Annotated in this window: 95 protein-coding genes and 2 pseudogenes (2 of these 97 cut by a window edge); 46 read left to right on the plus strand and 51 right to left on the minus strand. The window is 72.4% G+C overall.

Features of this window, described 5'->3' with window-relative positions:
* The 3 genes in view from ACIQU4_RS31245 to ACIQU4_RS31255 are tightly spaced (at most 31 nt apart) and all read left to right on the plus strand, a layout consistent with a single transcriptional unit that may run on beyond the window.
* Positions 1 to 1,214 carry the 3' end of an amino acid adenylation domain-containing protein gene (locus tag ACIQU4_RS31245; RefSeq protein ID WP_403737773.1) on the plus strand. It extends 6,112 nt beyond the left edge of the window, so the window shows 1,214 of its 7,326 coding nt (coding positions 6,113-7,326); its start codon lies beyond the left edge, outside the window; its stop codon occupies positions 1,212 to 1,214.
* Positions 1,211 to 2,602 carry a cytochrome P450 gene (locus ACIQU4_RS31250; protein WP_403737776.1) on the plus strand — a complete coding sequence of 464 codons (1,392 nt, stop codon included), beginning with the start codon at positions 1,211 to 1,213 and terminating at the stop codon, positions 2,600 to 2,602. Before ACIQU4_RS31245 ends, ACIQU4_RS31250 begins: the two co-directional genes overlap by 4 nt.
* A 31-nt stretch (positions 2,603 to 2,633) precedes the next feature.
* Positions 2,634 to 3,914: an MFS transporter gene (locus tag ACIQU4_RS31255; RefSeq protein ID WP_403737779.1), complete on the plus strand. Its 1,281-nt coding sequence runs from the start codon at positions 2,634 to 2,636 to the stop codon at positions 3,912 to 3,914.
* An 11-nt stretch (positions 3,915 to 3,925) separates the two neighbouring features.
* On the opposite strand, the gene ACIQU4_RS31260 is transcribed toward ACIQU4_RS31255, so the two are convergent.
* The 3 genes from ACIQU4_RS31260 to ACIQU4_RS31270 all read right to left on the minus strand — a co-directional run bounded on the left by ACIQU4_RS31260 (position 3,926) and on the right by ACIQU4_RS31270 (position 10,548).
* Entirely contained in the window at positions 3,926 to 6,844 is a 2,919-nt protein-coding gene (locus ACIQU4_RS31260; protein ID WP_403737782.1) for a helix-turn-helix transcriptional regulator, read from the minus strand.
* 109 nt (positions 6,845 to 6,953) lie between these two features.
* Entirely contained in the window at positions 6,954 to 7,181 is a 228-nt protein-coding gene (locus tag ACIQU4_RS31265) for a hypothetical protein (RefSeq protein WP_030154593.1), read from the minus strand.
* Between the two features lie 88 nt (positions 7,182 to 7,269).
* Entirely contained in the window at positions 7,270 to 10,548 is a 3,279-nt protein-coding gene (locus tag ACIQU4_RS31270; protein ID WP_403737786.1) for a type 2 lanthipeptide synthetase LanM family protein, read from the minus strand.
* Positions 10,549 to 10,868: 320 nt separating this feature from the next.
* Here ACIQU4_RS31270 and ACIQU4_RS31275 point away from each other — a divergent pair, with 320 nt between their 5' ends.
* The 4 genes from ACIQU4_RS31275 to ACIQU4_RS31290 all read left to right on the plus strand — a co-directional run bounded on the left by ACIQU4_RS31275 (position 10,869) and on the right by ACIQU4_RS31290 (position 14,146).
* Complete coding sequence (locus ACIQU4_RS31275; protein WP_403737789.1) at positions 10,869 to 11,504, plus strand: LuxR C-terminal-related transcriptional regulator; 636 nt, start codon at positions 10,869 to 10,871, stop codon at positions 11,502 to 11,504.
* On the plus strand, positions 11,501 to 11,965 hold the full coding sequence (locus tag ACIQU4_RS31280) for a response regulator transcription factor (RefSeq protein WP_403737792.1): 465 nt from the start codon (positions 11,501 to 11,503) through the stop codon (positions 11,963 to 11,965). The genes ACIQU4_RS31275 and ACIQU4_RS31280 overlap by 4 nt, the downstream gene beginning before the upstream one ends.
* A 139-nt stretch (positions 11,966 to 12,104) precedes the next feature.
* Positions 12,105 to 13,298, plus strand: a complete 1,194-nt coding sequence (locus ACIQU4_RS31285) for an AAA family ATPase (protein WP_403737794.1) — start codon at positions 12,105 to 12,107, stop codon at positions 13,296 to 13,298.
* The gene (locus tag ACIQU4_RS31290; protein ID WP_403737797.1) at positions 13,295 to 14,146 is read left to right on the plus strand and encodes a hypothetical protein; all 852 of its coding nucleotides are present in this window, start codon (positions 13,295 to 13,297) and stop codon (positions 14,144 to 14,146) included. The genes ACIQU4_RS31285 and ACIQU4_RS31290 overlap by 4 nt, the downstream gene beginning before the upstream one ends.
* A 70-nt stretch (positions 14,147 to 14,216) precedes the next feature.
* On the opposite strand, the gene msrB is transcribed toward ACIQU4_RS31290, so the two are convergent.
* From msrB to ACIQU4_RS31310, 4 genes are all read right to left on the minus strand, one after another.
* Positions 14,217 to 14,624 carry a peptide-methionine (R)-S-oxide reductase MsrB gene (gene msrB / locus ACIQU4_RS31295; RefSeq protein ID WP_403737800.1) on the minus strand — a complete coding sequence of 136 codons (408 nt, stop codon included), beginning with the start codon at positions 14,622 to 14,624 and terminating at the stop codon, positions 14,217 to 14,219.
* A 21-nt stretch (positions 14,625 to 14,645) separates the two neighbouring features.
* On the minus strand, positions 14,646 to 16,043 hold the full coding sequence (gene murC, locus ACIQU4_RS31300; RefSeq protein WP_403737803.1) for a UDP-N-acetylmuramate--L-alanine ligase: 1,398 nt from the start codon (positions 16,041 to 16,043) through the stop codon (positions 14,646 to 14,648).
* 116 nt (positions 16,044 to 16,159) lie between these two features.
* Positions 16,160 to 16,627, minus strand: a complete 468-nt coding sequence (locus tag ACIQU4_RS31305) for an indole-3-glycerol phosphate synthase (protein ID WP_403737805.1) — start codon at positions 16,625 to 16,627, stop codon at positions 16,160 to 16,162.
* 148 nt (positions 16,628 to 16,775) lie between these two features.
* The gene (locus ACIQU4_RS31310) at positions 16,776 to 17,570 is read right to left on the minus strand and encodes a pyrimidine reductase family protein (RefSeq protein WP_403737807.1); all 795 of its coding nucleotides are present in this window, start codon (positions 17,568 to 17,570) and stop codon (positions 16,776 to 16,778) included.
* Between the two features lie 84 nt (positions 17,571 to 17,654).
* On the opposite strand from ACIQU4_RS31310, the gene zapE reads away from it, so the two are divergent.
* From zapE to ACIQU4_RS31335, 5 genes are all read left to right on the plus strand, one after another.
* Positions 17,655 to 18,719 carry a cell division protein ZapE gene (gene zapE / locus ACIQU4_RS31315; protein WP_403738098.1) on the plus strand — a complete coding sequence of 355 codons (1,065 nt, stop codon included), beginning with the start codon at positions 17,655 to 17,657 and terminating at the stop codon, positions 18,717 to 18,719.
* A 72-nt stretch (positions 18,720 to 18,791) separates the two neighbouring features.
* Entirely contained in the window at positions 18,792 to 19,217 is a 426-nt protein-coding gene (locus tag ACIQU4_RS31320) for an OsmC family protein (protein ID WP_266997606.1), read from the plus strand.
* Between the two features lie 88 nt (positions 19,218 to 19,305).
* The gene (locus ACIQU4_RS31325) at positions 19,306 to 20,682 is read left to right on the plus strand and encodes an alkaline phosphatase PhoX (protein WP_403737810.1); all 1,377 of its coding nucleotides are present in this window, start codon (positions 19,306 to 19,308) and stop codon (positions 20,680 to 20,682) included.
* Between the two features lie 185 nt (positions 20,683 to 20,867).
* Positions 20,868 to 21,698 (plus strand): PPK2 family polyphosphate kinase, encoded by an 831-nt coding sequence (locus tag ACIQU4_RS31330; RefSeq protein ID WP_403738101.1) that lies wholly within the window; start codon positions 20,868 to 20,870, stop codon positions 21,696 to 21,698.
* 84 nt (positions 21,699 to 21,782) lie between these two features.
* Positions 21,783 to 22,730, plus strand: a complete 948-nt coding sequence (locus tag ACIQU4_RS31335; RefSeq protein ID WP_403737812.1) for a polysaccharide deacetylase family protein — start codon at positions 21,783 to 21,785, stop codon at positions 22,728 to 22,730.
* Positions 22,731 to 22,752: 22 nt separating this feature from the next.
* Here ACIQU4_RS31335 and ACIQU4_RS31340 read toward each other — a convergent pair whose 3' ends face one another.
* Genes ACIQU4_RS31340 through ACIQU4_RS31355 form a run of 4 tightly spaced genes read right to left on the minus strand, consistent with a single transcriptional unit; the run spans position 22,753 to position 25,110 of the window.
* A complete protein-coding gene (locus ACIQU4_RS31340; RefSeq protein ID WP_403737815.1) occupies positions 22,753 to 22,953 on the minus strand; it encodes a hypothetical protein in 201 nt (66 codons plus the stop codon).
* Positions 22,954 to 22,967: 14 nt separating this feature from the next.
* On the minus strand, positions 22,968 to 23,627 hold the full coding sequence (locus tag ACIQU4_RS31345) for an ABC transporter (RefSeq protein ID WP_403737817.1): 660 nt from the start codon (positions 23,625 to 23,627) through the stop codon (positions 22,968 to 22,970).
* A complete protein-coding gene (locus tag ACIQU4_RS31350) occupies positions 23,624 to 24,439 on the minus strand; it encodes an ATP-binding cassette domain-containing protein (protein ID WP_403738102.1) in 816 nt (271 codons plus the stop codon). Before ACIQU4_RS31350 ends, ACIQU4_RS31345 begins: the two co-directional genes overlap by 4 nt.
* Positions 24,436 to 25,110 (minus strand): AIM24 family protein, encoded by a 675-nt coding sequence (locus ACIQU4_RS31355; RefSeq protein WP_403737820.1) that lies wholly within the window; start codon positions 25,108 to 25,110, stop codon positions 24,436 to 24,438. The genes ACIQU4_RS31350 and ACIQU4_RS31355 overlap by 4 nt, the downstream gene beginning before the upstream one ends.
* 71 nt (positions 25,111 to 25,181) lie before the next feature.
* Between ACIQU4_RS31355 and ACIQU4_RS31360 the strand changes: the two genes are divergently transcribed.
* From ACIQU4_RS31360 to ACIQU4_RS31370, 3 genes and pseudogenes are all read left to right on the plus strand, one after another.
* Positions 25,182 to 25,961 carry an aminoacyl-tRNA hydrolase gene (locus ACIQU4_RS31360; protein ID WP_403737823.1) on the plus strand — a complete coding sequence of 260 codons (780 nt, stop codon included), beginning with the start codon at positions 25,182 to 25,184 and terminating at the stop codon, positions 25,959 to 25,961.
* A gap of 112 nt (positions 25,962 to 26,073) precedes the next feature.
* Positions 26,074 to 27,375, plus strand: a complete 1,302-nt coding sequence (locus tag ACIQU4_RS31365) for a DUF692 domain-containing protein (protein WP_403737826.1) — start codon at positions 26,074 to 26,076, stop codon at positions 27,373 to 27,375.
* Positions 27,372 to 28,010: pseudogene (locus tag ACIQU4_RS31370) on the plus strand (TIGR04222 domain-containing membrane protein); the annotation flags it as partial. The gene ACIQU4_RS31365 and the pseudogene ACIQU4_RS31370, both read left to right, overlap by 4 nt.
* A 196-nt stretch (positions 28,011 to 28,206) precedes the next feature.
* Here the strand turns inward: ACIQU4_RS31370 and ACIQU4_RS31375 are convergent.
* On the minus strand, positions 28,207 to 28,500 hold the full coding sequence (locus tag ACIQU4_RS31375; protein ID WP_403738124.1) for a hypothetical protein: 294 nt from the start codon (positions 28,498 to 28,500) through the stop codon (positions 28,207 to 28,209).
* Positions 28,501 to 28,524: 24 nt separating this feature from the next.
* Between ACIQU4_RS31375 and ACIQU4_RS31380 the strand changes: the two genes are divergently transcribed.
* On the plus strand, positions 28,525 to 29,286 hold the full coding sequence (locus ACIQU4_RS31380) for a TIGR04222 domain-containing membrane protein (protein ID WP_403737829.1): 762 nt from the start codon (positions 28,525 to 28,527) through the stop codon (positions 29,284 to 29,286).
* A gap of 100 nt (positions 29,287 to 29,386) precedes the next feature.
* Complete coding sequence (locus tag ACIQU4_RS31385) at positions 29,387 to 31,102, plus strand: alpha/beta hydrolase (protein ID WP_403738104.1); 1,716 nt, start codon at positions 29,387 to 29,389, stop codon at positions 31,100 to 31,102.
* A 131-nt stretch (positions 31,103 to 31,233) separates the two neighbouring features.
* Here the strand turns inward: ACIQU4_RS31385 and hemQ are convergent, their stop codons facing one another.
* Together hemQ and hemG are read right to left on the minus strand one after the other, a co-directional pair.
* Positions 31,234 to 31,947, minus strand: a complete 714-nt coding sequence (gene hemQ / locus ACIQU4_RS31390) for a hydrogen peroxide-dependent heme synthase (RefSeq protein WP_403737832.1) — start codon at positions 31,945 to 31,947, stop codon at positions 31,234 to 31,236.
* A gap of 97 nt (positions 31,948 to 32,044) precedes the next feature.
* Positions 32,045 to 33,490 (minus strand): protoporphyrinogen oxidase, encoded by a 1,446-nt coding sequence (hemG, locus tag ACIQU4_RS31395; RefSeq protein WP_403738107.1) that lies wholly within the window; start codon positions 33,488 to 33,490, stop codon positions 32,045 to 32,047.
* Between the two features lie 179 nt (positions 33,491 to 33,669).
* Here hemG and ACIQU4_RS31400 point away from each other — a divergent pair, with 179 nt between their 5' ends.
* Both ACIQU4_RS31400 and ACIQU4_RS31405 read left to right on the plus strand, forming a co-directional pair.
* Positions 33,670 to 34,662 (plus strand): DUF4349 domain-containing protein, encoded by a 993-nt coding sequence (locus ACIQU4_RS31400; RefSeq protein ID WP_403737835.1) that lies wholly within the window; start codon positions 33,670 to 33,672, stop codon positions 34,660 to 34,662.
* 72 nt (positions 34,663 to 34,734) lie between these two features.
* Positions 34,735 to 36,141, plus strand: coding sequence for an FAD-dependent oxidoreductase (locus tag ACIQU4_RS31405; RefSeq protein ID WP_403737838.1), 1,407 nt, complete (start codon positions 34,735 to 34,737; stop codon positions 36,139 to 36,141).
* Between the two features lie 3 nt (positions 36,142 to 36,144).
* Here the strand turns inward: ACIQU4_RS31405 and hemE are convergent, their stop codons facing one another.
* Positions 36,145 to 37,248 (minus strand): uroporphyrinogen decarboxylase, encoded by a 1,104-nt coding sequence (gene hemE, locus ACIQU4_RS31410; protein ID WP_403737841.1) that lies wholly within the window; start codon positions 37,246 to 37,248, stop codon positions 36,145 to 36,147.
* A gap of 91 nt (positions 37,249 to 37,339) precedes the next feature.
* On the opposite strand from hemE, the gene ACIQU4_RS31415 reads away from it, so the two are divergent.
* The 3 genes from ACIQU4_RS31415 to ACIQU4_RS31425 all read left to right on the plus strand — a co-directional run bounded on the left by ACIQU4_RS31415 (position 37,340) and on the right by ACIQU4_RS31425 (position 40,369).
* Positions 37,340 to 37,996 carry a DUF3000 domain-containing protein gene (locus ACIQU4_RS31415; RefSeq protein WP_403737844.1) on the plus strand — a complete coding sequence of 219 codons (657 nt, stop codon included), beginning with the start codon at positions 37,340 to 37,342 and terminating at the stop codon, positions 37,994 to 37,996.
* A gap of 313 nt (positions 37,997 to 38,309) precedes the next feature.
* A complete protein-coding gene (locus tag ACIQU4_RS31420; protein WP_007267191.1) occupies positions 38,310 to 38,972 on the plus strand; it encodes a response regulator transcription factor in 663 nt (220 codons plus the stop codon).
* A gap of 125 nt (positions 38,973 to 39,097) precedes the next feature.
* Positions 39,098 to 40,369 carry an HRDC domain-containing protein gene (locus ACIQU4_RS31425; RefSeq protein ID WP_403737847.1) on the plus strand — a complete coding sequence of 424 codons (1,272 nt, stop codon included), beginning with the start codon at positions 39,098 to 39,100 and terminating at the stop codon, positions 40,367 to 40,369.
* Between the two features lie 33 nt (positions 40,370 to 40,402).
* Here the strand turns inward: ACIQU4_RS31425 and ACIQU4_RS31430 are convergent, their stop codons facing one another.
* Positions 40,403 to 41,548, minus strand: a complete 1,146-nt coding sequence (locus ACIQU4_RS31430) for an alpha/beta fold hydrolase (protein WP_403737850.1) — start codon at positions 41,546 to 41,548, stop codon at positions 40,403 to 40,405.
* Positions 41,549 to 41,909: 361 nt separating this feature from the next.
* Here ACIQU4_RS31430 and ACIQU4_RS31435 point away from each other — a divergent pair, with 361 nt between their 5' ends.
* The 8 genes from ACIQU4_RS31435 (at position 41,910) to ACIQU4_RS31470 (ending at position 53,422) form a co-directional block, all read left to right on the plus strand.
* A complete protein-coding gene (locus tag ACIQU4_RS31435; protein WP_030154540.1) occupies positions 41,910 to 43,136 on the plus strand; it encodes an acetyl-CoA C-acyltransferase in 1,227 nt (408 codons plus the stop codon).
* On the plus strand, positions 43,133 to 45,262 hold the full coding sequence (locus tag ACIQU4_RS31440) for a 3-hydroxyacyl-CoA dehydrogenase NAD-binding domain-containing protein (protein ID WP_403737853.1): 2,130 nt from the start codon (positions 43,133 to 43,135) through the stop codon (positions 45,260 to 45,262). Before ACIQU4_RS31435 ends, ACIQU4_RS31440 begins: the two co-directional genes overlap by 4 nt.
* 124 nt (positions 45,263 to 45,386) lie before the next feature.
* Complete coding sequence (locus ACIQU4_RS31445) at positions 45,387 to 46,442, plus strand: signaling protein (protein ID WP_403737855.1); 1,056 nt, start codon at positions 45,387 to 45,389, stop codon at positions 46,440 to 46,442.
* A gap of 109 nt (positions 46,443 to 46,551) precedes the next feature.
* Positions 46,552 to 48,546 (plus strand): hypothetical protein, encoded by a 1,995-nt coding sequence (locus tag ACIQU4_RS31450; RefSeq protein WP_403737858.1) that lies wholly within the window; start codon positions 46,552 to 46,554, stop codon positions 48,544 to 48,546.
* Positions 48,547 to 48,668: 122 nt separating this feature from the next.
* The gene (locus tag ACIQU4_RS31455; RefSeq protein ID WP_403737860.1) at positions 48,669 to 50,174 is read left to right on the plus strand and encodes an SDR family NAD(P)-dependent oxidoreductase; all 1,506 of its coding nucleotides are present in this window, start codon (positions 48,669 to 48,671) and stop codon (positions 50,172 to 50,174) included.
* 2 nt (positions 50,175 to 50,176) lie between these two features.
* Positions 50,177 to 51,001 (plus strand): rhamnogalacturonan acetylesterase, encoded by an 825-nt coding sequence (locus ACIQU4_RS31460; RefSeq protein WP_403737862.1) that lies wholly within the window; start codon positions 50,177 to 50,179, stop codon positions 50,999 to 51,001.
* A complete protein-coding gene (locus ACIQU4_RS31465; RefSeq protein ID WP_403737865.1) occupies positions 50,998 to 51,798 on the plus strand; it encodes an Ig-like domain-containing protein in 801 nt (266 codons plus the stop codon). The genes ACIQU4_RS31460 and ACIQU4_RS31465 overlap by 4 nt, the downstream gene beginning before the upstream one ends.
* A gap of 16 nt (positions 51,799 to 51,814) precedes the next feature.
* Complete coding sequence (locus ACIQU4_RS31470; protein WP_403737867.1) at positions 51,815 to 53,422, plus strand: glycosyltransferase family 2 protein; 1,608 nt, start codon at positions 51,815 to 51,817, stop codon at positions 53,420 to 53,422.
* 30 nt (positions 53,423 to 53,452) lie between these two features.
* On the opposite strand, the gene ACIQU4_RS31475 is transcribed toward ACIQU4_RS31470, so the two are convergent.
* A complete protein-coding gene (locus ACIQU4_RS31475) occupies positions 53,453 to 54,430 on the minus strand; it encodes a hypothetical protein (RefSeq protein WP_403737869.1) in 978 nt (325 codons plus the stop codon).
* Between the two features lie 293 nt (positions 54,431 to 54,723).
* Between ACIQU4_RS31475 and ACIQU4_RS31480 the strand changes: the two genes are divergently transcribed.
* Positions 54,724 to 55,788: an LCP family protein gene (locus tag ACIQU4_RS31480; protein WP_403737872.1), complete on the plus strand. Its 1,065-nt coding sequence runs from the start codon at positions 54,724 to 54,726 to the stop codon at positions 55,786 to 55,788.
* A gap of 66 nt (positions 55,789 to 55,854) precedes the next feature.
* Here the strand turns inward: ACIQU4_RS31480 and ACIQU4_RS31485 are convergent, their stop codons facing one another.
* The 6 genes from ACIQU4_RS31485 to ACIQU4_RS31510 form a co-directional block, all read right to left on the minus strand.
* Entirely contained in the window at positions 55,855 to 57,351 is a 1,497-nt protein-coding gene (locus ACIQU4_RS31485; protein WP_403737875.1) for an amino acid permease, read from the minus strand.
* Between the two features lie 111 nt (positions 57,352 to 57,462).
* Positions 57,463 to 59,379, minus strand: coding sequence for a 1-deoxy-D-xylulose-5-phosphate synthase (gene dxs, locus ACIQU4_RS31490; protein ID WP_403737877.1), 1,917 nt, complete (start codon positions 59,377 to 59,379; stop codon positions 57,463 to 57,465).
* 241 nt (positions 59,380 to 59,620) lie between these two features.
* Positions 59,621 to 60,880 carry a sugar ABC transporter permease gene (locus tag ACIQU4_RS31495; protein ID WP_403738110.1) on the minus strand — a complete coding sequence of 420 codons (1,260 nt, stop codon included), beginning with the start codon at positions 60,878 to 60,880 and terminating at the stop codon, positions 59,621 to 59,623.
* A gap of 29 nt (positions 60,881 to 60,909) precedes the next feature.
* Positions 60,910 to 61,698, minus strand: a complete 789-nt coding sequence (locus tag ACIQU4_RS31500; RefSeq protein ID WP_150527821.1) for an ATP-binding cassette domain-containing protein — start codon at positions 61,696 to 61,698, stop codon at positions 60,910 to 60,912.
* Between the two features lie 229 nt (positions 61,699 to 61,927).
* Entirely contained in the window at positions 61,928 to 63,043 is a 1,116-nt protein-coding gene (locus ACIQU4_RS31505; protein WP_403737880.1) for a substrate-binding domain-containing protein, read from the minus strand.
* A 117-nt stretch (positions 63,044 to 63,160) separates the two neighbouring features.
* Positions 63,161 to 64,363, minus strand: coding sequence for an ROK family transcriptional regulator (locus ACIQU4_RS31510; protein ID WP_030154513.1), 1,203 nt, complete (start codon positions 64,361 to 64,363; stop codon positions 63,161 to 63,163).
* 606 nt (positions 64,364 to 64,969) lie between these two features.
* Between ACIQU4_RS31510 and mgtA the strand changes: the two genes are divergently transcribed.
* Positions 64,970 to 67,717: a magnesium-translocating P-type ATPase gene (gene mgtA / locus ACIQU4_RS31515; RefSeq protein WP_403737883.1), complete on the plus strand. Its 2,748-nt coding sequence runs from the start codon at positions 64,970 to 64,972 to the stop codon at positions 67,715 to 67,717.
* A 37-nt stretch (positions 67,718 to 67,754) separates the two neighbouring features.
* On the plus strand, positions 67,755 to 68,477 hold the full coding sequence (locus tag ACIQU4_RS31520; RefSeq protein WP_403737885.1) for an MgtC/SapB family protein: 723 nt from the start codon (positions 67,755 to 67,757) through the stop codon (positions 68,475 to 68,477).
* 41 nt (positions 68,478 to 68,518) lie between these two features.
* On the opposite strand, the gene ACIQU4_RS31525 is transcribed toward ACIQU4_RS31520, so the two are convergent.
* The 6 genes from ACIQU4_RS31525 to ACIQU4_RS31550 form a co-directional block, all read right to left on the minus strand.
* Positions 68,519 to 69,445: a carbohydrate ABC transporter permease gene (locus tag ACIQU4_RS31525; protein WP_403737888.1), complete on the minus strand. Its 927-nt coding sequence runs from the start codon at positions 69,443 to 69,445 to the stop codon at positions 68,519 to 68,521.
* Between the two features lie 13 nt (positions 69,446 to 69,458).
* Complete coding sequence (locus ACIQU4_RS31530; RefSeq protein ID WP_403737891.1) at positions 69,459 to 70,403, minus strand: carbohydrate ABC transporter permease; 945 nt, start codon at positions 70,401 to 70,403, stop codon at positions 69,459 to 69,461.
* A gap of 22 nt (positions 70,404 to 70,425) precedes the next feature.
* Positions 70,426 to 71,850, minus strand: coding sequence for an N-acetylglucosamine/diacetylchitobiose ABC transporter substrate-binding protein (ngcE, locus tag ACIQU4_RS31535; protein ID WP_403737893.1), 1,425 nt, complete (start codon positions 71,848 to 71,850; stop codon positions 70,426 to 70,428).
* A gap of 303 nt (positions 71,851 to 72,153) precedes the next feature.
* On the minus strand, positions 72,154 to 74,883 hold the full coding sequence (acnA, locus tag ACIQU4_RS31540; protein WP_403737895.1) for an aconitate hydratase AcnA: 2,730 nt from the start codon (positions 74,881 to 74,883) through the stop codon (positions 72,154 to 72,156).
* 184 nt (positions 74,884 to 75,067) lie between these two features.
* The gene (locus ACIQU4_RS31545) at positions 75,068 to 75,628 is read right to left on the minus strand and encodes a substrate-binding domain-containing protein (protein WP_403737897.1); all 561 of its coding nucleotides are present in this window, start codon (positions 75,626 to 75,628) and stop codon (positions 75,068 to 75,070) included.
* A complete protein-coding gene (locus ACIQU4_RS31550) occupies positions 75,597 to 76,013 on the minus strand; it encodes a LacI family DNA-binding transcriptional regulator (protein WP_403737900.1) in 417 nt (138 codons plus the stop codon). The genes ACIQU4_RS31545 and ACIQU4_RS31550 overlap by 32 nt, the downstream gene beginning before the upstream one ends.
* Positions 76,014 to 76,055: 42 nt before the next feature.
* Here ACIQU4_RS31550 and ACIQU4_RS31555 point away from each other — a divergent pair, with 42 nt between their 5' ends.
* The 6 genes and pseudogenes from ACIQU4_RS31555 to ACIQU4_RS31580 all read left to right on the plus strand — a co-directional run bounded on the left by ACIQU4_RS31555 (position 76,056) and on the right by ACIQU4_RS31580 (position 81,983).
* Positions 76,056 to 76,193, plus strand: a complete 138-nt coding sequence (locus ACIQU4_RS31555) for a twin-arginine translocation signal domain-containing protein (protein WP_403738112.1) — start codon at positions 76,056 to 76,058, stop codon at positions 76,191 to 76,193.
* Between the two features lie 188 nt (positions 76,194 to 76,381).
* Positions 76,382 to 76,777: pseudogene (locus ACIQU4_RS31560) on the plus strand (amidohydrolase family protein); the annotation flags it as partial.
* 100 nt (positions 76,778 to 76,877) lie between these two features.
* Complete coding sequence (locus ACIQU4_RS31565; protein WP_403737902.1) at positions 76,878 to 78,056, plus strand: amidohydrolase; 1,179 nt, start codon at positions 76,878 to 76,880, stop codon at positions 78,054 to 78,056.
* A 57-nt stretch (positions 78,057 to 78,113) separates the two neighbouring features.
* The gene (locus tag ACIQU4_RS31570) at positions 78,114 to 79,643 is read left to right on the plus strand and encodes a helix-turn-helix domain-containing protein (RefSeq protein ID WP_385587957.1); all 1,530 of its coding nucleotides are present in this window, start codon (positions 78,114 to 78,116) and stop codon (positions 79,641 to 79,643) included.
* Positions 79,644 to 79,843: 200 nt separating this feature from the next.
* Complete coding sequence (locus ACIQU4_RS31575; protein WP_403737904.1) at positions 79,844 to 80,452, plus strand: excalibur calcium-binding domain-containing protein; 609 nt, start codon at positions 79,844 to 79,846, stop codon at positions 80,450 to 80,452.
* Between the two features lie 130 nt (positions 80,453 to 80,582).
* Positions 80,583 to 81,983: a cytochrome P450 gene (locus ACIQU4_RS31580; protein ID WP_403737906.1), complete on the plus strand. Its 1,401-nt coding sequence runs from the start codon at positions 80,583 to 80,585 to the stop codon at positions 81,981 to 81,983.
* Between the two features lie 4 nt (positions 81,984 to 81,987).
* Here ACIQU4_RS31580 and ACIQU4_RS31585 read toward each other — a convergent pair whose 3' ends face one another.
* Entirely contained in the window at positions 81,988 to 83,535 is a 1,548-nt protein-coding gene (locus ACIQU4_RS31585; RefSeq protein ID WP_403737909.1) for an MFS transporter, read from the minus strand.
* Between the two features lie 97 nt (positions 83,536 to 83,632).
* Here ACIQU4_RS31585 and ACIQU4_RS31590 point away from each other — a divergent pair, with 97 nt between their 5' ends.
* Positions 83,633 to 85,705, plus strand: a complete 2,073-nt coding sequence (locus ACIQU4_RS31590; RefSeq protein ID WP_403737912.1) for a prolyl oligopeptidase family serine peptidase — start codon at positions 83,633 to 83,635, stop codon at positions 85,703 to 85,705.
* A gap of 14 nt (positions 85,706 to 85,719) precedes the next feature.
* Here ACIQU4_RS31590 and ACIQU4_RS31595 read toward each other — a convergent pair whose 3' ends face one another.
* The 16 genes from ACIQU4_RS31595 to ACIQU4_RS31670 all read right to left on the minus strand — a co-directional run bounded on the left by ACIQU4_RS31595 (position 85,720) and on the right by ACIQU4_RS31670 (position 103,822).
* Positions 85,720 to 86,379, minus strand: a complete 660-nt coding sequence (locus ACIQU4_RS31595; RefSeq protein WP_403737915.1) for an HAD family hydrolase — start codon at positions 86,377 to 86,379, stop codon at positions 85,720 to 85,722.
* A gap of 130 nt (positions 86,380 to 86,509) precedes the next feature.
* Entirely contained in the window at positions 86,510 to 87,532 is a 1,023-nt protein-coding gene (locus ACIQU4_RS31600) for an ABC transporter ATP-binding protein (protein WP_403737918.1), read from the minus strand.
* Positions 87,529 to 88,620 (minus strand): ABC transporter ATP-binding protein, encoded by a 1,092-nt coding sequence (locus ACIQU4_RS31605; RefSeq protein WP_403737921.1) that lies wholly within the window; start codon positions 88,618 to 88,620, stop codon positions 87,529 to 87,531. The genes ACIQU4_RS31600 and ACIQU4_RS31605 overlap by 4 nt, the downstream gene beginning before the upstream one ends.
* Entirely contained in the window at positions 88,620 to 89,606 is a 987-nt protein-coding gene (locus tag ACIQU4_RS31610; RefSeq protein WP_403737924.1) for an ABC transporter permease, read from the minus strand. Before ACIQU4_RS31610 ends, ACIQU4_RS31605 begins: the two co-directional genes overlap by 1 nt.
* Complete coding sequence (locus ACIQU4_RS31615; protein ID WP_403737927.1) at positions 89,603 to 90,556, minus strand: ABC transporter permease; 954 nt, start codon at positions 90,554 to 90,556, stop codon at positions 89,603 to 89,605. Before ACIQU4_RS31615 ends, ACIQU4_RS31610 begins: the two co-directional genes overlap by 4 nt.
* 22 nt (positions 90,557 to 90,578) lie before the next feature.
* The gene (locus ACIQU4_RS31620; RefSeq protein WP_403737930.1) at positions 90,579 to 92,321 is read right to left on the minus strand and encodes an ABC transporter substrate-binding protein; all 1,743 of its coding nucleotides are present in this window, start codon (positions 92,319 to 92,321) and stop codon (positions 90,579 to 90,581) included.
* Positions 92,322 to 92,586: 265 nt separating this feature from the next.
* Positions 92,587 to 93,321 (minus strand): hypothetical protein, encoded by a 735-nt coding sequence (locus ACIQU4_RS31625; RefSeq protein WP_403737933.1) that lies wholly within the window; start codon positions 93,319 to 93,321, stop codon positions 92,587 to 92,589.
* 171 nt (positions 93,322 to 93,492) lie between these two features.
* On the minus strand, positions 93,493 to 94,203 hold the full coding sequence (locus ACIQU4_RS31630) for a GntR family transcriptional regulator (RefSeq protein WP_403737935.1): 711 nt from the start codon (positions 94,201 to 94,203) through the stop codon (positions 93,493 to 93,495).
* A 56-nt stretch (positions 94,204 to 94,259) separates the two neighbouring features.
* Complete coding sequence (locus ACIQU4_RS31635; protein WP_403737937.1) at positions 94,260 to 95,222, minus strand: ornithine cyclodeaminase family protein; 963 nt, start codon at positions 95,220 to 95,222, stop codon at positions 94,260 to 94,262.
* Positions 95,219 to 96,253: a proline racemase family protein gene (locus ACIQU4_RS31640; RefSeq protein WP_403737940.1), complete on the minus strand. Its 1,035-nt coding sequence runs from the start codon at positions 96,251 to 96,253 to the stop codon at positions 95,219 to 95,221. Before ACIQU4_RS31640 ends, ACIQU4_RS31635 begins: the two co-directional genes overlap by 4 nt.
* The gene (locus ACIQU4_RS31645; protein WP_403737943.1) at positions 96,250 to 97,254 is read right to left on the minus strand and encodes a proline racemase family protein; all 1,005 of its coding nucleotides are present in this window, start codon (positions 97,252 to 97,254) and stop codon (positions 96,250 to 96,252) included. Before ACIQU4_RS31645 ends, ACIQU4_RS31640 begins: the two co-directional genes overlap by 4 nt.
* 29 nt (positions 97,255 to 97,283) lie before the next feature.
* Positions 97,284 to 98,216, minus strand: a complete 933-nt coding sequence (locus ACIQU4_RS31650; RefSeq protein WP_403737946.1) for a dihydrodipicolinate synthase family protein — start codon at positions 98,214 to 98,216, stop codon at positions 97,284 to 97,286.
* 75 nt (positions 98,217 to 98,291) lie between these two features.
* Entirely contained in the window at positions 98,292 to 99,695 is a 1,404-nt protein-coding gene (locus ACIQU4_RS31655; protein ID WP_403737949.1) for an NAD(P)/FAD-dependent oxidoreductase, read from the minus strand.
* Positions 99,676 to 99,990, minus strand: a complete 315-nt coding sequence (locus ACIQU4_RS31660) for a (2Fe-2S)-binding protein (RefSeq protein ID WP_403737952.1) — start codon at positions 99,988 to 99,990, stop codon at positions 99,676 to 99,678. Before ACIQU4_RS31660 ends, ACIQU4_RS31655 begins: the two co-directional genes overlap by 20 nt.
* Before the next feature lie 178 nt (positions 99,991 to 100,168).
* Entirely contained in the window at positions 100,169 to 101,320 is a 1,152-nt protein-coding gene (locus ACIQU4_RS31665) for an NAD(P)/FAD-dependent oxidoreductase (RefSeq protein ID WP_403737955.1), read from the minus strand.
* A 102-nt stretch (positions 101,321 to 101,422) separates the two neighbouring features.
* The gene (locus ACIQU4_RS31670) at positions 101,423 to 103,822 is read right to left on the minus strand and encodes a collagenase (protein WP_403737958.1); all 2,400 of its coding nucleotides are present in this window, start codon (positions 103,820 to 103,822) and stop codon (positions 101,423 to 101,425) included.
* 200 nt (positions 103,823 to 104,022) lie between these two features.
* Between ACIQU4_RS31670 and ACIQU4_RS31675 the strand changes: the two genes are divergently transcribed.
* Entirely contained in the window at positions 104,023 to 105,393 is a 1,371-nt protein-coding gene (locus tag ACIQU4_RS31675) for an aminopeptidase P family protein (RefSeq protein WP_403737961.1), read from the plus strand.
* Between the two features lie 478 nt (positions 105,394 to 105,871).
* Complete coding sequence (locus ACIQU4_RS31680) at positions 105,872 to 106,003, plus strand: hypothetical protein (RefSeq protein WP_403737963.1); 132 nt, start codon at positions 105,872 to 105,874, stop codon at positions 106,001 to 106,003.
* Between the two features lie 143 nt (positions 106,004 to 106,146).
* On the opposite strand, the gene ACIQU4_RS31685 is transcribed toward ACIQU4_RS31680, so the two are convergent.
* The 3 genes from ACIQU4_RS31685 to ACIQU4_RS31695 form a co-directional block, all read right to left on the minus strand.
* Entirely contained in the window at positions 106,147 to 106,740 is a 594-nt protein-coding gene (locus ACIQU4_RS31685) for a hypothetical protein (protein ID WP_403737966.1), read from the minus strand.
* A gap of 89 nt (positions 106,741 to 106,829) precedes the next feature.
* Positions 106,830 to 107,255, minus strand: coding sequence for a RidA family protein (locus ACIQU4_RS31690; protein ID WP_403737969.1), 426 nt, complete (start codon positions 107,253 to 107,255; stop codon positions 106,830 to 106,832).
* A complete protein-coding gene (locus ACIQU4_RS31695) occupies positions 107,252 to 108,364 on the minus strand; it encodes an acyl-CoA dehydrogenase family protein (RefSeq protein ID WP_403737972.1) in 1,113 nt (370 codons plus the stop codon). Before ACIQU4_RS31695 ends, ACIQU4_RS31690 begins: the two co-directional genes overlap by 4 nt.
* Before the next feature lie 139 nt (positions 108,365 to 108,503).
* On the opposite strand from ACIQU4_RS31695, the gene ACIQU4_RS31700 reads away from it, so the two are divergent.
* From ACIQU4_RS31700 to ACIQU4_RS31715, 4 genes are all read left to right on the plus strand, one after another.
* Positions 108,504 to 110,123, plus strand: a complete 1,620-nt coding sequence (locus ACIQU4_RS31700; RefSeq protein ID WP_403737975.1) for an AMP-binding protein — start codon at positions 108,504 to 108,506, stop codon at positions 110,121 to 110,123.
* A 4-nt stretch (positions 110,124 to 110,127) separates the two neighbouring features.
* Positions 110,128 to 110,934, plus strand: a complete 807-nt coding sequence (locus ACIQU4_RS31705) for a PaaX family transcriptional regulator C-terminal domain-containing protein (RefSeq protein WP_403737977.1) — start codon at positions 110,128 to 110,130, stop codon at positions 110,932 to 110,934.
* A 138-nt stretch (positions 110,935 to 111,072) separates the two neighbouring features.
* The gene (locus tag ACIQU4_RS31710) at positions 111,073 to 111,456 is read left to right on the plus strand and encodes a hypothetical protein (RefSeq protein WP_403737979.1); all 384 of its coding nucleotides are present in this window, start codon (positions 111,073 to 111,075) and stop codon (positions 111,454 to 111,456) included.
* Positions 111,457 to 111,498: 42 nt separating this feature from the next.
* Positions 111,499 to 112,338 (plus strand): GNAT family N-acetyltransferase, encoded by an 840-nt coding sequence (locus ACIQU4_RS31715; protein WP_403737982.1) that lies wholly within the window; start codon positions 111,499 to 111,501, stop codon positions 112,336 to 112,338.
* Between the two features lie 7 nt (positions 112,339 to 112,345).
* On the opposite strand, the gene ACIQU4_RS31720 is transcribed toward ACIQU4_RS31715, so the two are convergent.
* Complete coding sequence (locus tag ACIQU4_RS31720) at positions 112,346 to 114,604, minus strand: bifunctional salicylyl-CoA 5-hydroxylase/oxidoreductase (RefSeq protein WP_403737985.1); 2,259 nt, start codon at positions 114,602 to 114,604, stop codon at positions 112,346 to 112,348.
* 4 nt (positions 114,605 to 114,608) lie between these two features.
* Positions 114,609 to 115,343 carry the 3' portion of an enoyl-CoA hydratase family protein gene (locus tag ACIQU4_RS31725; RefSeq protein ID WP_385582162.1) on the minus strand. It continues 93 nt past the right edge of the window, so 735 of the gene's 828 nt are visible here — the last part of the coding sequence; its start codon lies off the right edge, out of view; its stop codon occupies positions 114,609 to 114,611.

Below are 115,343 nucleotides of genomic sequence, written 5' to 3' on the forward strand. Positions count from 1 at the left end.
AGGTGCCCGCGTACATGGTCCCCGCGCGGTTCGTCTTCCTCGACGCGATGCCGGTCAACAGCAGCGGCAAGGTCGACAAGAAGGCCCTGCCGCTGCCCTCGGCCGACCGGCCGGGCAGCGCCACCGACTACGCCGCCCCGGGCACGCCGGCCGAGGTGGTGCTCGCCGAGGTGTGGCGCACGGTCCTCGGCATCGAGCAGGTCGGTGTCCACGACGACTTCTTCGCCCTCGGGGGCAGTTCGCTCTCCACCGTCCGGGTCGCCGCGCAGGCCGCCGCCCGCGGGCTGAGCGTCTCCGTACGGGACCTGCTCGAACTGCCCACGATCGCCCGGCTCGCCGCCCGCGCCACGCAGGCGGCGGGGGCCGCGGAGACTTCTCCCGGCGCCCGGGCCGTCACCTCGGAGGTCCGCCTGCGCGAGGGCGACGGCACCCCGCTGTGGTGCGTACACCCCAGCGGCGGCAGCGGCGCCTGGTACGTGCCGCTCGCCCGGGCCCTCCCGCCCGGTCAGCCGGTCCGGGCCTTCCAGGCCCGCGGCCTGCTCGGCGGGGTGGACCCGACCACGATCGCCGGGATCGCGGCCAACTACGCCGCCGAGATCGCGGCCCACGGCGGGCACGGCCCGCACGACCTGCTGGGCTGGTCCATGGGCGCCAACATCGCCCTGGAGATGGCCACCCAGCTGCACGAGGCCGGTCACACCGTCGCACCGCTGACGCTGATCGAGCCGCACCTGCCCCACCCGGCGGCCGGCGAACGCCTCGCCGCGGTCGGCCGGGACATGGAGCGGGGGCTCCGGATGCGCGACCGCGTCCGTACGCTGCCGCCGTCCCCGGAGCGGGACGCGGCCGTGGCCGAGCTCACCGACCTGCTGCTGGGGGCCGGTATGAGCCCCGGCGAGGCGGCCCTGGTGGAGCAGGCCCCCATCGAGGTCTGGCATTCGCTGCTGACCGCCCTGTCCGACTACGTACTGCGCCCCTACCCCGGCCACGTCCACCTCCTGGTGGGCAGCGCGGCCGCGGAACTGCCCGACGGCGAACCGATGCCCGGGCTGGACGTGGACTTCCGCACCTACGTCGAGCGCTGGCGCGGGATCGCGCTCGGCGGGCTGACCGTCCACGTCACCGAAGGCGACCACATGTCCATGATGTCCGAACGGCTGATGCACAAGACCGCTGCCGTGCTCGGCCGGATCCAGTCGGAGGCACGCCGATGACCGTCCTGACCACGAACACGAACACGAACACCAACACGAACGCGAGCACGACCGCGACCGCGACCGCGGACATGTCCCCGCTGGTGTGCCCGATCACCGGGCGGACCACGCCGCAGACCGCCCCGCAGTCCACCCCGCCGGCCGCGGTGACCCGTACGGGCCCGCCGGCCCCGGCGGCCGCCTTCACCGAGCGGTACCTCCTCGACCCCGCCGTCAACGCGGACCCGTACGGGTACCTCAACTCCCTGCGCGACCACGACCCCGTGTACTGGTCCGCCATGCACCGGGCCTGGCTCGTCACCGGGCACGCCCAGCTGATGCACTGCCTGCGCGCCCCCGCCGTCTCCGCCGAACGGGTGCGCCCGCTGATGGACGCCGTGCCGGAGGGCGCCCGCGAGGACGCCGAGCGCGCCTTCGGGATCCTGTCCCGCTGGATGGTGTTCAACGACGCCCCGCAGCACCGGCGGCTGCGCCAGGTGTTCCAGGAACAGTTCGCGGCCCGCTCGATCGGCCGCTACCGGGCCTTCGTCGAGCGCGCCACCCGCGCCATGCTCACCCGGCGCGCCGTCCCCGGCCGGATCGGGGACCTGGTCGCCGACATCGCCCGGCCGCTGCCCGCCCTCGTCTTCGCCCGCTGGCTGGGCGTCCCCCAGGCGCACGGCCCGTCCTTCTGGTACTGGAACGCCCGGGTGGGCGACCTCGTCCTCGGGGCCGCCCAGGAGGAGCGCGAGTACCGCACCTCGCTCCAGTCCCTGGTCAACCTGGACGACTACCTCGCCGACCTGGTGAAACAGCGCCGCGCCGACCCCAAGGACGACCTGATCAGCGCCGTGCTGGCGGGCGGCCAGATCGGGAAGTCGGTCAGCGAGGAGGAGTTCGTCGGGATGCTGACGCAGATGGCCTTCGCCGGCGGCGAGACCACCAGCAACCTCATCGTCAACGCCGTGCTCGCCCTGCTGGAGCACCCCGAGCAGCTGGCCGCCGTACGGGAGGACCCGGCCCTGGTGTCGATGGCGGTCGAGGAGGCCATGCGCTTCGACGGCCCCTCGAAGATGTCGGTCCGCACCGCCGCCCGGGACTTCGACCTCGACGGACGTTCCGTCCGCGCCGAGGACCGGCTGTTCCTGGTCACGGCGGCCGCCAACCGCGACCCGGCCCGCTTCCCCGACCCGGACCAGTTCAACGTCCGGCGCGGCAGCGCCTCGCACCTCGGGTTCGGCTTCGGCGCGCACTTCTGCATCGGGGCGGCCTTCGCCCGGCTGGTGGCGGGCGCGGTGGTCGACGTACTCGTCCGCGAGTACCCGGGGCTGGAACTGCTCGACCAGCAGCACACCTGGCAGCCCTCCCTCCTCAACCGCGCGCTGACGGCCCTGCCCGTCCGCTACTGACCACGGCCGGCCCTACGAAGGGGATTTGTTCATGGCTTCCACCCTGGTGGGCGCGCGGGAGCGGCTGAGCGCCCCCGCCCGGCTGCCGTCGTTCCGGCTGCTCTGGCTCGGGCAGTCCCTGTCCCTGCTCGGCGACGGGTTCAGCTACATCGCCTTCTCCTGGATCACCCTCGGTCTCACGCAGTCCACGCTGGCCCTCGGCTACGTCCTCGCCCTCCAGGCGGTGCCGCGGGCCCTGCTGACCCTGGTCGGCGGCTCCCTCAGCGACAAGTGGTCCTCGCGGACCCTGATGAAGCTCTCCAGCTGGGCCCGGGCCGCCCTGATGGCGGCCGTGGGCCTGGCCGGCCTGGCCGGATCCCTGACGCTGTGGATGCTGTGCTGCGCCGCCGCGGCCTTCGGCGCGGTCGACGCGTTCTTCCAGCCGGCCCGGGCGTCGATCCTGCCTTCGGTGGTGGACAAGGAGCAGCTCGCCCCGGCCAACGCCCTGCTCGCCGTCGGCACCAAGGTGGCGGCCGTGCTCGGGCCGGCCGTCGGCGGCATGGTGGTGGCCTTCTCCAACGCCCCCATCGCCTTCCTCGTCGACGGGGTGTGCTTCGCGCTCTGCGGCCTGTGCGTCGCGGGGATCCGCCCACTGCCCCGCCCCGTCGCCGAGGGGGAGGGCCCGGCGGCGGACGGACCGGCCGGGAGTGCGGGTCCGCCGAAGGCCGAGGTCTCGCTGGGCGCCCGGATCCGCGCCGGGCTGCGGTACGCCTTCGAGGACCCGCGGATCCGTACCATCCTGGCCGTCGACGCGGCGGTGACCTTCTGCCAGGCGGGACCGTTCACCGTCGGCTTCGCCACCCTGGCCAAGGTCGACCTGCACGGCGGCTCGGCCACCCTGGGCCTGCTCAACGGCGCGCTGGCCGGCGGGGCGATGCTGGGCACCCTGGCCGGCGGGGCCGTGAGCAGCCGTCCCCGGATCGGCCTGCTGATCGCCGCGCTGGCGGGCTGGCTCGCGATCGGCACGGGCCTGCTCGGCCTCGTCGGCAACACCGCGGGGGCTCTCGCGACGGTCCTGGCGATGGGCTTCGGGATGGGCTTCCAGGGGGTCTTCGGCCTCAGCTGGATCCAGCGCACGATCGACGGCTCGGTGCTGAGCCGGGTGATCTCGGTGGACATGGTGATCGGCTACGCGGTCGCCCCGCTCTCCCTGATCGTCTGCGGAGCCCTGGCGCAGTCGGGCACCGCCCCGATGTTCGCCGTCTCGGCTGCGGTCCTGGCGGTGACGGCGATCGGCATCCTCAGCTCGCGCACGGTCCGCGAGATGCGGTGACCGGACACTCCCTACGGCGCCGATGCCTCCAGGGACACCGAGAGTTCGCAGAGCGCGGCCCGGTTGGTGCGGCCCGTCTTGGTGCCGAGGGCCGCGATGTGCTTCTCGACCGTACGCGGCGAGATGTAGAGGCGGTCGGCGATGTCCTTGTTGCCCAGCCGTTCCGCGAGGAGCCGGAAGACCTCGTACTCGCGGACCGTGACGCCCTGCGTGCGCAGGACGTCCGGGATCGTGCTCGACCCCGTACGGCGCTGCCGGCCCGGGGCGCCCATCCGGCGCAGGGCCGCGCGGCAGGCATTGGCGACCGTGGCCACGCCGCCCTGGTGGAAGTGCTCCTCGGCCTGGCGCAGCCAGGCCACCGGCTCGCCCCAGCCGTCCTCGTACGCCGCGTCGGCGATCAGCCGCAGGCCCAGGTGGAGGGCGGTGGCGTACGGGGCGGCGACGCGCAGGGCCTCGGCCACGGCGGCAGCGGCCTCCTCGGGACGGCGTTCGCGGCCCAGCAGGACGGCGCCGGCGAACAGGACGAACTGCCGGTTCCAGCGCATCCGGCCGGGTGCGGTGGCGGCGATCTCCTCGTACGCGGTGCGGTCGGCCTCCCCCGTCAGCACGTCCAGGAGCAGCCCGATGCCGTACCGCCCGCTGAGGTAGTACGTACTGGGGTTGGCGTCCTCCAGATCGGCGACGGCCCGCAGTTCGGCGACGGCGCCGGGCCGGTCCTCCTCCATCAGCGCGCAGAAGGCCCGGGCGAGGCCGAGGGTCAGCGGTTCCTCCTGGGAGCCGGCCCCGTCCCACTCCGCGAAGGTCGCGAGGGCGCCCTCCATCGCGGGCCGGTCACCCCGGTGGGCGGCCAGCGCGGCCCGCGCCATCAGGACGTACCGGGTGGCCGGGGCCAGGCGCAGCCGCTGTACGACGGCCAGGCACTCCTCGGCGGACTGCTGCGCGGCGGTGAACTCGGCCCGCAGGACGGCGTCCAGGATCATGATGCCGTCGATGGTGTAGACGATGTTGGCCGAGCCGAGCCGCTGGGCCTCGCTCCGGGCGGCCATGAGCGGGGCGGTGGCGCCCTCGGTGAGCCAGTAGTTGCCGCCGATCCGGGTCAGCGCGTACATGCGCTGGAGCGGGAGCTGGTGCTGTTCGGCGGTCTGCAGGGCCGATTCCAGCAGGGCGGTGGCCTCGTCGAAGTCCCGTTCGCGGGCGAGGGTGGCGAGGAGTTCCAGGGCCTGGCAGGCGACGGTGGCCAGGCCGTGGCGCTGGGCCGCCTGGAGGGCCGAGTTGCCGAGCTTCTCGGCCAGTTGGGTGCGGTCCTGGCCGGGTGTGTCGAGCGCGAGGTAGGCGGCGGTCACGTCGATCGAGGCGGTGGTGCGCTCGTCGGGATGGGCGCCCAGGAGGGATCTGGCCTGGGCTATCTGTCTGTTGCCGTCCTCCCAGCGGCCCGCGGTGTGCGCCACCTTGGCGAGGCGGGTGTGCAGCGCGGCGAGCCGGGTGGCGCTGAGGCCGCTGCCGCCGAGGGTGTGCAGGTTCTCCGCGAAGCCGAAGGCGCGGGCGAAGTCCCCGGCTTCGGCGAGCGCGGGGAGCAGGGCCTCCAGGGCGTCGGTGCGCCCGGCCGGGTCCTGGCTGGCGGCGAGCAGCCGTTCGGCGCGGCTGAGCAGGGTGATCGCGGAGCCGATCGCCCCGGCCGCCAGCGCCCGCAGCCCGGCGTCGGTGAACAGGCGCCCGGCCTCGGCGTCGTCGCCCGCCTGGGAGCGCAGCTCCGCGACCAGGGGGCACCAGTCGCCTTCGAGGTCGGGGTAGAGCGCCTGCACCGCGTCGGCGGCGCGGCCCGACATCTGCGCCCGGTTGCCCGGGGTGAGCTGGGTGTGCAGGGCCTCGGCGGTGAGCGAGTGGCGGAACGCGTACCAGTCGGGGGCGGGTTCGTCGGGGACGACGAGCTGGGCCGCGACGCCGGCGTGCAGGTGGCTGAGCAGCCCGCGGTCGTCGATGCCCGTCATCCGCTGGAGCACCGTCAGCGGGAAGCGGCGGCCGATCACGGCGGCCGCGGAGAGCAGGGTCAGCCCCTGCGGGCCGAGCCGGTCGATGCGGCGCAGGATGCCCCGGGCGAGGGCGGTGGACACGTCGCTGCGCAGGTCGCCGACGACCCGCCAGCCGTCCTCGAAGCGGACGAGGGCGCCGCTGCCGATCATGCCCTGGAGCAGTTCCTCGACGAGGAAGGGGCTGCCGGCGCTGTCGTCCCAGAGCCGGTCCAGGGCCGCCTGCGGGACGAGTTCGGGTTCGGTGTCCAGCTGGGCGGCGATGACCGCGCCGACCTCGGGGCGGGTGAGCGGGGCGAGTTCCAGTACGGTCCCCACGCCGCGCCGGCGGGCCGAGTCGGCCATGTCGAGCGCGTCGCAGGGCTCCGTACGGATGGTGGCCAGGAGCACCACGTTGGTGTACTCCAGGTTGTCCACGAGGTATTCGACGACCGCGAGCGTCTCGGGGTCGGCGTCGTGCAGGTCCTCCAGGAGCAGGAGCTGGCCGTGCTCCTTGCCGGTGGCGATGAGCAGCCGCAGGACGGCCTCGCCGAGGATGACCATGGAGCTGTTGTTCTGGGCGTCGCTGCTCCAGTCCGGGATGATCCTGCCGAGCGCGGGCCGGTAGGGGCCCAGCGGCAGGTCGTCCAGGGGTTCGCCGCTGCGGAAGAGCGACATCAGCGCTTCGGTGAGTGGCCGGAAAGGGACGGTGGGGCCGGTGGTGCTGCTCCGGCCGCGCAGGGCCCGCATGCCCATGCCGAAGGCCATGCCCACGGCTTCGGCGGCGAGCCTGGATTTCCCGATCCCGGCCTCGCCCACCAGGAAGACGACCCCGCCGCGGCCTTCGCCCGCGTCGGTCAGTGCCTGCTTGATCTCTCGCAGTTGCGGGTCACGACCGACGATGTACCGCGAACGGGAACGCATGTCCGCAATCTAGTTCATGGGATCGGCCGATTGTGCGACGAAAGTTGGCCGTTTCGCACAGGGGCGGAGTGAAGATCCGGGAGAGATCCGGAGAAGATCGGACACGCGACTACCAGGTGACGTTCGGGGCCGAGACGCTGGTGTCGATCGAGCTCAGGGTGATGACGATGCCGCTGGTGAGCACCACACCGGCCAGAGCACGGGCCCGGGCGCACGCCTTGTTCCGTCCCGACAGGGTGATCCCGCCGGCCGGGTCCTCGGTGCGCGCCTCGGCGGCGGCCGTGGCGGCGGCCTCGTCGGCGGCGATGGACTGGGCGTTGACCTGGGTCTTCTGCATGGTCGTGAGTACCTTTCTCGATGCCTGATGGGGAGTGGTGCTCAGTGCTGAAGTGCTGCCGTGCCGAAGTGCCGAAGTACGGGGTGCGCTACGCGGGTTCGAGGAGCAGGACGGACGGGACGCGCTCCGGGAAGCCCAGCCTGAGCAGGGCGTACCCGATGCCGGAGAGCCCCGTGAGGAAACCCGGGGACGGAACGTGGTCGGGGGTGCCGCAGCGCTCGCCGTGATCCTCCAGTCGGCCGAGAACCTCCCCGGTACGGTGGCCGAGGGCGGCCCGGGCCCCGTCGTGGCCCTGCCCGGCGAGCACGCCCAGCAGTTCCAGGGATCCGAGGGCGCCGCGGTGCAGGCTGAGGTCGGATGATGCGCTGGGCGCGCCCAACAGGGCGGCGCACCGGTCGAGTTCCCCCGCGGGGATCGGCTGCCCGGCGGCCCCGAGCGCGTCGGAGCCGAGTACGTCTGCGGCAGCCAGCGCGGTGCCCGCGAGGCCCGTGTGCCAGCCGAGGTCCGCGGGGCGGAGCAGGGCTTCGTCCAGCGCCGGGCGCAGCAGGGCGGCGCCGGTCCGGGCGTACGCGGCCCCCGACTCCACCGACTCCCCCGCCTCCTCCAGGGCGGCGGCGTAGCGCAGCAGGGCCCAGCCGATGCCGGCGTCGCCGTGGGCGAAGCCGGGGGCCGCGGGGCGCTGTCCGGCGAGGCTCTTCTCGGCCCGGACCAGCAGCCGGTCGGCCAGCCGCCGGGCCACGCCCTGCGCCACCGACCCGTACGTGCGCTGCGCGGCGACCGCGGCGGCCAGGGCTCCGGCGAGGCCGTCGGCCAGATCGGCCGGCCCTTCGGCACCTTCCCCGGCGCCGTCCCCGGTGTCGGCCAGGGCCGCGCGTTCCAGGGCGGCGAGCGCTTCGGGCAGACAGTCGCCCAAGCCCTCGCCCTCGCCCTCGCCGAGCAGCGGGGCCAGCCGGGCCGCCGTGTAGACGATGCCGCCGATCCCGTGCAGGGCGCCGGGCCCCACCGCGGCCCCCAGCCCGGGATCGGCGGCGAGCGTGGCGAGCAGCGCGGGCAGCGGCCGTACGGCCTGCCGGGCCAGCGCGGTGTACCGCTCGGCCCCGGTCAGGGCGCCGAGCTGGGCCAGGAAGAGCGCCACTCCGCAGTAGCCCTGGGCGAGGCCGCCGCCCATCGGCAGGACGGCCCAGTGCTCGCCGGACACCTGCTCCAGGCCGAGCCAGTTGACGCGGTCGCCGCCGTGCACCGCCCGGGCCGCGATCTCGTCGGCGATCCCGCAGGCCGCGGCCAGCAGCCGGGAGGGCTCCGGTACGACGACCGGCGCGGCGGGGCCGGCCAGGGTCGAACGGGGGCCGCCGACGCTGAGGTTGGCCCCGGTGACGGCGAGCGTCGCGGAGATGATCCACTCCTGGTCGTGGCGGTCCACCTCCCCCATGGCCGCGATCTTGGCGCGGGCGGCGCCCAGGCTCGGGGCCGGCAGCACCCCGTCGAGTCGGGTGCCCCGGGAGGTCCGCAGCGCGGTGTGCGAGGGGTGGTGGTAGAAGAGCGGTACGTCCCCGGACCACAGGTCGGCGATCTCGTCCTCGATCAGCCGCTGCCGTGCCGGGTCGTGCTCGGATTCCGTCCAGAGCACGGCGAGTACGGTGTCCCGGGTCAGCGCGTCGTGCAGCAGGTCGGGGTGGGTGGACTCGTCCAGCAGCGTCGTGTAGAGGCGGGTCGAGCGGGCGATCAGACGCCCCGGGCTGGTCGCCCAGCGGGCCAGCAGCCCGCCGTCACCCCCACCCTCGCGCCCGTTCCCGCCCTCCGCGTCGGCCGTTGCGGTGCCGAGCAGTTCGGCCCGGTGCTCGGTGATCGCGTCGTACCCGGCCCGGAAACCCTCCAGTAACGCCGCACGGTGGTCGGCGTGGCCGGCCGCCCTGCCCTGCGGGCCCGGCCGGTTCTGCCCGGCCTCGGTGGCCACCGGGGCGCGCAGCAGCCGCATTTCGTCCGTTCCGGCCGCCTCCCAGCGCAGTCCGTCGCTGGGGTACGAGCCGCCGTCCCCGCCGCCGAGGGCCGAGATGTCCATGGCGCCGTTCTCGCCGATCAGCAGGCTCGGCAGCAGGCAGGTGCGGTACACCGAGGCGGCCAGGGCGTCCGCCGCCGGGTCGGAGCCACAGGTCACGGCCGCCGGCAGGCCGGCGTGGAGCAGGGTCTCGGCGTCCACCAGCACCGGCTGGTCACCGCAGGCGATGACGTTCTCGTAGTGCATGTCCACGCCGTCGACCGCGTAGAGCAGGGCGAGCAGCGCGCCCTGGCGCCGGTAGAACCGGTCCAGTTCGGTGGGCGAGGCGCACCAGCCGTGCTCGATGAACTCCAGCCAGCCGTAGCCCTCGCCGCGCACCGAGCGCGGGGTCCTCAGGCCCAGGCCGGCCACCTTGGCGTTGGCCCAGCCGACCGCCTGGTCCAGCAGTACGTGCTGGTCGAGCGGCCGGGGCTTGTAGACGACGGTCGCGCCGTCGGCGAAGCGCAGCAGGGCCACGGACCGGTTGCCCTGGTGGACGTCGCCCCGGCCGAGGTCCACCCGTACGAGGGCGCCCGGGTCCCTGCCGTGCAGCAGGCCCGCGACGATCTCCGGGCGGTCGGCGGTGAAGCGCTCGAACAGCTCCGCCGTGGCCGAGGCCGCGTGGCCGCAGGCCTGGCCGAGCATCCGCGCCAGCACCGGGTAGCGGGTGAAGAGCTCCGCGAGGCCCTGCCGGGTGCCGAGCCGGGCGAGGAAGTCCGCGAACCGCTCCCGCGGGGTCTGCCCCGCCAACAGGCCCTCCGTACGGGCCCGGTGGAGCTCGCGGACCAGGGTGCGGGCGGACTGGCGGATCAGCCGGTCGCCGAGCCGCTCCTCGAAGGCGGCCCGTACGGCGGCGAGTTCACCGCCGGCGAGGTCGAGGTGGGCGGCCGCCTCGGCCCAGGCGGAGTCGATCAGGGGGCGCAGCGCGGGCAGGAACACCGCGGCGCCGTCCGCGTCCGCCGCCGCGGGGAGCCCGGCGGGGCTCTCGGCGGGGAGTTCGGCGGGGAGTTCGACCGGGGCCTCGGCCACCATCCGCTCGATGGAGCGGGCCCACTGCGGTTCGGCCGTACGGGCGGCCAGCCGGCCGGGGGCCTCCGCCGCGAGTGCGTACGCCACGCCCTCGGTGGTTCCCAGGCTCGTCAGCCGGGCCGCGAAGCCGTCCGTGTCCCCCAGGGACCAGGATGCCGGTCGGCTGTGGGGGGCTTCGGCCGGTGCGGGTACGGGGGTACCCGGGGCGGCGAGCCGCTCCCGCAGGTTCAGGGCCCGGGCCCACCAGGAGGGGGCCAGGCCGCCGACCTGGGATTCTTCGGCGGTGGTGGCGGTGTCGGTCACAGGAGAAAACTCGCAGAGTGCGGGGGCGCGCGCATGGGGGCCGATCCCCCATATTCCGTGGGACCGCCCCCATGGGGGCCGCGGGCCCGGCGTACGGGGTGGTTGGGCGGCCGGGAGGAGGGCCGCGGCGTACGGGTTCCGGCAGGCCGCGGGCGGCTCGGAGGCCTGCCCGCGCAGGATCCGGGCCTGTGCGGGCGCTCCTGCGCAAATGTGGGGGCCGGGGCCCGATGCCGCACCCGGTCCCCGACCCGCAGCCTGTGTGCAGTGCCCCTTCCGCCCTGTCCGGCACCCCGGCCGGCGGATGATCATCGGAGGACCTGGTGGGAGTACCCGTCCCTGTAGACGTCGTCGCATTCGACCCCGTACTGGAAGCCGGAACCAAGAGCACCCTGTTCGCCTGCCCCGAGGTGTCCCTGACCGCCCCGGGCGAGGCCCCGCGGGTCGTGGTCATGACCGTGGACCAGGTCGGCCGGCCCGAGCTCGACGTCCTGCGCACCGTCCGCGACACCCCGGCCCGTCCCGATGTGGTGCTGGTGGCGGGCGAGTTGGCGCCCGACGGCGCCCTGCACGCCATCGCGGCCGGCGCCCGAGGGCTGCTGCGCCGCCGCGAGGCGGACGTCACCCGCCTCGCGCGCGCCGTACTGGCCGCCTCCCGCGGCGACTGCACGCTGCCGCCGGACCTCCTGGACCGGCTGCTGGAGCGCTCCGGCGCCGGCGGCCGCACGGGCAGCGGCTCCGACGGGGGCACGGACCCGTGGGCGGCGGCGGGCCTGAGCGACCGGGAACGCAGCGTGCTGCGGCTGGTCGCCGACGGCCACGAGACGAACGAGATAGCCAAGCAGCTGTGTTACTCGCCGCGGACCGTGACGAGCGTCGTCCACGACATCACCCAGCGGTTCCGGCTGCGCAACCGCGCGCACGCGGTCGCCTACGCGATGCGGGTGGGCCTGCTGTGAGCGCCGTCGCCGAACTGACACGCGAGACGCATGAGACGTGTGAGACGCATGAGACGCATGAGATACGTGAGACGCGTGAGATCGCGCCCGTACGGATCCCCGCGGCCCCGGACCGGCTGAGCCTGCTGCGCCAGGCCGGGGACGGCCGGATGCCCTACCCGGCCCTGGTCCGCCTGCTCGGCGCGGCCACCTCGGCCGGAGCCCCCTCCTCCGGAGCCGCCTGCGCGAGCACCCCGGCCGGCCGGCCCGCGGCGGCCCCGCCGGACGCCCCCCGGCTCACGGCCCGCCAGACCGCGGTGCTCACGCTCATGGCGGAGGGCCACGGAAACGCGGTGATCGCCCGCACCCTGTCCTGCTCGGAGCACACGATCAAGAACGTGATCTACGAGCTCATGTCCCGCCTCCAGGCCCGCAACCGGGCCCACGCCGTCGCCTGTGCCGTCCGCCACAGCCTCATCTAGCGGCATCCCGCACGGAACCGCGACCGGACTGCCGCGCGTCCCCCCGGGCGGCTCCTCCCGGAGCCTGCGGCACGGCCCCGCGGGGCCACGCGTGCCGCACGTCGCCGCGGTCGTGGAGGAGACAGGGTTGCGGGCCACCATGAGAACCGAAGTGGAGAAGATAGCGAACCAGGTCGCCCACGACGTCTTCGTACGGTGGGAGGAGGCCTCGGTGTCCCGGGCCGTCCGCGCCGCCCTCGAACGCGAACGGGCCGACCTCGTACGGGAAGTGACGGAGAAGACCGGCTTACTCGCCGCCGAGGCTGCGAAGAGGGCCGCCGGCGAGTCCCAGGAGCGGGCCGTGGCCCGCGCCGCCCTGCGCGCGATCGAGGCCGTGCTCGCCACCCGCCGCGACAAGGACGAGCGAGCGGTCCGCGCCCTCGCCGCGCATGCCTCGCGCGACGCGGTGCTGGACGCGCGGCCGGAGTTCGTCCGTACCGTGCACGAGGAAGTGGCGAAGGTCCTCGCCGACTTCACCCCGCCCGTCGTCCATGTGACGCTCCCGGCCCGGCCCACCGTCGAACTCGACGCGGACACCCACCGGGTGCTCCCCGAACTGCTGCTCGCGCTGCACGCGCGGTGCCACGTACTCCTCGTCGGGCCCGCCGGCACCGGCAAGTCGATGATGGCCACGCACGCGGCGCAGGCCCTCGGCCTCGAACTCCAGGCCCTCTCGCTGGGGCCGACCACCCCCATGAGCAAGGTGTTCGGCTACTTCGACGCGCACGGCCACTACCACGACACCCCGTTCCGCCGGGCGTTCGAACACGGCGGCGTGATGCTGCTCGACGAACTCGACAACGGCCATCCGGGCCTGCTCGGCGAGCTGAACCAGGCCCTCGCCCTGCGCACCTGCGCCTTCGCCGACGGCATGGTGGGCGCCCACGAGGACTTCGTGCTGATCGCGACGGCCAATACGTACGGCCACGGCGGCGACCACCAGTACGTCGGACGGCAGGCGCTGGACGCCGCCACGCTCGACCGGTTCACGGTGATCGACGTGCCGATCGACACCCGGCTGGAGTACCGGCTGGTGCTGGCCAACGCCCCCTCCCGGCCGGACGACGCGCGCCGGCTCCTCCAGGAGGTCCGCAAGCTGCGGGCCGTCGCGGCGGAGAAGCGGCTGCCGCTGGCGTTCTCGCCGCGCGCCGGTATCGACGGGGCCAAGCTGCTGGAGGCCGGTGCGAGCCTGGACCAGGCGCTGCGGTGGCGGGTGACGCGCGGTCTGTCCGCGGCCCACCGCACGGCGCTGGGCCTGGACGGCCCGGAGGCGGGGCGGGAGTCCGCGTCGTGACGGGGCACGTGCTCGCGCCGATGTTGTCCTGGCAGGAGTTCCTCGACGCGGCCCAGGTCCCGGAGAGCATCCCGAACGGCTCGGGACGGCACGGCCGGACCGAGTGGGCCGGGGCCACCTGGGAGGAGGCGCTGCGGCTGGCGGTCGACGGATGGCACGTCCCGCTCCAGGAGCAGGAGATCACCGTCGGCGCCCTGCGGGAGCGGGCCGGTCTCGGGACGCCCGTCGTCTCGCTGGAGCCGGTGTGGGACGTGACCGGCAGCGAGGTGGACATCGGCGCCTACCTCGCCGGGGAACCGGAGTGCATGGTGGACTCGGTACCCCGGCGCGTCTCGCGGCAGGGGAAGGTGGTGACCTTCCTGATCCCGTCCGTGTACGACCACACCACGCCCCACGACCGGATCCGCAACCGGGGGCTGGCGCTGGCGGCCCTGTGCGCGGCCATCGTCGAGGCCGGGCACGGGGTGGAGATCTGGTCGGGCTTCACGACCCGGGTGCGGCGGGACGCCGAGCCGTGCTCCGCGGTGGCCCGGGTGATCTCGTCCGGTGAGCCCCTCGACGTCGGCCGGCTGATCTTCGCCGTCGCCCACCCGGCCATGCTGCGCCGGCTGTGGTTCGCGGTGTGGGACGGCGGGGACGCCGAGACCGCCGCCCTGTTGAAGGCCGCCCAGTACGGCATCCCCCGGCCGTGCCGCCCGTCGGACCTGCCCGACGGGATCACCGACCCGTACGTCTTCCCATACCTGGAGCCCGACGATCCGCAGTGGCGCGACCTGGACACCGCCCTGGCCTGGTGCCGCGGGATGTTCGCGGACCTCGGCCTGATCCAGCCCCGCGGCGCGGGGTGAACCGGACCCCGGCAGGACGGACCCGGGTGGTGCCGGGCGGTGCCGGGGGCGGTGCCGGTCCTCGTCGGCGTCAGCCCTCGTCGGGGGTCAGCCGCAGCGAGATGGAGTTGATGCAGTAGCGCTGGTCGGTGGGCGTGGGGTAACCCTCACCCTCGAACACGTGCCCGAGGTGGGAGCCGCACTTCGCGCAGAGGACCTCGTTGCGGACCATTCCGTGCGAGACGTCCGCCTTCAGCTCGACGGCGTCGGAGTCCTTCGGGTCGTAGAAGGACGGCCAGCCGCAGTGCGACTCGAACTTCTCGGTGGAGCGGAAGAGCTCGGAGCCGCAGGCGCGACAGGAGTAGACGCCCTCCGTCTTGGTGTCGGTGTACTCACCGCGGAACGCCGGCTCGGTGCCGGCCAGGCGCAGCACCTTGTACTCGGACGGCGTCAGCTCCGCCTGCCACTGCTCGTCCGTCTTCTCGACCTCGTACGACATGACTCTCCCGCTCCCTCGTTCTCAGTCCGTCAGGCGGGCGAGGATCGCCGGACCGAGGTCCGTGACGTCACCCGCGCCCATGGTGAGAACGAGATCACCGGGCTTCGCCATTCCCGCGATGACGTCGGCGACCTCGGCCTTGTCGTGCTCGGCGGTGACGTCGGCGCCGGCGCTGCGGGCGGCCGCGATGATGATCTCGCTGGTGATGCCGGGGATCGGGTCCTCGCGGGCCGGGTAGATGTCGAGGACCACGGCGGAGTCGGCGAGGGCGAGGGCCTGGCCCATCTCCTTGCCCAGCTGCTGGGTGCGGGAGAAGAGGTGCGGCTGGAAGACGACCAGGATGCGGGAGTCCCCGGCGGCGCCGCGGATGGCCTCCAGGTCGGCGGTCATCTCGGTCGGGTGGTGCGCGTAGGAGTCGATGACCTGCACGCCCGAGGCCTCGCCCTTGAGCTGGAGGCGGCGCTTGACGCCGGTGTACTTGCCGAGGGCGGAGGCCAGGTTGTGCGCCGGGATGCCGAGGGCGACGCCGGCGGCGAGCGCGGCGACGGCGTTGTGCGCGTAGTGGCGGCCGGGCACGGAGACGGTGAAGGTGAGCATCCGGCCGTCGATGACCACGGTGACCTCACTGGTCAGACCGCGCGGGGTGATCTTCGCGATCCGTACGTCGGCACCCTCCTCCTCGCCGTACGTGACGACGTCGAGGTCCTCGGTGCCGCGGACCCGGGCGGCGATCTCGGCGGCGCCCTCCTGGCCGTGGGCGACGACCAGGGTGCCACCGGGCACGATCTTGCCGACGAAGGTCTCGAAGGACTCGTAGATCTCGTCCATCGACGCGTAGTTCGCGTGGTGGTCGAGCTCCGCGTTGAGGATGATCGCGACCTGCGGGGTGTACTTGTGGAAGCTGCGGTCGCTCTCGTCCGCCTCCGCCACGAAGATGTCGCCCTCGCCGTGGTGGGCGTTGGAGCCGGGGGCGTCCAGGTCCCCGCCGATGGCGTACGAGGGGTCCAGGCCCAGGGCCGACAGGGACACCGCCAGCATCGAGGTGGTGGTGGTCTTGCCGTGCGTACCGGCGACCGCGATCGGCCGCAGGCCGTCCATCAGGCCGGCCAGGGCGTCGGAGCGGTGCACGACGGGGACGCCGAGCTCGGCGGCGCGCGCCAGCTCCGGATTGTCGGCGCGGATGGCGCTGGAGACGACGACGCAGGTGGCGTCGGAGGCGAGGTGCTCGGCCGCGTGCCCGATGTGGACCGTGGCGCCGTGGGCGCGCAGCGCCTGGGCGGTCTCGGAGTCCTTGGCGTCGCTGCCGGCGACCTGCGCGCCGCGCTGGGCGAGGATCTTCGCGATGCCGGACATCCCGGCGCCGCCGATGCCGATGAAGTGCGGGCGTTCCATGGCGTTCGGCAGGCCGGGCGGCGTCATACGGGATCTCCCCAAGGTGCGGGTCGGTAAGGAGTGGTACGGGTCGGGTGCGTCGGGGTGCGGGCGGTGCGGACCGTCGTCCCGCCGTCGCCCCGGCGCGTGTGTCGGACGCCAGCCTATTCGTTGTGGGCGAAGAGCTTGAGCACCGGAACCCCGACCTTGTGGCGCGCGCGGGAGGCCCAGTCGCGGTGGAAGAACTCCTCGACGAAGTGCGGGGCGGTCAGGACGATCACCTCGTCGGCGTTCGACTCCTCCACGACGGCCTTGAGTTTGTCGAGCGGGTGGTCCTCGATGATCTGCCCGCTGGCCTTGGCGCCCTTCTTGCGCAGGGCCTCCAGGGAGAGGACGAGGGCCTGCTCGGCCGGGCCGCCGGCGGCGTGGCCCTCGGGTACGTCGGCCTCGCGGAGCGCCTCGGGGAGCTCGCCGAGTGCCACGTCGTCGATGGCGCGCAGCAGCCGGTCCTGGTCGCCCCGGGGCTGCATGAGGACGAGGAAGGAGACCGGGTCGTCCCCGTGGAGGCTGGTGACGAAGTCCACGTCGACGCTGGTCAGCGGCTGCTCGATCATCAATACGCTCGTGAACACGGACGCCCTCTCCTTCATGGGCCGGGGCCGGTCGGCCGGCCCCTGCGGAAACCATCCTGCCCCGCTCTCACACGGGGCCCTGCGTGGATCTATCTGCCCAGGTATGTGCCCACCGGAAGCTAAGCGGAACAACAAATTCCGCCCCTTGTCAGATCCGACGGTAGCTCGTGTAGAGGAACCCGGCCTCTTCCAGTAGGGAGGCGGGCGCCAGCCGGTGCGGGACGGCCACGGGGGGCCCTCCGGAGATGCGCTGGGCCCCGCCCGCGGCCAGCATCGGCGAGATCGTCAGGCACAGCTCGTCCAGCGCGTCGGCGGCCACGAACTGCCCCAGCAGCCGGGGCCCGCCCTCGGTGAGCTGGCGGCGCAGCCCCCGGGCGGCGAGCTCCGTCACGATCCGGGCCGGGTCCACGGCCGCCCCGTCGCCCGCCAGTACGACGTCGGCCCCGGCCGCCGCGGCCGCCGCCACCCGTTCGGCGGGTGCGGCCGCGCCGGTCACCACGAGGGTCGGCACGAGGGGGGAGGTGAACAGCGGCAGGGAGAAGTCCAGGTCCAGGCTTGCCGTGACCACCGCGATGGCGGGCGCGGGACCCTGCCCGGCGGCCACGCGCCGGGCCGCGAAGGCCTCCCGGGCCCGGGCCGGGCGGTACCCCTCCTGGCGAACCGTTTCGGCGCCGACGACCACCACGTCGGCCAGCGCCCGCAGGGTGCCGAAGATCCGCATGTCGGTCTCGCTGGAGATCGGCTGCGAGCGCCCGTCGTGCTGGGCCGCGCCGTCCAGGGTGGAGACCATGTTGGCGCGCAGCCAGTGGCCCTCCGGGCCGAGCGCGGGGTACGCGTACGCCTCCGCCAGCTCGTCCAGCGACCACTCGCGGTCACTGCGGTCCGCGGGGGCTGATGTCTGGTCGGCCGATGTCTGATCGGTCACAGGGAACAGGCGTCGCATCGGTGCAGTGTGCCACGCCCCGTAGAGTTAAGAGCTGTGTCAACATCACTCTCCACCTCCGGATCCACCTACGGGCGACCCCCGATAGCCGACCCGGCCGACGCCGGCCCGCAGGCCCTGTGCGCCCGCGAGCCGCGGGTGCCCGCCGAGCGGCTGGTGGCCGAGATGGTGCCGCCGCCGCGATTCGACTCGGTGCGCTTCGACACGTACGACCCGGACCCCGGTCAGCCGAGCCAGTCCGAGGCCGTCACCGTGCTCAGCGGCTTCGCCGCCGGGCTGGGCGGATCCCACGCGAGCGGCGGCGGCAAGCGCCGCTGGTTCGCCAGGAAGGCCCCGGTGCCCACCGCCCCGCGCGGGGTCTACCTCGACGGCGGCTACGGCGTCGGCAAGACGCACCTGCTGGCCTCCCTCTGGCACGCCACCCCGGCCGAGCCCGCACTCAAGGCCTTCGGCACCTTCGTGGAACTGACCAACCTGGTCGGCGCGCTCGGCTTCCAGCAGACGGTCCAGACCCTGGGCGGCCACCGCCTCCTGTGCATCGACGAGTTCGAACTGGACGACCCGGGCGACACGGTCCTCGTCTCCTCGCTGCTGAGCCGGCTGGTCGAGCAGGGCGTGGCGCTGGCCGCCACCTCCAACACCCTGCCCGGCAAGCTCGGCGAGGGCCGGTTCGCCGCCGCGGACTTCCTTCGCGAGATCCAGGGCCTCTCGGCGCACTTCCGCCCGCTGCGCATCGACGGCCAGGACTACCGCCACCGCGGCCTGCCGGAGGCGCCGGCTCCGTTCTCGGACGAGCAGGTGACGAAGGCCGCGTACGCGACCGAAGGCGCGAGCCTCGACGACTTCCCGGGGCTGCTGGAGCACCTGGCCCGGGTCCACCCCAGCCGGTACGGGGCCCTCACGGACGGCATATCGGCGGTCTGCCTGACCGGCGTCGGCCCGGTCCCGGACCAGTCGACGGCGCTGCGGCTCGTGGTCCTGGCGGACCGGCTGTACGACCGGGAGATACCGGTCCTGGCGTCGGGGGTCCCCTTCGACCGGCTGTTCAGTGAAGAAATGCTGAACGGCGGCTACCGCAAGAAGTACTTCCGGGCCATCTCAAGGCTCACCGCACTGGCACGCGACGCGAAACCCCTGGTGTCCCAGTAGGTTTGGGGACGCCGGCCCGACCCGTCACCGGGACGGTCCGGCAGTTCCCCACTTCCTCCGAAGGGATCCACGATGGCCACCACGCGTACCGCGCACACCAACTGGGAAGGCAACCTGCTCAAGGGTGCCGGCGTCGTCACCCTCGACTCCTCGGGTCGGGGTTCGTTCGACGTCTCCTGGCCCTCGCGCGCCGAGGCCGCGAACGGCAAGACCAGCCCGGAAGAGCTGATCGCCGCCGCGCACTCCAGCTGCTACTCGATGGCCCTCTCGCACGGCCTCGACGGCGCCGGCACCCCGCCCACCCGGGTGGAGACCAAGGCCGACGTGACCTTCCAGCCGGGCGAGGGCATCACCGGCATCCACCTGACGGTGCGCGCCGAGGTCCCCGGCCTGGACGCGGAGGGCTTCGCCGCCGCGGCCGAGGACGCGAAGAAGAACTGCCCGGTCAGCCAGGCCCTGACGGGCACGACGATCACCCTGAGCGCGGAGCTGATCTAACGCTCCCCGGGCTCGGCGCGTCCGGGGGAGGGGGGCCGGGGCCCGTGGTAACACGGGCCCGTCACCCCCCTCGCCCCGGGAGCCGCCGATGTCCGTCACCCGCCGCACCCTGCTCGCCGGCATCGCCTTCAGCGGAGCCCTCGGCTCCCTCTTCGCCGGCAGCTCCCGCGCCCTCCCGCCGCCCCGCCAGGGGTACGGCCCGCTGCTCCCCGACCCCCACGGGCTCCTCGACCTCCCCGCCGGCTTCCGCTACCGCGTGCTCTCCCGCGCCGGCGACCCCCTCCGCTCCGGCGAAGGGCCCGTACCGGCCAACTGCGACGGCATGGCCGCCTTCGACGCGGGCTCCGGCCGTGTCCGCCTCGTCCGCAACCACGAGAACCGCACCACCGCCGCCCTCCGCGTCCCCGCCGTCGACGGCCTCACGTACGACCCCCACGCCCTCGGCGGCTGCACCCTCCTCGGCCTCGACCCCGGCGGCGGCGTCACCGCCGAGCGCGTCGCCCTCGCCGGCACCGCCGTCAACTGCGCGGGCGGCCGCACCCCCTGGAACTCCTGGCTCAGCTGCGAGGAGACCGAGGACCGCGCCGGGACCTCCGGTTACACCAAGGACCACGGCTACGTCTTCGAGGTCGACCCCGCCGACCCGCACCGCTCCGGCGCCGTCCCGCTCACCGCGATGGGCCGCTTCGCGCACGAGGCCGTCGCCGTCGACCCGTACCGCGGGACCGTCTACGAGACCGAGGACGCCTTCATCGAGCCCTTCGGGCTCTTCTACCGGTTCCTGCCCGCGCAGCCCCTCGGCGGCCCCGGCTCCCTGCGCGCCGGGGGCACCCTCCACGCCATGCGCGTCCCGGGACTGGCCGACCTCTCCGTCGTGGACGAGCCCGGCGCCGAGTTCGCGGTCGAGTGGGTCCCCGTGCCCGACCCCTCGGCGGCCGGGACCCCCATCCGGTTCCAGGACTTCGGGCCGGGCGGGATCACCCACGCCCAGAAGCTGGAGGGCTGCTACTGGGGCGACGGCGGCGTCCACTTCGTCTCCAGCTACGCCCGCCGCCTCGAAGGCGCGCCCGCCGACCACCACGGGCAGGTCTGGTTCCACGACCCGCGGCGCTCCACGATCCGCCTGGACGTGCTCTTCGGCCCGGCCACCGACATCCAGCTGCCCGGGGACTCCCCCGACAACATCTGCCTGGCTCCGGACGGCGGCCTGATGGTGTGCGAGGACGGCGGCGGGGCCCAGTACGTCTTCGGCATCACGCCGGGCGGCGAGGTCTACCCGATGGCCCGCAACGCCGACGACATCGGCCGGCCCGGGGCCCCGGAGTGGGGCGAGTTCGCCGGGGTCACCTTCTCCCCCGACGGGCGGACGATGTACGTCAACGCCTACACCCCGGGGACCACCTTCGCCGTGACGGGCCCTGGCACTGACCCGGCGGCCGTGCCCTCGCGACTCCGTCCGACGTGATGGAGGATCGGAGGGAATCGACCGGATCGGGGTAGGTGGCGGCGGTGGCCAAGGAGAGCAGGAACACCAGGAAGAAGGACGAGAAGGAGAGCGGGAAGGGGAGCGGGAAGGAGACGGAGAAGAAGAAGGCCGGCAAGGACCCGAAGCGGGCCGCCGAGCCGGGCGGCCGGGACACCGGCACCCCCCTGCGCCCGCTGCTGCGCGCCCCCGCCGGTGAGCGCCTCGACCTCGGCGCCTTCGACCCCGCCGCGACCCCGGCCGGCCCGGCCGGCAAGGCCGCCGGTCTCGCCGCCACCGCGCAGCTGGCCGAACCGCTGGCCTCCCTCCAGGAACGGCTGTACGCGGCGAGCACCGCGGGCGGGCGCCGCCGCGTCCTGCTCGTCCTCCAGGGCATGGACACCAGCGGCAAGGGCGGCACGGTGAAGCACGTGATCGGCCTGTTCAACCCCTCCGGCTGCCGGATCCGGTCGTTCAAGGCGCCCACGCAGGAGGAGCTGGAGCACCCCTTCCTCTGGCGCATCAGGAAGGCCCTCCCCGTACCGGGTGAGATCGGCATCTTCGACCGCTCGCACTACGAGGACGTCCTCATCGCCCGCGTGCGCGAGCTGGTGTCGCGCAGTCAGCTGAACCGCCGCTACGCCCAGATCAACCGCTTCGAGCAGTCCCTCGCGGACGACGGCGTCACCCTGGTGAAGGTCTTCCTCCACATCGGCTACGAGGAGCAGCGCAAGCGGCTGCTGGAGCGGCTCGACAACCCCGACAAGCACTGGAAGTTCAACCCGGGCGACATCGACGAGCGCGGCCTGTGGCCCGAGTACCAGCACGCGTACGAGCTGGCCCTGCAGCGCTGCTCCATCGACGCCGCGCCCTGGTACGTCGTCCCCGCGGACCGGAAGTGGTACCGCAACTGGGCGATCAGCAAGCTGCTCCTGGAGCATCTGGAGGAGCTGGATCCGCGCTATCCCGCGGCCGGTTTCGACGTGGCGGAGAGCCGCAGGCGGCTGCTGCGGACCTGATGCCCGTCACACGGGCGGGCGATTCGCATGCCTGCCCCGGCGCCGCTGCGGTCCGCTTGGCAGATGGTCATATATTTTGCGTCCGTGACCCTTTCTGTGCGCAATGTGGCGGTCGCGGCCGCCCTCAGTGCCGCTCTCTGCACCGCCCTCGCCGGATGCGGAGGCGGCGGCACCTCCGCATCCGGTTCCGGCTCCGGTTCCGGTTCCGGTTCCGGCGACCAGGCCGCCCGTATGGGCACCCCCGGGGCCTCCGCTCCGCCGTCCTCCGGCGCCTCGGCCGCCGCGCCGCAGGCGGCCGGCTCCTCCCCCGCCGCGGCCCCGCCGCCCGCCAAGGCCCCGACCCTGGCGCCCGGCCCGAACGGCCTGACCCCGGTCTTCGAGCGGGCGAAGCAGCAGACCGACAAGACCGTCGCGCTGACCTTCGACGCCGACATGACCTCCGACCAGGGGCCGCGCGCCGCGGGCGGGGAGCACTTCGACAATCCCCAGCTCATCGCCACCCTGCGCACGCTCAAGGTGCCCTCGACGATCTTCATGACCGGCCGCTGGGCCGAGGAGTATCCGGACCAGGCCAAGGCCATCGGCACCGACCCGAACTTCGAGATCGCGAACCACTCCTACAGCCACCACGCCTTCACGTCCCCCTGCTACGGGCTCCCCGCGCTCGACGCGGCCGCCGCCCGGGCCGATGTGGACCGGGCCTTCGCCGCCTTCCGTACGGCCGGCGCGGTCAACACGGTCCCGTACTTCCGCTTCCCCGGCGGCTGCTACGACGACCAGGCGCTGCGGGCCGTCTCCACGGCCAAGGTCACCGCCGTCCAGTGGGACGTGGTCAGCGGGGACGCCTTCGCCAAGGACCCGGACGCGGTGGCCGAGCAGGTCCTCACCGGGGTGAAGCCGGGCTCGGTGGTGGTCATGCACTGCACGCGCAGCGCGGCCCCCGTCACCGAGGAGGCCATCCAGAAGATCGTCCCGGAGCTGCGCAAGCGCGGCTACCGCTTCGTGAAGGTCTCCGAGCTCATCGGGAAGTAGGCGGGGGGGCGGTGGCGCGGCCTCAGCCGGAGCAGGCCGAGCGCTGCGCGTCCTGCCACTCGCACACCGGGCACAGCACCCGGCCCGGGGTCGCGGCCCCGTACTCGGTGGGCTTGCCGCACTCCACACAGTCCGCGTACGGCGGCCCGGCCACCCGCCCCACGGGCGCCGCCGGGGCTGGGCAGTACGACTCGGTTCCGGCCGGCGCGTCCACTTCGTCCATGCCTCCGAGCGTACTCAGCCCCGCCGCGCGCTGACGAGGCAGGCCACGGCACCGGCCCCGCAGGCCAGCACCAGCGCCCCCGCGAAGGCCGCCACCGGCAGCGTCACGGCGTGCGCCCGGGAACCCTCCACCAGCGCGGTCACCGCGCTGCGCGCCGGGGAGCCGGCGATGCCCCAGGCCAGCAGGGAGCCCAGGCCGCCCGCCAGGACCGCGACCCCCGTCGAGCGCAGCAGCGGCCGGCTGCACAGCGCCCCCACGGCCGCGCCGGTCAGCGCACACGCGAGGGCCGCCAGCACCCCGGCCACGGCGGCACGCTCCGGTTCCACGTGTTCCGCCCGGCCGGAGTCCGCGATCAGCAGCACGGCCGCCGTGCCCACGGCCCCGGCGAGCAGCGCCCCGCCCAGCGCGGTGAGCAGCGCCGCCGCGTGCACGCGTACGGGACCGGCCGCGGCGGCCGCGCAGTCGCGGGCGGCGTCGGGCTCGTCGGTCACGCAGACCCGGACCAGCCAGGCCGTGATCGGGACCAGCCCGGCGGCCGCGAAGCCCAGCGAGTCCAGCAGCGGGTCGCCCGGCCGCACCCCGGCGGCCAGGAAGGCCGCGTACAGGAGGAGCGGGGCGATCCACCGCTGGGAGCGCAGCAGCAGCGCGCACCGGTAACGCAGCAGGCCGGTCACGGCAGTTCCTCCACGGCGCGGATGTGCCAGGGCGCGGGCGCGGTGAGCAGTGCGCGCAGCACCGCGTCGGAGCGGGCGGCGGGCACCGTCAGCAGCAGGCCCCCGCCGGGCGCGGGCGCGGCGGCCAGCCCCGGGGGCGGCTCGGCGCCCGGCGGCCCGGCGGCCTCGATCCGTACGTACGCCCCCGCGCCGGCGGGCTCCCGTACGGGAACCAGCGCGGCCCCCTCGACCCGGTGGTGCGCGTCGGCCGCACCGGCGAGCCGCGCCGGGTCGTGGTCGACGAAGACCACGGTGCCCCCGGCGGCGGTCCGCTCGGCGACGGCCCGGTCCAGCTCGGCGCGGGCGGCGGCGTCGAGCCCGGTCCAGGCCTCGTCGAGGACGAGCAGCCCGGGCTCGGCGAGCAGCGCCTGGGCGACGGCCACCTTCTGGCTGCTGCCCTTGGAGAGTTCGGCCAGCGGGGTGTGCGCGTAGGCGGCAGCCCCGAACCGCTCCAGCCAGTGGGCCGCCCGGTCCGCCGCCTGCGAGCGCGCGAGGCCGTGGACCCGGCCCATGTGGGTCAGGTAGGCCGTCGCGGTGAGCGGCAGCGCCGCCGGGAATCGCTCCGGCACGTACGCCCTGCGGCGCGGCCGCCCCGTGATCCGCCCCTCGGACGGGGTGTCGATCCCCGCGATGATCCGCAGCAGGGTGGACTTGCCGCCGCCGTTGCGGCCTTCGATGCGGACGAGCGCGCCGGGCAGCAGGTCCAACGCGACCCCGCGCAGCACCCAGGGCCGCCGCAGTCCGTAGCGGCGGCCCACAGCGGTGAGTTTCAGTGGGCCGCCGCCATCTCGGTCAGCTCGCTGGGGCGGACGATGACGAAGCCCTCGCCGCGCAGCATCAGCTGGACGGCCTCGCCGGAGCCGCCGCGGATCATCGAGCCGACCGACTGGGAGCGGTGCAGGCCCGTCTCCAGCTGGGCGCTCCAGCCGACCACCGCGTCGGTGTCCACGTACACGGGGTTCTGCGCCGTGACCGGGATGATGATCGGGTGGCCGTCGCAGACCAGGGCGAGCTTGCCGGTGCCGGTGAAGAGGCTGTTGAAGAGGCCGCCGCCGGTCATGCCGCCGCCCTTCACCATCTTTATCTCGTAGGCGAGCGTCGGGTCGAAGCAGAGCACGTTGCGGCCGTTGATCGTCAGCGAGTCGCCGGGCTCGAAGTCGATGATGAAGCAGTGGCCGGCCTGGTGCGCGAACCAGGCCTCGCCCTGCCCGCGTACGGACATCAGCGCGAGGCCCTCGCCGGTGACGGCGCGCTTGAGCATGCCGCCTATGCCCTGGCCCTTGCGCTCGAACTGCAGGTTCCCCCGGAAGGCGACCATCGAGCCCTGGCGGGCCAGCATTTCACCGTTGACGGTGTACTTCACGGACTTGGCGTTCTGCAGGGTCATGCCCGGAGCGGCGGCCGGCTGGGCCAGGTTCTCGGACGCAAAAAGGTCGCTCTTCATGAGCTCGATCCTCGCCCGGCAAGGGCCCCCTCAGCGTCATCCTGAAGGCGGAGCCTGGCATCCTTGGCGGGATGAGCAGCCAGCACCGGAACCACACTTCAGACGTACCTGCGGTCGGGGCGGACAGCCCGTTCGGGCAGGAGCGCATCGCGCGCGACGAGGCGCCGCAGTTCGTGCTGCCGCTGGTCGTGCGGATCGAGAAGGCGCAGCCGCCCGCCCGGACGGACGCGCTGGAGACCGCGGCCCGGGCCGTGCTGGTCCTGCTGACCGACGAACGGGCGCAGGGCGAGGGCGACGGCGAGGGCGAGTGGGCCGAGGCGGTCCGGGACTGGCAGGACGCGCGGATCCGGAAGGTGGTGCGGCGGGCGCGCGGGGCGGAGTGGCGCAAGGCCGGGACCCTGCCCGGTGTCACGGTGCACGGTGACACGGCGGAGGTACGGGTCTTCCCGCCGGTGCCGTTGGACGGCTGGCCCAAGGAGCTCGCGAAGCTCCAGGTCTCGGGGACCGACCTGGACGACCCGGAGCCGGTCGCCGCGGCCGCGCCCGGGATTCCTGTGCTGTGGCTCAACCCGGATCTGGAGATGTCCGCCGGCAAGGCGATGGCCCAGGCCGGGCACGCCGCGCAGCTGGCCTGGTGGGAGCTGACCGGCCCGGAGCGCACCGCCTGGCGTGATTCCGGTTTCCGGCTGGCCGTGCGGACGGCCGCACGCGAGCGGTGGGCCGAGCTCAGCGGGAGCGGGCTGCCGGTGGTCCGGGACGCCGGATTCACCGAGATCGCACCCGGTTCGGCGACGGTGGTCGCCGACCACCCGGCGCTGCGTGCCCGGCTCGGCGGGGGTGTGACGGGCTGACAGGGCTGACAGGGAACCTCAAATGTTGCTCTGAACGTCCCTCTCCGCGATTGGCGCGACTCCGTCGGGGCCATCACATCGGCACACGACCGATGAGAGGGGGCGAGGGGACATGAAGACCATGGCGCACCTGGGGGTGGGCATCGGATGGCGGCCGGAGATCGCTGACGCGGTGGAGCGGCTGCCGGGACTGGACTGGGTCGAGGTGGTGGCCGAGAACATCTGCCCCGGCCACCTGCCCGCCCCGCTGCTGCGGCTGCGCGAGCGCGGGGTGCGCGTCGTACCGCACGGGGTCTCGCTGGGCCTCGGCGGCGCCGGGCGGCCCGACGCCGCGAAGCTGGCCGCTCTCGGGGAGCGGGCGGTGGCGCTGGGGGCGCCGCTGGTCACCGAGCACATCGCGTTCGTACGGACGGCCTCGCCGGCGCTGGAGGCGGGGCACCTGCTGCCGGTCCAGCGGACGCGGGACGCGCTGGACGTGCTGTGCGAGAACGTCCGGATCGCGCAGGACGCGCTGCCGGTGCCGCTGGCCCTGGAGAACATCGCCGCACTGGTCTCGTGGCCCGGGGAGGAGCTGACGGAGGGGCAGTTCCTGACGGAGCTGGTGGAGCGGACGGGGGTGCGGCTGCTGATCGACGTCGCCAACCTGCACACGAACCGGGTGAACCGGGGCGAGGACCCGTTCGCCGTGCTGGACGCGATCCCGCTGGAGGCGCTGGCGTACGTGCATGTCGCCGGGGGTGTGGAACGGGACGGGGTGTGGCACGACACGCATGCGCATCCGGTGCCGGCGGTGGTGCTGGAGATCCTGGCGGAGCTGCGGAAGCGGGTCGCCCCTCCGGGTGTGCTGCTGGAGCGCGACGACGATTTTCCGGCCGAGGCCGAGCTGGCCGGGGAACTCGCCGCCATCCGGGGGGTGGTGGACCCTGAGGGGCTGTCCCCTGCCCGCCCCTCCCCCGTTCGCCGGACCCTCCCGCCGGCGTCCCGAACGCCCACGGGGCCCAATGAGCGGGCCCGGACGAGCGTCGGGGTGGAGCAGGCCGCGCTGTTGTCGGCGCTCGTGGCGGGGACGCCCGTGCCCGAGGGGTTCGACCGGCAGCGCGTACGGGTGCAGTCGCGGGCGCTGGCCGCCAAGCGGGCCGGGGTCGTCGCGAAGCTGGCGCCCGAGCTGCCCGGGATCCTGGGCGGTGAGGACCCGTACCGCGAGGCCTTCCTCGCGTACGCCCGCAACCGGCCCATGACCGCCGGATACCGGAGGGACGCCCTCGACTTCGCCGAGCACCTGCTGATCCGGGACCTGCCCGCCGACCCCGCCGCCCGGCGCCGGCTCACCTCCTGGTGGCAGGACCGGGTCGGGGCACGGCCGCCGCGCCGGATCGTGCGCTGGGCCCGGACGCTCGTGGGGCGTGCGGCATGAACGTCCTCGCCTTCGCGATCTGGGCCGGCGTCATCGTCTCCACCCTCCTGCTGTTCCTCGGCGTACGGCGCTCCCGGCCGCGGCCGGTCCGCCCGGCGCCGCGCCTGCACGACCTGTCCGAGGCCGCGTTCATGGCCGGCGGCCCCGGCGCGGTCGTGGACAGCGCGCTCGTCTCGCTGCTCGGCGACGGCCGGCTCGTGGTCGGCGGTCCGGGGATCGTGGCACTGCGGACCGGGGCGCGGGCCGGCGACATCGCCGAGCGGGCCGTGTTCGAAGCCCTGCGGCAGGCGCCGTCGGGCTGGCTCTACCAGGTGCGCTACGCCGCCATGCTCGACCCCGCCGTCCAGGAGACCGGAGACGCGCTCGCCGCCCGCGGGCTGCTCGCCGTGCCCGGCTCCGGGCGGCGGTGGCGGCGCTGGGGGCTGGCCCAGGTCGTGGTGTGCGCGGTGTGGGTGGTGGCCTCGCTGCCCCTCACGTTCGTCGCGCTGGCGCTCCAGCCCGGCCCGCAGGTGCCGTTCGTCTTCAAGGTGCTCCCGGCACTGCTGGGCGGGATCGTCATGGGATGCGTCCTCGCCGCCCGGGCCCGGCAGCGGCTCACGCCGGCGGGGCGGGCCGCGCTGCGCGAGATCCGTACGCACTACATGAACGACCAGACCCCGCACGTGCAGACGGCCCTGTACGGGCTGCGGGGGCTGGGCGACCCGTACCTGCGGGGGCAGTTGGTGCCGGCCGTGCGCGGTACGCGGCTGGCGGCGGCCCAGGCGCGCAGCGCGGTTTGCCCTCGTCCACCTCGTCGTCTTCCTCCTCGTCCTCTTCCTCGTCCTCGGGTGTCTACTGCGGGTCTTCCGCCGAGGTCCTGCCCGTCGTATGGTGCGCGAGCAGTGACGGCGGCTCCTCCTCCGGCAGCTGCGGAAACAGCGGTTCCAGTTGCTCCGGGGGCGGTTCCAGCTGCTCCAGTGGTTCGAGTTGTTCCAGCGGCTCCAGTTGCTCCAGCTCCAGTGGTTCGAGTTGTTCCAGTGGTTCCAGTTGCTCCAGCTCCAGTGGTTCCAGTTGCTCCAGCAGCAGTTCGAGTTGCAGCAGTTCGTCCGGTTCGAGCTGCGGCAGCAGCAGTTCCTGACCGGGCACTTCTACACCTCGTGGGAATCAGCCATGTTCTGGGTCCTGCTCCTCCTGATGGCCTGGGCAGGGGTGCTGGCGTCGTGCACCCTCCTGCTGAGGGCCGCCGCCCTGGCCACGGTGGCGGCATCCGCGCCACCCGACGGCGGTGCGGGCGCTGCCCGCAACCCTGACGAACTGAACCTGTACGAGGCCGCCTATCTCGCCGGCGGCCCCCGGCGGGTCGCCGAGCTGACGCTGCTCTCCATGCAGCGCGGGCGCCGGCTGCTGCTGGCCCACACCGGCTGGGCGACCGTCGTCGACCCGGTGGGGCGGGATCCGCACGAGCGGTCCGTGCTCGGAGCGTTCGGGCCGGACGGGCAGGCGCCGGTGGCCGCCGTACGGAGCGCCGCGGCGCGCGACGAGGCCGTACGGGCCCTCGCGGACCGGCTCGACGCGGCGGGGCTCTCGCTGCCGCCCGCCGCCCGCAGCGGTGTGGCCGGCGGGGTCCGGGCCGTGCGCCGGGCCGCCGGACTGGTGGCCGCGCTGGCGGCGGCCGCCCTGTGCGTTCCGGCGGACGGGACCACCGCGGCGGTGATCCTGTGCTGGTTCGCACTGCCGCTGCTGCTCACGCTGGGGTGCCTGGCCATCGCCCGCTTCGAGACGTACCCGTACTCCGCGTGGGCCTCCCCGGCCGGGCAGCGGCTGCTCGTCGCGCTGGACCGGGAGCGCGACGAGGGGGACTCCCTCACGGCGGTGGCGCTGCGCGGCGTCCGGGTTCTGACGGATCCCGCCCTACGGGCGGCACTTGCCTAGGCAACGGGGGGATTGCGCCCGACACCGGCCGGTGGTCCTGTACAAGCACCCCGCCCAGAGCATCTGATCACTTCATCCGAAGAGATGAAGGCGGCTCATGATGCTGACTCCGCTCGCCCGCTGCGGAGTCGCCGTGGCGGTCCTCTCCCTCACCCTGTGCATCCCGACCCCCCGCGCCCACGCAACCACCCCCGGCCCGGACGTCACCGGCCGCGCGGCACGCGCGGGCCACGCGGCAAGGGAAGCCGCCGCGAACGCGGGCGCGGAACTCGTCGCGGCCCGAGCCGCCGGGGCGGCCGGAGGCACCGGTGGGCCGGTCTTCCGGGCGTGTCCGGCCGCCGAGGAGCTGCCCTCGCCCGTGCGGTGCGCGACCCTGCGGGTTCCGCTCGATTACGCGCGGCCCGACGGGCCGCAGATCCCGCTCACCGTCAGCCGGGTCGCCGCGACCCGGCGCGGCGGCGCGGTGCGGCAGGGCGCGCTCGTCTACAACCCCGGCGGCCCCGGCGCCTCCGGGATGTTCTTCCCGCTCGTCGCCGGGCTCCCCGAATGGGAGCGCATCGGCGCCGCCTACGACCTCGTCGGCTACGCCCCGCGCGGAGTCGGCGGCTCCGCACCGCTGTCCTGCGAGGACCCCGCCCGCCGCGCGAAGGGGCCGACCCAGGTCCCGGCGGAGCCCTCCGCCACGTACAAGCAGCAGCGCGTCGCCGCCGCCCGGGCCTACGCCCGCGGCTGCGAGCAGCGGGCCGGCGCGGCCCTCCCGTACTACACGACCCTCGACAACGTCCGCGACCTGCACGTGCTGCGCGCCGCGCTCGGCGAGGAGAAGCTGACCTTCCTCGGCGCCTCGTACGGCACCTACCTGGGCGCCGTCTACGCCACCCTCCACCCCGCCCACGTCCGCCGGATGGTCCTCGACTCCGCGGTCGACCCCGACCCGCGCCGCATCTGGTACGTCAACAACCTCGACCAGGCCCCGGGGTTCGAGCAGCGCTGGTACGACTTCCGCGCCTGGGCCGCCCGCCACCACTCCACGTACCGGCTCGGCGCCACCCCGGAGGCGGTGCAGGCGAGCTACCAGCGCGTACGGGACACGGTGGCGCGCACCCCGGCGGGCGATGCGGTCGGGACCGGCGAGCTCCAGGCCGCCTTCCTCCAGGCGGCGTACTACGACGACGTCTGGCCGGAGCGGGCGGCCGCGCTCAGCGCCTTCCTGGCCGGCGATCCCGGCCCGCTGGCCGAACAGGCCGGCCCGGCCCCGGAGTCGGCGGCCGCGCGCGAGAACGCGCGGGCGGTGTACACGGCGGTGCTGTGCAACGACGCCGTCTGGCCCGCGCAGTGGGATACCTGGGACCGCGACAACACGGAACTGGCCCGCAGGGCGCCCTTCGAGACCTGGGCCAATGCCTTCCTGAACCTGCCGTGCGCTTACTGGCCGGTCCACGAGCGGCAGCAGCCGGTGGCGGTGGGCGAGCAGCCGGCCCCGGTCGGCGCGCGGTCGGCGGCGCTCCCCCGCACGCTGATCGTCGCGGCGGAGCGGGACGGGGCCACCCCGTACCCGGGGGCGCTGGAGCTGCAGCGGCGGCTCGGCGCCGAGGCCGCGCTGGTCACGGAGGAGGGGGCCGGCTCCCACGGCGTGGTCGGCGGACGCAATGACTGCGTGGACCGTCACGTGGAGCGGTACTTGCTGACGGGTGACACCTCAGGGTGGCGTGTCACGTGTGCGCCGCATCCGGAGCCCGCACCGGTGTCGCTGGACGACCGGGCAGCAAGAGGCCCCGGGAAGGTACCCAGGGCTCTGCTGCCGCCAGTCGTCTGAACTTCCGGGCGGGGTCTCCGGCTGCGTCGTTTCGGGGGTCAGGCCGTCATCCGGACCAGCCTCCCGATCCACCGGAGGCCGCTCCCCAGTCAAGAGAGCAGTCTTCCGGTTCCTTCCCCCCAGGGGAGGTATCAGGCGAGCCCGGCCACCAGATCGGCGACGGACTTGCGGCGTCCGGTGTAGAAGGGCACTTCTTCACGGACGTGCATACGGGCCTCGGAGGCGCGCAGGTGACGCATGAGGTCGACGATGCGGTACAGCTCGTCGGCCTCGAAGGCCAGCATCCACTCGTAGTCGCCCAGCGAGAAGGACGCGACGGTGTTGGCCCGGACGTCAGGGTAGCCGCGGGCCATCTTGCCGTGGTCCGCGAGCATGCGGCGGCGGTCCTCGTCGGGCAGCAGGTACCAGTCGTACGAGCGCACGAACGGGTAGACGCTGACGTAGTCGCGCGCGACCTCGTCGGCCAGGAAGGCCGGGATGTGCGACTTGTTGAACTCGGCCGGGCGGTGCAGGGCCATGTTCGACCACACCGGCTCCAGCGCGCGGCCGAGCTGGGTGCGGCGGAACAGGTTGTACGCGGTCTGCAGTTCGTCCGAGGTCTCGGCGTGCCACCAGATCATGACGTCCGCGTCGGCGCGCAGGCCGGAGACGTCATACGTGCCGCGGACGGTGATGTCCTTGGCGGCCAGCTGGTCGAACAGCTCCTGGACCTCGTCGGCGTAGCCGGTGCGGTCCTCGGGCAGGACGTCCTTCAGCTTGAAGACGGACCACAGGGTGTAGCGGATGACCTCGTTGAGGTCCTTCGCCTTCTTCCCCGCGTTGGGAATCTTCTCTGGTGCAGTCATGTGTCCATTGTCCCGTGTGCTGATCAGTGGTCGGTGCCAGGGGTGCCTTAGGGGGTGTCCGGCGGATCAGGGCCGGGCCCGGCCCGCCTGGCACCCCCTACGCGGCAAACGTGGCCTTCACCACGTCGGCGGCCCTGCCGGCGCTCGCGATGCACGCCGGGATGCCCACGCCGTCGTACAGCGCGCCGCACACGGCGAGGCCCGGCAGAGCCGCGACTGCGGCGCGGATCCGGTCCACGCGGGCGAGGTGGCCGACCGGGTACTGCGGCAGCCCGCCGTCCCAGCGGGTGACGGTGGAGGCGACCGGGCGGGCCGCGAGGCCCACGGCCTCGCCGAGGTCGCGCAGCGAGACGTCGACCAGCTCGGAGTCCTCGCGCCCCAGATCGCCCTCGTCGCCGTACCGGCCGACCGAGGTGCGCAGCAGGAAGAGCCCGGGGTCGGCGCCGGCCCAGGCCCACTTGTTGCTGGAGAAGGTGGAGGCCTTGATGGTCCGCCCGTCGACGGGCGGTACGAGGAATCCGCTGGCTCCGCCCTCGGTGATCGCGGCGGGCAGCTCGGAGCGGCGGAAGGCCATCGTCACCAGGGCCATGGAGGCGTACTCGACGGTCCGCAGCTCGGCGGCCGCGGCCGGAGCGAGCCCGTCCAGCAGCCGGGCGGCGGGACCGGCCGGGACGGCCAGGACCACGGCGTCGGCGTCGACGGCCTCCGCGTCGGTGACGACCCTCCAGCCTCCGGCCGTACGGAGGAGCTCGCGCACCGGGGTACCGGTGCTGATCCGCGCCCCGGCCGCCCGGCAGGCCTCGGCCACGGCCTGCGGGAGCCGTCCGACGCCGCCGTCGATGCCGGCGAAGACGGGCCGACCGGCCTGCTGGGACTGCTGTGCGGCCGCCCGCTGCTGGAGCTCGCGTACGCCCTCGCCCAGCGAGGCGTGCGTACGGGCGGCCTCGAAGAGCTGCGGAACCGCGGCGCGCATGGAGATGCGGTAGGCGTTGCCGGCGTAGACCCCGCCGAGGAGGGGCTCCACCAGGCGGTCGACGACCTCGTGACCGAGGCGGGCGGCCACGTACTCGCCGACGGCGACGTCCTCGCCGATCTCGGTGGGCGGCAGTTCGCGTTCGGCTTCGATGCGGGCCAGGCCCTCGGCGGAGAGCACCCCGGAGGCGGCGAGCGGTGCCAGATCGCCGGGGACGCCCATGACGTGGCCGCGCGGCATGGGGCGCAGGGCACCGCGGGTCCACAGGTGGGCGGTGGCGGTGGCGGGCGGCTGGAGGGCTTCGGCGAGGCCCACGGCCCGGGCCAGCTCCAGGGCTTCGGGGCGGCGGGCGAGCACGGATTCGGCGCCGAGGTCGACGGGGGCGCCGGCGAGTTCGCCGGCGAGCAGCTTGCCGCCGAGGCGCGGCCCGGCCTCCAGGAGCGTGACGCGCAGGCCGTCGGCGAGCAGCCGGTGGGCCGCGGCGAGGCCGGCGATGCCGCCGCCGATGACGACGACGTGACGGGGCGGTACTCCGGCCGCCGTGCCGTCCGTACGCCAGTCCGTACGCATGTCCGCTTCGTGCATGGACACATCGTCTCAGACCGTTCGGCGGACGATCACCGAGGCCGGACCGTGACCGCATCGGGATCGGCCCGGGACCGCCGGAGCGAAACCCGCGGCGGGACCCTGTACGTCACACCGGCGTACGCCACAACGGCGACATCAGCCGATCCTCGGGGGGACCACCGATGCGCACCATCCGCAGCAGCAGGGGCACCGCTGTACGACACCGCGGCGCGGCCGTTCTGGCCGGCCTGTCCCTGGCCGGGGCGCTCGCGCTCACCGGGTGCGGCGCCGGCTCGGCCTCGGCCGACAAGGCCGCGGTCCGCGCCCCGGAGGGTGCGGCCCAGGGCAAGCCGGGGGCGGCGGCCGCTCCCCCGGCCGCCGGGTCCACGGGCTCCGATGCCTCCAAGAACGGGCAGCAGCCGGCCGCCGTACGCCCGCACGTCATCCGCACGGCCACGCTCGCCCTGGAGACGGCGGACGCGCAGAAGGCCCTGGCGGCGGCCCGTACGGCGGCGGAGGGCGCGAACGGGTATGTGGGCAACGAGTCGACCAAACGCGGTGAGGACGGCCGGATGACCTCGACGCTGACCCTGCGCGTGCCGGGCGACCGCTTCGACGCGGTGCTCGGCGCCATGGAGGGCAGCGGCAGGCTGCTGAGCCGCAAGGTAGAGGCGCAGGACGTGACGGAGAAGGTCGCGGACGTCGACAGCCGGGTCAAATCGCAGCAGGCGAGCGTGGCCCGGGTGCGGGACATGATGGACAAGGCCACGGCGCTCGGTGACGTGGTGATGCTGGAGAGCGAGCTGAGCAAGCGCCAGTCGGACCTGGAGTCGCTGCTCGCGCAGCAGACGGCGCTGAAGGACCAGACCTCGATGGGCACGATCACGATGGAGGTCTCGGAACCGGCTCCGAAGCCGGCGGAGAAGAAGGACGAGGAGCCCTCCTTCATGGCTGCCCTGCGCGGCGGTTGGAACGTCTTCACGACGATCGTGCGCTACCTGGCCCTGGCGGTCGCCGCGGTGCTGCCCTTCGCGGTGACGGCCGCGCTCGTGCTGCTGTGCCTGCGCGCGTACCGGCGGCTGCGCCCGGCGAAGCCGAAGACGGGCCTGACGCCGACGGGGATCCCGGCGGCACGGCCCGCCGACTCGACGGAAACGACGGAGGCCTCCGACTGAACGCACGTTCCGCCCGTAGCGTGTTCCCCACGAGACTGCGGTACGCGCGGGGTACGGAGAACGGGGCGGACGATGGCGACGGAACGACTGGTGGTGGTCGGCGGGGACGCGGCGGGGATGTCCGCCGCGTCACAGGCCCGGCGGCTCAAGGGCCCGGCGGAGCTGGAGATCACGGCCTTCGAGCGCGGGCACTTCACCTCGTACTCCGCGTGCGGGATCCCGTACTGGATCGGCGGCCAGGTCCCCGGCCGGGACGACCTGATCGCCCGTACGCCCGAGGAGCACCGCGCCCGGGACATCGACCTGCGCATGCGCACGGAGGTGGTGGAGCTCGACCTCTCCGGGGGCCGGGTCCGCACCCGCGATCTGGATTCCGGATCCGAGGCCTGGACGGGCTACGACAAGCTCGTCCTGGCCACGGGCGCGCGGCCGGTCCGGCCCCGGCTGCCCGGGATCGGCGCGCACGGGGTGCACGGCGTCCAGACCCTGGACGACGGCCAGCGCCTCATGGCTTCTCTGGAACTCACCGAGGGACTCCGGCGGACGGAGGGTACGGAGGGCCGCAGGGCGGTCGTCGTCGGCGCCGGCTACATCGGCGTGGAGATGGCGGAGGCGCTGGTCGCGCGCGGGTACGAGGTCACGGTCCTGCACCGCGGACCGCAGCCGATGGCCACGCTGGACCCGGACATGGGCGCTCTGGTGCACGCCGCGATGAACCGGATGGGGATCCGGACGGTGTCGGGCGCCGAGGTCACGAAGATCCTCACGGACGATCAGGGCGCGGTCCGCGCGGTGGCCACGGCGGCGGGGGACGAGTACCCGGCTGACGTGGTCGTGCTCGGCATCGGCGTGGAGCCCCGTACGGCGCTGGCCCGCGCGGCGGGGCTGCCGCTCGGCGAGTCGGGCGGCATCCTGACGGACCTGTCGATGCGGGTCCGGGGCCACGAGAACATCTGGTCGGGCGGCGACTGCGTGGAGGTCCTGGACCTGGTGGCGGGGCGCATGCGGCACATCCCGCTGGGCACGCACGCCAACAAGCACGGCCAGGTGATCGGTTCGGGCGTGGGCGGCGGCTACGCCACGTTCCCCGGGGTCGTCGGCACGGCGGTGAGCAAGGTCTGCGACCTGGAGATCGCCCGTACGGGCCTGCGCGAGCGCGACGCCCTGGCGGCGGGGCTGCGCTTCGTGACGGCGACGATCAACTCGACGACGACGGCGGGCTACTACCCGACGGCCGCGGACATGACCGTGAAGATGCTGGCGGAACTCCGCACGGGCCGGCTCCTGGGCGTCCAGATCGTGGGCGGAGCGGGCTCCGCGAAGCGGGTGGACATCGCGGCGGTGGCCTTGACGGCCGGTATGACGGTGGACCAGGTCGTATCCCTGGACCTGGGCTACGCCCCGCCGTTCTCCCCGGTCTGGGACCCCGTCCTGGTGGCCGCCCGCAAGGCCGTCTCGGCGGTGCGGGCGGCGGGGTAGGAGCTAGCCGGCCGTCTTCGTGTGGACGTAGTCGACCAGGCGGGTCAGGGCGTCCGGGGGGGTGGTGGGGAGGACGCCGTGTCCGAGGTTGAAGATGTGGCCCTCCAGGCCGGAGGCGGCCGCGAGGACCTCGTCCGTCTTCGTCCGTACGGCCTCCTCGGTGGAGAAGAGCACCGCCGGGTCCAGGTTGCCCTGGAGCGCCTTGCCGGGGCCGACCCGGCGGACGGCGTCGTCCAGCGCGACCCGGTAGTCGACGCCCATGACGTCCGCGCCGGCCTCGCCCATCAGGCCGAGCAGCTCGCCCGTGCCCACGCCGAAGTGGATGCGCGGGACACCGTACGAGGCGACGGACTCCAGGACCTTCGCCGACGCCGGCATCACCGAGCGGCGGTAGTCCGCCGGGGCCAGCGCGCCGACCCAGGAGTCGAAGAGCTGGATCGCGGAGGCGCCCGCCTCGATCTGGACCTTCAGGAAGGCGGAGGTGATCTCCGCGAGGCGGTCCAGCAGGTCGGCCCAGAGCTCCGGGTCGCCGTACATCAGGGCCTTGGTGTGCTCGTGGTTCTTCGACGGGCCGCCCTCGACCAGGTAGCTCGCGAGGGTGAAAGGCGCACCCGCGAAGCCGATCAACGGCGTGGACCCGAGTTCACCCGTGAGCATGCCGATCGCCTCGGTGACGTACGAGACGTCCTCCGGGGTGAGGTCGCGCAGCTGTGCGAGGTCCTCGCGGCGGCGGATCGGCTGGGCGACGACGGGGCCGACGCCCGGCTTGATGTCCAGGTCTACGCCGATGGCCTTGAGCGGGACCACGATGTCGGAGAAGAAGATCGCCGCGTCGACGTTGTGGCGGCGGACCGGCTGGAGCGTGATCTCCGTGACCAGGTCGGGCCGCATGCACGACTCCAGCATCTGGGTCCCCTCGCGCACCTTGCGGTACTCGGGGAGCGAGCGCCCGGCCTGCCGCATGAACCACACCGGGGTGTGCGGCACCGGTTCCCGCCGGCACGCCTTCAGGAAGGCGGAATCGTACGTCTGACTCGGCTGGCCCTTGAGAGGGGTCTCCCCAGCGCCGGCGGAGCCGTGCGCGAGGGGAAGGTCATTGGCGCTCACGCGCCAAATCTTCGCACGTATGAAGAAGTGCCCGGCCCGGCGCGGGTGTCCCTGCGCCGCACGGACGCTCGTTCCGCCTAGTCTTCCCCGCATGGCTGCGGCTCAGGGACGATTTTCAGATGGCGCTGACGGTGTGGACAGCGCGAAGGAGAGCTCCGTCCCGCTCCCGTTCCGACACGCGGTCGACGGCTTGACGAGGGCGCGCCTGCGTCCGGGGATCGAGATCGACCCCACCAGACCGCCCCAGCGCCTGGCCCCGCACGCCTACGCCCTGGAGGCCGCGGTCGTCGACGGCGAGGACGATCTGGCCGACGGCCGGCTCATCCTGCTCCACGATCCGTCCGGGCACGAGGCCTGGCACGGGACCTTCCGCCTGGTGACGCTCGTACGTGCCGAGCTGGAGCCCGAGATGGCCGCCGACCCCCTCCTCCCCGAGGTGTGCTGGTCCTGGCTGACGGGTGCGCTGGAGGCGCGCGGCCTGGCGTACGGGGAGGCGAGCGGGACCGTGACCATGGCGAGCTCGCACTACTTCGGCGGGCTCTCGGAGCGGCGGCCGGCCACGCAGATCGAGATCAGGGCCTCGTGGACCCCGCGCGAGGGCGTCGGCGGGGTCCCGGACACCTCGGCGCACCTGTCGGCGTGGTGCGAGCTGCTCTGCCAGATCGCGGGGCTGCCGCCGGTCGGGCCGACGGACTCGGGGACGGGTGTGGTGTCCCTGCCACAGCGGCGCGGCCCGCACCACCCGTAGCCGTGCCCCCGTACGGCGGCACGCGGGCGGTCACCGTCCGCGGGGTCCGCCGGAGCCGCCGAATGCACTGCGCCCCGTAGAACGGCCGATCGAGCGCCGGCGGCGCGGTGTCGGAACCGGGCACCCGTTGTGGGCTTCTGATCACCCGATGATCGATCGTGCGTCCGAATTGCCCGAATTGTTACTCACCAAATCGTGATCATTCCCTAAAGCCGGGCGGGTGACGTGCCGAAGGAGTCAGTGACCATCCGCACGGTTCGCACCGGCTTCCTTCCCCGAGCCGGCCGTCCCGCCACTCCCCCAGGAGGCCTAGGTGTCCGTTCTTCTCGAGCAGCCCGCAAGCCTGGTCGCCTACCGCCCGAACAAGCCGACGGCCATGGTCGTCGTGGCCGACCCGCGCGTCCGTTCCACCGTGACCCGCCATCTGTGGGCCCTCGGAGTACGTGACGTGATCGAGGCGTCGTCCATCGCGGAGGCCCGCCCCCGCGTCGGCAGCCCGCGCGACATCTGCGTGGCCGACGTACACCTGCCCGACGGTTCCGGTCTCACCCTGCTCTCCGAGACGCGGGCCGCCGGCTGGCCGAACGGCCTGGCCCTGTCCGCCGCCGACGACATCGGCGCCGTACGCAACGCCCTCGCGGGCGGCGTGAAGGGCTACGTCGTCACCGGCACGCGGACCAACATCGGGCTCCCCACCCGGCCCGGCGCCGCCCCCATCGGTGCCGCCGCCGCCCGTATGCACCGCCGCCCCCCGGGTGCCCCGAGCCACCCGGGCGGCTACCGCGAGCTCTCCGGCCGCGAGGTCGAGGTCCTGCGCCTCGTCGCGGAGGGCCAGTCCAACAAGGCCATCGGCGTCTCGATGGGCCTGTCCGCCCTGACCGTCAAGTCCCACCTCGCCCGGATCGCCCGCAAGCTCGGTACCGGCGACCGCGCCGGGATGGTCGCCGTCGCCCTGCGGACCGGGATCATCCACTGACACCCGCCCGGCGGACCCCGGGGAAACTCTCGGGGAAGCCGGGGAAACGCCCGAGCCCGTGCCCCGCGCCCGTCGACGGAACGTTCCGGCGACGGGTGCGCCGTATCCACGGATACCCTTGAGCGGTGACCGACGCCCAAGAGACCGCAGCAGACCTGCGCACCACCACCGGGGGCGGCCCCCCGGACGACGTCGAAAAGGCGCCGATTCCGTTGCTCGAGCCCCGCGAGGGGATCCCTCCGGTGGTTGCCGACGAGGACGCCCTCGCCCGGGTGGTCGCGGCCTTCGCCGCGGGCACCGGACCCGTGGCCGTCGACGCCGAACGCGCCTCCGGATACCGCTACGGCCAGCGCGCCTATCTGGTGCAGCTGCGCCGCGAGGGCGCAGGATCCGCGCTGATCGACCCGGTCGGCTGCCCCGACCTGTCCGCACTGGGCGAGGCCCTGTCCGGTACCGAGTGGATCCTGCACGCCGCCACCCAGGACCTGCCGTGCCTGCGCGAAATAGGCATGGTGCCCACCTCCCTGTTCGACACCGAGCTGGCCGGCCGCCTCGCCGGCTTCCCCCGGGTCGGGCTGGGCGCGATGGTCGAGAGCGTGCTCGGCTACGCGCTGGAGAAGGGCCACTCCGCCGTCGACTGGTCCACCCGCCCCCTCCCCGAGCCGTGGCTGCGCTACGCCGCGCTCGACGTGGAGCTGCTGGTGGACCTGCGGGACGCGCTGGAGAAGGAACTGGACCGGCAGGGCAAGCTGGAATGGGCCCGGCAGGAGTTCGACGCCATCGCAGCCGCCCCGCCCGCGCCGCCGCGCAAGGATCCGTGGCGCCGTACGTCCGGCATGCACAAGGTGCGCCGGCGCCGGCAGATGGCCGTCGTACGGGAGCTGTGGGAGTCCCGGGACCGGATCGCCCAGCGGCGTGACGTGTCGCCCGGCAAGGTGCTGGGGGACGCCGCGATCGTCGAGGCCGCCCTCGCGCTGCCGGCGAACGTACACGCGCTGTCGGCCCTGCCCGGGTACGGGCAGCGGATGGGCCGGCGCCAGCTGGAGCAGTGGATGGCGGCCGTCGACCGGGCCAAGGCCCTGCCCGAGAACGAGCTGCCGCAGCCGGGCGCGACCCCGGCCGGTCCGCCGCCGCCGCGCTCCTGGGCGGACAAGGACCCGGCGGCCGCGGCGCGGCTGGCGGCGGCGCGGACCGCCGTCTCGGCGCTGGCGGAGGGGCTGAACCTGCCCCAGGAGAACCTGATCACCCCGGACACGGTCCGCCGGCTGTGCTGGGAGCCGCCGCAGCGGCTGGAGCCCGAGGCGGTGGCGCAGGCCCTCGCGGGCTACGGCGCCCGCCCGTGGCAGATCGAACAGGTGACGCCCGCGCTGGTCACGGCCCTCGCCGCGACCGCCTGACCGTTCGGCCTGCCGGAATCGGGCGCGGGGCCCTCACTCCAGGGGAGTGAGGGCCCCGTCCTCGTCCCTGTAGTAACTCCCGGAGCTCGCTCCCTCGACCTTGCCCTGCTTGAGCCAGTGCTCGGACATGGTGTGAAGGTCGTTCGCCACGCGCTCCCAGGGCGCCTGGTGCCCCGCGCAGGCGATCCGGAGCATCAGCTTCTTCGGCCCGGGGATGGCCTTGTAGAGCTCGGGGACCGAGAAGTACAGCAGACCCAGGTCCGGCGCGGTGTTCACGATCGAGTCGTTCTCCCCGTACACGATGCACACGGGAACCGTCCCGCCGAGGACGTTGTGCAGCGGCACGGTCTTGAGGTTCCAGCCCCACCAGTACGAGTTCCGGATGCGGTTGAGCCCCTCCGGGGGCCCCGCGGGTCCTCCCCACGTGGCACCGACCGGGTCGACGGCCATGATCGCCTTCCAGACCTCGTCGACCATCTTGTCCTCGCGCTGGCCGGGGCACTTCAGGTCCTTCTGCCACGACGCGTCGAGGCCGCCCTTCGTGCCGACGGTCATCGGGTAGCCGAACGCCGCCTCCGGCTTGGACACCGGCAGCGGCACCGGTGCGCCGAAGTCGGTTCCGGGCGCGCTCGCCCTGCCCTGCGGCGGAAAGATCGGCGCCAGCAGGAAGAGGCTGCGGACCTTGCCGGGGTGCTGGATGGCGTAGGGCCCGAACTGCTGGGCGGCCGCCGACCAGCCGATGAGGTCGACCTGGGAGGCGCCGGTCTCCGCGAGGATGTAGTCGACCACCCTGTCGACCTCGTCCCAGTCGCTCTGGGAGTTGTTCGGCTGGGCGGCGTAGCTCACCGGGCCCGTGTACGCACTCGCGTTCGGGTGGGGCACGAGGAGTGCCCGCTGAGCGGGCGCCGGGCTGACGTTCTTGTGGTCGTCCATCATCGGGCGGGTCGACAGCCCGGAGCCCTGGAGTTCCATCACGAAGACGTCGAAGCCCGTCTTCGCCAGCTCCTCCGCCCAGCTGTACTTCTTGTACTGCAGGTCGAAGCCGGCCATGGCGGGGACGCTCCTGCCGTGCAGCATCAGGACCGGCCTGCGCGGGCCCGTATGCGTGCCGTCGCGCTCCCGCACGTGGATCTTGACGAGCTCGCCGGCGTTCGCCGGGATGGTCGATTTGTGCTCCACGAAATGATTCGTGAGCGTAGGCGCCGCCATCGCGGTGCTCCGTTCCGTCGTTCCGGTCCGGGGCGGGCGCCCGGGACCGGGCCAGGATCCGGAGGCGCTTGCGTCCTGCGTCGTCGACGCGGCCGCGGGGGCCGGGTGTCCGACCCGTTCGGGTAGCCCGGGGCGCGCCGATCGGCCGGGCGCACGGCAGGGCGCGAGGGGGCTCACGCGGCGTCGGCCGGTGTGACCTTCGCCGCTGTTCCCGGAGGGGGTGTGCACACCGGTTACCGGCAAGTAGCATGGCCGGGTGAGCGGGCGCTCAGCAGCAGATGCCGACCGCCCCCGCGCAGCAGTGCACACCCGCACCTGGAGGAGAGCCAACGTGCCTCGTACCGTCAGGGACGTCGTCTTCGTCGACGGCGTCCGCACCCCGTTCGGCAAGGCGGGCCCGAAGGGCATCTACAACGGGACCCGCGCCGACGACCTCGTCGTGAAGGCGATCCGGGAGCTGCTGCGCCGCAACCCGGACCTGGACCCCAAGAAGATCGACGAGGTCGCCATCGCCGCGACCACGCAGATCGGCGACCAGGGCCTGACGCTGGGCCGTACCGCCGGCATCCTCGCGGGCCTCCCGCAGTCCGTCCCGGGCTACTCCATCGACCGCATGTGCGCCGGCGCACTCACCGCCGTGACCGCCGTCGCGGGCGGCGTGGCCTTCGGTGCGTACGACGTCGCCCTCGCCGGCGGTGTCGAGCACATGGGCCGCCACCCCATGGGCGAGGGCGTCGACCCGAACCCGCGCTTCGTCTCCGAGAAGCTGGTCGACGAGTCCGCCCTGTTCATGGGCATGACCGCCGAGAACCTGCACGACCGGTACCCGACGATCACCAAGCTCCGCGCCGACGAGTACGCCGTGCGCTCGCAGGAGAAGGCCGCCAAGGCGTACGCCGACGGCAAGATCCAGCAGGACCTGGTGCCGATCTCGGTGCGCAACACCAACGAGGCCGCCGGCGAGACCGGCTGGGGCCTGGTCACCACCGACGAGCCGATGCGCCCGGGCACCACGCTGGAGAACCTGGCCGGCCTGAAGACCCCGTTCCGTACGCACGGCCGGGTCACCGCGGGCAACGCCGCCGGTCTCAACGACGGTGCCACCGCCGCGATCATCGCGTCCGAGGACTTCGCCCGCGAGAACAACCTGCCGGTCAAGATGCGCCTCGTCTCGTACTCCTTCGCGGGTGTCGAGCCGGAGGTCATGGGCTACGGCCCGATCCCGGCCACCGAGAAGGCCCTCGCCCAGGCCGGTCTGTCCATCGAGGACATAGGCCTGTTCGAGATCAACGAGGCGTTCGCGGTTCAGGTGCTCGCCTTCCTGGAGCACTACGGCATCGCCGACGACGACGCCCGCGTCAACCAGTACGGCGGCGCGATCGCGTTCGGCCACCCGCTGGCCTCCTCCGGCGTCCGTCTGATGACGCAGCTGGCCCGCCAGTTCGAGGAGCAGCCGCACGTCCGCTACGGCCTGACCACCATGTGCGTCGGCTTCGGCATGGGCGCCACGGTCATCTGGGAGAACCCGAACTTCAACGCCGAGGGAGACTCCAAGTGAGCACCACCGCTGAGCTCCTGAAGGGCGCGGCCGAGCTGTTCCCGGACGAGGTCGTCACGTCCGCGCACGTCCGCCACCTGGACCTGCCGTTCGGCGCCGGGCGCTTCGCGCTCGTCACGCTGGACAACGGCTTCGACCACACCAAGCCGACCACCTTCGGCCCGCAGTCCCTCGCCAACCTGAACGCGGCGATCGACCAGGTCGAGCAGGAGGCCCTCGCGGGCTCCATCATCGGCGCGGGCATCACCGGCAAGCCGTTCATCTTCGCGGTCGGCGCCGACCTCAAGGGTGTCGAGCTGCTGAAGCAGCACGACGACGCCCTCGCCATCGGCAAGGGCGGCCACGACGTGTTCAAGCGCCTGTCGGCGCTGGCCGTCCCCACCTTCGCGTACTACAACGGTGCGGCGATGGGCGGCGGTGTCGAGGTCGGTCTGCACTGCACCTACCGCACCGTCTCGAAGGCCATCCCGGCCTTCTCGCTCCCCGAGGTCTTCCTCGGCCTGGTTCCGGGCTGGGGCGGCTGCGCCCTGCTGCCGAACCTGATCGGCGCGGAGCGCGCGGTCTCGGTGATCATCGAGAACTCGCTCAACCAGAACAAGCAGCTGCGCGGCAAGCAGGTCTTCGAGCTCGGCATCGCCGACGCGATCTTCGAGGGCGCCGACTTCCTTGAGCAGTCCCTCCTGTGGACCGCGAAGGTCCTGAAGGGCGAGACCGAGGTCGTACGCGCCGAGGTCGACCGCGGCGAGGCCTGGGACGCGGCCGTCGCCAAGGGCCGCTTCATCGCGGACTCCAAGGTGCACGGCGCCGCTCCGGCCGCCTACCGCGCGCTGGACATCATCGCCGCGGCCAAGGACGGGGACCTCCAGGCCGGCTTCGACGCCGAGGACACGGCCCTGGCCGACCTCATCATGGGCGGCGAGCTGCGCTCGGGCATCTACGCCTTCAACCTGGTCCAGAAGCGCGCCAAGCGCCCGGCCGGTGCCCCGGACAAGTCGCTGGCCCGTCCGGTCACCAAGGTCGGCGTCGTCGGCGCGGGCCTGATGGCCTCGCAGCTGGCGCTGCTCTTCCTGCGCCGTCTGGAGGTGCCGGTGGTCCTCACCGACATCGACCAGGAGCGCGTGGACAAGGGCGTGGGCTACGTCCACGCCGAGATCCAGAAGCTGCTCGGCAAGGGCCGCATCAACCAGGACAAGGCCAACCGCCTGACCGCCCTGGTGAGCGGTGTCCTGGACAAGGCCGAGGGCTTCGCGGACGCGGACTTCATCATCGAGGCCGTGTTCGAGGAGATGTCCGTCAAGCAGAAGGTGTTCGCGGAGGTCGAGGCGGTCGCCCCGGCGCACGCGATCCTCGCCACCAACACCTCCTCGCTGTCGGTGTCGGAGATGGCCTCGAAGCTCCAGCACCCGGAGCGCGTGGTCGGCTTCCACTTCTTCAACCCGGTCGCGATCCTCCCGCTGCTGGAGATCGTCCGCGGTGAGCAGACCGACGACGCCTCGCTGGCCACGGCCTTCGGTGTCGCCAAGAAGCTGAAGAAGACCGCGGTCCTCACCAAGGACGCCCCGGCGTTCGTCGTGAACCGCATCCTGACCCGCTTCATGGGCGAGATCCAGAACGTCATCGACGAGGGCACCCCGGTCGTCACGGCGGAGAAGGCCATCGAGCCGCTCGGCCTGCCGATGTCCCCGCTGGTGCTGCTGGAGCTCGTGGGACCTGCGATCGGTCTGCACGTCTCCGAGACCCTGAACCGCGCCTTCCCGGAGCGCTTCACCGTCTCCCCGAACCTGGCGGCCGTGGTCAAGGCCGGCAAGCGCGGCTTCTACGTCTACGATTCCGGCAAGCCGGAGCTGGACCCCGAGGTCGCCGCGCTCCTGGTCCAGGGCGATGTCGTCCTGACCGAGGAGCAGGTCCGCGACCGCGTCCTGGACGCGGTGGCGCAGGAGATCGGCCTGATGCTGGAGGAGGGTGTCGTGGCCGAGGCCCAGGACATCGACCTCTGCCTCATCACGGGCGCCGGCTGGCCCTTCCACCTGGGCGGCGTCACGCCGTACCTGGACCGCGAGGGTGTCTCGGAGCGCGTGAACGGCAAGAAGTTCCTCGCCCCGGGTCTGGCGAGCGTCCCGGTCTGAGGCCGCTGCACCTGAACGCCCCGGACGCCCGTCCCCCTCTCGGGGGGCGGGCGTCCGCCGTTCGACGGGACGAGGCGGGGGCCCGGCGCGGAACCCTCCCGTCCGGGCTGGCAGAATGCGGTCCATGGCGGATGGCACGACACATTTCAGCCGCCGGAACCTGCTGTTCGCGGGCGGTGCGGTGGCCGCCGGCCTCACGGTGGGCGGTCTGTCCTGGGCGCTGCGCGCCGGGGCCGACGAGCAGGACGACGCGGGCCCGGTCGCCGCGGGCCCGATGGCCGGGGCGTTCGACATGCGGACCGGTGCGCAACTGCTCGCTCCGACTCCGCTCTTCAATACGACGGGCCCGCAGTCGTTCGCGTTCGACGATACGAACGGGCAGGTCTACGTACTGCAGACCGTCGAGAGCGGTATCCGGCTCGACGGCGAGGAGGACCCGGTCGACTCGGGCGATCGGAAGACCTCCGGGGATATGTGCCTGACCCGGCTGAGCGGTTCGGGGAAAACGCTCGGGCATATGTATCTGCGCGGCTTCGGCCACGGAATTTCCTGCGGTGTCGAGCCCACGGGCCAGCGTACGTACATATGGGTGGAGGCCCGCGCCGACACCGAGAGCGGCTACGGCCGCACCGTGGTCCGGATCCCGTTCAAGGACGGCTCGGTCCTCGACAGTTCGGACGACTCCGTCCGCCATTTCGACCCGGTTCCCGGGTCCACCGACGTCTCCCCCGCGCTCGACCTGCCCGGCGGGCGGGTGCTGGTGAGTCACGAGGAGGACGGCGTGCACCGGTTCTCGGTGTACGGGATGGCGGATTTCCTGGCCGGGCGCTTCGTCGCCGCCCAGGTCCTCAAGGCCGGGGTGCAGGTCAAGCAGGAGGAGTGGTTCCAGGGCTGCGCGCTGTACGGGGACCACGTCTATGTGCTGACCGGCAGCCCTTACACCGGCAAGGACGGGGACAATCCACGGAAGTCCGGCGGAAATACGTATGTCTCCGCAATTGACGTGCACACGGGGAAGGCGCAAGGCCGTCACCACGTGACCGTGGCACCGGATCTGGTGTACCGGGAGCCGGAGGGAATCGCGGTCGCCATGGCCGGCGGACGGCCGGCATTGTGCATCGGCTTTTCCGTGAAGACGCAGGACCGGCGTGAGCTGGCGTTGTATCGCTTCACGGCCTGACGGCATTGACCTTTGGTTAACCCTGCGTTCCAGGGCCGTCCATAGTGCTGCTTATACTACTGCGACACTTCACAGGATCCTTATACCTCCATGGGGGAGGAACCGCACCATGGGCTCCAAGCGGCTGCGTGCCGTGCTCGGCGTTCTGATCACCTCTGGGCTCATCCTCAGCTTCGTCGGAATGCTGGTCGCCGTAGCGTTCGTCTCCCTCCCCCTGTTCGCCGGCTGCGCCGCGCTCAGCTACGTGGCCGACCTGATGCTCCACAACACCGAGTCGCCGACGCTGGAGAAGCTGCGCGACTCGCGCTTCGGCCTGACGATGCGCTTCCTCATCCGGCAGTTCCTGCTGCTCGGCCTGTGCGGGGCCATCGCCGACATCGAGTCGTTCGTGGCGCAGATGACCACCATCGGCCTGCTCCTGCTGTTCATCCTGCAGCTCGCGTACGGCGCGCTCCTCAAGCACGTCCGCAAGATGCGCAACGAACTGCCGTTCACCACGCGCGGACTGGACCTGGAGGCGCTCGGCATCCGCCGCATGCCGCACCCGTTCCTGATGAACAAGCACGTCCGCAAGACACTGCACCTGGACATCCCGCTGGTGGCCGGCGCCCTCGCCACCATCTCCACGGACGACTGGCGCTTCGTCACGTACGGCATGATCATCACCGTCTTCCTGGCCTACTTCTCGCTGCTGGTGCTGGTGCCCGACGCGCGCAACGCGCTCAAGCTCCCCACCACCGACGAGGCCATCGAGGAGCTCAACCACCAGCTGGCCGAATACCGACCACAGGTGGCGCTCTACTTCACCTTCGCGGCCGTCTCCAAAGACTTCATGTACCAGGTGAACATGTGGCTGGAGTCGCTGGAGGCACTGGAGCTGCGGCCCATCATCGTGCTGCGCGAGCGGGCCACCCTGCGCTACCTGGACGCGACCTCGGTCCCCGTCATCTGCATCCCGAAGGCGGACAACCTCGCCCGGATCGAGATGAACGAGCTCCGGGTCGCCCTCTACCCCGGCAACGCGGGCAAGAACGTCCACATGCTCCAGCGCGCCGAGGTCAAGCACGTCTTCATCGGCCACGGCGACAGCGACAAGCTCGCGAGCAGCAACCGGGTCAGCAAGGTCTTCGACGAGATCTGGGTGGCCGGCCGCGCCGGCCGCGACCGCTACGAGCGCATCAAGCACGCCGTCTCGCACCACCAGATCGTCGAGGTCGGCCGCCCCCAGCTGATGCCCCTGCACCGCTGGACCGGCAGGGTCGCCGCCCCCGTCCCCACCGTCATCTACGCCCCCACCTGGGAGGGCTGGACCGACGACGCCTGCTACACCTCGGTCATCCCGGCCGGCGAGAAGCTGATCAAGGCGCTGCTCGACTACGAGCGCGACATCCGCATCATCTACAAGCCGCACCCGCTCACCGGTTCGCGCTCCGCCGAGGCCGCCGCCGCGCACCGCCGCGTCATCGCCCTCCTCGAAGAGGACAACGCCCGGCGCTTCGGCCGCAACCTCACCGACTCCAAGGCCGCCGCCAAGAAGCTCGCCCGGATCGACCAGCGCATCGCCGACCTCTCCGAGCGCGGCGTCCGCTCCAAGTACCCGGACCTCACCGAGGAGGAGCGGACCGCGCGCATCCGGCGCAGCCGCAACCAGGCGGGGGCCCTGTACTGGAACGCCGTCCCCGACGCCGCGCACCACGTGGTGACCGAGCGGATCCCGGCCCTGTACGACTGCTTCAACCAGTCCGACCTGCTCATCGGCGACATGTCCAGCGTCGTCTCCGACTTCGTCGCGACCCTGAAGCCGTACGCCATCTTCAACCTCGACGGCCTGCCCGACGACCAGTTCCGCAACGAGCAGCGGACGGCGTACGCCTCCTACCTGCTCGACGGCGACTGCAATGGCCTGGCCGAGGCCATCGAGGCGACGCTGAACCCGCGCGAGGACGTCATGGCGCCCTACCGCGAACAGCTGAAGGAATACCTCCTGGGCGAGGAGTACCCGCCCTCGATCGTCCGCTTCAACGCGGCCGCCAACAACCTCTACCGGCGGGGGCTGCGCGACTTCCCCATCGAATACCCGGATCAGGTCCCCCACCCCGTGTAGGCGGACCTCCCCCGGGCATCCGCGTCGCACCGCCCGTCCACCGACCGCCGCCCAGCCCCGCACCGCCCCGCATCGCCCCGCACCACCGCCGTGCCGCACCCCTCACTCAGGAAGAAGGAGCCTTGTCCTCCAGACCTGTCCCCCACCGCACCGTCGCCGTCGTTCTCGCGGGTGGCACCGGCCAGCGCATCGGGCTCGAAATACCGAAGCAGCTGCTCAAGATCGCCGGAAAGCCGATCCTGGAGCACACGCTCCACGTCTTCGAGAACGCGCCGGACGTCGACGAGGTGATCCTCCTCATGACGCCCGCGTACGTGGAGGACGCCCGCCGCATCGTGGAGCGGGCCAAGCTGGGCAAGGTCACCCGGGTCCTGGCGGGCGGCTCGACCCGCAGCGAGACCACCCGGATCGCCATCGAAGCCGCGACCGCCGGGCTCGGCGAGGGCGAGGACTGCAACCTCCTGTTCCACGACGCGGTCCGTCCGCTGCTCTCGCAGCGCGTGGTGCGCGAATGCGTCGAGTCCCTGGAGCGCTACCAGGCCGTCGACGTCGCCATCCCGTCCTCCGACACCGTCATCGTGACCCGTACCCACGGCAACGACGGCGAGTTCATCACCGAGGTCCCCGACCGCTCCCGGCTGCGCCGCGGCCAGACCCCGCAGGGCTTCCGGCTCTCCACGATCCGCGCCGCGTACGAGCGGGCGGCCGCGGACCCCTTCTTCCAGGCCACCGACGACTGCTCCGTCGTCGTCAAGTACCTGCCCCACGTCCCGGTCCACATCGTCACCGGCGACGACTACAACATGAAGGTCACCCAGCCCGTCGACGTCTTCATCGCCGACAAGCTCTTCCAGCTCGCCTCCCACGCCGCGCCCGCCCAGGCCGGCGAGGCCGCGTACCGCGAGCAGCTGGCCGGCAAGACGATGGTGGTCTTCGGCGGCTCGTACGGCATCGGCGCCGACATCTCGCGCATCGCCGAGGGCTTCGGCGCCCGCGTCTTCGCCCTGGGCCGCTCCACCACCGGCACGCACGTCGAGAACCTCGACCACGTCGAGGAGGCCCTGGCGGGCGCCTACGCCGAGACCGGCCGCATCGACTACGTCGTCAACACCGCGGGCGTGCTGCGCGTGGGCCGCCTCGACGAGACCGACAACGAGACGATCCGCGAAGCGCTCGACGTCAACTACCTCGCGCCCGTCAACATCGCCCGGACGTCGTACAAGTACCTCAGCGAGACCCGGGGCCAGCTGCTGCTCTTCACCTCCAGCAGCTACACCCGCGGCCGCGCCGAGTACAGCCTGTACTCCTCGACCAAGGCCGCCATGGTCAACCTGACCCAGGCGCTGGCCGACGAGTGGGCCGAGGACGGCATCCGCGTCAACTGTGTGAACCCGGAGCGCACGGCCACCCCGATGCGCACCAAGGCGTTCGGCCAGGAGCCCTCGGCGTCCCTGCTCACGTCCGAGTCGGTCGCCCTGACCTCCCTGGACGTACTGGTCTCCGAGATGACCGGCCACGTCATCGACGTACGCAAGCAGGACCCGACCACGACCCCGGCGCAGCGCTCCGGCTTCGAGGCGGCGCTGGCGTCCGTGCTGATCCAGACCACGGAGGACCAGGGGGTCTAGGCATGACGTACGCACCCGGACCGCAGCAGCCGCCGTCGCCGCGAAGGATCTTCGTGGCCGGCGACTCCGTGGCGGTCACCCGGCCGTACAGCTACCTGCCGATGGCGGGCTGGGCCCAGGCCCTGCCCCTCTTCCTCACCGATGCGGTCGAGGTCGTCAACTGTGCCCGCGCCCGGGCGAGCTCGAAGAGCTTTCGCGAGCGAGGACGGCTCCAGTGGATCCTCGACCACCTGGAGCCGGACGACCTCCTGTTGTTCGGCTTCGGCCAGATCGACTGGAAGACCGACCCCGGCCTGCACACCAAGCCGTTCTCCACGTTCCAGCAGCACATGGCCGCGTACGTCCATGGCGCGCGCGAGCGCCGGGCCCACCCGGTGATCGTGCTGCCGTACGAGCGTCGCCGCATGGACGCACACGGCAACGTCGCCCGCTTCCTGGGCGACTACCCGCTCGCGGCCCGGCAGCTGGCCGAGGACGAGCACGTGCCCGTCGTCGACCTGTACGGCCAGAGCCTGCAGTGGTGGGAGGAGCTCGGGCCGGAGTCGTCCAAGCTCGTCTTCACCCATCTTCGGCCCGGTGAGCCGCTGCTGGAGAAGGTCCAGGACGGGGACAACGTGCACCTGCGCGCGGAGGGCGCGATCGAGTGCGCCCGCTTCGTCGCGCGCAGCCTCGCCGAGCAGGGCGTCGTCCCCTACCCGTGGGTCCGCGACCTCGACCGCCGCCGGTTCTCCTACGAGGAGATGGGCTGGCTGGACGAGGAGACGTTCTCGCACCGTACGAAGTCCCGGGTGTCCGAGCCCCCCGCACGCAAGGAGTCCGGCGCGTGAACCTCCTCCTCCGCGGACAGGCCGTCGGCGACACCCCGTCGCTGGGCACCGTGTACGCGGCCCTGTACACCTCGGCCGACCCGCGACGGGGTGTGTCCCCGGGCGAGACCGTCCAGTTCGGCCTGTCCGTGGCACCCGATCAGGGCGCCTCGCGCGGCTGCGCGTACCTGCCGGAGGAACCGCTGAGCGCCGTCGGCGAGATCGTCGGCGTGCAGGGGCTGGAGTACTTCCCCCGCCAGCGCTGGTTCCGGGCCCGCGCGGACGCCGGGGAGCAGACGACGGGGGTGCTGCACCTGCGCGTCGGTGACTCGGCCACGGCGCGCAGCATCCGGGCCCGGATGGCCGTGGGCATCCCGGACGCCTCGGGCCGCAAGCTCGTACGTACGGGAAAGCTCGCCGCCGAGCCCCTGCCACTGCGGCCGGCCACCGCGCGCGGGCTGCGGCTCGTGACCGAACCGGGAGCGCCGGGCACGCTCAACGTGCTCTCGGCGGCCCCGGCGGGCAGCACCGCCGTCTCCGTGACGCAGCCGCGGGGAGGCAGGGCGCAGCTCTCGCCGGACGGCTGGGTCACGTACGCGCCCGCCCCCGGTTTCACCGGCTACGACCGGTTCGAGTACACCGTGGGCGCCGCCGCGGCCGGGCAGCTGACCTCGCACGTGAACGTCTTCGTGGGCTCCTTGGAGCACATCCCGGGCGCCTTCCCGCAGCATCCGGCGGACAGCACCCCGCGCCCTTGGCAATGGCCCGAACTCACCGGTGAGATGCCGTGGCCCCGCCGCGCCGCTCCGCAGAACTGACGAGGATCCCCCCATCATGAACACCGCCGTCGTCGGGGCCACCGACGTCAAGGACGTGACGGTCGCCGTCCGGGTCTGCAACCAGGCCGCCGCGCTCGACGCCTGCCTGGCCTCCGTCCTCGCACAGTCCATCGGCACGGACCGGCTGGAGGTCATCGGCGTCGACGACGGGTCGACGGACGAGAGCGGGTCCGTCCTGGCGCGGGCGGCCCACCAGTACCCCGCCTTCGTCCGCGCGGGGCAGGTCTCGCCGGGGCTGAGCGCGGCCGGGGCCCGCAACTGGGCGCTGAGCCAGGTGCGCGGACGGTACGTCATCTTCCTGGACGCCACCGACCGGCTGGCGCCCGACGCGCTGGAGCGGATGGTCTCGGCGGGCGACGCGTACGAGGCCGACGTCGTACTGGGCAAGCTGGAGAGCTCCGGCCGGCACACGGTCGAGACCTCGATGTTCCGCAAGAACCAGGCCTACACCGATCTGTACGCCTCGCGCGTCTACTGGTCGCTGACCCCGGACAAGCTGTTCCGCACCGGCCTGCTGCAGCGCCGCGGGCTGGCGTTCCCCACCGACATGCTGATCGGCGACGACCAGGCCTTCACGGCCCGCGCCCTCATCGGGGCGGACAACGTCTCGGTCGTGGGCGACGCGCCCTGTGTGGTCAAGGGCCCCTCGCCGGCGGGGCGGGCGACGCTGCCGGACCGGGTCGCCCTTGCCTCCCGGATGCTGGCGCTGGTCGCCTCGCAGCTGCCCGAGGGGCCGCGCCGGGACAGCCTCCAGTCACGGCACCTGGAGGTGGAGCTCGGCAAGGCGACCGCGGCCGCGCTGCTGTCCGCCACCGACGCGGCGGAGCGGGACCAGGCGCTGTGGGCCGCGGCCGAGGTGCTGCGCACCCAGGCCTCCCCCGGCGCGCTGGCGCTGCTGCCGCGCATGGTGGCCGTACGGTTCGCCCTGCTGGCGCAGGGCCGCTTCGCCGAGGCGCAGCGGATGGCCGCCTTCGAGGCGGACAAGGACCGGCCGGCGGTGCGCAAGACGGTGGAGGACGGGCGGGTGTTCACGACGCTGCCGTTCTTCCGCGACCCGCAGGTGGCCCTGCCGGACGAGCTGTTCGACATCACGGGCGATATGACGGTCACCCACCAGTTGGAGAAGGCGAACTGGGACGGGCCGATGCTGCTGCTGGAGGGCTTCGCCTTCTTCGAGCAGCTGTCGACGAAGGACCGCGCCACCCGGGTCGTGCTGCGCGAGCGGACGAGCGGCGCGCAGGAGAGCTGCTCCGTCACGGCTCGCAGGGACGACGCGCTGACCAACGCCAAGGGCCGGCCGAGGGCGATGGGCCGGTTCTCCTGCCGGGTCAACCTGGGCCAGACGTCGAGCGGCTGGCCGCTCCCGCCGGGCACCTGGGACCTCCACCTCGCGGTCGGCTTCGAGGGCGTGACGCAGGAGGTGCGGCTCGGGCCGAAGCGCTCCGCCGATCTGGACACGACCGCCCGGATGCCGGTGCCGATCGGGTCGGCGCCGGATGCGCAGGGCATGGAGCTGGCGGCCACCCCGTACTACACGGAGTCCGGCGGTCTCTGCATCGAGGTGTCCCGGCGCACGCCGCTGCCGCTGCCGCGGCAGGCCTGAGGCCGGGCGCCGAGCGCCGGGCTCCAGGCCTCAGGCGGCCTCCCAGGGGCCGAACACCAGCCCCTGCTGGGTGGTGTCCTGGCGGGTGCAGATCAGTGCGCCGTCCGCGTCGAAGGCGGCTACGACGATGCGGCCCGCCGCGTCCACAGCCACCTGGGGGGCGTACGCACCGTGGCCGCCGAGGGAGGCCCACCAGGTGCCGTAGCCCTCGTTCTCGGTGACGTAGGCGGTGAGTTCGATGTCGCCCTCGGCACCGGTCTGCGCGAGCACCGTGCAGTCGTAGCCGCCGATGACGGACCGGACCACGCCCGGCGCGCCCTTGCCGCCGGCGCCGCCGAGGCCCATCAGGCCGCCCGGCGCGCCCTGGTGTCCGGCCCGCCAGGCGACCAGCGAGCCGTCTCCCGGATAGCGCCAGAAGTACGTCACCCTGCGCGGGCCCGTCTCGCACAGGACCGGGGTGCCGGGGACGACCGGCGTGGGGATGCGGTCGGCGAGCTGGAAGCGGCCCTGGCCCACCCCCACCCAGCGATCGGCCCCGGCCGGGCTGAGGGCGAGCAGTTCGAGGGGCCCGCCCGACGACATGAGCGGGGCCACGTCACCCCCGTACCGCTCCGGGGCCACCTGCTTCCAACCGCCCCACGCCCCCTCGGCGTTGCGGCTGCGGCGCAGGACGCCGCCGTGGCGCATCGAGACGAGGACGTGCGTGGAGCCGGAGCGCTGGTTGACGGCGATGCGCGGCGGGCCGGCGAGCCGGTCGTCGGCGGGGCCGCCGCGCAGCCCGGGGGTGCCGAGGCTGTGCCACTCGGTCATGGGGCGGCCCGGCTGGAACTGGGTGGCGACGATGATTTCCGGCCGCCCCGAGCCGTCCTGGGCGGCCCGCAGGGCGACGAAGTGCACGTACCCCTCGCGGCTCTGCGCCATCGCGGCGGTGCCCGTCCAGCCCTCGACCTCGAACGCGTCCGGGCCGGTCCAGCCGGTGCGGGGCGCCGCGGCCTCGGTCCAGCGCACCAGGCCGTGCGGGGTGCAGGCGTAGGCCGTCAGACGGCCGTCGCCTCCTTTGAACAGCCAGTTTCCGGCCGGTGGCGAGGACCGGCGGGAACCTGGCCCGCCCGGGGTTGCGTCCTGCGCCGCGCGGACGGAAGTGGCGCCCCGGCTTCCGCTTTTGCCTCGGACCACGCCGCTCTTCACCCTTCTGCCGAGAATGTCCTGCTCAACCGGCCCGGCTCTTCACCGGAAAGAACCAGCCACTCGAAAGTGTGTCTTATGATGCACCCCATCGATAATAGAAGGGCCCTGCCTCCATGACCGACCTGCCCTCTGCCAGCTCTCCTTCCTCCCGGCGCAGGCGGCGGCGCGGCGGCGGGCGTGCCCTGCGGATCGTGCTGCTGACGGTGGCCCTGCTCATCCTCGCCGCCGGTGGCGCCGGCTGGTGGGCGTACAGCCACCTCAACGGCAACATCGACAGCGTCGACCTCGACCAGGCCATCGGTGACAACCGCCCGAAGAAGGTCGTCGCGGGCGCGCAGAACGTCCTCGTGCTCGGCTCCGACTCGCGCGCCGGGGCCAACGCGGACCTCGACCACGGCGACGTGAGCGGCGCCCGCTCGGACACCGCCATGCTGGTGCACATACCCGAGGGCCGGTCCAAGGCCACCGCGGTGAGCATCCCGCGCGACACCCTGATCAGCCGGCCCGAATGCAAGGACGCCGACGGCAAGACCGTCAAGGCTGCGAACCGGGTCATGTTCAACTCGGTCTACTCGCTGGCCGGTCCGGCCTGCGTGGTCAAGACCGTGGAGCAGATGTCCGGGATCCGCGTGGACCATTTCGTCGAGGTCGACTTCGCCGGGTTCAAGGGCCTGGTGGACGCCCTCGGCGGGGTCACCGTCACCCTGGACAAGCCGATGAGCGGGGCCAAGGGCGGGCTCAAGCTCGACGCGGGCACGCACCGGCTGAACGGTGCCGACTCGCTCAAGTTCGTCCGTACCCGCTACGGCTACGGGGACGGCAGCGACCTCGGGCGCATAGGCCTCCAGCAGCAGTTCATGATGGCGATGCTGTCGGAGATCAAGAAGCAGGACGCGCTCGGCAACCCGGCCCGGCTCTACAAGCTGGCCGACGCCGGCACGAAGTCGCTGACCACCGACTCCGACCTGGCCTCCCTCACCTCCCTGGCCGACTTCGCGCAGAGCATGAAGGGCGTGGACCCGGACACCATGGAGACGATCATGCTCCCGGTCGCCTACGACAAGGTGGACCCGAACCGCGTGGTCGTGGCGGAACCGCAGGCGGGCCTGTTGTGGGAGGCCCTGCGCGCCGACCGGAAGATCCCGGCGGAGGCCAAGAACTCCCCCGCCAAGGGCTGACGGGCCCGCGCACGCGGAAGCCGGCCGTACGGGTGACCCGTACGGCCGGCTTCCGTCGTTCCACCGCTAGAACTCCGCGTCGGCGCCGACCTTGCCGAGGCGGCTGTGCGAGCGTCCGTAGGCGAAGTAGACGACGATGCCGATCGCCATCCAGACGCCGAAGCGGATCCAGGTCTCGGCCGGCAGGTTGAGCATCAGCCAGAACGAGGCCGCGATCGAGAGGATCGGGATCACCGGCACCCAGGGGGTGCGGAAGGCCCGGTGCAGGTCGGGGCGGGTCTTGCGCAGGATGACCACGCCGAGGGCGACGAGCACGAAGGCGAACAGGGTGCCGATGTTCACCAGTTCCGCGAGCTTCTCCAGGCTGGTGAAGCCCGCGACGATGGCGATGATCCCGCCGAGCAGCAGGGTCGCCCGGTAGGGGGTGCGGTACTTGGGGTGGGTGACGGAGAAGACGCGCGGCAGCAGTCCGTCACGGCTCATCGCGAAGAACACGCGGGTCTGGCCGAGCAGCAGGATCATGCACACGGTGATCAGGCCGACGGCCGCCCCGAGACTGATGGCACCGGAGAAGAAGGGCTGGTTCACCGACTTGAAGGCTTCGGCCAGTGGCGCGGTCGGTGACATCTCCGAGTACTTCTGCATGCCGGTGACCACCAGCGTCACGGCGACGTAGAGCACCGTGCAGATCAGCAGCGAGCCGAGGATGCCGCGCGGCATGTCCCGCTGGGGGTTCTTGGTCTCCTCGGCGGCGGTGGCCACGACGTCGAAGCCGATGAACGCGAAGAAGATGAGGGAGGCCGCGGTGAAGATGCCCATGACGCCGAAGTTGGTGGGCGCGTACCCGAACATCAGCTGGACCAGTGGCGCGTGCAGGTCGCCGCCCGCCTCCTGCGGCTGGGCCGGGGGGATGAACGGCGAGTAGTTGTCGGCCTTGATGAAGAACAGGCCCGCGACGATGACCAGCAGGACCACGAAGACCTTGATGGCGACCACGACCGCGGTGATCCGCGCCGAGAGTTTCGTCCCGATGACCAGGATCGCCGTCAGCACCAGGATCAGCAGGAAGGCCAGCAGGTCGAAGCTTCCCCCCGCGTCCGGTCCGGCCAGCGCCGTGGGCAGGTCCCAGCCCAGGTTGGTGTGCATCAGATGGCGCACGTACCCGGACCAGCCGACCGCCACGACCGCCGTGCCGAGCGCGAACTCCAGCACCAGGTCCCAGCCGATGATCCAGGCGGGCAGCTCACCGATCGAGGCGTACGAGAAGGTGTACGCCGATCCGGCCACCGGCACGGTGGACGCGAATTCGGCGTAGCAGAGCGCCGCGAGGGCGCAGACGATGCCCGCCGCGACGAAGGCCAGGGAGGTGGCGGGCCCGGCGTTGTTCCGGGCCGCGATGCCCGTGAGGACGAAGATGCCGGTGCCGATGATGACACCCACGCCGAAGACCGTCAGGTCCCAGGCGGAGAGCGACTTGCGGAGCGCGTGTTCCGGCTCCTCCGTGTCGCGGATGGACTGCTCGACCGTCTTGGTGCGGAAGACGCTGTTCAGGTCCTTGCTCACCGACGCACCTCCGACAGGTGACGACGCACACGAACGGGCCGGGAGGCCCACCCTTCCAGGGTGATCTCCCGGCCCGTGACGTGCAACCGCGCGTTTCGGTCGAATAGTCGACTAGTCGACCGCGGCGGCCGGCTCGCTGTCGTAGCGCCCGTCCAGCTTCGCCACCAGACCGGTGACCTGGCGGGCGATGTCCGGAGCGGTCAGGCCGATCTCGGCCATGATCTCCTTGCGCAGGGCGTGGTCGAGGAAGCGCTGCGGGATACCGAAATCGCGCAGCGGTACGTCGACGCCCGCGTCGCGCAGCGCCTGCGCCACGGCGGAGCCCACACCGCCGGTACGGCCGTTGTCCTCGACGGTGACGACCACGCGGTGCCGGTCCGCGAGCGGGGCCAGGGCCTCGTCCACGGGCTTGACCCAGCGGGGGTCGACGACGGTCGTGGAGATGCCCTGCTTGTCGAGCAGGTCGGCGATCTCCAGGCACATCGGGGCGAGCGCGCCGACCGAGACGAGCAGTACGTCCGGACGGGTGACCTCGGGGGCCGGGGCGCGCAGTACGTCCATGCCGCCGATCCGGCCGACGGCCGGGACGGCCGGGCCGACGACGCCCTTGGAGTAGCGCACGACGGTCGGGGCGTCCTTGACCTCGACGGCCTCGCGGAGCTGGGCGCGCAGCTGCTCGGCGTCGCGCGGGGCGGCGAGGCGCAGGCCGGGGACGATCTGGAGGATGGACATGTCCCACATGCCGTTGTGGGAGGCGCCGTCGTCGCCGGTGACACCGGCGCGGTCCAGGACGAAGGTGACCCCGCACTTGTGCAGGGCGACGTCCATCAGGACCTGGTCGAAGGCGCGGTTGAGGAAGGTCGCGTACACCGCGAAGACCGGGTGGACCCCGCCGGTGGCGAGGCCGGCCGCCGAAGTGGCGCCGTGCTGCTCGGCGATGCCCACGTCGTAGATCCGGTCCGGGAAGGCCTCGGCGAACTTGTTGAGGCCGACCGGGTGGAGCATGGCGGCGGTGATGCCGACGATGTCCGGGCGCTCGTGGCCGAGCTTGACCATCTCGTCGGCGAAGACGGAGGTCCAGCTGGCGGCCGCGGTCTTGACGGGCAGACCGGTGTCCGGGTGGATCACGCCGACCGCGTGGAAGCGGTCCGCCTCGTGCTCCAGGGCGGGGGTGTAGCCGCGGCCCTTCTGGGTGAGGCAGTGCACGATGACCGGGCCGCTGAAGCGCTTGGCGCGCGTCAGGGCGGACTCCAGTGCCTCGATGTCGTGGCCGTCGATGGGGCCGATGTACTTCAGGCCCAGGTCCTCGAACATGCCCTGCGGGGCGATGAAGTCCTTGAGGCCCTTCTTCGCGCCGTGCAGGGTCTCGAAGAGCGGCTTCCCGACGACCGGGGTGCGCTCCAGGAGCTCCTTGCCGCGGGCCAGGAAGCGCTCGTAGCCGTCCGTGGTGCGCAGGGTGGCCAGGTGGTTCGCGAGGCCGCCGATGGTGGGGCCGTACGAGCGCTCGTTGTCGTTGACGACGATGACCAGCGGGCGGTCCTTGGCGGCGGCGATGTTGTTCAGCGCCTCCCAGGCCATGCCACCGGTCAGGGCGCCGTCGCCGATGACGGCGGCGACGTGGTGGTCCTCGCGGCCGAGCACCTCGTTGGCCTTGGCCAGGCCGTCGGCCCAGCCCAGCACGGTGGAGGCGTGCGAGTTCTCGATCACGTCGTGGTCGGACTCGGCGCGCGAAGGGTAGCCGGACAGGCCGCCCTTGGTGCGCAGGCCGCCGAAGTTCTGGCGGCCCGTGAGCAGCTTGTGGACGTAGGCCTGGTGGCCGGTGTCGAAAAGGACCTTGTCCTTGGGCGAGTCGAAGACCCGGTGCAGGGCGATCGTCAGTTCGACCACCCCGAGGTTGGGGCCGAGGTGCCCGCCGGTCTTGGAGACGGCGTCGACGAGGAAGGACCTGATCTCGGCGGCGAGCTGGTCGAGCTCCTCCTGGCTGAGCCGGTCCAGATCGCGCGGTCCCTTGATGCGGGTCAGCAGCACCCGTGCCTCCTTGCAGTTGCTTGCTGGTCTGTCGAGTCTAATGTTCCGCTCGCGGCGGCGGTCATCGGGCGGCCCTTGGCGGGTCACACCTTTGTCATACATGTACACACCATCACGAGGTCACACATCCCAAACGGGCGCATACCCGCACAGCCGTACGCACATATGTACGCACGGGTGCCCGGCGCCACACGAAGTGGCACCGGGCACTGTGACCGTTCTTACCGCATCGGGCGCGTCGTCAGGCGCGTCCGGCCGACTTCTGGGTCTTGCGGGTGACCGAGTCGATCACCACGGTGGCCAGCAGCACCGCACCGGTGATCATGTACTGGATCGGGGTGGCGATGCCCTGGAGAGCCAGACCGTACTGGATCGAGGTGATGACCATGACGCCGAGGAGGGCGTTCCAGGTCCGGCCCCGGCCGCCGAAGAGGCTGGTGCCGCCGATCACGGCCGCCGCGATCACGTTCATCAGCAGGTCGCCGGCGCCGGCGCTCTGGTTGGCCGCCGCGATCTTGGAGGCCCAGAAGAGCCCGCCGATGGCGGCGAAGGTGCCCGCGATGGCGAAGACCGCGATGCGGATCCCGGTCACGTTGATGCCCGCGCGCCGGGAGGCCTCGACGCTGCCGCCGAGCGCGAAGATGTTGCGGCCGAACGAGGTACGGCGCAGCAGGAAGTCCGTGCCGACCAGCACCAGCACGAAGAGCACCACCGCGAGCGGGAGGCCCTTGTACTGGTTGAACACCGCGGCGGGACCGAAGGTGAACAGGGCCAGCAGGCCCGTGCGCAGGGCGATCTCGCTCATCGGGCGGGACGGGACCCCCGCGGCCTCGCGGCGGCGGTTGTCGAAGAAGCTGGCCAGGAAGTACCCGATCACCGCGACCGCGGCGAGGCCGTAGCCGGCCGCCACGTCCGTGAAGAAGTACGTGGTGAGCCGGCCCACCGGACCGTCGGGGTCGATGTTGATCGTGCCGTTGCTGCCGAGGATCTGCAGCATGGCGCCGGACCAGAAGAGCAGGCCCGACAGGGTGACCGCGAAGGCCGGTGCACCGATCCTGGCGAAGAAGAAGCCGTGGATTGCGCCGATCAGGGCGCCGCCGGCGACCGCGGCCAGGATCGCCACCCACTGGTTGACCCCGTGGGTGACGGCCAGGACCGCGAAGATCGCACCCGAGACACCGCTGACGGAGCCGACCGAAAGGTCGATCTCGCCGAGCAGGAGCACGAAGATGATGCCCACGGCCATCATGCCGGTGGCGACCATCGTGATCGCGATGTTGGTGAGGTTCTCCGGGGACAGGAAGTTCGCGTTCAGCCCCTGGAAGATGGCCCAGATGATGACCAGGCCGAGGACGACCGGGACGGAGCCCAGGTCGCCGGCCTTCATCTTGCGGCCGAACTCGCTCAGGTACCCGGACAGGCCCCGCTCGCGCACGAGCAGGCGCGGGTCCACCGCGGGGATGGCGTCCGCCGGGGCGGCGGGGTTGGCCAGCTGGGCCACCTCTTCCGCCGAGGTGTGGTGTTCGGTGCTCACTTCTGAGCCTCCCCGGTACGGGCCGCACGACGGGTCACGGCATTGTCCGTGGCACCCGTGATGGCGGAGATGATCTCTTCCTGCGACGTGTCCTTGACGTTGAAGACGCCGTTGTTGCGGCCCAGCCGCAGGACCGCCACCTTGTCGGCGACGGCCTTCACATCGGCCATGTTGTGGCTGATGAGGATGACGGCGTGGCCGCGCTCGCGCAACCGCTCCACCAGGTCGAGGACCTGGGCGGTCTGCTCGACGCCGAGGGCCGCCGTGGGCTCGTCGAGGATGACGAGCTTGGGCTCGCCGAGCATCGAACGGGCGATCGCCACGGTCTGGCGCTGACCGCCGGAGAGCGAGGCGATGGGGATGCGGACACTGGGGATCCGGATGGACAGGGTGGTCAGGAGCTCGCGGGCGCGGCGCTCCATCTCCACCTCGTCCAGGACACCGCGGCGCTTGAGCTCGCGGCCCAGGAACAGGTTGCCGACGACATCGATGTTGTCGCACAGCGCGAGGTCCTGGTAGACCGTCGCGATGCCCAGGTTCTGGGCGTCATGGGGCTTGCCGATCGAGACCGGCTTGCCTTCCCACTCGATGACTCCGTCATCGATGGGGTGGACGCCGGCGATCGTCTTGACGAGCGTGGACTTGCCGGCGCCGTTGTCGCCGACCAGGGCGACCACCTCGCCGGAATGGATCTCGAGCTCTACATCGGTGAGCGCCTGAACGGCACCGAATCGCTTCGAGACCCCTCGCAACGCCAGCACGGGCGCAGCGGACACATGAACCATCTCCTTCGCCGCCTGACCGGCGGGGATGTCGTGCAGTAAGTGCAGGAGCGGGGTGGGGTGGGGGAATCGTTTCTGCCCGGCGCCCCGCGGGTGGCGGGGAAAGAAGGGGCGGGGCGCCGGGCAGGCGCGGGGGTCCCGGTGGACCGAAGGCCGCGGGGGGCGGGCCTACGGCCGGCGGGACGACGGGGCCTGGGTGAGGCCCGGAGGACCTGGGTCAGGCCCGGGGGGCCTACTTCAGGCCGAGGGTGGCGCAGGCGGCCGCGTACTTGTCGGTGCAGATCTCATCGGCCGTGTAGACACCGTCCTTGATGACAGTGTCCTTGATGTTGCTCTTCGTCAGCGAGACGACGGGGACCAGGACCGAGGGGACGCCCTTGGTGGTGGGGCTGTCGACGGTGGAGGTGGTGACACCGTCCAGCTTCTCGCCCTTGGCGAGCGCGACGGCCATCTTCGCGGCGGCCTCGGCCTCGGGGGCGTACGGCTTGTAGACGCTCATGAACTGCTCGCCCGCGACGATCCGCTGGACACCGGCGAGTTCCGCGTCCTGGCCGGTGACCGGGGGCAGGGGGTTCATGCCGGCCGCCTTGAGGGCGGTGATGATGCCGCCGGCCATGCCGTCATTGGCGGAGTAGACGCCGACGATCTTGTCCTTGCCGATCGCGGAGATCGCACCCGCCATGTTGGTGTTGGCGTTCTCCGGCTTCCACTCCTTGGTGTCGTACTCCTTGCCGATGGTCACCTTGCCATCGAGGACGGAGTGCGCACCCTTCTTGAAGAGGGCGGCGTTCGGGTCGGTGACCGAACCGTTCATCATGACGATCTCGCCGGAGCCGGCCTTGTCGCCCAGGGCCTCCAGCAGGGCCTTGCCCTGGACCTTGCCGACCTCTTCGTTGTCGAAGGAGGTGTACGCGTCGATCGGGCCCTCGGCGAGGCGGTCGTAGGCCACGACGGGGATGCCCGCCTCCTTGGCCTTCTTGACCGAGCCGGCGATGGCCTTGGAGTCCACCGCGTCGACGACCAGGACCTTCACCTTGTTGGTGATCATGGTGTCGACCTGGGAGTTCTGCGTGGTCGCGTCCTGCTTGGCGTTGGCGTAGACCACCTCGGCCTTGCCGCCGGTGAGTTCGGCGACCTTCTTCTCGAAGAGCGGCTTGTCGAACTTCTCGTAACGCGCGGTCTGGTTCTCCGGCAGGAGCAGACCGATCTTGATCGCGCCACCCGCGGCGGCGGAGCCGGACTCCTTCGGCTTCTCGCCGGCCTCCTTGGCGCTGCCACAGGCGGCAAGGGAAGCGGCCATGGCGGTGGCGGCTACGGCAACGGCGGCTCTGCGCATACGCGTGTTCATTTCCTGAACCTCCCTGACGAGGCCGCAACGTTGCGGCCGAGGTGGACGTGAGTCAACCTCGGCCGCAGTTTGCCGTCAAGGAGTGAATCCTTAACGAGATGACAACGGTGCCATCCGTTATCTAACTGAAGGCAAGAGCTTGAGGGTCGGCGAACCGGCCAGAAGGGTCGAATCGCCCATCTCGCTCAGTACCAGGGCCAGCGCGCCCAGCACTTCGGCCCGGCCGCCCAACGACCCCGTGAGCACGGACAGTTGGCGTGCCGCACTGGGGATCGCATACCTCCCCACGGACTCACGTATGGGGGCCAGGATCAGTTCACCGGCCTCCGCCAGCGAACCGCCGAGCACCACGCGGCTCGGATTGAGGACGTTGCACAGGTTCGCGACACCACTACCCACATGGCGGCCCACGTCGGCGATCACCCGGCGGCAGCCGGGGTCGCCCTCCCGGGCGAGTTCGACCACGCGCTCCATGGTGAGCTCGGGCCCGTGCGTGCTCTGCAGCAGTGGCAGGACGTACCGGGCCGCCGCGAAGGTCTCCAGGCAGCCGCGGTTGCCGCAGCGGCAGACCGGCCCGGACTCGTCCAGGGTGATGTGCCCGATCTCGCCGGCGGTGCCGCCGGGCCCCCGGTAGATCTGGCCGTTGATCACGAGGCCGGCGCCGACACCGCTCGCGACCTTGATGTACGCGAGGTCCTTGACCCCCCGGCCGCTCCCCCACACCAGCTCCCCGAGCGCTCCGAGGTTGGCATCGTTGTCCACGTACACGGGCACGCCGAGGCGCTGCGAGAGCTCCTGGCGCGGGTTGATCCCGGCCCAGCCCGGCAGGATCGCGGTGGAGCCCAGGGTCCCGGACTCCACGTCGATGGGGCCCGGGACGCCGAGCCCGACGCCGATGACCTTCTCCAGGCCCACCCCGATGCCCGCGATCAGTTCTCCGACCAGGGCTTCCGCCCGGTCGAAGCCGTCCGCCCAGGACGCGTCCACGTCCAGCGGGGCGGACTCCTCGGCCAGGACCTGGTGGGCGAGGTTGCCGACGGCCACCCGCAGGTGGGTGTGGCCGAAGTCCACGCCGATCACGATGCCCGCGTCGCCGCTGAGCGAGACGCTGCGCGCCCGCCGACCGCCGGCCGAGGTGTCCGTGACCTCGACGGTCCCACCGTCCTTGAGCTCGCGGACGATGTTGGAGACCGTGGCCGCCGACAGTCCGGTGGACCGGGCGATCTCCGCCTGGGTCAGCGAACCCGCGAGCCGCACCGCCCGCACGACCCGTTCGAGATTCGCGCGGTGCAGTGAAGACTGCGATCCGGGAGTCTGCACGACTCATCCACTCCTGCCCATTAGCGACGGCTGACCGTCGCCCCCCGAGCCGGCGGTCGCGGCTTGGTGCTCCGAGACCCCGGCGTCTCTCCAACTTGTGAACCTTAAGTCGAGCCTTTGGCCCTCCAGACGTCAAGAGGCTGACGCAGAACGAATCGGTCAGTACCGGTCATAAGTATGAGAGACATCCCTCTGGATCGTGTTACGGTCGCTGAGGCAACCGGTTCTCTGCGGCTTTCCGGCCGGATCGGGTGCCTCGTAATGACGGCGCTACGCAAGGAGGTGTTCGGGATGAGTCCCGATCGAAGTCCTTGCAGCGCTCTCGTCGGCTGACCTGATCGGCCGATCTTTCCCTGAGTGCGCACGGCCGCGGTACACCGCGGTGCGGCTGCGGCACACGCCGCTGCCCCGTGCGGTTCTGCATTCCTTCTCTCTTTCTCCCCCTCCCTTCCCTTCCGCATGCCCCCGCGCTTCCGCCGGGCGTGCGTCATCCATGCCCCTCGGCGTGCCCGGCGGCGTTTCGCGCCGCCCCGCGCCGACCCATGATCACTCCACGTGACCGTGCGGCTTCGCGCTGCCCGGACGCAGTGGAGGGAGGTATTCGTCATGACCATGCTCACCCCCCGTACCCCCACCAAGCTCGCCCCGCCGGGCACGGGCCGCCGCGAGCGCAAGGCCGCCGAGCTGGAGAGCCGTACCCGGCTCGCCGGCGAGCAGCTCGCCGGATTCAGCGCCCGCCCGGGCGCCTCGGTCCTCCAGGAGCTGAGCGCCACCCGCAGCGGACTCACCCACGCCGAGGCGGCCCTGCGCCTGGAGCGGCACGGTGCCAACATCGTCGCCCACGAGCGCGCCCCGCGCTGGTGGGTGCAGCTGGCGAAGGCGTTCTGGAACCCCTTCATCGGAGTCCTCGTCTTCCTCGCCGCCGTCATGTGGTGGCAGGACCCGGCCGATCCCGGTGTCGTCATCCTCTCCGTGATGGTGGGGATCAGCGGACTGCTGCGCTTCTGGCAGGAGTTCCGCTCCGGCCGGGCCGCCGACGCGCTGAAGCGGCTCGTCACCACCACCTGCGCGGTGCAGCGCCGGGCCGGCAGCGGCTCGGCGCCCACCACCTTCGAGGTGCCCATGGACCGGGTGGTCCCGGGCGACGTGGTGAAGCTGGCCGCCGGCGACCTGATCCCGGCCGACCTGCGGCTCATCACCTCCAAGGACCTGATGGTCAGCCAGGCCGCGCTGTCCGGCGAGTCCCTGCCGGTCGCCAAGGCCGATGCTCCCCCTCGCTCCGCCGGGGGGACCCCCGGTACGGAGGACCTCGGCCAGTTCGAGACCACCGACCCGGTCGAGGCCGACAACCTCTGCCTGATGGGGACTTCGGTCACCTCCGGCACCGCCACCGGCGTGGTCGTCGCCACCGGCGCCGACACCTACTTCGGCTCGATGGCCGGCTCGCTGGTCGGCGAGCGCCCGCAGACCAACTTCGACAACGGGGTGCGCAAGGTCAGCTTCCTGCTGATCCGCTTCATGCTGGTCATGGTCCCGGTCGTGTTCGCGATCAACGGCCTGACCAAGGGCGACTGGGACGAGGCCTTCCTCTTCGGCGTCGCCGTCGCCGTCGGCCTGACCCCCGAGATGCTGCCGATGGTCGTTTCCGCCAACCTGGCGCGCGGCGCGGTCGCCATGTCCAAGCGCAAGGTCGTCGTCAAGCGGCTCGACGCGATCCAGAACCTGGGCGCCATGGACGTGCTCTGCACGGACAAGACCGGCACCCTCACCGAGGACCGGATCGTCCTGGACCGCTACCTGGACGTGCACGGCGACGAGGACAACGAGGTCCTGGAGTACGGGTACCTCAACTCCCACTTCCAGACCGGCCTGAAGAACCTGATGGACCAGGCGGTCATCAACCGGGTGGACGAGGCCGAGGAGGTTGTCGTCGACGCACGGTTCTCGATGGTCGACGAGATCCCCTTCGACTTCGCCCGCCGCCGGATGTCCGTGGTCCTGGACCGCAACAGCATCGTCGGCGGCCTCGGCCGCCCCGAGCACATCATGATCACCAAGGGTGCGGTGGAGGAGGTCCTGGACCTCTGCACCCACATGCGGGACCGCGGCGAGAAGGTCGAACTCACCCAGCAGCTGCGCAGCCACGTCACCCGCATCGCCGAGGACAACAACCGCCGGGGCCTGCGCGTCCTCGCCGTCGCCACCCGCACGATGGGCACCCCGCGCGAGACCTACTCCGTCGCGGACGAGGAGCGGCTGACCCTGGTCGGCTTCCTCGCCTTCCTCGACCCGCCGAAGGCCGATGCCGCCCGGGCCCTGCAGGCCCTGGCCGACAAGGGCATCACGGTCAAGGTCGTCACCGGCGACAACGACCTCGTGGCCGCCCGGGTCTGCGCGGACGTCGGCGTCGACGTCGGGCACGTCGTTCTCGGCACCGAGGTCGACGCCCTCGACGACGCGGCGCTGCGCGCGCTGGCCGCCCGTACGACGGTCTTCGCCAAGGTCAACCCGGTCCAGAAGGCCAGGATCGTACGGGCCCTGCAGGCCGACGGGCACACCGTCGGCTTCCTCGGGGACGGCATCAACGACGCCGCCGCGCTGCGCGACGCCGATGTCGGCATCTCCGTCGACACCGCGGTCGACATCGCCAAGGAGTCGGCGGACATCATCCTGCTGGAGAAGGACCTGACCGTCCTGGAGCAGGGCGTGATCCAGGGCCGGACCACGTTCGGCAACACGATCAAGTACATCAAGATGACGGCGTCGTCGAACTTCGGCAACGTCTTCTCGGTCCTGGTGGCGAGCGCGTTCATCCCGTTCCAGCCGATGGTCGCGATCATGCTGCTGGTGCAGAACCTGGTCTACGACATCGCGCAGCTGGCGACGCCGTGGGACCGGATGGACGAGGAGTACCTGCGCAAGCCCCGCAACTGGGACGCCAAGGGCATCGGCCGGTTCATGGTCTGCATCGGCCCGATCAGCTCGATCTTCGACATCGCGATGTTCGTGATCATGTGGAACGTGTTCGCGGCCGACAGCGAGGCGCACCAGGCGCTGTTCCAGTCCGGCTGGTTCATCGAGGGCCTGCTCTCGCAGACCCTGATCGTCCACATGATCCGTACCCGGAAGATCCCCTTCATCCAGTCCCGCGCCTCCTGGCCGGTGATGGTGATGACCGTCCTCGCGGTGCTGACCGGGCTGTACCTGCCCTTCTCGCCGCTGGCCGCCTCGCTGGGCTTCGTGGCCCTGCCGGCGAGCTACTTCCCGTGGCTGATCGGCGTGCTGCTGGCGTACTGCACGCTCACTCAGCTCCTGAAGACCCTGTACATCCGCAAGTTCGGCACCTGGCTGTAACGCCCGGCAGAAGACCGGAAGAGGAGGGGAGAAGCCGATGCTGCTCAACGAATGGGAAATGGCCGGACACCTCGCCGCCGCGCTCGGCTTCGGAGCGGCGATCGGCCTGGAACGGCAGTGGCGCGCCCGGATGGCCGGACTGCGGACGAACGCCCTGGTGGCGGGCGGGGCCGCGCTGTTCGTACTGCTCTCGCAGTACGGGTTCATCGGCGCCGTCTCGGAGGTCCGGTACGACGGCTCCCGGGTCGCCGCCCAGATCGTGTCGGGCATCGGCTTCCTCGGCGCCGGCGTGATCATGCGCGACGGGCTGAGCGTACGGGGCCTGAACACGGCCGCCACCCTGTGGTGTTCGGCGGCCGTGGGCTGCCTGGCCGGCACCGGGATGTTCGTCCTGGCGGCCTTCGGCACGGCGGGCGTGGTGGGGGCCAACCTCCTGCTGCGCCCGCTGGGCCGGCGCCTGGACCGCGAACCGCGCGGCGGGGCGGAGGTGGCCACCGACTTCCACTTCGAGGCCGTGTGCCTGGAGGCGGAGGAGGCCCACATCCGCCACCGGCTGGTCGACGCGCTCGGCCGACCCGGCTACACGCTGCGCTCGATCCGCAGCCAGGACGGCCCGAAGGCCGGCCTGGTGACGGTGGCGGCGCTGCTGACCGCCGAGGGGGCGGTGGGGGGCCGGATGCTGGAGGAAGCGGTCAGCAACCTCTCGCTCGACCCGTCCGTCTCGGCGGTCAGCTGGTCGGTCGTGCCGGACGCTGCGTGAGTCCGGGCGCTGCTTGAAGGTGGCGCTGCTTGAGGGTGGCGCTACTTGAGGGTGGCCGAGGTCAGGCCGGCCTGGATCTGCCGCTGGAAGGACAGGTACACCACCAGCATCGGGATCATCGCGATGGTCACGCCGGCGAACAGCACCGGCAGGTCCGTCTCGTACCCCATCTGGTACTGCAGCTGGATCAGGCCCTGGGTGAGCATGTAGCGCTCGGGGTCCGATCCGGTCTGCGGCTGCATCAGCACGGAGGGCAGGATGTACTGGTTCCACTGGCCCAGGACATTGAATATCCCCACGCTGATGAGGCCGGGCTTGGCCATCGGCAGCATCACCTGGAAGAAGATCCGGGTGTCGGAGGCCCCGTCGATCACCGCCGCCTCGTGCACGGCCGTCGGCAGCGTGCGGAAGAACGAGTGCATGAAGAAGACGGTGAACGGCATCGAGTAGGCCACGTACACCAGGATCAGACCCTGGTAGGTGTTGAGCATGTCCAGGCGCTTGACCATGAAGAACAGCGGGACGAGCGCCAGGAAGACGGGGAACATGGCCCCGCTGACGAAGAAGTAGTAGAAGAGCCGGTTCCCCGGGAAGGGGTAGCGGGCCAGTACGTACGCCGCCATCGAGCCGAGCAGCATGGTCAGCGGGACCGAGAACACCATCACGATCAGCGTGTGGGCGAAGTAGTCGCCGATGCCCTTGTCCCAGGCCCGGGAGAAGGCGTCGAAGTGCCAGTTGGAGGGCCAGCTGAGGGCCGAGCCGCCGATCTGGGCGTCGGTCTTGAACGAGCCGAGCGCCAGCCAGATCAGGGGCAGGACGATCAGTATCGCCCAGACGGCGAGGAACCCGTGGGAGAAGACGTTCAGCACCGTGCCGTCGGAGCCGCTCTTCGCGCCCTCCTTGGAGCGGCCGCTGCCGCCTGACCGCTCGGCCGAGGCCTCGCCCGGTGCCTTGATCACTGTGGTCATCGTGGTCTCCCGCTCAGAACTCGATGCGCTCGCGGCGGGTGGCGCGCAGCGTGACGACGGAGAGGATCATGGTCAGGACGAGCATGACCACGCCCATGGCACAGGCGTAGCCGCTCTTGCCGAAGTAGAGGAAGTTGCGCATCAGCACCGTGGCCATGACCTCGCTGTGGTGGTCGGGCCCGCCGCCGAACTGGCCGGAAGTCATGGTCGACACCAGCACGAACATGTCCATGGCGGCGATGCCCAGGTAGACCGCCGAGGTCTGTACGGAGTCCCACAGCAGGGGCAGGGTGACCTTGAGGAAGGTCTGGGCCCGGCCGGCGCCGTCGAGCAGGGCGGCCTCGTAGATGTCCTTGGGTACGGACTGCATGGCGGCCGAGAAGAGGACCAGGTAGAAGCCGACTCCGTGCCAGACCACCACCAGGAGCAGGCACCACACCACGAGGTTCGGCTGGTTGAGCCATTCGACGGGGTGGGCCGGGTCCACCAGGCCCAGCTTGGTGAGGAATCCGTTGAGCAGGCCGCCCTCGTCGCTGCGGTACACCGCGCCGAACAGCACGGCGAGGATGGCCAGCGACAGGACCTGCGGGAAGAAGTAGACGATCTTGTAGACGGAGGAGCCGCGGACGCCCCGCACCCCGCCCGCCCCGCTGCGCCCTCCCACGTTCACCATGAAGGCGAAGAAGAGGGCCAGCAGGATGGTGATGGTCGGGACGAACACCAGGAGCAGCAGGTTGTGCCACAGGGCTCCGCGGAAGACCTCGTCCTTCGTCAGCGCGGAGTAGTTGTCCAGGCCGACGAAGTCGAACGTGGGCGACTGTCCGGACCAGTTGGTGAAGGAGTAGCCGAACGTCTGAATGTACGGCCAGATGACGAAAGTCAGGTACAGCGCGAGCGGCAGGATGAGGAAGCCGGCGATGAAGCCGATACTTCCCTTGCCCTGGGCTACTTGGCTCATGGTGTCCGTCCCTTGGACGATGTCAGCTGCGGTGGTTGTTCTTGGCGTTCGGGTCCTTGGCAGCCTTGTCTACCGCAGCCTGGGCCCGCTTGATCCATTCCTTTGGCTGGATCCGCTTGGCCATCAGCTCATTGGACGCGTTCTGAATCTCGGTGTCCATCTCGCTGTACCAGTCGGGGTACAGGTAGCTGAAGGTGTTCGTCCCGGCCGTCTTGACGGCCGCGACCGCCGACGCCGTGCCCGGGCGCAGCTTGACGTTCGGGTCGACGCCGTCCTTGACCACGGTGAGGGAGTTGGCCTGCTGGGCGAAGAGGGTCGACCATTCGCGGGACAGCATCGAGCGGAGGAACTCCAGGCCGCCGGCCTTGTTGGCGGCCTTCTCCGGGACGATGAAGGGCTCGCCGGCGCCGGCCCGGATGGCCTCGAAGGGCAGTTTGCTGTCGGCGAGCGTCGGCACCGGCAGGAACTTCATGTCGAAGTCGTCCGGGGTCTGCTTGAGCTGCTCGTTCTCCAGCCAGGAGCCGGAGGGGATGAAGGCCGCCTTGTACTGGTTCCACGCGGTCTGGGACTCGGTGTGGGTGAGGCCGTTGGTGCCGGCCATCAGCAGATCCTTCTCGACGATCTCGTAGAGCGCCTCGACGGCGGCGAGGGCGGCGGGGTTGCCCTCGAAGGCGTTCGGCTCCAGGTTGTCGATCGCCTTCATGGCGTCCAGACCGCCCTTCTTGGCGATCAGGTCCATGATGACGACGTTGATGTAGTACGGGAACTTGCCCTGGTGGGCGAGTCCGCCGATGCCGGCGGCCTTGGCCTTGGTGCAGATGTCGAGGAACTCGTCCCAGGTCTTCGGCTCGGCCCAGCCCTTCTCCTTGAAGAGCTTGCCCGAGTACCAGAAGCCGAACACGGTGTAGACGTAGTAGAGGGCGACGAACTTTCCGCCCTGGGTGCCCTGTTCCACGGTGCCGGGGATGAGCATGTCCCGGACCTTCTTGGCCGGGTCGTCGAGCGAGGGCGCGTCGAGCACGGGGGTGAGCTCGGCGAGCTGGCCGCCCTTGGCGAGGACGTCGACCTTGATCTGCTGGGCACCCGAGTCGTCGATGACGTCCGGCGGGTTGCCCCCGTTGAAGCGGGGCTGGAGCTTGGCGGCGATCTCCTGCGTGCCCAGGTGGGAGCTGGTGGTGCCCCACTTCTTGTCGAAGGCGGCTTCCCAGGCCTTCGCGTAGTCGTCGCCGAACCCGCCCTTGAAGACGACGACGTCGAGCTTGCCGCCCTTGGCGACGCCGAACGGGTTCTCCTTGGTCACCGCGCCCTTGTCCGGCCCCTTCGTGGTGTCCTCGCCGCCGGAGGCGCAGGCGGACAGGAAGCTCATCGTGGGCACCGAGATCAGTCCCAGTGCCGCGGAGCGCTTGATCAGGTCACGGCGGCCGATGCCCTCACCAGTGGATCCCATGCTCATGTCCTCGCCTTCGTCAGAAGTGTGAAGGAGGCCGGGACTCGACGAATGCCCGTGGTCCGCACATACGGACATCACCGCAGGCCCCGCCATCCCCCGGGTCCGGTGCCGCTCGTAACGCGATGATCCGGACGAGGCACAGGTATAGTCCACTTCCGTTCATGTGAGCAAGATCATGCACACGGTTGTCCGTCAGCTTTTCCGAGTTGAGACCTCCCCGAAACCTGGACCGGGCCGGAAAAAGCGGAAGGGCCGTACCCCCTTTAACGGGGATACGGCCCTTTGGTGCCGCTGGCGAACTCAGCCTCGGATGAGGTTGCGGAGCACGTACTGCATGATGCCGCCGTTGCGGTAGTAGTCCGCCTCACCGGGGGTGTCGATGCGGACGACCGCGTCGAACTCCACACCGGTGTCGGTGGTGACCTTGACGGTGCGCGGGGTGGTGCCGTTGTTCAGCTCCTCCACACCGGTGAAGGAGAAGGTCTCCTCGCCGGTGAGGCCCAGCGCGGCCGCCGAGGCGCCCTCCGGGAACTGCAGCGGGAGCACGCCCATGCCGATCAGGTTCGAGCGGTGGATGCGCTCGTAGGACTCGGCGATGACGGCCTTGACGCCGAGCAGCGCGGTGCCCTTGGCGGCCCAGTCGCGGGACGAGCCCGAGCCGTACTCCTTGCCCGCCAGGATGACCAGCGGGATGCCGGCGGCCTGGTAGTTCTGGGAGGCGTCGTAGATGAACGCGACCGGCGCGCCCTCGACCGTGAAGTCGCGGGTGAAGCCGCCCTCGGTGCCCGGCGCGATCTGGTTGCGCAGGCGGATGTTGGCGAACGTACCGCGGATCATGACCTCGTGGTTGCCGCGGCGGGAACCGTACGAGTTGAAGTCGCGGCGCTCGACGCCGTGCTCGGTGAGGTACTTGCCGGCCGGGGTGTCGGCCTTGATCGCACCGGCCGGGGAGATGTGGTCGGTGGTGACCGAGTCGCCCAGCTTCGCCAGCACGCGCGCGCCGGCGATGTCGGAGACCGGGGTGGTCTCCATCGTCATGCCCTCGAAGTAAGGGGGCTTGCGGACGTAGGTGGACTGCGGGTCCCACTCGAAGGTGTTGCCGGTGGGGATCGACAGCGCCTGCCACTGGGCGTCGCCCGCGAAGACGTCCTGGTAGGACTTGTTGAACATGTCCTCGCCGATGGCGTTCGCCACGACGTCGTTGACCTCGGCCTCGGACGGCCAGATGTCCTGGAGGAAGACCGGCTTGCCCTCGGTGTCGATGCCGATGGCGTCCTTGGTGACGTCCACCTTCATGGAGCCCGCGATGGCGTACGCGACGACCAGCGGCGGGGAGGCCAGGTAGTTCATCTTGACGTCGGGGTTGATCCGGCCCTCGAAGTTGCGGTTGCCGGAGAGCACCGAGGTGACCGCGAGGTCGTGCTCGTTGATCGCCTTCGAGATCTCCTCGTCCAGCGGACCGGAGTTGCCGATGCAGGTGGTGCAGCCGTACCCGACGAGGTTGAAGCCCATCTTGTCGAGGTACGGGGTCAGACCGGCCTTGTCGAAGTAGTCGGTGACGACCTTCGAGCCCGGGGCCAGGGTGGTCTTGACCCACGGCTTGCGGGACAGGCCCTTCTCGACCGCCTTCTTGGCCACGAGCGCCGCGGCGACCATGACGTAGGGGTTCGAGGTGTTGGTGCAGGAGGTGATCGCGGCGACGGTGACGGCGCCGTGGTCGATCTCGAAGGAGGTGCCGTCGGCCAGGGTGACCTGGGTCGGGCGGGTCGGCACGCCGTTGGCGGAGGCCGGGGCGTCGGACGCCGGGAAGGACTCCTTGCCGGCCTCCTCGTCCTCGCTGACGTAGTTGCGCACGTCCTGCGTGAACTGCTCGGAGGCGTTGGCCAGGACGATGCGGTCCTGCGGGCGCTTCGGGCCGGCGATGGAGGGGACGACCGTGGAGAGGTCGAGCTCCAGCTTCTCGGAGAAGTCCGGCTCGGCGGCCGGGTCCAGCCACAGGCCCTGCTCCTTGGCGTACGCCTCGACGAGCGCGACCTGCTGGGCGTCGCGGCCGGTCAGGCGCAGGTACTTCAGCGTCTCGTCGTCGATCGGGAAGATCGCGGCGGTGGAGCCGAACTCCGGCGACATGTTGCCGATGGTGGCGCGGTTCGCGAGGGAGGTGGCGGCGACGCCCTCACCGTAGAACTCGACGAACTTGCCGACGACGCCGTGCTTGCGCAGCATCTCGGTGATGGTCAGCACCAGGTCGGTGGCGGTGGTGCCGGTCGGCAGCTCGCCCGTCAGCTTGAAGCCCACGACGCGCGGGATCAGCATGGAGACCGGCTGGCCGAGCATCGCGGCCTCGGCCTCGATGCCGCCGACGCCCCAGCCCAGTACGCCCAGGCCGTTGACCATCGTGGTGTGCGAGTCGGTGCCGACGAGGGTGTCGGGGTAGGCCACACCGTTACGGACCATGACCGTGCGGGCCAGGTGCTCGATGTTGACCTGGTGGACGATGCCGGTGCCCGGGGGGACGACCTTGAACTCGTCGAAGGCGGTCTGGCCCCAGCGCAGGAACTGGTAGCGCTCCTTGTTGCGGCCGTACTCCAGCTCGACGTTCTGGGCGAACGCCTCGTGGGTGCCGAACTTGTCGGCGATGACCGAGTGGTCGATGACCAGCTCGGCCGGGGCCAGCGGGTTGATCTTCGACGGGTCGCCGCCGAGGGCCTTCACGGCCTCACGCATGGTGGCGAGGTCGACGACGCAGGGGACGCCGGTGAAGTCCTGCATGATCACGCGGGCCGGCGTGAACTGGATCTCCTCGCTGGGCTGGGCCTGCGAGTCCCAGTTGCCGAGCGACCGGATGTGGTCGGCGGTGATGTTCGCGCCGTCCTCGGTGCGGAGCAGGTTCTCCAGCAGCACCTTCAGGCTGTAGGGAAGGCGGGCAGCGCCCTCAACCTTGTCCAGCCGGAAGATCTCGTACGACTCGTCGCCCACCTGCAGCGTGCTGCGGGCGTCGAAGCTGTTCGCCGACACGACAGTCTCCTTCATGCATGAAATTCGCGCGTTTTACCGCAATCCTGCCGCCACGCCCTGTGGCCAATCCGCTAAGGTAAGGCTAAGTTAGGTGAGCCTTACCAGCAGGGGCGGATGCGGTACGCCTTCGGCAGATATCTCGATGTCGAGATAACTCTAATGCATTGCCGCCCCTTGGTCATGCACGGCATGGGCCAGATCACACCGAAGGCCTGCCCGCGTCCGCGCGTGGAGGCGTACGCGACGACGTACGTACGGTCAGTGCGGCCGGGACGGTCAGCCGGCCGGGCGCTGCTGCCTCCGGGGATTCCAGCAGCGCCACCAGTGCGGCGACGGCGCTCTCCCCGATCACCTCCGGGCGCAGGGTCACGGTGCTCACCGGCGGGTCGCCCGCGGCGTACGAGGGGTCCTCGCTCGCGCGGACGAGCAGCAGCTCATGCGGTATCCGCAGCCCGTGCCGTGCGGCGGCGGCCAGCACCTGGCGGCCGCCCGGGTCGTACACGCAGTACACGGCGTCGGGGCGGGGGCGGCCGGGCCCGGCGAACACGGGGTCGAAGGCGTGGCCCGGGGTGTCCTCGGGGTCGAAGGGGACCACCAGCGGCTGCGCCCCGCGCTCGGCGCACCAGCGGGTGTAGGCCGAGGTGGCGGCCTCGGTGCAGTACTCGCGGCCGTACGCCGAGTGCAGCGCGATCCGGGTGGCCCCGGCGGCCGCGAGGTGGTCGAGGACCTCACGGGTGGCGGCCTCGTGGTCGTTGTCCACCCACACGTCCTCGGGCCGCGGGTCCGGGGGACGGCCGCCGAAGACCACCGCAGCCGGGAGAAGTAGGCGATCTCCACGCAGTTCCAGGCCGAGCCCGCGTACGTGGTGACGGCGAGGCCGAGCTGCGGGTGCGGGGGCCGCGGCGGGCGCTGTAGCCGAGGGCGGCCGCCACCTCGCGGACCCGGCGGCGGGTGGACTCGCCGACGCGGCCGGTGCCGCCCAGCGCGTGCGAGACGGTCGCGGTGGAGACCTCCGCGGCGCGCGCGATGTCGGCGACGGTCGGTCCGGGGCCGGGCGCGGGGTCATCGTACGGACGGCGGTGCGGATTTCGTGGGCCGCGGCGGGTTCTGGTTAAGGGGTTAATCAAACAGTGTCCTGGCCACACCGGCGTTTGGAGTGGCCATGACCTCCCTCCTGCTCTTCCCCCCTGTCCCGGCGGGGCCTTCTCGGGGCCGTCGGGGCGGCGGGTGCGGCCGGACCGCTGGGCGCGGGGCGCGGGGCGCGGGGCCCGCGGCCGCGGCCTCGGCCACCGCCTCCGGCGGGCGCGGCCCGGCCGCCCTGGTGATCCACAACGCCCGGGTGTTCACCGGGACCACGGGCGGCGGGGCGCCGGTGGAGGCGGTCGCGGTCGGGCGGGACGGGAAGGTCCTGGCCACCGGGAGCGGTTCGGCGGTGCGCCGGCACGTCGGGCGGGACACCGAGGTCGTCGACGCGCGCGGGAACACCGTGACGAGCGGCATCCACGACGGCCACGTGCACCCGCTGGGCGCCGGCGACCGGTCCCTGCGGCCCTCGCTGGAGGGGGCGCAGACCACGCTGCCCGAGCTGCGGGAGCTGCTGGCCGGCTTCCTCGCCGACACCGGGGGCGCGGAAGCGGAGCCGGACCGCCGGCTGGTGGTGGTGGAGGACTGGAATCCGGTCGGGCTGCTGCCGACCGGGAGCGTGCCGCACCACTCGATGCTGGACGCGCCGGCGACCCGCAGACCGGTCGCGCTGGTCGGCGGCGACGGGCACAACCTCTGGGTGAACCGGCGGGCCCTGGACATCGCCGGGATCACGGCGGCCACCCCGGACCCGGTCGGCGGCCGGATCGTGAAGGGGCCGGACGGGGAGCCGACGGGCGTCCTGAAGGACGACGCGCAGGGCCTGGTGAAGCGGCACGTCCCGGAGCCCTCCCGGGACGAACTGGTCGCGGCCTGCGCGAAGGTGCTGGAGCCGGCGGCGGCGTCCGGGGTCCGGGGTCACCACGATGATGGACGCGCTGGTCGGGCGGCACGGGCTGGAGCTCTACCAGGCCCTGGCGGCGGCGGGGAAGCTGCCGCAGCGGATCGTGCCGGCGATCCGGCTCGACGCCGGGCAGACCAAGGACCCGGCGGGCGCGCCGGCGTACGCGCGCGGGCTGCGCAGGGAGTTCGAGGGGGTACGGGGCCTGCGGTTCGGGATGGTCAAGGCGTTCCTGGACGGGGTCATCGAGTACCCGGCGCAGACGGCCGCGCCGCTGGAGCCGTACCTGGACGGGAACGGGAAGCCGACGGCGAACCGGGGCGAGCTGTACACCTCGGCGGCCGGCTACGGTCGGCTGACGGCGGCGTTCAACAAGGCCGGCCGGCAGTTGCACGCCCACGGGCTCGGAGACCGGGCGGTACGGACCGCTTTGTGCGGATACGCGTACGCCCGCCGGGTGACCGGGCAGCGGGACGCGCGCAATGCCGTCGCCCACCTGCAGATCGTGGACCCGGCGGATCTGCGGCGGTTCGCGCAGCTGGGCGTCGCGGCGTGCATGCAGCTCCAGTGGGCGGCGCAGGACACCTGGACGATGGACGCGCCGCTCCCGTACATCGGTCCGGAGCGCCACCGGTGGATGTACCCGGCGCGCAGCCTGGAGCGGGCGGGGGCCCGGCTGACCGGCGGCTCGGACTGGCCGGTGGACGCGCTCCAGGCGTGGAACCAGCTGCGGACCGCGACCGACCGGCAGGGCGCGTACGGGACGGGCGAGCTGTACCGGGAGCGGGAGGGGCTGAGCCGGAGCTCGGTACTGCGGATGCACACGGCCGGGACGGCGTGGCAGCTGAGGCAGGAGGGGCTGACGGGGACGGTGGAGCCGGGCAAGGCGGCGGACCTGGTGCTGCTGGACCGGGATGTGACCCGCTGTCCGGTGGCCGACATCAGCGGGACCGGCGTACGGATGACCCTGGTCGGCGGCCGGGTGGTGCACGACGCGGACTCGGCGGCGGGCCGCGCCGCGCCGGCCCGGGCGGCCCGCGGGGGGGGTCCGGACCGCGCCCGGCGGCGTACGCGGCGGTGCACGGCGGTGCACGGCGGTGCACGGCGGCCGCCACCACGCGTGCGGCCACTAATCGACACAATGAGCTGGATGTCCGTAATGGGAGTGATGTGTTGGGAGGCGGGTGGATCTGACGGTCGGTAACACCCGTCTGCCACACCCGACGCAGGGGGCATCTCATATCTGAGATACGGTGCACCCATGGCAGACGACTACCTCGTACGCATCGGCAAGCTCATCCGTGACGCCCGGCAGCACCGGGGCTGGACGCAGAGTCAACTCGCGGACGCACTGGGAACCAGTCAGAGCGCCGTGAACCGGATCGAGCGCGGCAACCAGAACATCAGCCTTGAGATGATCGCCCGAATCGGTGAAGCTCTCGACAGTGAGATCGTCTCTCTGGGCTACGCCGGCCCGATGCATCTGCGGGTCGTCGGCGGCCGCCGGCTGTCCGGCGCCATCGACGTCAAGACGAGCAAGAACGCCTGCGTGGCGCTGCTGTGCGCCTCGCTGCTCAACAAGGGCCGTACGGTGCTGCGCCGGGTCGCCCGCATCGAGGAGGTCTACCGGCTCCTCGAGGTCCTGAACTCCATCGGTGTCCGCACCCGCTGGATCAACGAGGGCGTGGACCTGGAGATCGTCCCGCCGGTCCGCCTCGACATGGACGCCATGGACGCGGACGCGGCCCGGCGCACCCGGAGCATCATCATGTTCCTGGGCCCGCTGCTGCACCGGATGGACCAGTTCCGCCTGCCGTACGCCGGCGGCTGCGACCTCGGTACCCGCACCATCGAGCCGCACATGATCGCGCTGCGCCGCTTCGGCCTGGACATCACCGCGACCGAGGGCATCTACCACGCGAAGGTCGAGGCGGGGGTCTCCCCCGGCCGCCCGATCGTGCTGACCGAGCGCGGGGACACGGTCACCGAGAACGCGCTGCTGGCCGCCGCCCGGCACGACGGCGCCACCGTCATCCGCAACGCCTCCTCCAACTACATGGTCCAGGACCTGTGCTTCTTCCTGGAGGCGCTCGGCGTGCGCGTGGACGGCATCGGCACGACGACGCTGACCGTCCACGGCATCCCGAACATCGACGTGGACGTGGACTACTCCCCCTCCGAGGACCCGGTCGAGGCGATGAGCCTGGTCGCCGCCGCGGTGGTCACGGAGTCGGAGCTGACGATCCGCCGGGTCCCGATCGAGTTCATGGAGATCGAGCTCGCGGTACTGGAGGAGATGGGCCTCGACCACGACCGCTCGGCGGAGTACACGGCGGACAACGGCCGTACCCGCCTGGTCGACCTGACGGTCCGCCCCTCGAAGCTCGAAGCCCCGATCGACAAGATCCACCCGATGCCGTTCCCCGGGCTGAACATCGACAACGTCCCCTTCTTCGCGGCCATCGCGGCCTCGGCCCAGGGCCAGACGCTGATCCACGACTGGGTGTACGACAACCGGGCCATCTACCTGACGGACCTCAACCGCCTCGGCGGCCGCCTCCAGCTCCTGGACCCCCACCGCGTCCTGGTCGAGGGCCCGACGCGCTGGCGCGCGGCGGAGATGATGTGCCCGCCGGCCCTCCGCCCCGCGGTGGTCGTCCTCCTGGCGATGATGGCGGCGGAGGGCACCTCGGTCCTCCGCAACGTCTACGTCATCAACCGCGGCTACGAAGAACTCGCGGAACGCCTCAACTCGGTGGGCGCCCAGATCGAAATCTTCCGCGACATCTAGTCCGCGCCCGGCTCGCAGTCCGAAGCCCCGCCGTCCCCCCGCCCCGCGGGAGCGGCGGGGTTTCGGCGTGTGCTGCCGGAGCTGCCGGGAAGTTGACGTGAAAGGGGTTCATGCGGGGCGAGTGGCACGCGTACGATGCGGCGGTTCCGCAGAGTGTTGATCTCGGGGGGTCATCCATGTTCCACCGTCGGGGATTTGCCGTGGCAGCGGTCGTGGGGGCGGTGGTCGTGCTCGGGAGCGGGTGCGAGGATCCGGCGCCGAAGAAGGGCCCGGCGGGCGTGAGCAGCGCTGCCGCCGCCACGCCAACGCCCTCGCCCAGTACGCCCGCCATGCCCTCGCTGGTCGGGCAGAAGTTCGCCGCCGCCGAGGGCGCTGCGAAGAAGCTGGTCACCAAGCCCGTCGAAGCGCGCAGCGCCTACTCCGACGTGCCGTTGGCCGCGGACCACACGGCCTGGGCCGTGTGCTTCCAGACCCCGGCGGCCGGGGTCCCCGTGGAGCCGGCGTCCACCGTCGAGCTCTCCCTCGTCGCGCCCGGCCGGCCCTGCCCGGACAAGGCCGGCGCCGCCCTCGCCCCCTCCAAGGCCCCGGCGGCGAGCCCGACTCCCGTCCCGCCGAAGCCGAAGACCTCGCCCCCGACCGACGGCGGCTCCACCGGCGGCGACGGGGGCGGCAGCGGTGCGGGGAGCGGCGCGTACTACAAGACATGCGCCGAGGCCAAGGCCGCCGGAGCGGCGCCCATGCGGCGCGGCCGGCCCGGGTACCGCGAGGCCCTCGACCGGGACAAGGACGGCATCGCCTGCGACAAGTAGCCGTTCGCACAGGGGCGCCGGCCGACCGGCTGGACCGGCTGGATTCAGCCGGTCGGCGGCGGCCTCCTCGGCGTGGCGGCCGTCGGAGGTGCAGAATCGGGCCCGTCGGTACGGTGTCGAGGGGGCGGCCATGGCAGTGGGAACACGGACGGACGGCGGAACCGGTGGTACGGAGGTTCCCGCGCTCGCGGGGGTCCCGCTGCTCGGTTCCCTCTTCGACCTGAAATCGGACTCGCTCGGGACGTATCTGCGTGCCCAGCAGCGGCACGGCGACGTCGTACGGATCACCGCCGGGCCGCCCGGGCTGCGCGCCGAGCTCTACGGCGTCTTCTCCGCCGAGGGCGCGCAGCAGGTCCTGGCCTCGGAGTCCGCCAACTTCCGCAAGGACAACACCTTCTACCAGGAGCTCCGGGACTCCTTCGGGAACGGCCTGCTGACCAGCCAGGACGAGGACTACCTGCGTCAGCGGCGGCTCGTCCAGCCGCTGTTCACCAAGCGCCGGGTGGACGGTTACGCGGGAGCCGTCGCCGCCGAGACCCGGGCCGTCCTCGCGGGCTGGGAGCAGGCTCCGGGCGCGGTGGTCGACGTCGGCGAGGAGATGATGCGGCTCGCCCTGCGCGCGGTCGCCCGCATCCTCTTCGGCACCGACGTGGAGACCACCGTCGACGTCGTCGACCGGTGTTTTCCGGTCATCACGGAGTACGTGCTGCGCCGCGGGTACTCCCCCGCCAACCTCCCGCGCAGCTGGCCCACTCCGGCCAACAAGCGGGCCGCCGCCGCGATGGACGAGCTGTACGCGGCGTGCGACACCATCATCGCCGCACGGCGCAGTGGCGATACGGCCTCCGGCTCGGGCCCCGGCGAGGACCTGCTGAGCCTGCTCGCAGCCGCCTCCAGCACGGACGACGGGGAGTTCGACGCCGCCGAACTGCGCGACCAGGTGCTGATCTTCCTGCTCGCCGGGCACGAGACGACCGCCACCTCGCTCGCCTTCTCCCTGCACCTGCTGGCCCGCCACCCCGAGCAGCAGGCGCGGGCCCGCGAGGAGGTCTCCCGCGTCCTGGCCGACCGTACGCCGGAGGCCGCCGACCTCGACCGGCTGCCGTACCTCACACAGGTCCTCAAGGAGGCGATGCGGCTCTACCCGGCGGCCCCGGTGATCGGTCGCAGCTCGGTCGCGGCCACCGAGGTCGGGGGCCTGGTCATCCCGACGGGCGCGGACGTGATCCTGGCCCCGTGGGTGACGCACCGCCATCCCCGCTACTGGCCGGACCCGGACCGCTTCGACCCGGACCGCTTCACCCCGGAGGCGGAGGCCGGCCGCCCCCGCTACGCGTGGTTCCCGTTCGGTGGCGGCCCGCGCGCCTGCATCGGGCAGCACTTCTCGATGCTGGAGTCGGTGATCGCGCTGGCGATGATCCTGCGGACCTACGAGTTCGAGGCCGTGGACACCGAGGTCCCGGTCAGCGCCGGAATCACCCTGCGGGCGGACGGCCCGATCCGCTGCCGCATCCGGGACGTGACCGGATGACGCGCTAGACGGCCGCCGGCGTGTGGTTGCCCTTGAGACGTTCCAGGTCCGAGGGCCGGACCTGGATCGCGAGCAGCGCGATGACCGCCGCGATCAGGGCGAAACACGCCGCGACGACGAACGCGGCGCTCACGCCGGAGGTGAGCACCTGGTCGCCCCACGGGTCGGGCAGCCGGCCGGTCCGCAGGAACATGGCCTTCTGGGCCTGATCGGCCTGGCTCAGGAAGGCCGGGACCTGGTCGTGGGCCTCGTTGCGGCTGGCCGTGCCGAACACGGTGACCAGGATGGACAGGCCCAGCGATCCGCCCACCTGCTGCGTCGTGTTGAGCAGTCCGGAGGCGGCGCCGGACTCCCGGTCGGCGACGTTGGACAGGGCCATCAGGGTCAGCGAGACGAACTGCATGCCCATGCCGAGGCTGAACACGAGCATCGGACCCAGGATGCTGCCGAGGTACGTGGAGTGGATGTCGGTCTGCGTCAGCCAGGCCAGGCCGGCCGCCGAGCACAGCGCGCCCGTCACCATGAAGGGTTTCGGCCCGAGCTTCGGCAGCAGCTGGGAGGTGATGCCCGCGCCGACGGCGATGACGACGCTCACCGGCAGGAAGGCGAGGCCCGCTTCCAGCGGGCTGAACCCCAGCACGTTCTGCACGAACAGGGTCAGGAAGAAGAACATGCCGAACATCGCGCAGGCGAGGAACAGCATGATCCCGTAGGACCCGGCCCGGTTGCGGTCGGCGAACATGTGCAGCGGCGTGATCGGCTGCGGCGAACGCCGCTCGTTGAGGAAGAACAGCAGGAGCAGGACCACGGCCGCCCCGAAGGAACCGAGGGTGATCGGGTCGGTCCAGCCCTCCTGGGCGGCGCGGATGAAACCGTAGACGAGCGCGACCATGCCCAGGGTGGACAGCAGTGCGCCGGCCAGGTCGAAGTGTCCGGGATGGCGTTCGGACTCGCGGATGACCCGCCTGGCCATGAAGGCGATGGCCAGGGCGATCGGAACGTTGACGAAGAGCACCCAGCGCCAGCTGAGCCATTCGACGAGGACGCCGCCGGCCAGCAGTCCGATCGCGCCGCCGCCCGCCGAGACCGCCGCGAACACGCCGAACGCCCGGTTGCGGGCCGGGCCTTCACGGAAGGTGGTGGAGATCAGCGCCAGCGCGGTCGGGGAGGCGATGGCGGCGCCGACGCCCTGCAGCGCCCGGGCGCCCATCAGCTGGCCCTCGTTCTGCGCGAGTCCGCCCAGCATCGAGGCCAGGCCGAAGAGCAGCACGCCGGTGATGAACACGCGCTTGCGGCCGAGGATGTCGCCGGTGCGGCCGCCGAGCAGGAGCAGTCCGCCGAAGGTGAGGGTGTACGCGTTGACGACCCAGGACAGGCTCTCGGTGGAGAAGCCGAGGGCCGTCTGGATGTGCGGGAGCGCGATGTTCACGATGGTGATGTCGAGAACGACCATGAGCTGGCAGGACGCGATGACGAACAGCGCGAGCCCGTTGCCGCTTCCTCGGACCTTGCCGTCGGTCCCTTTGCTGGTCGGCGTTGCCTTCCCATCCACCTTTTCGACGCTAAACCTGGAGCGGGGGGTACACCACTCGAATGGCCTAGGCTGCATGACATGTACAGTGTGCCATTTCACATGACACACTACGATCATGGATGATTTCCTCAGGCTCTCCGCGAGCACCGGCCGCTTCACGTACGGCGCCCCGCGCGCGTTCTCCTTCGGGGACGACGGCCGGCTGCTCTGGTTCCTCCGCTCCACCGGCCCCACCGACGCCTTCGACAGCCTCTGGGTCCTGGACACCGCCACCGGCGCCGAAACCCGGCTCGCCGACCCCCGCGAGCTGTCCCCGGAGCCCGGCGCCCTGCCGGCCGCCGAGCGCCGGCTGCGGGAGCGGACCCGGCTCGTGGCCGCCGGGATCGGCTCGTACGCGCTCTCCGGGGACGGCCGCAGCGCGGTGTTCCCTCTGTACGGGCGGCTGTACCGGGTGGGTTACCAGGGGCCCGGCGAGGGGATCGGACAGCCGGCCGAGGAGATCCCGGCCGCCGGGCCCGCCCTCGATCCCCGCCTCAACGCCGGCGGCTCCCGCACCGCGTACGTCACCGGCGACGCCCTGCACACCTCCCCCGGCGGCCGGATCAGCCCCGCCGACGGAGCCCGCTGGGGCCTCGCGGAGTTCGCCGCAGCCGAGGAGCTGGGCCGGGACCGGGGCCACTGGTGGTCCCCCGACGGCCAGACCCTGCTGGCCGCCCGCGTGGACGAATCCGCCCTCCAGCGGCGCCACTTCGCCGACCCCGCGCACCCCGAGCTCCCGGCCGAGGACTTCGCGTACCCCGAGGCGGGCGGGCCCAACGCCGGGGTCCAGCTGTGGGTGCTCCGCCCGGACGGCGCCCCGGTACGGCTCGACTGGGACGCGGAGGCGTACCCGTACGTCTCGGACGCCGACTGGGAGTCGCAGACGGAGATCCTGCTGACCGTCCAGGACCGGCTCCAGCAGAACGTGCTGCTGCTCACCGCCGACCCGGCCACCGGCCGTACCCGGGAGCTGTCGCGTACCGTGCACCCCCACTGGGTCGACCCGCTGCTGCCCGGCACCCCGGCCCGGCTCGCCGACGGGCGGATGCTCACCGCCGCCGACACTCCGGGCGGCGCCGCCCGCGGCCTCGCCCTCGACGGGGAACTGCTGACCGGGAACGGGATCCAGGTCCGCCGGGTGGCCGGGGTCCACCAAGGCCGGCTGCTGATCGAGGCCGGGCGACGCGACCCCGCCGAGCAGCAGGTGCTGCTCCTCGACCCCGCCACCGGGGAGCTGACCCCGCTCGCCGACGGACCCGGCGTGCACAGCGTCCGCGCCTCGGCCGGGACTCTGCTCCTGACCAGCGCCGACGCCAACGGGATCCGGCACGGCGTACGCACCGCCGACGGGCGCGAGTTCGTAGCAGGCGACCTGTCCGCGCCGCTGCCGTACCGGGTGGTCCCGGTGCTGGAGCGGGTCACCGAGCACGGCATCCCCACCGCGCTCGTACTCCCCCGCGGCCATGTCCCCGGCCGGCGGCTGCCCGTGCTGATGGACAGCTACGGCGGCCCCGGCTACCAGGACGTGTCCGCCGAGCCGCGCCGCTGGCAGCAGCGCCAGTGGTGGGCCGACCGGGGCTTCGCGGTGGTGACCGTCGACAACCGCGGGACCCCGTACGTCTCGCCCGCCTTCACCCACGCCATGTACCGCGGGTTCTCCGAAGTCACCCTGGACGACCAGGTCGCGGCCCTGCACGCACTCGCCGCCCGCCACGGCGACCTGGACCTCGGGCGGGTCGGGGTGCGCGGCTGGTCGTACGGCGGCTACCTCTCCGCGATGGCGGTGCTGCGCCGCCCGGACGTCTTCCACGCCGCTGCCGCCGGGGCCGCGCCGACCGACTTCCGCCAGTACGACACGGCGTACACCGAGCGCTACCTGGGCCTCCCCCAGGACCACCCGGACGTCTACGAGCGGGACTCCCTGATCCCCGACGCCCCGCACCTGGCCCGGCCACTGCTGCTGATCACGGGCCTGGCCGACGACAACGTCCACCCCTCGCACACCCTGCGGCTCTCGCAGGCGCTGACCGACGCGGGCCGCCCCCACCAGCTCCTGGCCCTCCCCGGGGTCACGCACATGACCCCCAACGGGGCCCGCGAGAAGATCACGGCGCTGGAGCTGGAGTTCTTCCGCCGCGAACTGGCCTGAGAGCGGGAACTCGCCTAAGCGGCGGACGACCCGGCCGCGAAGGCGAGGACAGCGGGCGCCGCCTCGTGCAGGCTCGCGAAGTGACGGTGCACCCCGTCCACCGGGGCCGGTGTGTTGACCCCCCACACCGTCATGCCGGCCCGCAGCCCGGACTCGACGCCGGACGGCGCGTCCTCGATGACCAGGCAGTCCTGCGGCCTGGCACCGAGGCGCTCCGCGGCCAGCAGGTAGGGGACCGGCGACGGCTTGCCCTCGGCGACGGCGGCCGCGTCCACGAGTACGCCCGGCACCGGCAGTCCGGTCCGGGCGAACCGCCCGCGCACCCGGTGCTCGTAGTTCGAGGTCACCAGCGCCCAGCGTCCCGAGGGCAGGCCGGACAGCAGCTCCGGGGCACCGGGGAAGGCGGCATAGGTGCCGGAGCGGACGTCCTCGTCCTCCAGTTCGTGGAGCGCGGTCAGGCAGGCCTGCGGGTCCTGCCCGGGCGCCACCTCGGCGAAGGTCTCCATGGGACGGGTCCGCAGCGCCACGCGGTGGACCGCCTCGGGGTCGAGTCCGTACCGCGCCGCCCACGTCGCCCAGACCCGGCGCTGGTTCGCCACCGCGTCGATCAACGTACCGTCGACGTCGAAGAGGACGAACTTCGCGGGGCCGGGCCGGGTGATTTCGCTGGTCACGCCGTGATCATGCCATCAGCCCGGCGGGCGGTCCGCCGCGGGGCGGCCCTCGGCCGGCTCGGACGGCGGAGGGCCCCGGAGCCGATCGTGTCGGCGCCGGGGCCCTCCTCCTTCTTCCCCTGGATCCCCGTCAGTCACCGGGGAAGTGGCAGGCCACCTCGCGGGAGGCGGCGATCCGCAGCAGCGGGCGGTCCGTGCGGCAGACGTCCTGCGCCTTCGGGCAGCGCGGGTGGAAGGTGCACCCCGGGGGCGGGGCGGCCGGGTTCGGGGGATCGCCCAGCAGCACGATCCGCTCGCGCCGCCGTTCGGCCGCCGGGTCCGGCAGCGGTACGGCGGAGAGCAGCGCCCGGGTGTACGGGTGCTGGGGGTTCTCGTACAGGGCGCGCTTCGCGCCGATCTCGACGATCCGGCCGAGGTACATGACGGCGACCCGGTCGCTGACCCGCTTCACCACGGACAGGTCGTGCGCGATGAACAAGTACGCCAGACCCAGTTCGCGGCGCAGCCGTTCCATCAGGTTGACGATCTGCGCCTGGACGGAGACGTCGAGGGCGGAGACCGGCTCGTCGGCGACGACCAGCCGCGGGCTGGTGGCCAGCGAGCGGGCGATACCGATGCGCTGGGCCTGGCCGCCGGAGAACTCGTGCGGGTAGCGGTCGATGTGCTCCGGGATCAGCCCGACCAGGTCCATCAGCTCGGCCGCCCGGCGGCGCGCGTCGGAGGCCGACCAGCCCTGCACGAGCAGCGGGTCGGAGATGATCCGGGACACCGTCTGGCGGGGGTTGAGGGAGGAGTGCGGGTCCTGGAAGACCATCTGGAGGTGGCGCCGGTGCGGGCGGAGCCCGCGCTGCGACAGCCTCGTGATGTCCCGTCCGTCGAACGTGATGCTGCCGGACGTGGGTTCCAGCAGCCGGACCAGCATCCGGCCGGTGGTGGACTTCCCGCAGCCCGACTCCCCGACCAGGCCGAGTGTTTCGCCGGCCGCGAGGTCGAAGGAGACCCCGTCGACGGCGCGCACGGGCGCCCCCCGGCGCCCGGACGCGGCGCGTCTGCCGGGGAAGGCCATGGTCAGGTCGCGTACGGAGAGCAGCGCCGGCGGGGTCCGGTCCGGGGCGGCCGGCCCGGGCGCCGGGGCGGGTACGAGCGTACTCATCGGGACACCTCCGATTCGGTCGCGGCGGCAACGGCCGCGGCGCCGGCGGCCGGTGCCGTGCGCCCCGCGACATGGCAGGCGGCCAGCCGGCCGGGGCCGCCGTACGGCAGGAGCTCGGGCCGTTCGCCCGTGCAGCGCTCCCGCTCCGCCCCGGTGCCGGCGGCCGCGACCGCGCAGCGCGGGGCGAACGCGCACCCCGGGGCGAGCGTGAGCAGGGAGGGCGGGGAGCCGGGGATCGCCCGCAGCGGATCGTCGTCGGCGTCGTCCAGCCGGGGCAGCGAGTCGAGCAGGCCCCGGGTGTACGGGTGCGCCGGGTCGGCGAACAGCTCGTCGACCCCGGCCTGTTCGGCGGCCCGGCCGCCGTACATGACCAGTACCTCGTGGGCGACGCGGGCGACGACCCCCAGGTCGTGGGTGATCATCACGACGCCGAGGCCGCGCTCCTGCTGGAGCCGGGCGATGAGCTCCAGGATCTGCGCCTGCACGGTCACGTCGAGGGCGGTGGTGGGCTCGTCGGCGATCAGCAGATCGGGTTCGCAGGCCAGGGCCATGGCGATCATCACGCGCTGGCGCATGCCGCCGGAGAACTGGTGCGGGTACTCCCCTACCCGGCGGGCCGGTTCCGGGATGCCGACCTCGCCGAGCATGTCGACGGCCCGCTTGCGCGCGGCGGCCCTCCCTGACTTGAAGTGCACGCGGAAGTGCTCGGCGATCTGCTCGCCGACCGTGTAGTAGGGGTGCAGGCTGGACAGCGGGTCCTGGAAGATCATGGCCATCTTCCGGCCGCGCAGCCGGGACAGCTCCTTGTCGGACATCCCGGTGAGCTCCTGCCCGGCGAGCGCGATGGAGCCGCCGACCTCGGCGCCCCGGTGCAGGCCCATGACGGCGAGCGAGGTGACGGACTTGCCGGATCCGGATTCGCCGACGATGCCGAGGGTGCGCCCGGCCTCGACGGTGAAGCCGAGCGAGTCGACGGCCCGTACGGGGCCGCGCGGGGTGGCGAAGGTGACGTGCAGGTCGCGTACTTCGAGGAGCGGGGCCTCGGGGCGCGGGGCCTCGGGGCGCGGCGCGTCGGGGAGAACGGCCATCAGTACCTCACCCTCGGGTCGATGACGGCGTACAGGAGGTCGACGACGAGGTTGGCGACGACGATGAAGAAGGCGGCGAGCAGCGTGACCCCGAGGACCACCGGCTGGTCCGAGCTGACCAGGGCCCCGTAGAACAGCCGCCCGATGCCCGGGAGTCCGAAGATGGACTCGGTGATGACGGCGCCGGCGAGCAGCCCGCCGAGGTCCATGCCGAAGATGGTGAGGATCGGGGTCATCCCGGAGCGCAGGCCGTGCTTGACGACCACCGTGCGCTCGGGCATGCCCTTGGCGCGGGCGGTACGGATGTACGGCTCGGCCATCGCCTCGATCATCGAGCCGCGGCTCTGGCGGGCGTACATGGCCGCGTACAGGAGGGCGAGCGCGGTCCAGGGCAGCAGCAGGTTGGCCGCCCACGCGAACGGGTTGTCGGTGAAGGCCTGGTAGGTGGGGTAGGGCAGCAGCCCGGCGACCCGGATGACCCCGTAGATGAGCATCACGGAGGTGAAGTAGACGGGCAGCGAGGCGGCGGCGACGGCGCCGACCATCAGGGCCTTGTCGGTGGCGGTGTCCTTGCGCAGGGCGGCGGTGACCCCGGCGCCGAGGCCGAGCAGCAGCCACAGCGCGGCGGCGCCGACGGCGAGGGAGGCGGAGACCGGGAGGCGGTCCATCAGCAGGTCCCACACGGGCAGGGAGTTCTCGTACGAGTAACCCAGGCACGGGAAGTCGCACTGGACGGCGTACTGGCCGGTGCCGAGGGTGCGGCCGGTGAAGATGCCGGTGAGGAAGTCGGCGAACTGCCGCCACACCGGCTGGTCCAGGCCGAGGTACTCCCGTACGTCGGCCAGCCGTTCGGCGCTGCAGGTCTTGCCGCAGGCGGCCGCGGCCGGGTCGGTGGGCAGGACGTAGAAGATGAGGAAGGTGACGGCGGCGATGGCGAGCAGAACGCCCGCGAGGGCGAGCAGCCGGCGCGCGAGGTAGAGGATCAACTGCGGCCGCCCCTCGGGTCGAGGATGTCGCGCAGGGCGTCGCCGAGCAGGGTGAAGGCGAGTACCGCGAGGAAGAGGAAGGTGCTCGGGATGACGAAGTACATGGGGTCGGTCTCGTAGAAGGCGACGGACTCGGCGATCATCTGGCCCCAGGACGGGGTCGGCGGGCGGACGCCCACGCCGAGGTAGCTGAGCGCCGCCTCGGTGCTGATCATGCCGGGGATGAGCAGGGTGGTGTAGGCGATGACCGGGCCGGAGACTCCCGGGAGGATGTCGCGGGTCAGGATCCGCCAGGAGCCGGCGCCGCCGACGCGGGCGGCGTCCACGTACTCGCGGTGTTTGAGGGAGAGGGTCTGGCCGCGGACGACGCGGGCGACGCCGGGCCAGCCGAAGACACCGATGACGGTGGTCATGAGCACGATCCGGTTGACGTCCTTGGCCACCGACAGCATCGCGATCATGAAGATGAGGGAGGGGAAGGACATGGTCAGGTCCATCAGCCGGGACAGGACCGTGTCGGTGCGGCCGCCGAAGTAGCCGGCGGCGATCCCGGCGGCGGTGCCCGCGATGACCACGATGGCGGTGGCGGTGAAGGCGATGAGGAGGGAGACCTGGGCGCCGTGGACGACCCGGGCGAACAGGTCGCGGCCGGTGACGGGTTCGACGCCGAGCCAGTGCTCGGGGCTGATCCCGCCGAGGGAGCCGAGGGGCTGGCCGCCGAGGTAGGGGTCGATGGCGGACTTGTCGAACTCCTCGGGGGACCAGCCGCCGAGCCCGCCCAGCCAGGGCGCGGTGACGGCCATCAGCACGAAGAGGAGCACGACGCAGAGGCTGACGCGGACGGCGGGGCGGCGGCGGAGCTCCCGCCGGGCGAGCTGCCAGGGGCTGCTGCCGGTGGCCGCTGCCGCCGCGAGACCGGCCTCGGCGGCGCCGGGTGCGGTGGTGGTCATGGTGTCGGGGGCTCCGTATCCCTCAGCCCTGGCTCTTCGAGGGGTCCTTGAGGCCGACGGTCCCGTAGTCGACGGTGCCGGTCCACACGGGGTGGCCGTAGGCGCCGGCGATGTTGGGGCCTACGAGCAGCGGCTTGCGCTCCAGGAGGACCGGGACGGACGGGGACTTCTTCATGATCTCGGCGTCGAGGTCGATCCAGGCCTGGTTGGCCTGCTTGGCGTCGGCCATGGCGTTGATCTCGTCGATCCGCTTCATGGTGGCCTCGTCGCGGAACTGGCTGTTGTTGCCCTGGTTGCCCTTCTCCTTGATGGTGCGTCCGTCGAAGACGAAGGGGATCCAGGTGGAGCCGGAGGGATAGTCGGGGCACCAGCCGGCGAGGGTCATGTCGGGGGTGGTGGAGAGGTCGCCGATGACGTCGTAGTACGCGCCCGGGTCGATGGTGTCGACGACGACCTCGATGCCCACGCGGGACAGGCCCTGCTGGATGGCCTCGGCCTTGCCCTTGTCGCCGGTGGATACGGCGAGGGAGACCTTCAGGGACTCCTTGCCCGCGGCCTTGAGGAGTTCCTTGGCCTTGGCCGGGTCTCCCGCCGGGGCGATCTTCAGGGTGTCGGCCTGCTTGCCGCCGGAGAGCGCCGGGGGCAGGTAGGCGGTGGCGATCTCGTTGAGGGCCGGACCGCCGCCCGCGGTGATCACCGCCTCCTTGTCGACGGCGTACTGCATGGCCTCGCGGACCTTGGGATCGTTGAAGGGCGCCCGGGAGTTGTTCAGGGCGAGCATCTCGGTGCAGCCCTGGGACTCGGCGAGCAGGCGCGCCCTGACCTCCGGCTTCGGCAGCACCTTGGGGGCGCTCTCGGGGCGCATGTCCATGTACTGGACGGCGGAGGCGTCGGCGCCCTCGCCCGCGATGATCCGGTCGTCGATCTGGCCGCCCTTGAGGCCCATGACCACGACGAACTTGTCGGGGTAGGCCTTTCTGACGGTGTCGGTCTTCGGGTCCCAGTGCTCGTTGCGGACGAGGACGAGCTTCTTGTCGCGGTCGTACGACTCGATCTTGTACGGGCCGGAGGAGAACGGGCGGGCGTCGTACTGGGTGCCCTTCTCCTGGGACTGCGGGACCGGGGCGAAGGTGGGGAGGGTGGCGGTGGCGGAGAACTCGGCGACCGGGCGCTTCAGTTCGAAGACGATGGTGCGGTCGTCGGGGGTCTTGACGGAGTCGAGGTGCTGCCCCTGGAGCGGTCCCTTGTAACCCTCGCCGCCGGCCAGGTACTGGGCGGCGTAGTCGGGGCCGCCGGTGAGGTCGGGGGCGAAGGAGCGCTCGACGTTGTACTTGATGTCCTGCGCCTTGATGGGCGTGCCGTCCTCGTACTTCACGCCCTCCTTGAGGGTGAAGGTCCAGGTCTTGCCGCCGTTGGAGGGGGTGCCGAGGTCGGTGGCGAGGTCGGGGACGAGCTCGCTGCCGGCCTTGCCGGGCTCGGCCTTGAAGGTGACGAGCGTGCGGTAGAGGAGGCGGGTGCCGAAGTCCATGGCCGGCATGACCCAGTTGCGGGCGGGGTCGAGGTGGGCGAAGTCCTGGTTGGACAGGACGGTCAGGGTCCCGCCCTTGACCGGGGCCCCGCCGAGGATCTTGCCGTCGTTGGCGGCGGCGGGGTTGCCCGCGCCGGCGACGGTGGAGCCCTTCTTGGGGTCGGAGCAGCCCGAGGCGCCGAGTGCGAGTGCCGCCACGAGGGCGGTGGCGAGGGCGAGTTGGGTGCGCTTGGTCATGGGTCACTCCAGTGAAGGGCCGCGCTCTATGATGTGACCGGTAACATAGTAATGTGAAATTGCACTGACAAGAGGTTGGCGCCGCCGTTATCCAGCCGTGCCCAAATCCGGCCCCTCGAACGGGAGTCGAGGCCGTCGGACAGCCTGAACGCGGCAACTGCCCGACGACGCGCAGCGCCAGGCGGTCGACGGTAGTCCGTCACCACCTGGCGCTGCGCGTCACGACGAACGACCCGAGCGGTACCCGCTGCCGCCGGGGATCAGCTCAATGCGACGAACCGGCCTTTTCCTTTTCCTTTTCCTTGCCCTTGTGCTTGCTCAGAACCGGACGGAAGTTACTGTTCGTCACACAGCCGAGGTTGGTGTAGATCCTGTCGTTCGTCTGCGGGTCAAAGCCGACGAGGTGGTACTGGCAGGCCCCCTCGATGAACCTGGCTTCGACGCCGCCGGGAAAATCGATCTCCTTGTTCCACAGGAACTGCGACTGGAGGCCCGTCTGCCGCGCGGTGGCGTTGATGTCGATCCCGCCGGGAGCCTGGATCGCGTAGACCCAGCCGTCGTTCCCGCCCCCCGTGGCGAATTCCTGCGCCACCCAGCGCTCACAAGTGGTGCTCACGTGCGCGGCGTTCTGCTGCCCGCTCCCCCCGATGATCCACTGCGACAGCGGGGTGAGGTCCGAGCCCCGCGCGGCGAAGCCGCTGGCGAAGATCGTTTGGGGGGGCCGTGTGTCGCCCCGCCACAGCGTGTTCCCGTCGTGCCGCCAGTACCAGGCCTCGCGCACCGCGGCGAGGTCCACCTCCGGCCGGATCCCGGGGTCCTTCGTGGTCTGCATCCACTCCGACGCGCTGTAGCCGCCGGTCGGGCCGCAGGGGCCGGTATCGCGGATCTGCTGCGGGGTACCCGGGTACGGATCCGCCGCGGCGCCGGCGGGTGAGCCGAACGCCAACGAGACGGTGACCAGGACAGTGGCGGAAGTGATCCGAAACGCAGTCTTCAACACAGTCGGCACAACCCATCGCTCGGTGCACAGGACCCTGTGTTGGTAGACGGATTCCGGGCGGAATCAACCTCCGTTCGCAGCCGTCACCCGCGGGCACCACGAGGTCCACCCGCCCGGCGCACTCTCCCCCTCACCGGTCCGACGGGCCCGGCGTGATCCGAACGACACCCCCTAGACGCCCGAGCCGAGGCCTCCCGGGATGCGGCCCACCGGTTCGTCGCGGCCCTGGGCCCACAGCGAGCGGACGTGGCCGAGGTGGCGGACCATGCAGGCTTCCGCCGCCTCCGCGTCGCCGGCGATCATCAGGTCCAGCAGCTCGATGTGCTCCTCGGCCGAGGAGACCAGCTTTCCGGCCTCGTCCAGGCCCGTCAGCCCGTACAGCCGCGAGCGCTTTCGCAGGTCGCCCACCGTCTCGACCAGCCGGTCGTTGCCGGCCAGGGCCAGCAGGGAGAGGTGGAAGCGGCGGTCCGCCTCCAGGTAGCCGATCAGGTTGTGCTCGCGGGCGCTGGTGACGATCTCCTCGGCGACGGGCCGCAGCGCCTCCAGCTGCTCCGCCGTGGCGATCTTCGTGATCCGGCCGATGGTCGGCACCTCGATCATCGTGCGCAGCTCGGTGTACTGGTCCAGGTCGCGCTCGCTGACCTCGGTGATCCGGAAGCCCTTGTTGCGGACGGGTTCCACCAGGCCCTCGCGGGCCAGGTCGAGCATCGCCTCGCGGACCGGCGTGGCGGAGACCCCGAGTTCGGCGGCCAGGCCGGGCGCCGAGTAGACGCTGCCGGGGCGCAGTTCACCCGCTATCAGGGCTGCTCGGAGGGCGTGGCCGACCTGGTCGCGGAGCCGTTCCTGGGCCTTGATGAGGCTGTGCTGCTTCAGGTCACCCATTTGCCATTCCTCCGAAACCCTTCGCACCACCGAGTGCAGAGGAACAGCGTACAATGTCACGTTGCGCTTGCTCTCCGAGCGGTGGTGCATCCCGCGGCGCGATACATCGCCACCGCCACAGCGAGATCCTCCCAGGCCATGCCCACGCTCTTGAAGAGCTGTGGACAACCCGGCGCTCCGGCCGCCGGCATCCGGCCCGCCACCAGGTCGGCCAGGGTGCCGTTGATATGACCGGGCCCGATCGCCCCCTCCGCCTCCGGCACCAGCAGATCCCCCGCCTCCCGCAGCGCCGCCGCCCGCGACTCCACGTACACCGCGGCCCGCCGCACCAGCGCGGTGTCGGTCTCCCGGGCGTCCGGCTCGTGCGAGCCGACCGCCACGACCGTCGCTCCCGGGGCCACCAGCCGCCCGTCGAAGAGGGGTTCGCGGGCCGTGGTGCAGCACAGCACCAGGTCCGCGTCCACCACGTCCGCCGGGGTGCCCGTACGGGCCGGCACGCCCAGGGCGCGGGCGTGCGCCGCCAGCCGCTCCGCGGCCCCGGGGTTGCGGCCCACGACCACCGCCCCCGCCAACTCCCGTACGTCCCGTACCGCTTCGAGGTGTCCGTACGCCTGGGGGCCGGCGCCGAAGAGCACCAGCCGCAGGGCCCGCCCGGCCGGCGCCAGGTACCGCAGGGCGAGCGCCGAGACCGCCGGGGTGCGCAGGGCGGTCAGCGCCGCGCCGTCGAACAGGGCCAGCGGGCGCAGCGTCGGGCCGTCCAGCAGCAGGTACGAGCCGGTGATGCGAGGGAGCCCGAGGGCCGGATTGCCGGGCGCCACACCGGCGATCTTCACCCCGGCGTACGCCCCCGCCGCGGCCGGCATCAGCAGCAGCTCGCCGCCGCCCGGTACGGCCAGCGCCGAGCGCTGCGGGCAGGACTCCGGGTCCAGCCCGGCCCGCAGTACGTCGGCCAGCGCGTCGGCGGCCGCGGCCGGGGTGAGCAGCGCGGCCGTCTCCGCGGCCTCGAACTGCGGGATCACAGCAGGAATCCCGCGCCGAGGGCGTCCTGCGGATCACGGACGAAGGCGTGCTCGCCGGTGCGGTACGCCGTCCCTGTGACCTCCGTGACCAGACCGTCGAGGGATCCCACCGGCACCACCCGGCCCGTGAACACCGTGCCCGTCACCGACTCGTGGAGCAGGTCCTCGCCCGGCCCGATCCGGCCGTCCTCCGCGAGCAGCGCGAGGCGCGCCGAGGTGCCCGAACCGCAGGGCGAGCGGTCGATCTGCCCGTCGGCGAACACGGTGACGTTGCGCTGGTGCGGCCCGAAGGGGGTGCCGGGCAGCTCCTCGTGGAGGATCACCCCGTAGACCCCGGAGAGCAGCGGCCCGCCGGGGTGCCAGGTCCCGGGGTGGGAGGCCAGCGCGGCCCTGATCTCCTGCCCTGCGCGGACGAGTTCGGGCAGGGCGGCCCGGGTGACCTCCAGGCCCAGGTCCCGGGCCGCTACGGACGCGTAGCAGGCTCCGGCGTGCGCGATGTCCACCTCCGCCAGACCCAGGGTGGTCGCCACCGGCACCTTGCGGGCGCCGACCCGGGCCGGGACGTTGCGGAAGGTGACCCCGGTGGTCCGGCCGCCGGCGCGGTGCACGGTCGCGGCGACCCGCCCCGACGGCACGTCGATCCGTACCTGCGCGTCCCCGTCGTCCGGCGCGGCGACCCGGCCGGTGTCCACGGCCCAGACGCCGAGGGCCATCGTGCCGTGGCCGCAGGCGGTGGAGTAGCCGTCCTTGTGCCAGAACAGCACGCCGAAGTGGGCCCCGTCGTCGTCCGGGGGCACGACGAACCCGCCGTACATCCCGGCGTGCCCGCGCGGCTCCTGCACGAGGAGCCGCCGTACGTCGTCCAGCGGGCTGCGGCGCGGAGCCGTCCCGGAGCCCCCGGGGCCGATGGCGGTGGAGCAGCGCTCGGCGACGGTGTCCCCGGGTGCGGGCGGCAGGCCGGCCGCGGCGGTGTCGACGATCCGGAACGGCTCCCCGGCGGTGTGGTAGTCCACGGTGCGTACGGCGGTCACAGCAGGAACCCCGCGGGGAAGGGGTCGGACGGGTCGAGGAAGTACTGGGCGGTGCCGGTGATCCACGCCCGCCCGGTGACGGTGGGGACAACGGCCGGGAACCCGCCGACCGTGGTCTCCCCGACCAGCCGGCCGGTGAACTCCGTCCCGATGAAGGACTCGTTGACGAAGTCCGCGCCGAGGCCGAGGAGGCTCCGGGCGTGCAGCTGGGCCATGCGCGCGCTGGTCCCCGTACCGCAGGGCGAGCGGTCGAACCAGCCCGGATGGATGGCCATGGCGTGCCGGGAGCGGCGGGCGTCGGAGCCGGGGGCGGCGAGGTAGACGTGCTTGACCCCGGAGATGGTGGAGTTCTCGGGGTGGACGGGCCGGTCGCCGGAGGCGTTGATCGCGTCCATGACGGCGAGTCCGGCGGCGAGCAGGTCGTCCTTCCGCTCCCGGTCGAAGGGGAGGCCGAGGGCGTCTAGTTCGACGAAGGCGTAGAAGTTCCCGCCGTAGGCGAGGTCGTAGGTGACCGTGCCGAAGCCGGGGACCTCGGCCTTGAGGTCGAGTCCGACGCAGAAGGAGGGGACGTTGGTGAGGGTGACGGCGGTGGCCGCCCCGTCCTCGACCCGGACGTCCACGCTCACCAGCCCGGCCGGGGTGTCGAGCCGGACGGTGGTGACCGGCTCGACGACCTCCACCATGCCCGTCTCGACCAGGACGGTCGCGACCCCGATGGTCCCGTGCCCGCACATGGGGAGCAGGCCCGACACCTCGATGTACAGCACGCCGAAGTCGGCGTCGGGGCGGGTGGGGGGCTGCAGGATGGCACCGCTCATCGCGGAGTGCCCGCGCGGCTCGTACATGAGCAGGGTCCGGACGTGGTCCAGGTGCTCGATGAAGTGGAGCCGTTTGTCGGCCATGGTGGCGCCGGGGATCACCCCGACGCCTCCGGTGATCACCCGGGTCGGCATGCCCTCGGTGTGCGAGTCCACCGCGTGGTAGATGTGGCGCGTACGCATTCCAGTGCCCTTCCGGTCCCCCGGGGGGACTAGTTGTGGCCCTCGGCGAGGGCCTTCTCGGTGGCGGCGCGGACGGCCGCCTCGATCTCCCCGGTGAGCGGGAAGCGGGGCGGGCGGGTGGCGCCGCCGGGGCGTCCCGCGAGGTCCATGGAGAGCTTGATGGCCTGGACGAACTCGGTCTTGGAGTCCCAGCGCAGCAGCGAGTGCAGGGACTTGTACAGCGGCAGCGCGGTGGCGAGGTCCCCGGCCACGGCGGCCCGGTAGAGCTCGGCGCAGGAGCGCGGCAGGGCGTTGGGGTAGCCGGCGATCCACCCGACCGCGCCGGCGAGGGCGAGTTCGAGGAGGACGTCGTCGGCGCCGATGAGCAGGTCGAGGCCCGGGGCGAGTTCGGCGATCTCGTACGCCCGGCGGACGTCCCCGCTGAACTCCTTGACGGCGACGATGCTGCCGTCGCCGTGCAGGCGGGCGAGCAGGCCGGGGGTCAGGTCCACCTTGGTGTCGATGGGGTTGTTGTACGCGACGACGGGCAGCCCGGCGCGGGCCACGTCGGCGTAGTGCGCGCGCACGGTCGCCTCGTCGGCCCGGAAGGCGTTGGGGGGCAGCAGGAGTACGGAGCCGGCCCCGGCCTCGGCGGCCTGGTCGGCCCAGCGGCGGGCCTCGGCGCTGCCGTAGGCGGCGACGCCGGGCATGACGCGGGCGCCGTCGCCGGCGGCCTCGACAGCGGTACGGACCACGCGGGCCCGCTCCTCGTCGGTCAGGGTCTGGTACTCCCCGAGGGAGCCGTTGGGGACCACGCCGTCGCAGCCGTTGGCGATGAGCCAGGCCACGTGCTCGGCGTAGGCGTCGTGGTCGACGGTGAGGTCCTCGCGCAGCGGCAGCGCGGTGGCGACCATGATGCCGCGCCAGGGGCGGGTGCGGGTGTCCGTACCGGTGGTGGGCGCGGGGGTGTGCGCGTCGGTCATGAGAGAGCTCCCTAGAGTGGTGTGTGACATTTTACTAGTGGGTACGAGGCGGCCACAAGGGTCCGGGCCGCCCGATCAGCCGTCCGCCGGGGGCAGTTCCGCGAGGTGGCGCAGCGGGACCGGGCAGGACAGGGGCCGCCGGTCGGCCGCGGGCCCGTCGCCGGTGAGGGCGGCGACGGCCGGCCCGCACATTCGGCCCTGGCACCAGCCCATTCCGGAGCGGGTGAGGAGTTTGACCGTACGGGCGTCGCGCGCGCCGAGGTCGGCGACGGCCTCGCGGATCCGGCCGGCCGGAACCTCCTCGCAGCGGCACACGTCGGTGTCGTCGCGGAGCCAGCCGGTCCAGCCTTCGCCGGGGCGGTGGGCGGCGCCCATGGCCTCGGCGAAGACGCGCAGACGGGCGCGGCGGCGGGCGAGCGCGGTCGGCGCGGGCCGGCCGGCGATCGCGTGGGCGGCGATCTCCCCTTCGAGGAGCGCCAGTTGGGCGCCGCCGATGCCGCCGGTCTCGCCCGCGGACCAGATCCCGGGGACCGAGGTCCGCTGCTCGGCGTCCAGCGCCAGGGCGACGGTGCCGTCGGCGGCCGGGCGGGTGGCGCAGCCGAGGCCGGTCGCCAGCTCCAGCTGCGGGACGAGCCCGTGGCCGACGGCGAGGGCGTCGCAGGGGATCCGGCGGGCGGTGGCGGGCACGGGCCGCCAGTCCCGGTCCAGGCGGGCCACGGTGACGGCCTCGACCCGGTCGGCGCCGTGGGCCTCGGTCACGGCGTGCCGGGTGAGGAGGCGGATGTGGCGGTGCAGGAGGGCGCTGCTGTACGTGGCGGCCTCGGCGAGCTTGCCGGGGTTGCGGAGCAGGGCGGGGAGGTGGCCGGCGTACGCGGTGTACGCGGCGGCCTCGACCACGGCCGGCACCCGGGCCCCGGCGGCGGAGAGGGACCCGGCGACGGCCAGGAGCAGCGGGCCGCTCCCGGCGACCACGACGCGCTTGCCCGGCAGTACGAGCCCGCCCTTGAGCATGGCCTGGGCCCCGCCGGCCCCGACCACCCCGGGCAGGGTCCAGCCGGGGAAGGGCAGTTGCCGCTCGTACGACCCGGTGGCGAGGAGCACGGCCCGGGCGTGCAGGGTCGCGGCCGCCTCCTCGGGACCGGCGACGGCGTGCAGCGTCCAGCCGGGGCCGCCGTCCGGGACCACGGCCCAGACGTGGTGGGCCGGCAGGTACGTGATCCGGCCGGCCGACGCGTGGGCGCGCAGGGCGGCTTCGCGCGAGGCGAAGGCGGCCCACCCGTGGTGCAGGGCTTCGGGACGGTCCGCCCCGAGCCCCGGCGCGGGGTGGCGGTAGTACTGGCCGCCGGGGCGCTCTCCCGCGTCGAGGAGGACGACCCGCAGCCCGAGGCCCGCGGCCGTGACGGCGGCGGCCAGCCCGGCGGGGCCGGCGCCGACGATCGCGAGGTCGGGCGGGGCGGTGTCAGACGCCGAGCTCGGCATGGCCGGTTCCCTCCTGGGTGGTGACGGTGTCCCCGGGGCGGGCGGGGACGAGGCAGGCGCGTTGGTTGGGGCGGCCGTTGACGGTGACGAGGCAGTCGTAGCAGCTGCCGATCCCGCAGAACGCTCCGCGCGGGGTGCCGCCTTGGCGGGTGGTCCGCCAGGCGAGGATCCCGGCGCCCCAGAGCACGGCGGCGACGCTCTGGCCCGCCTGGGCCGTGAGCTCGCGGCCGTCGAAGCGCAGGACGTACGTGGCCGAGGGGGCTCCGCCGACGAGGGTGCGGGGGGTTGGGCTCATCGGGGGTTCTCCTTGGGCGGCGTGGTGCAGGTGACGGGGCGGTACCGGTTGCCGCTGCGCGGGTCTTCTCCCCGCCCCGCCCTTTCTCCGTATCTCCCCCAGCTACCGCTGGGGGTGCCCCCAGCGGCCCCGCCCCGGACCCCGCGCCTCGAACGCCGGCGGGGCCGGGATCGGACGGTCATCGGGCCGGGTCCTGGTCGAAGCGGGCCGGGTGGAACGGGGCCAGGGGGAGCGGGGGTTGCGAGCCCGTCAGGGCGGCGGTGATCAGGACTCCGGTGGCCGGGGCGAGGCCGATGCCGGCTCCCTCGTGGCCGCAGGCGTGCAGGAGGCCCGGGAGCCGGGGGTCCGGGCCGATCGCCGGGAGGTGGTCCGGGAGGTACGGGCGAAAGCCGTGGTAGGTGCGGAGCACCCGGACGTCCGCCAGGACGGGGAAGAGCGCCGCCGCCTGCGCGGCAAGGCGGCGCAGGGCCTCCACCGACAGGCTCCGGTCGAAGCCCACCCGCTCCCGGGTCGCCCCGATCAGCACCGGCCCCGCCGGCGTCCCCTCCACCACCGCCGAGGACTGGAGTGCCGCCGAACCGCTCGCCACATCGGCGATGTAGTCCGCGGCGTAGACCTTGTGCCGGACCACCCTGGGCAGCGGCTCCGTCACCAGGACGAATCCGCGGCGCGGAAGCACCGGGAGGGACACCCCGGCCAGTTCCGCGATGCGCCCGCCCCAGGTCCCGGCCGCGTTCACCACCGCCGGGGCGAGGAGTTCACCGCCGCGGGTGCGGACCCCGCGGACGCCCCCGGGGCCCGTGAGGATCCCCGTCACCTCCTCACCGAGGTGCACCGAAGCCCCCGACGCGGCCAGCAGCCTCGCCGCCGCCTGGGCCGGCTGGACCTGGGCGTCCTGCGGGTACAGGAAGCCGCCGACCGGACCCGGGGCCAGATGGGGCTCCAGCTCGCGGAGGTCTCGGGGCCCCGCCTCGACGGCTTCGACCCCGGCGGCGCGCTGGCCTTCGGCGAAGTCCCGCAGCGCCCTCAGCGAAGCCTCGTCCGGGGCGACGACGAGCCCGCCCTTGGCCTCGTACTCGATCTCCTGCGGGAGGACGGCGGCGAGTTCGCGCCACAGGCCGGCCGACAGCAGAGCCAGGTCGAGCTCCGGGCCCGCCTCCTTGTCGGAGACGAGCAGGTTGCCTTCCCCGGCTCCCGTCGTGCCGCCCGCGACGGGGCCGCGGTCCACGACGGCCACGGAGAGTCCGGCGCGGGCCGCGTAGTACGCGATCGCGGCTCCGACGACGCCGGCGCCGATGATCACGACGTCCAGGGGATGTCTCTTGGGCACGGCAGTAATATGTCACATTCTTTAGTAGGTGCCTAGGGTCGCCGAAGGACCCGGCGGCCGGTCCGCCCCCCGTTCGGATTCGGACCGGCCACCGGCGCCGGATCAGCTGCGCAGCGGGCCCTCACAGCTGTAACTCGACGTCCCCGCCTTGTGGTCGGTCCAGATCTCCACGGGGCCGAAGGAGCAGTTCATGTCGGCCAGGTTGTTGGAGGCCGCACCCGCCCGGTCGAGGATGAAGTAGTCCACCGTCTCCGACATGTCCTTGAAGTTCTGGTCGTCGCTGCGCCAGTCCTTCAGGTTCGCGCTGATCCGGCCGGTACAGGTGAACCGGCGCTTGCCCGCGTCCCCGTTCTCCACGCAGTCCGGGGTGTTGTAGGTGGCGGTCGCGAAGGACGACTTCACGGATCCCAGTGCCGCGTCGCGCAGTCGGTCGTTGGGCGTGAAGCTGGTGTTCGGCACGTACAGCTGGTCGACCTTGGCGATCTGCGCGTCCAGGAAGCGGTTGTAGTCGCGCTGGAGGTAGGAGTCCGCGCCCATCCGGTGGCGCCAGGCGTCGTACCCGGCCACGTCGTTGGCCCGCAGATGGGTGTACATCTCGCGCAGCAGCGAGGGCTTCTCGGTCCACAGGAACTCGAAGAAGGTGCCCGCGTAGTTGTAGAAGCGGAAGCCGTCGCCGTCGTACGTGGCGTTGAGCAGCTGCTCGACCGTCATCCGCGGGCCGCCGCCGGCGGTGTCGTTGATGATGCCCTTGACCAGGGACTTGCGGACGGCGATGCCGTTGTCCCGGGTGGCGCCGTCGAAGAACTCGGCGGTGCCCTCGTCCATCGCGGTCGTACGGTCGCCCTCGTACCAGGGGCCCTCTCCGAAGAACCCGGGGACGGCGAACCGGCCGTTGAGGTAGTGCGTGTACTCGTGCCGGAAGAGCTCCTCGAGGGTGAGGGAGGAGTCCTGCGGGACGCGCCGCTGGTAGGTGTAGAACGTGGCGCCGTTCTCGATGTACATGCCGCCGTTCTCGGTGCCGTAGCCGTACAGCATCGTCTGGTAGGTCACGTAGTCGGCGCGGGAGGCGTACAGCACGATGTTCAGCGTGGTGTTGGGGTCGCCGGCCAGCGGCTGGTCGGTGCCGAGGACGCGGTGGAACTGCGTCTTGACCTGCTTGCTCGCGTAGTAGAGCTGGTCGACGGTGGCCCGGTCGAGGGCCGTGCGGACCTTGATGGCTCCGTTGTCGTAGGTGTACGTGTTCGGGAAGAGCATCTTCTCGATGTCCTCCTTGCACACCCCGTACTGCTTGCACGCGTTGTAGGTGTTCAGCCAGGAGACGATCTTGGCCCAGGGCTCGCTGCCGTTGCCCCACGCGGCCTTGACCGGCTCCAGGAGGGCGCCGAGGTCGGCGGCGGTCTGGTCCTGGAGGCCCTCGATCTGGCCGAAGCGGCCGTACTCGCCGAGCGCGTCGCGCACCACCCACGCGTTGGTGGTGCCCTTGAGGTGGGTGTATCCGGCGAAAGCCTTGAACGCGGCCCGGTAGGCGGGGTCGGCCTTGGCCGCGGCGTGGAAGGCGGCGTCCTGGTTGCCCGGGTACACGCCGAGGTAGTTGACGGTGAGGGCGGCGAGGGCCGCACCGCCCCAGTTCGCGTCGCCGCTGGTGGCGGGGTGCGAGGCGTCCAGGGTGGCCAGGACCTTCTTGATCAGGCCCAGCTGGGTCTGGCGCATGCCGGGGCCGGTGGCGTAGAGGGCCTCGCGCAGGGTCCGGCCGTTGGAGGCGGTGGCGTCGAAGGTGCGTGCGGCGTTGCCGAAGTCGGTGACGGCCCGGCTCATGGCGTCGGCGGTCGCGGCGTCGGTGAGGTCGATCTCCTCGCGCGAGAAGTCGTGGTAGATGGCCGCGTGCAGGTACGTGAACATCTCCTCCAGGTGCGAGGAGTTACGGCCGTCGTGGGCGGCGGCCAGGCCGGATATCCGGCGGGAGACGGCCTGGACGTGCGCGTCGTCCATGACGGGCGCGAGGCGGGCGTCCCAGGTCCAGATCAGCCCGCGCAGACAGCCGTCGGCGGTGACGGCCGGGTCGGCCAGGAAGTCTGCGAACTGCTCGGGGCTGAGGCCCGTGATCCCGTCGAGGGTGCAGGGGACGCCGGCGGCGACGCTCTGCGCGGTGGGCGCGGCCTGGGCGGCGGCGCGCTCGCGGCTCTTCTCGCTGCGCTCGGTGAGGCGCGCTGCCTGGGCGGCGGCCGGGGCGGCTCCGGGGACGCGGCCGTCGGCGGCGATCCCGCCGGGGGCCTGGGCCGTCGCCGGCGCGGCCTCCTTGGGCGAGGCGCGGTGCTCGACCTCGTCGAACGGGTTCGCGCCGGGCGCTCCGGAGGTGAAGGTGCCGGGCACGGCGGCCGGGGCGGGGGCGGCCGCGGGGGCCCGGTCCGCGGTCTGGGACACGGCCTGGCCGGCGGAGGCGAGGAGCGTCACCGCGACCGCGGCGGAGAGGAGAGACGTACGCACAGCTCTGTGCTGAGACACCGAGGACTCCTGGTTGGGAGGGAGGTGGGGGAAGTGGTGCGCAAGGTGGTGCGTGATACGTGAAATGCGTGAACTGCCCTGCGTCACGCGGCGTTTGACGGGGATTAACGTGCCGCGGTGTGAGCTGTAACATAGTAATGTGAAATTGCACTGACAAGACCTGTGCGCCCACCAGTTCGCATCTTCTTGAGGGAGCCCCGATGACCGACACCCCCTCCCGCCTCAACATCGGCAGCCACGACCTGCCGGTATCACCGGAGTTGTCCCGCTTCATGGCCGCCGACTGGGCGCCGTCACCCCTCCCCGGCACCGCACGGGTCCCCGCGTACGAGGTCACCCCGGTCCGCCGCGAGCGCCTCTCGGCGCGCTTCCCGGGCGAGCGGCTGATCATCCCGGCCGGCGAGCTCAAGGTCCGCTCCAACGACTGCGACCACCGCTTCCGCCCGCACAGCGCGTACGCCTGGCTGACCGGGCTGACCGGCGAGGACCAGGTGGGCCACGTCCTGGTGCTGGAGCCCTCGGGCCCGCACGGCCACGAGCCCGTGCTGTACCTGCGCCCCCGCTCCCCGCGCGCGGACGGCAACGAGGAGTTCTACCGGGACCGCCGGTACGGGGAGTTCTGGGTCGGCCGCCGCCCCGACCTGGGCGAGGCCGAGCGCCTGACCGGCCTGCGCTGCGCCCACCTGGACGACCTCGGCTCCCCGGCCGGCCGCAACGCCGCGACCGATACCGAACTGGCCGCCGTCCTCTCCGAGTTGCGCTTGGTGAAGGACGCCTGGGAGGTCGGGCAGCTCCAGCTCGCCGTCGACCACACCACCGCCGGGTTCGAGGACGTCGTACGGGCGCTGCCGCGCGCACTGGCGCACCCGCGCGGCGAACGGTGGATCGAGGGGGTCTTCGGCCTGCGCGCCCGGGCGGAGGGAAACGGCACCGGGTACGACACGATCGCGGCGTCGGGCGCGCACGCGTGCGTCCTGCACTGGATCCGCAACGACGGCCGGCTCGACCGGGACGAACTGCTGCTGCTGGACGCGGGCGTGGAGACCGACAGCCTCTACACGGCGGACATCACGCGCACCCTCCCGCTTTCGGGGCGCTTCTCCCCCGTCCAGCGGCAGGTGTACGAGCTGGTGCTGGCGGCGCAGGACGCGGGCATGGCGGCGCTGCGCCCGGGCGCGAGCTTCCGGGACTTCCACCGGGCCGGGATGCGGGTGATCGCGGAGGGCCTGGCGGAGTGGGGCGTCCTGAAGGACGCGCGGGGGGATCTGCACCGGCGGTACACGCTGTGCAGCAGCGGCCACATGCTGGGGCTGGACGTCCACGACTGCGCGAAGGCGCGCGCGGAGACCTACCTGGACGGGGTCCTGGAGGAGGGCCAGGTGCTGACGGTCGAGCCGGGTCTGTACCTGCAGCAGGACGACGAGACCCTGCCGCCGGAGCTGCGGGGAATCGGCGTGCGCATCGAGGACGACCTGGTCATCACGGCGACGGGCGCCCGACTGATGTCGGGCGCCCTGCCCCGCACGGTGGCGGGGATCGAGGAGTGGATGGGGAACCTGCTGACCGGCTGAGCATCAGCCCCGCCCCCGTGGAGGTGGATGCCCGGCCGGCGGGATCCCGCGCCCGCTCCGGTACCGGACGGGCTCGACAGGGCACCGCCGGACAGCCGGACAGCCGGAACACCAAGGGGTGTCTTACGGATCAGGCCGGATCAGGGAGCGTCGTCTGGATTGCTCGCGTCGGACGGTCCCGGGCCTCATGCGGCCCGCCTTGGCCGTCCTCCCTCCCCGCTCCCCCGCCGAGGACCGGCCTGCTGACGGTCTTCCTCATCGAACCGGCCGGCGCGGGCACCGCCCAGGGCCCCGCCGCCGGGGCGACGGGCTCGCCCGCCGCCGCTCCCGCGCAGACCAAGGTCGGCTGCAAGAGCGACACCTGCATGCGCCGTGAGCCGCAGGCGGAGGACTGCCAGTGGGACGCGATCACGGTGCGCCAGACCTTCCTGCGCGGCATGAGCATCGGCGCAGCTCGTCCGACGAGGCCACGATCCGGATGGAACACGACACCTACACGCGGATGCCGGCCGTCACCCCGGATGCGACATGGCAGACCGTCACGATCCGCGGGGCGATTCCCAGCCGGAAGGAGCAGGAGTGCTCCCCGCTGGGTTCGATCAACCCCTGACCCGGTCACGGGAAACAGGACGCGACGGGCTTCCGGGACACCCCTGGGACGGCGTGAGACGGTCCCGTCCGTCCGCAGGGCGGGCACCGGCGCCACCGGCTCACGGCAGCTCCGGGTCCGCTCACCTGGACGCCGACGGGGGGTCAGCGGCCGCCGCCACCGCCTCCGCCGCCGTCGCCTCCTCCACCGCCGCCGTTGCCGCCGCCCCCACCGTTGCCGCCGCCACCGCCGCCATCGCCGCCCCCGCCGCCGCCGGTGCCGCCGCCGCCTCCACCATTGCCACCGCCACCGCCGCCATCGCCGCCGCCGTAGCCGCCACCACCGCCGCCACCGCCGTCGCCGCCACCGCCACCGTCGTGGCCGCGGCCGGATCCGTTGTCGCTCCAGCCGTTGTCGTGGCCGCCGTTCCAGTTGTTGTCGTTGCGGTTGTCATGGTTGGAGCGGTTGTCGTTCCAACGGCCGTTGTTCCAGTTGTCGTTCCAGTTGGCGTTGTTGTGGCGGCCGTTGTTCGAGTCGTTGTCCCAGCACCAGCTGGGGCGGTCGTTCCAGTTGCTCCAGCGGGAGGAGTCGCAGCAGTCACGCCCGTTGTTGTCCCCGCGCCAGTCGTCGGAGCACCATCCCGTGTTGTTCTGCTGGGTCTGAGGAAGACCCGCGGCAACCGCCCCGCCGACAGGCATCAGGCCGAGCGCGAGGCCCGCGGCTCCTGCCACGACCGTCGCGGTGATCACACGGCGCATGACCATGCACCTCCGAGGATTGAGACATTCCTTACAAAAAGGTCATTTCCACCCTCACCCCTCTCTGCTCCGCTGTCAAAAGCACCTGGTCAGCGATCCGGCAACTTGGGCTGGGCCGTTCCGAGTACGGCGATACCGTCCAGTTCGACCAGTGCGGGCCCGTCCCAGAGCCGGACGACCCCGATGACCGCCATGGCCGGGTAGTCGCGCCCGGCCAGCCGGCGCCAGATACGGCCGAGTTCGGGCGCGTGGATGCGGTACGCCTCCACGTCGACCGTGTACACGGTCACCCGGGCCAGGTCCGCCGGGGCGCCCCCGGACGCGGCGAGGGCCGTCAGGAGGTTGCCCAGGGCGCGCTCGAACTGCTCGGGCAGGGTGTCCCCCACCACCTTGCCCTCGGCGTCGAGCGCGGTCTGGCCCGCCAGGAAGACCAGCCGGGAGCCGCTCGCGGCCACGGCGTGGGAGAAACCCGTCGGCGGGGAGAGCTCCGCCGGATTGATCCGCTCGACGCTCACCGGTAGAGCTCCTTCGCGATGATCGTGCGCTGGACCTCGCTGGCGCCCTCGTAGATCCTCGGGGCCCGGACCTCCCGGTACAGGTGTTCCAGCAGGTGGCCGCGTTGGAGGGCGACGGCCCCGTGCAGCTGGACCGCGTGGTCCACCACGTACTGGGCCGTCTCCGTCGCGAGCAGCTTCGCCATCGCCGACCGGCGGGGGACGTCCGGCGAGCCGGCGTCGTACGCCCCCGCCGCCGCGTAGACCAGGAGCCGGGCGGCCTCGGTACGGGTGGCCATCTCGGCCACCCGGTGACCCACCGCCTGCAGGTCGCCCAGGACCCCGCCGAACGCGCGCCGCGCCGCCGTGTACGCCAGGGTCGCGTCCAGGGCGGCCCGGGCCATGCCGACGGCGAAGGCGCCCACGCTCGGCCGGAACAGGTTCAGGGTGTCCATCGCCACCCGGAAGCCCCGCCCGGGCTCGCCGAGCAGGTCCTGCGGGCCGACCGGGACCCCGTCGAAGGACAGCCGGCCGATCGGATGCGGGGAGAGCATGTCCAGGGGCTCGCCCGAGAGCCCGGGGCGGTCGGCCGGGACCAGGAAGGCCGTGACCCCCTTGGCGGCCGGACCCTCGCCCGTCCGGGCGAACACCGTGTAGAAGTCAGCCTCGGGGGCGTTGGAGATCCAGCACTTCTCGCCGCCGAGCCGCCAGCCGCCGCCCGCGTCCCGTACGGCCTCCAGCGCCAGCGCCGCCGCGTCCGAGCCCGCACCCGGCTCGCTCAGCGCGAAGGCGGCCACCGCCCGCCCGGCCCGTACCTCCGGCAGCCAGCGCGCCCGCTGCTCCGGCGTGCCCGAGCTGAGCACCGGATGCGCCCCCAGACCTTGCAGGGCCAGGGCCGTCTCCGCCTCCGTGCACCCGTACGCGAGGGATTCGCGGAGCAGGCACAGTTCCAGCGCCCCCGAGGTGAAGACCCGCTCCAGCAGGCCCAGCTCGCCCAGCGCCGCGAGCAGCGGGCGGTTGACCCGACCAGGCTCCCCCTTGTCGGCCAGCGGCCGCAGCCGGTCCGCCGCCAGTGCGCGCAATCGCCCGCACCACTCCTCTTGTTCCACCCCGAGCGCGAATCCGTTCATCCGAACATCCCCGCTTCTATCGCGTCCTGTTGACTGCCGTCACCATCACGATACGCTCAGAGCGCACCCGTACGGCCTGCTCCGCCACTTCGGTCCCCCACCCGGGGAGCCGCTGTCGTTGCAAGGGGGCGAACCCGCCTTGGAGCTCAAGCCTTCCGCCCACGCCGACACCTTCGCGCGCGACCATCTGCCGCCGCCGCACGCCTGGCCGCGGCTCCTCTTCGAGCTCCCCGAACTGGCCTACCCGGACCGGCTCAACTGCGGCGCCGAGCTGCTCGACGCCACCATCGACCGGTTCGGGCCCGACCGCCCCGCCTTCCGCAGCGGCGCCGGCGAGGTGTGGTCGTACGGCGGGCTGCGCAGGCGCGTGGACCGCATCGCCCACGTGCTCACGGCCGACCTCGGCGTGGTCCCGGGGAACCGGGTGCTCCTGCGCGGCCCCACCGGCCCCTGGCTCGCCGCGTGCTGGCTGGCGGTGATGAAGGCGGGCGCGGTGGCCGTGACCGTACTCGCCCAGCAGCGGGCGCAGGAACTGGCCACGGTCTGCGCGATGGCCCGGGTGCAGCACGCGCTGTGCCACGTGGGCGTGGTGGACGACCTGGCCAGGGCCGAGGTGCCGGGCCTGCGGATCACCCCGTACGGCGGCGAGGGGGCGGACGATCTGCTGCGGCTGGCCGACCGGCACCCGGCACCGTTCCCCGCCGTCGAGACCTCCGCCGACGACGTGGCCCTGATCGCCTTCACCTCGGGCACCACCGGCCGGCCCAAGGGCTGCATGCACTTCCACCGCGATCTGCTCTCCGTCGCCGACACCTTCTCCCGCAGCGTCCTGCGCCCCCGCCCCGACGACGTCTTCGCGGGCAGTCCGCCGCTCGGCTTCACCTTCGGCCTCGGCGGCCTGGTCGTCTTCCCGCTGCGCGCGGGCGCCTCCGCGCTGCTGCTCGACCAGGCGGTCCCGCGCCGGCTGCTGCCCGCCCTCGCCGAGCACCGGGTCACGGTGCTGTTCACCGCGCCCACCGCGTACCGGACGATGCTGGACGAGCTGGGCCCGTACGACGTGGGCACCTACGACCTGTCCGCGCTGCGCCGCTGCGTCTCGGCGGGCGAGAACCTTCCGGAGGCCACCTGGCAGGCCTGGTACGAGCGCACCGGACTGCGGATCATCAACGGCATCGGCGCCACCGAGCTGCTGCACATCTTCATCTCGGCGGCCGACGAGGACATCCGCCCCGGAACGACCGGCCGCGTGGTGCCGGGCTGGCAGGCCCGGGTGGTGGACGCCTCCGGCCGGCCGGTCGCGGACAACGAGCCCGGGCTGCTGGCCGTACGCGGCCCGGTGGGCTGCCGGTACCTGGCGGATCCGCGGCAGGAGGAGTACGTACGGGACGGCTGGAACCTGACCGGGGACACCTACGTCCGCGATCCGGAGGGCTACTTCCGGTACGTCGCCCGGGCCGACGACATGATCGTCTCGGCCGGCTACAACATCGCGGGCCCGGAGGTGGAGGAAGTCCTGATGCGCCACCCGGACGTGGTGGAGGCCGCGGTGGTGGGCCGCCCGGACGAGCGACGCGGGCAGATCGTGGTGGCGTACGCCGTCGCGCGGCCGGGCGCGGTGCTGGGCGAGGAGGACCTGCGCGCGTTCATGCGGGCGGAGCTGGCTCCGTACAAGTGCCCGCGCGCCTTCGTCTTCCTCCCGGCCCTCCCCCGGACGGCGACCGGGAAACTGCAGCGGTTCCGGCTGCGCGATCTAGAGTAGGCCCGTGGTCGAGCAGCACACCCCGCGATCCCTGATCGTCACGTTCTACGGCGCCTACGGGCGGGCCTTCGAGGGTCCGGTCCCGGTGTCCGCGCTGGTCCGCCTGCTGGGCGCGGCCGGGGTGGACGCCCCGTCGGTCCGCTCGTCGGTGTCCCGGCTGAAGCGGCGCGGCTTCCTGCTGCCCGCGCGCGCCGCGGACGGCTCGGCGGGGTACGAGCTCTCCGCGGAGGCCCGGCAGCTGCTGGACGACGGCGACCGGCGGATCTACGGGGAGCGCGGTGCCCACCCGGCGGGGGAATGGCTGCTGGCGGTGTTCTCCGTACCGGAGCAGGAGCGGCACAAGAGGCACCTGCTGCGCTCGCGGCTCGCCCGCCTCGGCTTCGGGGCGGTGGCACCGGGGGTGTGGATCGCGCCGGCCCACCTGTACGAGGAGACCGGGCACACCCTGGACCGGCTGCACCTGACGGCGTACGTGGAGCTGTTCCGCGGCGGCCACCTCGGCTTCGCCCCGACCGCCGAGGCGGTGGCCCGGTGGTGGGACCTGACCTCGCTGGCCAAGCAGCACGAGGAGTTCCTCGATCTGCACGAGCCGGTGCTGCGCGCCCTGCAGTCGTGCCCGGCCCCCACCGCGGAGGAGGCCTACCGCGGCTACCTGCTCGCCCTGGACACCTGGCGGCGCCTCCCGTACGCCGACCCGGGGCTGCCGCGGGAGCTGCTGCCCGCGGACTGGCCGGGCGACCGCGCGGCGGCGGTCTTCACCGAACTGCACGCCCGGCTGCGGGACATCGGGGCGGGGTTCGTGGAACCGTAGGGGACGGCGGCCACGTCACGAGGTGGTGTGACACATCGTGATCTTCCTCCACCGCCACCGCTTGCGACCCCGCGGCGGCCTTCGTACCCGCCGCAGCCCACGCCCCAGCCCCGGCCCCGGACCTCGTACCACGCGCCCGTGACCCCACCCGGGCAGCGGGCCGCCCGCCTGCAACTGGCCGGATCGGCGCTGGTGGGTGCCGTGGCCGGGTTCACGGCCTCCAGGCTCGCCGCCAACGCCCGCGCGTACTGCGACGCGGGCTGGGAGTCGGGCGGGAAGTTCGAGCTGAACTTCGAGATGCTGTTCCTCGTGCCGGGCTGCGCGCTCCTCGCGCTGATCCTCGCCCTGCTCACCCGCCGCCTGCCCTTGCCGGTGCGGGCCGTGCCGATCCTGGCCGCCTTGGCCGCGGTGGTGGTCTGGTACTTCGCGGTCACGGGCACCCTGGACGGCTATCCCTCGCATTCGGGGCTGTGCGGGCCCGACAACGTGCCGCCGTGGTGGCCGTCCTGGCTCCCCTCGTAAAATCGGCGTGCGCGGGGAAACGGTCCGGCGCCATCATGAGCCATGACGTGGACGTTCACCCATGACCTGGCGGCCTATCGGGCCGCGGCGGGGCCGGCCGTGGCCGCCGAGCCCATCGCCAACACCATCCTGCTGACCGTGCTCGACGCGCTGGAGCGGCACGGCCTGGACGCCTACGGATCCGCCGAGCCCTTCTTCGGCTGGTGGACCGGAGCCGACGGGGGCGTCGCCGGCGCCCTGCTGTGCACCCCGCCGCGCCCGCTGCTGATCGGGGCGTTGCCCGCGCAGGCCGTGCGCGAGCTGGGGGCCGCGCTCGCCACCGAGCCGCTGCTCGCCGGGGTCGACGTGCTGAACGCCCGGCGCCGCGACGGGCAGGCACTGGCCGCGGCCTGGTGCAGGCCGAGCGAGGTCACCGAGGAGAACCGGCTGTACCGGCTCGCCGGACTGCTCGCCCCGGACCCCGCCCCGGCCGGGCGGGCCCGGACCGCCACCGAGGCCGACCTGCCGCTGCTGCTGGACTGGGCCGGGGCCTTCAAGCGGGAGACCGGGGAGCCGGGCGGCCCCTCCGAAGCCTTCCTGCGCGACCGGCTCTCGTACAGGGGCATGCTGCTCTGGGAGGACGCCGGCACGCCGGTGTCGATGGCCGGGTTCTTCCGGGCGATCGGCTCGGCCTCCCGCGTCGGCCCGGTCTACACCCCGCCGGAGCTGCGCGGCCGCGGGTACGCGGCCGGGGTCACGCACGCGGTCAGCGAAGCGGCGTACGCGGCCGGCGCCTCGCAGGTGCTGCTCTTCACGGACCTGGCCAACCCGACCAGCAACGGCGTCTACCAGCGCCTGGGCTACACCCCGGTGGAGGACCGCATCGAGGTGGCCGCGCGGTGAGCCTCCCTCAGCCGCGCCCGGCCGGGGGTTTGCGGCTGCCGGCGCGGTAGGGGGCGGGCCAGGGCGCGGCCGGGCCCTCGTAGGACTGGTCGGCGGCCGCGTGCAGGGTCCAGTGCGGGTCGTACAGGTGGGGGCGGCCGACGGCGCAGAGGTCGGCGCGGCCCGCCAGCAGCAGGGAGTTCACGTCGTCCCAGGAGGAGATGGCGCCGACGGCGATGACCGGGACGCCCAGCGCGTTGCGGATCCGGTCCGCGTACGGGGTCTGGTACGAGCGCCCGTACTCGGGGCGCTCCTCCGCCACCACCTGGCCGGTCGACACGTCGATGGCGTCGGCGCCGTGCGCGGCGAAGGCGGCCGCGATGTCCACCGCGTCCTGGGCGGAAGTGCCGCCGGGGGCCCAGTCGGTGGCCGAGATGCGGACGGTCATCGGCCGGTCGGCGGGCCAGACGGCGCGGACCGCGTCGAAGACCTCCAGCGGGAAGCGGAGCCGGTTCTCCAGGGGCCCGCCGTAGGCGTCCGTACGGTGGTTGGTGAGCGGGGACAGGAAGCCGGACAGCAGGTAGCCGTGGGCGCAGTGCAGTTCCAGCAGGTCGAAGCCGCAGCCCGCGGCCCGTACGGCGGCGGCCGCGAAATCGGAGCGGATCGACGCGAGGTCCGCCGCCGTCAGCGCGCGCGGAACGGCCGAGACGCCCGGCCGGTAGGGCAGTTCGGAGGGGGCGACCACCGGCCAGTTGCCCTCCGGGAGGGGGTCGTCCATGCCCTCCCACATCCGCCGCGTCGAGCCCTTTCGACCCGAGTGGCCGAGCTGGACGCCGAGCGCGGTGCCGGGCGCGGAGGTGTGCACGAAGTCCGCGATCCGGGTCCAGGCCGCCGCCTGCTCGGACGTGTACAGGCCGGTGCAGCCGGGGGTGATCCGGCCCTCCGGGGACACGCAGACCATCTCGGTCATCACCAGGGCGGCTCCGCCGAGGGCCCGCGCGCCCAGGTGCACCAGGTGGAAGTCCCCCGGCACCCCGTCGCCGCCCTGCGCGCAGTACATGTCCATCGGGGAGACCACGACCCGGTTGCGCAGGGTCAGCCCGCGCAGTTTCAGCGGTGTGAACATCGGCGGGGTGTGCTCGTCCGGGCAGCCGAAGTCCCGCTCCACGGCCCGGGTGAACCGCTCGTCGCGCAGCCGCAGGTTGTCGTGGGTCACCCGGCGGCTGCGGGTGAGCAGGTTGAAGGCGAACTGCCGGGCGGGCTGGTCCACGTACCCGGCGATCTCCTCGAACCACCGCATGCTGGCGGCGGCGGCCCGCTGGGTCGAGGCCACCGCCGGGCGCCGGGCGGCCTCGTACGCGGCGAGGGCGGCGGGTACGTCCGGCTCCGCCGCCACCGCTTCGGCGAGTGCGAGCGCGTCCTCCACCGCCAGCTTGGTGCCCGAGCCGATGGAGAAGTGCGCGGTGTGCGCCGCGTCGCCGAGCAGGACGACGTTGCCGTGCGACCACCGCTCGTTGGCGACCGTACGGAACTCGGTCCATGCCGAGCGGTTGCCGTGCAGCGGGCGCCCGCGCAGGGCCTCGCCGAAGATCTTGGCGCAGCGGGCGGCCGATTCGGCCTCGTCGCACATGTCGAAGCCGGCGGCCCGCCACACCGTCTCGTGCATCTCCACGATCACGGTGGAGGCGTCCGCGGAGTACGGATAGGCGTGCAGCTGCATGACCCCGTGCTCGGTCTCCGCGATCTCGAAGCGGAACGCGTCGAAGGCGAAGTCGGCGGCGAGCCAGATGTACCGGCAGTGCCCGCTCGTCAGCGTCGGGCGGAAGTGCGCGGCGCCGCTCTGCCGGGTCGCGCTGTGCACCCCGTCGGCCGCGACGACCAGGTCGTACGAGGCCGCCAGGACCGCGGCGGCCGGCGCCGGGGTGCGGAAGCGGAGCCCGACCCCGAGTCCGGCGCAGCGCTCGTGGAGGATCTCCAGCAGCCTGCGCCGGCCGAGGGCGGCGAAGCCGTGGCCGCCGGAGGTCAGCAGCCGCCCCCGGTGCACGATGTCGATGTCGTCCCAGCGCACGAACTCGGCGCCGAGGGCGGCGTAGACCGCGGTGTCGGCCTGTTCGATGCCGCCGAGGGTCTCGTCGGAGAGCACCACGCCGAAGCCGAAGGTGTCGTCGGGGGCATTGCGCTCCCAGACCTCGACCGTGTGGCCCTGGCGGGCCAGCAGCGCGGCGGCGTACAGGCCCCCGGGCCCGCCGCCGACGACGGCGACCCGCAATGCGCTGCCTGCCGGCATGGCGCTACCTGCCCTTCCACTCCGGAGGCCGCTTCGTGGTGAAGGCGGCGTGGAACTCGGCGTAGTCCCGGCCGTTCATCAGCAGGGCCTGGGTGTTGGCGTCGAGCTCGACCGACGCGGCCAGCGGCATGTCGAGTTCGGCGGTCAGCAGTGCCTTGGTCTGCGCGTACGCGAGGGCCGGGCCGGCGGCGAGGTGCGCGGCGAGTTCGGCGGCCCGCAGGCCGGCCTTGCCCTCCTCGGTGACCTCGCTGAGCAGGCCGATGCGCTCGGCCTCCGGCGCGCGTACCGGCTCTCCGAGCATCAGCAGCCGGGTGGCGTGGCCGAGGCCGACGACGCGGGGCAGCAGGTACGCGGCGCCCATGTCCCCGCCGGAGAGGCCGACGCGGGTGAAGAGGAACGCGAAGCGGGCGGTGGGGTCGGCGATGCGGAAGTCGGCGGCGAGGGCGAGGACGGCGCCGGCGCCGGCGGCGACCCCGTGTACGGCCGCGATGACCGGGAAGGGGCATTCGCGGATGGCCCGCACCACCTGGCCGGTCATCCGGTTGAAGTCGAGGAGCTGGGCCGTGTCCATGGCGAGGGTGGCGCCGATGATCTCGTCGACGTCCCCGCCGGAGCAGAAGCCGCGCCCCTCGCCGCCGAGGACGAGGGCGCGTACGGACCGCTCGCGGGAGAGCTCGGCGAGCAGGTCGCGCAGGTCGGCGTAGGCCCCGAAGGTGAGGGCGTTGAGTTTCTCGGGGCG

It is taken from the genome of Streptomyces sp. NPDC090741, from assembly GCF_044769045.1.
Classification (GTDB): domain Bacteria; phylum Actinomycetota; class Actinomycetes; order Streptomycetales; family Streptomycetaceae; genus Streptomyces.

Excerpts from the sequence above, each read along its gene's own strand:
- ACIQU4_RS31250 (WP_403737776.1), top strand. The coding sequence starts at position 1,211 with ATGACCGTCCTGACCACGAACACGAACACGAACACCAACACGAACGCG.
- ACIQU4_RS31255 (WP_403737779.1), top strand. The coding sequence starts at position 2,634 with ATGGCTTCCACCCTGGTGGGCGCGCGGGAGCGGCTGAGCGCCCCCGCC.
- ACIQU4_RS31260 (WP_403737782.1), bottom strand. The coding sequence starts at position 6,844 with ATGCGTTCCCGTTCGCGGTACATCGTCGGTCGTGACCCGCAACTGCGA.
- ACIQU4_RS31265 (WP_030154593.1), bottom strand. The coding sequence starts at position 7,181 with ATGCAGAAGACCCAGGTCAACGCCCAGTCCATCGCCGCCGACGAGGCC.
- ACIQU4_RS31285 (WP_403737794.1), top strand. The coding sequence starts at position 12,105 with ATGAGAACCGAAGTGGAGAAGATAGCGAACCAGGTCGCCCACGACGTC.
- msrB (WP_403737800.1), bottom strand. The coding sequence starts at position 14,624 with ATGTCGTACGAGGTCGAGAAGACGGACGAGCAGTGGCAGGCGGAGCTG.
- murC (WP_403737803.1), bottom strand. The coding sequence starts at position 16,043 with ATGACGCCGCCCGGCCTGCCGAACGCCATGGAACGCCCGCACTTCATC.
- ACIQU4_RS31310 (WP_403737807.1), bottom strand. The coding sequence starts at position 17,570 with ATGCGACGCCTGTTCCCTGTGACCGATCAGACATCGGCCGACCAGACA.
- ACIQU4_RS31320 (WP_266997606.1), top strand. The coding sequence starts at position 18,792 with ATGGCCACCACGCGTACCGCGCACACCAACTGGGAAGGCAACCTGCTC.
- ACIQU4_RS31325 (WP_403737810.1), top strand. The coding sequence starts at position 19,306 with ATGTCCGTCACCCGCCGCACCCTGCTCGCCGGCATCGCCTTCAGCGGA.
- ACIQU4_RS31340 (WP_403737815.1), bottom strand. The coding sequence starts at position 22,953 with ATGGACGAAGTGGACGCGCCGGCCGGAACCGAGTCGTACTGCCCAGCC.
- ACIQU4_RS31355 (WP_403737820.1), bottom strand. The coding sequence starts at position 25,110 with ATGAAGAGCGACCTTTTTGCGTCCGAGAACCTGGCCCAGCCGGCCGCC.
- ACIQU4_RS31360 (WP_403737823.1), top strand. The coding sequence starts at position 25,182 with ATGAGCAGCCAGCACCGGAACCACACTTCAGACGTACCTGCGGTCGGG.
- ACIQU4_RS31365 (WP_403737826.1), top strand. The coding sequence starts at position 26,074 with ATGAAGACCATGGCGCACCTGGGGGTGGGCATCGGATGGCGGCCGGAG.
- ACIQU4_RS31380 (WP_403737829.1), top strand. The coding sequence starts at position 28,525 with ATGTTCTGGGTCCTGCTCCTCCTGATGGCCTGGGCAGGGGTGCTGGCG.
- ACIQU4_RS31385 (WP_403738104.1), top strand. The coding sequence starts at position 29,387 with ATGCTGACTCCGCTCGCCCGCTGCGGAGTCGCCGTGGCGGTCCTCTCC.
- hemQ (WP_403737832.1), bottom strand. The coding sequence starts at position 31,947 with ATGACTGCACCAGAGAAGATTCCCAACGCGGGGAAGAAGGCGAAGGAC.
- hemG (WP_403738107.1), bottom strand. The coding sequence starts at position 33,490 with ATGCGTACGGACTGGCGTACGGACGGCACGGCGGCCGGAGTACCGCCC.
- ACIQU4_RS31400 (WP_403737835.1), top strand. The coding sequence starts at position 33,670 with ATGCGCACCATCCGCAGCAGCAGGGGCACCGCTGTACGACACCGCGGC.
- ACIQU4_RS31405 (WP_403737838.1), top strand. The coding sequence starts at position 34,735 with ATGGCGACGGAACGACTGGTGGTGGTCGGCGGGGACGCGGCGGGGATG.
- ACIQU4_RS31415 (WP_403737844.1), top strand. The coding sequence starts at position 37,340 with ATGGCTGCGGCTCAGGGACGATTTTCAGATGGCGCTGACGGTGTGGAC.
- ACIQU4_RS31445 (WP_403737855.1), top strand. The coding sequence starts at position 45,387 with ATGGCGGATGGCACGACACATTTCAGCCGCCGGAACCTGCTGTTCGCG.
- ACIQU4_RS31450 (WP_403737858.1), top strand. The coding sequence starts at position 46,552 with ATGGGCTCCAAGCGGCTGCGTGCCGTGCTCGGCGTTCTGATCACCTCT.
- ACIQU4_RS31460 (WP_403737862.1), top strand. The coding sequence starts at position 50,177 with ATGACGTACGCACCCGGACCGCAGCAGCCGCCGTCGCCGCGAAGGATC.
- ACIQU4_RS31470 (WP_403737867.1), top strand. The coding sequence starts at position 51,815 with ATGAACACCGCCGTCGTCGGGGCCACCGACGTCAAGGACGTGACGGTC.
- ACIQU4_RS31480 (WP_403737872.1), top strand. The coding sequence starts at position 54,724 with ATGACCGACCTGCCCTCTGCCAGCTCTCCTTCCTCCCGGCGCAGGCGG.
- ACIQU4_RS31500 (WP_150527821.1), bottom strand. The coding sequence starts at position 61,698 with ATGGTTCATGTGTCCGCTGCGCCCGTGCTGGCGTTGCGAGGGGTCTCG.
- ACIQU4_RS31505 (WP_403737880.1), bottom strand. The coding sequence starts at position 63,043 with ATGAACACGCGTATGCGCAGAGCCGCCGTTGCCGTAGCCGCCACCGCC.
- mgtA (WP_403737883.1), top strand. The coding sequence starts at position 64,970 with ATGACCATGCTCACCCCCCGTACCCCCACCAAGCTCGCCCCGCCGGGC.
- ACIQU4_RS31520 (WP_403737885.1), top strand. The coding sequence starts at position 67,755 with ATGCTGCTCAACGAATGGGAAATGGCCGGACACCTCGCCGCCGCGCTC.
- ACIQU4_RS31525 (WP_403737888.1), bottom strand. The coding sequence starts at position 69,445 with ATGACCACAGTGATCAAGGCACCGGGCGAGGCCTCGGCCGAGCGGTCA.
- ACIQU4_RS31530 (WP_403737891.1), bottom strand. The coding sequence starts at position 70,403 with ATGAGCCAAGTAGCCCAGGGCAAGGGAAGTATCGGCTTCATCGCCGGC.
- ngcE (WP_403737893.1), bottom strand. The coding sequence starts at position 71,850 with ATGGGATCCACTGGTGAGGGCATCGGCCGCCGTGACCTGATCAAGCGC.
- acnA (WP_403737895.1), bottom strand. The coding sequence starts at position 74,883 with ATGAAGGAGACTGTCGTGTCGGCGAACAGCTTCGACGCCCGCAGCACG.
- ACIQU4_RS31565 (WP_403737902.1), top strand. The coding sequence starts at position 76,878 with ATGATGGACGCGCTGGTCGGGCGGCACGGGCTGGAGCTCTACCAGGCC.
- ACIQU4_RS31570 (WP_385587957.1), top strand. The coding sequence starts at position 78,114 with ATGGCAGACGACTACCTCGTACGCATCGGCAAGCTCATCCGTGACGCC.
- ACIQU4_RS31580 (WP_403737906.1), top strand. The coding sequence starts at position 80,583 with ATGGCAGTGGGAACACGGACGGACGGCGGAACCGGTGGTACGGAGGTT.
- ACIQU4_RS31590 (WP_403737912.1), top strand. The coding sequence starts at position 83,633 with ATGGATGATTTCCTCAGGCTCTCCGCGAGCACCGGCCGCTTCACGTAC.
- ACIQU4_RS31600 (WP_403737918.1), bottom strand. The coding sequence starts at position 87,532 with ATGAGTACGCTCGTACCCGCCCCGGCGCCCGGGCCGGCCGCCCCGGAC.
- ACIQU4_RS31605 (WP_403737921.1), bottom strand. The coding sequence starts at position 88,620 with ATGGCCGTTCTCCCCGACGCGCCGCGCCCCGAGGCCCCGCGCCCCGAG.
- ACIQU4_RS31615 (WP_403737927.1), bottom strand. The coding sequence starts at position 90,556 with ATGACCACCACCGCACCCGGCGCCGCCGAGGCCGGTCTCGCGGCGGCA.
- ACIQU4_RS31620 (WP_403737930.1), bottom strand. The coding sequence starts at position 92,321 with ATGACCAAGCGCACCCAACTCGCCCTCGCCACCGCCCTCGTGGCGGCA.
- ACIQU4_RS31630 (WP_403737935.1), bottom strand. The coding sequence starts at position 94,203 with ATGGGTGACCTGAAGCAGCACAGCCTCATCAAGGCCCAGGAACGGCTC.
- ACIQU4_RS31645 (WP_403737943.1), bottom strand. The coding sequence starts at position 97,254 with ATGCGTACGCGCCACATCTACCACGCGGTGGACTCGCACACCGAGGGC.
- ACIQU4_RS31650 (WP_403737946.1), bottom strand. The coding sequence starts at position 98,216 with ATGACCGACGCGCACACCCCCGCGCCCACCACCGGTACGGACACCCGC.
- ACIQU4_RS31655 (WP_403737949.1), bottom strand. The coding sequence starts at position 99,695 with ATGCCGAGCTCGGCGTCTGACACCGCCCCGCCCGACCTCGCGATCGTC.
- ACIQU4_RS31660 (WP_403737952.1), bottom strand. The coding sequence starts at position 99,990 with ATGAGCCCAACCCCCCGCACCCTCGTCGGCGGAGCCCCCTCGGCCACG.
- ACIQU4_RS31675 (WP_403737961.1), top strand. The coding sequence starts at position 104,023 with ATGACCGACACCCCCTCCCGCCTCAACATCGGCAGCCACGACCTGCCG.
- ACIQU4_RS31680 (WP_403737963.1), top strand. The coding sequence starts at position 105,872 with ATGGAACACGACACCTACACGCGGATGCCGGCCGTCACCCCGGATGCG.
- ACIQU4_RS31685 (WP_403737966.1), bottom strand. The coding sequence starts at position 106,740 with ATGCGCCGTGTGATCACCGCGACGGTCGTGGCAGGAGCCGCGGGCCTC.
- ACIQU4_RS31695 (WP_403737972.1), bottom strand. The coding sequence starts at position 108,364 with ATGAACGGATTCGCGCTCGGGGTGGAACAAGAGGAGTGGTGCGGGCGA.
- ACIQU4_RS31715 (WP_403737982.1), top strand. The coding sequence starts at position 111,499 with ATGACGTGGACGTTCACCCATGACCTGGCGGCCTATCGGGCCGCGGCG.
- ACIQU4_RS31720 (WP_403737985.1), bottom strand. The coding sequence starts at position 114,604 with ATGCCGGCAGGCAGCGCATTGCGGGTCGCCGTCGTCGGCGGCGGGCCC.